The sequence below is a fragment of the Kribbella catacumbae DSM 19601 genome (assembly GCF_000372465.1).
Lineage (GTDB): Bacteria > Actinomycetota > Actinomycetes > Propionibacteriales > Kribbellaceae > Kribbella > Kribbella catacumbae.
In genome coordinates, this window is the sequence record NZ_AQUZ01000033.1 from 1 (window position 1) to 96187 (window position 96187).

The following is a 96187-nucleotide window of genomic DNA, read 5'->3' on the forward strand; positions in this document are numbered from 1 at the left end:
CCGCTGACCAGCCCATATCCACCGGGTTCGAGCTGGCAAGAAATCAAGAGGCGTAACGGCACCGGTTCCTCACGTATACCTTCCCGTCTCGTTCACCGGGCCCGACCCATCCGGCAGTGCCAGGCCGACCCGACTTTGTCGAGGCTGCTCCCNCCCTCCCGGCGACCCCCGGCTCAGGCTGCCCCCAACTTCACCCCACCGCTACGACGATGAAGCGACGGCGGTCTCTCACCTCCGTACGGACAAACAGCGCCTCGTGGCGCACTGACAGCGTTCTTACCGACACCCCTAGTCGCCTAGCCCTCCCCGCCAGACATCCCAGTGGTCGCCACACCGCCAGCCGACAACGCGCGTAGTACGCGAGTAATGCAGAACCACACCCGGCGCGGGGCGCGGGTGTGGTTCGGAGGTGGGTCAGGCGCTCAGAGGTCTTCGTCGCGGCGGCGTCGCCAGCGGTCTTCCATCCGCTCCATGAAGCTGCCGGACGAGTCGTGTTTGGTCCGGTGCCGTTTGGACTGCGGCGGAGGCGGCGGCAGGTCGTCGCTGTCGCTGGTGTTGCTGATCCGCTTCATGCTCAGCGCCGCGATGTAGAGGCAGGCGACCATCACGACGAAGCCGATCACTCCGATGATGGTGTTGGGGATGATCGCGCCGGTCATCAATATCGCGATGCCCAGCACAAATCCAACGCCGGCTAGAACTGCCCGGCGCTTGTAGTACAAGCGCACATTGGTCCCTCGCATGGCGGAAACAAACTTCGGGTCTTCCGCAGCGAGGGCGCGTTCGAGCTGCTCGAACTGGCGCTGCTCTTCTTCCGAGAGGGGCACCGTCGATCCCTCCATGGTGAGCGCGATCTCGATAGGCCGAGTCCAGTCTAGGCCGACCATGCGGTCCACGAAACCCTGACCGCCTGTCCCGCGCGTCACGGTCCGGCAACTCCGCCCTGTAACTGCCCTCCAAGCACCCGATTTCACCGTCCCGACCGCCTACTCCCCGGCGTGTCGCACCCGTTTGCGGACCAGGCAGACACACCGAGTAACCACGCCCAGAGACGTGGCTTCCTTCGCAGCCACCGACCCCTGCCCGGAAAGCCGTTCCCATGGCCCTCCGGGAAAATCCAGCGGCGATCAGCGGGTGGCGAGGATGTGGAGCTGCGGGGCCAACGCCCGGAACGCAGGGTGCTGACTGGCGGCTCGTTCGAGCTCGGCCAGCGCTTCGGGAGCTCCCGGCTCGGAGTCGACGAAGGCGGCCGGGACCAGATCAGCGAACGTACGTACGCCGTGCACGGTATGCACCATGAACCCGGCCTCTGCGAGCTGGGCGATGATGCCCGCCTCGTCGAACCGGCGCGGCATCGGGTCGTTCGGTCCCCAGCGTCCGTGCGCATCCTGCAGCGCGACGCGTGCTTCGGTGAGATGACCGGCCAGCGCCCGCGCCAGCACCACGGCGTTGCGCTGGGCAACCAACAGGCTCAGCACGCCGCCAGGCCGCAGTACGGATCCCATCGCCTGCAGAGCTTGGACCGGGTCGTCGACCACTTCGAGGACGCCGTGGCAGAGGACCGCGTCCGCACTCGACTCCCCCGCGATTTCGTGAAGCTCGGCGGCATCACCCTGTACGCCGCGGACGAGTTTGCTCACACCCTCGTCAGCCGCCCGCCGCTCCAGCGACGCGAGAGCGTCCGGGCTGGGGTCGACCACGGTCACGCGGTGCCCTTCGACAGCGAGCGGTACGGCGAATCCGCCGGTACCACCGCCGAGGTCGACGATGTCCAGGCCAGCTCCGGGATCGATACGCGCCCGGCCCGCAAGTGCCACTCGCAGAACCTCGGCGACCAGCGCCGTTCGCACCGAGCGCCGACGTCGGTCGACCATCCTGAAGCCCTCCTCGACTACAACACCACTCCGAGCCACACCCTACTTGCCAGCCACCCACCGACCTGACCACCACCGCCGTTTCCGCGCCGCTCGGATGCACGCAAGGGCGTTCAGCTGTGGCTAGAGAGTTGCTTCACGTGTAGCCAGAGAGTTGCCTGCCGAGGCGATCGATGGCTTCCTCGGCATCGTCGAGCATGACGACCGCACTCTCCGCCGAGCGTTCAGCAGTCGCGCCGACGAACATCGCATTGCTCACAGCAGTAGCCCAGGCCTCGCCAGTCGCCGCTTGCCACTCGTCCATCGCCGTGCCGGCCGCCACACCCCACGCTTCCTTGTACGCCGCGACACCGGCCGGTCCACCAGCCATCATCACGTCCAGCATGGCCGGCCCAACCCGAGCACTCCCCCAGTCGATCAACTGTGGAACCGCGGTCGCAGCTGGATCTGGGGACGGCGCGATGACGTTGTCGCCGTACACATCGCCGTGCAGAAGAGTCACCGGCAGTACCTCGAGGCCGACCCGCAACCGCTCATCCTCAGCAAACCGCGCGAGCAGACCGAGTGCCCGCTCGTGGACAGGATGAGGTGCCTGGCGAGCCGCGCGAGCGATGCAACTCGGAGCAAACCCGGTGAAGGTCGATCGAAGGAACTGCTCATCGACTCGCGGGAGCTGCGGTGGCAGCTCGTCAGTACGACCGAGATGCCGCAGGTGAAGGCGCGCGAGAGCGGCGTACACAGCAGGCGGCGGCTCAGTCATCCAGCCGATCGACTCACCCGGCTGGAAAGGCACGACAATCCAAGGGCCGTCGTCGTCCGTGCCGGAGTCGATCAACTGCGGGAAGACCGGATCCACGAGATCGAGGCTGCTCAGCGCAGCCACCTCACCAGGCATCGCCCGCTTGGCGACCACGTCGATCTCGTCGGCTCGCCCGGACTGTTCGTACCGCACCGAAACCCGTTCAACCACAGGCGCCGTCCCACCACCACTCAACGCCACCCGCCGCCCGACGCCAACCACCACCGCGTCATCACCCAGCCACCTCTGGAGTTCGCCGACGCGGACCGGCACGGACACACTCACCCGCCTGAGAGTAGTCCTCACCCGCCCACTCTCAACAGCAGTTTTCGCCGAGGCACCGGGCGCGGGAACTCGGCGAGCGCTGGGGGCGGGAAGCCTTCCCTCCCTCTTCGCGGAAACTAATTTGCGCCTGGCGACTAAAAGTTTCCGCCTAGTCGGCTGCCACGGTGGAGATGGAAACGTCCGTCTCGCCCGCGTCAGTTCGTACGACGCCCTCGGCTCACTCCTGATGTCACCCCTCGGCCTGATGCTCGCCGGCCCAGCCGTCGCCATCCCCGGCGCCCGCCCCGCAATGCTCGCCTGCGGCCTACTACTCGTCATCATCACGATGGCATCCCTGCTCTCCCCCGATGTGGACCAATGCCCTCGTGGCGAAGACGGTGGCGCACGCGGTGACGCCAGGATCCAAACTGCAGCGACAGGGACTTCCCGCCGGGCCTGACGCCGGGTTTGTCAAGCTGTGAAAGACGGCCTGGATCTGTGGCCGTGGCCGGTTGAGTGGGGCAATGATTTCCCGGATCTTTCAACGAGCTTCGGCTCTCGTCCACTGGAGGAACATCGTGGCCTACGTCCGGCACGTCACCGCTCGACTGCTCGGTACCACCCGCATGGGAGGCCTTTACTGGTACTGGGACATCTCGAACTGACCTTCGCACGGGGCGGGCCGTCCGGCCCGCCCCGGATTTCTCTAGGGAGAGTTCGTTGAAAGCCAAGACGAGGTTGCGTCCCCCCGGGCCGAAGGGGCGCCCGTTGGTAGGCAACACGATCGAGTACGACCAAGACCGGATGGGATTCCTGCGTCGCGCTCGCGCGGAGTACGGCGATGTCTTCTCCTTCGACGACCGAACGATCGTGGTGTTCGAGCCCGATCTGGTGCACGAACTCCTGGCGAGGACGAACGGTGACTTCTCCAGCGAGAGCTCGCCGGTCGCGAGCCGGTTCGATGCCGAGCGCAGCGCCGAGGACGCCCGGCTGTGGATGGCTGCCCGCCGGGCGGGCTGGCGCGGCCTCAACCGCGCATCGACCCAGGCGCATGCGTCCCGCCTGGGAGCCCTCTTCGAGCAAACGGTCGAGGAGTCACTCGGCCGTCCTGTGGACGTTCTGTCAATGATGAAGTCCTTCTCGGGCCGGGCGACCGCCGACTTCTGCCTCGGTCATGACGCGGTCGGCATACCGGAGGTCGTGGAGGAGAACACGGCGGCACTCGCGCCACTGGCGGGCAGCTCACAACTCTTTCCAGAGTGGCTGCCGTCGAGGAAGATCGCACGCTTCCGCCGGGCCCGGGAGCAGACGCTCGACAGCATTACCGACAGGATCCGCCGCCGCTCGGCCGAACCCGCTCCCGAAGGGCCGCGCGACCTCCTCGATGTGCTGCTCGCGGTGCCTGACCTGACCGAGCTCCAAGTGCAGCGGCTGATCCGCGGAATCCTGCTGGCCGCGTACGGCGTACCGGCAGCGGCGATGACGTGGACAATCTGGACGTTGGCGGTCCGCCCCGATCTCTGGGACCGGGTCGCGAGCGAGGCAGCCACCTGGAACGGTCCGGGCATCCCGCCGATCGCCGCGTTGCCGCAGACCGAGGCAGTAGTGAAGGAGGTACTGCGTCTGTGGCCGCCCACTTGGCTGATGGGTCGCACCGCAATGCGCCCCACCGCGCTGGGAGAGTGGACGCTGCGGGCGGAGGACCAGGTGATGTTCAGTCCCTACCTGGTCCACCGTGACCCCCGTTGGTGGCCCGAGCCGAACGAAGCACTGCCGGAACGCTGGCTCGATCCGACGAGGACCCCGCGACGGCATTCCTACCTGCCCTTCGGTGCGGGCCCGCGCGTCTGCGTCGGGACGCAGCTGGGCATGCTCCAGCTGACGCTCACCACCTTCTGGCTCGCCCGGGGGTTTCGGGTGTCCGCCCCGGCCGCCGCCGAGTCCCGTCCGGAGTTCCACAACCTTCTGGTCCCCACGGATTTCACAGCCTCATTCCAGCGCGCACGGTAGCGAGGCCTCACCGGCGCGCGTTCGATCAACTGAACAGCTCGATGATCTCGTCGAGGAAGATCAGAAGGACGCCGCCGATCAGGCCGGCGAACGCGGCAAGTGCCCAGCCCGCAGTGGAGGGACTGCCACCCGGCAACGCGGTAAGCAGCCCGATGATGGCAATCAACAACAGCAGACCGTTGCGGACAAAGTGTCTTCGGGAGACTCTCCTGTCAGTCCCGCCGAAGCAGCGGCAGGTCGCGCCGGTGTCTCGCAGAACCGCACGGACAGTCCCCACCGTGAGCGGCACGAGCAGAAGCGCAGCCGCCCCGATCCCTGGAAGCGCCGAACCGATCAGGCCCGCCAGAGCAAGTAGCACCACGATGGCGACCTCTGCGCCGGTGACAAGTAACGCGACGCGCCGGGCGTACCCGGCGGGGATACCGAAGGCAGGTACAGAGGTCCTGAATCGGCGGAAGCTTTCGCGACTTCGGAGCTTACTGCTGGACGACGTCAGGAAGACGAGACCGAGAAGCACGGCCGCGGCACTAGTGAAGGCGGTCATCTCGAGCTCCGGGCATCTGTCGGACGGCAATCCCGACCACCGCGCGGCCGGGAAGATAGCCCAGCTGGCGGGAGTCCTGGCTGCGGGAAGCATTGTCCCCGAGGACGACGAGCCGGTCCGGCGGGACCAGATTGTCGCCGGCTGACCACAACCAACTCGGTGCGGGATCCCCCGGAACGGCGGCGGCGCGTTTCACCAGCCGCGTTCGATCGGTCGCGCTCCCGTCAGCCTCCAACTGGACCACGACGACAGCACCAGGCCGGACGGCGCTCAGCCCACTCCTGCGCACAAGCAGGCGGTCTCCAGACCAATAGGCCGGTTCCATGCTGTGGCCGCGGACGGTGACGATGAGAAATGCGCGGCGCAGCCAGATCAGCAAGGCGACAGACAGGCCGGCGAGCAGGACTGCGGCAATGGTCATCGGCCGGCCGAATCCGTCAGCTCGTATCCCGAGGCCTGCAGCCGAAACAGGTCCGCATACCGCCCGCCGGCCCTCATCAGCTCATCATGAGTCCCCTGCTCACCCACCACGCCGTCGTCCAGCACGACGATGAGATCGGCATCACGAACAGTACTGAGGCGATGGGAGATCAGGAGGCTGGTCGAATGCTCACGCTGCTGGCGAAGCCGGGAGTGGATCTCGTACTCCGCTTCGGCGTCGAGGCCGGAGCTGGGCTCATCGAGGATCATCAGGTCCCGGCGATCGCGCATGAAGGCACGGGCCAGTGCGATTCGCTGCCATTGGCCGCCGGACAGGAGTACGCCACTGCGGCTGCCGTCGGCGGAGATATCCAGAAAGGCCTTGGACAGCAGCGTGTCGTAGCCGTACTTCAGCTGGCCGACCGTCTCGTGAACGCCTGCGCGGACCGCTGCGGCGGCGATCGCCGGGGAATCGTCGAGCCGGCCGACATCGCCGATGCCGATATTCTCCAGCACGCTGAGATCGTAGGTCATGTAGTCCTGGAAGACCGCGCCGATCCGTGCTCGCAACTGCTCGACCGGCAACTCCTGCAGCGGGCGTCCGTCCCAGCAGATACTGCCGAGGCTCGGCTCGTGGAATCGGCACAGAAGCTTGACCAGGGTGGACTTCCCGGCGCCGTTCAGACCAACCAGCGCGACGGTCGCTCCGGATGGCACGGTCAGATTCAGGCCCTTGAGAATCCAGGGCTCGTCCGCACCGTAACGGAACCAGACATCGGTCAGCTGAATACCCTCGGCAAGCGGCGGAACCGGCGCCAGGCTGATGGGCTCCGAATCCGGTGACACCGCCGTGAGGTCCAGAAAGGTCTGGAAGACCACCAACGCCCGATGCGCCGTCCCGACGTGATTCACAGCAGCCTGGATCGCGCTCTGAACCCCGGCTACCGACGCGACCAGTACAGAGAGGTCGCCCACTGTGAGCCGCCCTTTGGTCACCAACCACACCGCCCAGGCCAACGCAGCCGTCGCGACACAGGCCGCCAGACAGACCAGAAGGCCATGGATCCGGCCTTCCCGGCGATCCTGCGCCGCTCTCCTGCGGTTACCCGTGTCGAGTTCGCTCAGCATCCGGCGACGGAACAGTTCGCCGGTGCCGAGCAACCGGATCTCCTTGGCGGCCTCGAGACTGGTGAGCAGGTGTGCATAGAACATCTCGCGACGATCGGTGGGAGCCAGGTGCCAAAGCATCGCGACATGCTCGCGGTTCAGACGGAGCTGGGCCAACAAGCCTGGTGCCGCGGCTGCCAGCACCAGGACCGCCAACGAGGTGTCGATGAACACCAGAGCGGCGAGGAAACCGCCCGCGGTGATGACTGCTTGACCTACTCCGATGGCATCGGCCACCAACGCTCCGGGCGCGGCGCCCTGCGCCATCCGGAGCTGGTCACGGAACCGCGGATCTTCCAGCCGGCCAAGTCCGGTGATCCGATTGGTTGCGAGGTACAACGCATCCATGGCAGCAAGCCTCAGTCTGCGATCGACCGAGGCTTGCACTATCTTGCCGAGCACCGGTGCGATGCCAACCGTCAGCCCAGCCAGTGCCAGGCCGGCGATCAGCCAGACCAGTTCGGACCAATGACCCTGATCGACCAACCGGTCGATCAGGGTCTTCGTCAACCACGCGGCGATCACCGGCAGCACCGCTGCGATTCCGGATGAGACCACCAAGCAGACCACCGAAGCCGGCGCCGCTTTCCAGGTCATTGCTGCGGCCGCCCGCAGTGAGCCGAACAGTTGTCTCACGATCCAGCGACAGCTTCAGCCTTGGGCCGGATGGCCGAAAGGTCCCACCCGCTGGCAACGACCTTGCCGGCCGCGTCGACCAGAGCCAGCGCCGGGTAACCGCTGACATCGAGGGCTTCGTGCATCGGGCCCCCTTTCTCCTCGACGATCACCTCGCCAACCTCGCTCAGCGCCTCGACCAGCCGATCTGTAGCGAAGCCCGCGCCAACCGCGACGGCGAGAACCGAGCCGGGGAAGGTCGCCGCATGCTCGGTGAACTGCGGCAGCCTCTCCTCGCAGGCACCGCAGTTCGCGGAGAAGAACCCGATCAGGCGTAGCCCTGTTGGCTCCTCGAGGTTGATGACGCGTCCAGACTCGGCGGTAGCAGCGAACTCTCCGACCGCGGAACCCGCGGGCAGGATCAACTCGGGTGAGCCGATCCCGCCGAGCGATGCCGTCAGTTGCTCCGTGTGGACCCGCAGACGCCGGATGACGCCGATCGTCAGTACAAGATTCAGAGCTGCCAGCAGGCCGATCATGACGACGGCGGCGCTGAGAAGTTCCACTACTGACCTCAGCAGTACTTGTAGAAGCCGCAAGACCCGTAGCTGATGGAACAGTCGGGCCTCGTGTAGACGTACCGCCAGTACTCGACCTTGGCATCGCAGAAGCAGTATTTGTAGTACGGGTCGGGAGGACATCCGGCGCTAACGTCGGCCTTCGGCACGAACCGATCCAGGAAGGCATCCGCGACTCGTTCGACGAGCTGCGTTGCGCTGTTGCTCATACTGGTACTCCTTTTCGTTGGCCTGGCGCAACAGTTGCAGTTCGCTCTGTCCTCTCGCTGTCGTTGCCCTGTCGCGGGTGGTGCGACTCAGAGCGCGCTGGGTGACCTGGCCGACGCGACGCATGGGTGAGCGCCCGCAGATCGGGGCTGCGGGCGCTCGGTGGGTGTGGAGGCTGGGTTAGCTTGCCTGCATCCAGGGTTGGGCTAGGACTGATTGGGGGTCGGTGGATCTGGGGAGGACGGGCTGGGTGGTGAGGTGGAGGCTGGATTCGACCAGGGCGTAGAAGGTTTCGACGGCTTGCACCAGGTCGTCGGCCTCGCGGGGAGTGACGGCTCGCTCCAGGCCTGCTTCGGCGGCGGCGCGTTGGGCGGCGCCCGCGGCGAAGTAAGTGGCCCATTCGCCGAACTCGGGGGCTACCTCGGACAACAGCACCCACGCGTTGCGCTGGACCCGGCGGCGCGCACCTGAGCGGACCGGGCGGGCTCGGACGGCGAGCACCGCGGCGGCGACTCGGAGGGCGGCCACGTGGGCGCTCGAGTAGCGGAGCAGGTGGTCGTCGGCCTCGTACGCCTCGGTGAGCGCGGTACGAGCCCGGGAAAGATCGCGGCTGGCCGAACCAGCGGCCGCCGGTGAAACCGGTGAAACTGTCATCGGTCCGTCACCCTCTCCAGTTGCCAGCGTCCGGAGTCCGGGTCGTGCGCGAGATCGAACATCTCCCGCCGGCCGTGCCGGCCGCACCCCGCCTCCACTCGGTAGACCGCCCGCTGCGGCCCCCAATCTGCATCCAACACACCGACGGCCGCGGATGATCCCGCGACGGCCGTCGCTGCCGCCGCGCCGACGCCGGAACCGATCACGCCGCGCTCCCACCAGGCCGCCGTCTCCACCCACTGGGCTTCGACCGAGCAGACCCGCCACAACCGCCCACGCCACAGGAACTGCTGTGGAGTCTCGATGCCGTCCACGTCGCCTGAACGCACCTCAACGGCTTCGTCGAACTCCCACATGCTGCATCGCCTCCTGTGTGCGAACTTCTTCCCCTGGTCAGCGGCCCGGTGGGTGGGCGCCAGGTGGGGGTCGAGGTCCACCTCGGCGCCCGGCCCACCGGGACCACCGGTTTCCGATGCGGCCGCAACTCCGCACCGGAGTCCTTCAGTTGCTCCGATCGCCCGCGCCCGGCCTCCCGACGAGTCCGGCGCTGCGGCAATCGAACATCTGTTCGAACACTGGAAGGGTAACCCTGCCCGCCGACAATCGTCAACGGGCCGTAATCGCCGGGCGGCCCGCGGCGCGGACTCGGAGGTCCAGACTGAATTCGTCGCCCGGACCGGCCGGACGACGGACTGGAGACGACCGATGCCGAGAATCCGCCGCCGCACCCTGATCGCCGCCACGGCGGCGGCCGCCGTCGTGGTCACAGCCGTCGCGCTGCCGCTCTTCCAGCCCTGGCGGCTCTTCACCGGCAAGGTGGTCGACGAAGCGCTGCCTGGCGCCGATCCGATCTCCATGACCACATCCTCTTCGGCGGCACCGACAATTTCCGGCGATGGCACCCGGCCCACCGCGAAGACCCCAACCGTGACCCCACCCGTGACCCCACCAGTGACCCCGGCCGCCGGCCCTCAGCGGCTGGCCACCGGCCGCTTCATCACCCATGAGCACGACACCGAAGGCACCGCGTCGATCCTCCAGCTCGCCGACGGCTCCCGGGTACTCCGCCTGGAAGGCCTCCGCACCTCCGACGGCCCCGACCTCAAGGTCTGGCTCAGCGACGCCAAGGTCGTCGCGGGCAAGGCCGGCTGGCACACCTTCGACGACGGCAAGTACCGCAACCTCGGCAACCTCAAAGGAAACGAGGGCAACCAGAACTACGCGATCCCGCCGGACGTCGACCCGGCCATCCTCCGCAGCGTCTCGATCTGGTGCGACCGCTTCAACGTCTCCTTCGGCGCCGCCGCGCTCGCCTGACAGAACCAGATGTGGCCGGCCGGCCCTGACGCCCACGAGGTCGACCACGTCACCAGGGCGATCGACCAGGGCCTGCCTGCGCAGTACCGCGGGTACGCGCTGACGACGGCGTACCGGAAGGTCGCGGTCAGGTACAACGCGCTGAAGCTGACCGAGCCTGTCGATCCGGAACCACGCCCGTACTTAACTGATCAGCATCTACCAGAAGTAGGGTTCGCCCGTGAGTACTCATCCCAATGTCCAGCGGGTCGCCGACGCTCTGGCGGCGGCCGGCGCCACCGGTGAGATCAAGATCCTCGACGACGCGGTACCGACGGCGGCCGCCGCTGCCGCCGAGCTCGGCTGCGAGGTCGGCGCGATCGCGAACAGCCTGATCTTCGACGGCGACGGCTCCCCCGTGCTGATCCTGACGTCCGGCGCCCATCGGGTGGACACCGCGAAGGTCGCCACCGAGCTGGGCATCGGCAAGCTCCGCCGGGCGACGCCGGAGTTCGTGAAGGAGCACACCGGCCAGTCGATCGGCGGCGTCGCACCGGTCGGTCATCCGCACCCGGTGCAAACACTGGTCGACACCACTCTCGACCAGTACGCCGTGGTCTGGGCGGCCGCCGGCATTCCGCACTCCGTCTTCCCGACCACGTACGCCGAACTCCTCAAGCTGACCAACGGAACGCCGGTCACCGTCAACTAAAAGAAGCCGGACCGATGAGTCCGGCGCCGAGCGGGAGTCTCATCTGGTGACTGGGCCGACAGCGGCTCGGCAGCCGACGGATGGGAGCCCGCAGATGGCTACGGAGCAGGGACCGCTCGACCACGAGTTCACCGCGGTACTGGAGAAGGACGGGGCCTTCGCCACCTTCCTCACGGTGCCCGGTTCGGCCGAGTTGCTGGGGACCAGACGAGCGGTGAAGGTGAGTGGGACGATCGAGGGCCAGTCGTTCGACGCCACTTTGATGCCTTCAGGCAACGGGCCGCACTGGTTGCCAGTGCGTGCCGCCATCTGCCAGCAGATCGGCAAGAGCCAGGCGGGCGAGCAAGTACGGGTGCGCCTCACCCAACGGCACACCTGAAGCAACGAAGCCGTCCAGCAGACACACTGGACGGCTTCGTTGAAGGGCGCGGTTAGTGGGCTAGCTTCAGGTCGACGTCAGCCGCGCGGACGTAGGCCATCCGGTGGCCGAACCAGATCTGGTAGTAGCGGTCCTTGCCGAGTACCTGCACGTGGTCCGTCGGTGGCTGGCCGGCGAACATGACGGCGCGGTAGTAGTCCGTTTCGATGTCCGCGTCGCCGACCGGGTAGGCCTGGCCCGTGCCGATCGAGTACTGCAGCGGCGTCACGGTCTGATACGGAATGCCCGCCGGGTAAGCGGCCTGCTCGGGGTAGGCCCGTCCGTAGACCGGCACCGACGTCTTGCCCGCCTTCGGCTTCACCACGAGGCCCGGCTTGGCAAACGCGTCAGGAGCACCGGCAGGGCTCTTGAACCAAGCCTTCGCGCCCAGCCACCAGACAGCCACCCAGTCGCCCGAGCGCTCAGCCACCACGTACTTCGAACCAGCGGCCGCCCGCGCACCGATGTCCGAGACCTGCGTGGTGCTGTCGGCGCCGTTCGGCCGGAGCCCCAGGTCCTTGACCAGCGGAGCGGCGTCGTCCGGAGCCTGCCGGAGGTAGACGAAGTTCGAGCCCTGCGGCGTGCAGGTCGTCCCGGCGCCGCTGCAGTTGGTGATGACCTGCATGTTGTCGGCGAAGCCCGGCTTCACCGTGACGATCGTGCCGGCCTTCACCGGGAACACGCTGTGCCCGTAGATCGGCGCGCCCAACAGGTCGAAGTAGCGCTCCCAGTCCCAGTACGGTCCCGGATCCCAGTGCATCCCCTTCACGTTCGCCGGGATGGTGCCGGGCACCTGGTCGTGGCCGATGATGTGCGCCCGATCGAGCGGGATGTCGTTCTTCTGGGCGAGGTAGCGGACCAGCTTGGCCGAGTTGCGGTAGAGCGCCTCGGTGTACCAGGTCGCGCCCTGGGCGGCGAAGCCCTCGTGCTCGATCCCGACGCTGTGCATGTTCACGTACCAGTTGCCCGCGTGCCAGGCGACGTCCTTGGAGTTCACGTGCTGCCAGACGTGGCCGTCGGACGAGCGCATCGTGTACTGCCAGGACACGTAGTTCGGGTCCTGCACCAGGTTCAGCGTGCCTTGCCAACCGCCCTCGGTGTCGTGGATGACGATGTAGTCGATCTTGCCCGTCTTGGGCCGGTTCGCGAGGTCATGGTTGCCGTAGTCCCCGGGCGTGGTGCCGGTGCTCTCGTACGGCGCCGGCAGCGACTCACAAGCGAGCGAAGCCGGGCACTGGACGGCATCAGCGGCCGCAGCAGCTCGGCCGGCTGGCAGTGCGGTCTTGGCCAGCTGAGACTTGTCCGGCGTCACCTTCAGCGGCGGCATGACGAGTTGCTGGCCAGTGTTCGTAGTACGGGCTGCGCCGCGAGCCAGGATCGCGTAGACATCGTCGGCAAAGGCAGAGGCGCTAGTACGGTCCGCTGCTCCGGCGTACGTGCTCACTGCGCCGTACCAGGAAGCGGGAGAGGTCGCGGCACCCACAGGCAGGTTCAGTGACCGCTGATAGGAAGCCAGTAGCGCAGCGCCGCCGGCGATGTTGGCAGCTGTGTCATTGCGCAGGGCAACGGGGTCGAGGCCGGTCAGGTCCGATGCCTTGTACAACGTCCGCAGCGAGTCGGGCTTGGCCAGCTTCTGGCCAGTGGAGCGGTCCACCAGCGTGCCGGCAGCGACAGCCGTCAGGTGCATCGGCCCGAAGCCGCCCGACGTGCTCGACTTGCCCTGGTGGTCGTCCCACCGGGTCTCGGCATAGGACACAGCCATCAACACGGACTCCGGTACGCCGTACTGGGCAGCGGCGGAGCGGAATGCCTCAGCGGCGGCAGTAGACGCGGGGCCCGGCGTGGCAGCGGTCGCCGCGTGTTCACCACCTGACGACACGCCGGTCACGGTTATGGGCAGCGCAACCGCTACCAGTGCGGCGAGAATCTTCGGACGACGACGCATGTTGTTCTCCCTGAACCTGAGGGGATACCGGTCACGCAGACCGGCAGCCTGTTCACTTTGGGTCGCGGAGATCCGGATGTCAACGGTTAACCAAACTTGGAGTCAGAAGGTTCGATTCTGACGGCAAGTGAGGTCCCCATGGGGTAACGACACAGGGTTACGGAGCAAGGCGATGGAAGCGTTGCCGTTGGCGTTCACGACGGGCTGGGCGAGCGGTATCAACGCCTATGCGTGCGTGCTGATCCTCGGACTGCTCGGCCGTTTCGCGGACGTCGACGAGATCCCGGACTCCCTCACCGGCAACGCCGTCCTGATCGCGGCCGGCGCCCTGTTCGCCTTCGAGTTCGTCGCCGACAAGATCCCGTACATCGACTCGGCCTGGGACGCGATCTCCACGGTGATCCGGCCGACCGTCGGCGCGATCCTCGCCGCGCTGCTGTCCGGCGAGGCGAGCACCCTGAACCAGGCGGTGATCGCCACCACCGGCGGCGTGGTCGCCCTGGTCTCACACCTGGTGAAGTCGAGTCTGCGGCTCGCGATCAACACCTCGCCCGAGCCCGTTACCAACATCGCGGCCTCCTCCGGCGAGGACGTCGCCGTCGCCGGGGTCGTGACGCTGGCCGCGTTCCACCCCACGGCCGCCCTGATCATCGCCGCGATCCTGCTGCTGATCGGGCTGATCTCCGTGTACTTCGCGTTCCGCGCGATCCGCCGGGGATTCGCCAGGTTCCAGGCCTGGCGCGAGAAACGAAGCAATCCAGCAACTGGGAGCAGTGCAGTCTGATGGCCCGCGTGATCGTCATCGGGGCCGGACTGGCCGGTCTCGCCACCGCCGTACGGCTGGCCAAGCTCGGCCACCAAGTCACGATCTGCGAGAAGGACGACCGCCTGGGCGGTGCCCTCGGCCGGATCGAGGCCGACGGCTTCAGCTGGGACGCAGGAGCAGCCAGTACTACGCTGCCGGCCGCCCTGCGCGACCTGTTCCGCAAGAGCGGCCGGCCGATCGAGAGCCTGGCCCAGCTGGAGCCGATCACCGAGCCGCGGCGCCACCTGTTCGGTGACGGCTCAGTGCTCGACCTGCCGGTCGGGGATCGCGCCTCGCAGCTCGAAGCCTGGACACACCTCGCCGACGACAAGACGGCGCAGCAGTGGACGGCTCTGGTCGACAAGTACGGCGAGACCTGGCAGATCCTGCGCAAGTCCTCGCTGGAGCCGCCGTTGATGGACAAGCTGCCGCTCTCCGCGATCCGCGGCCTCAAGCCGTGGCAGTCGCTCGAGCGCACCGCGCAGCGCAGCCTCGACGACGACCGGGCGCGCGCAGTACTGCGGTACTACGCGACCCAGCACGGCTCTGACCCGAAGCTCACTCCCGGCTACGTCGGGGTGTGGGCCTACCTGGAGCGCACGTTCGGCCGGTGGACCATCCAGGGCGGGTTCGGAGTACTGGCCGATGCCCTGGCGCAGCGGGCGAGCGAGCGCAAGATCGACATCCACACCAGCACAGAGGTCGTCGGAGTGGACACGGCCCACGGCCAGGTGACGGGTGTCCGGCTGGCGGACGGCAAGACGCTGCCGGCCGAGATAGTGGTCAGTGACATCGACCCACGGGACCTCTACGGGCAGCTGGTCACCGATCCACAGGCCAAGAAGGTCCGCCGCAACGTCCTCTCCACACACCAGGCCCAGGCCGCGTACGTGGTTCACCTCGGCTTGCGAGAGCCGCTGGAGTCGCTGCCGTTCGAGACCGTGCTGCACGGCAGTCCGACGGTAGTGGTCCGCACGGGCGGACAGGCACCGGCCGGACACCAGGCGTGGTCAGTACTGGTCCACGGCTACCCCACTGACGACGTACTGGACCTACTGGTGGCTCGAGGCCTGCACATCCGGGACAAGGTCGTCTCCCGGCAGACCTCTCCCTCGTGGTGGGCCGGAGTGGCCTGGGAGGGCTACAAGACAGCCAAGCGGCGGGCAGCCAACATCTCCCCCATCAAGGGCCTGTACTGCGTTGGCGCGGGCGCGCATCCCGGTGTCGGAGTACCGGCGACGACCCTCGGCGCGGCCGTCGTGGCGGACGCCGTCGGCAAGGCTTGATCGCGGCGCACTAAGATTGATCGTTCATGTGTTCCGTGTCGGGGCCGACTCGATGATGAGCAGGCCCGGCAGTAGAGAGGACCCCGGTGGATCAATCCCCCACGTCGACCGACCTGGAGAACGTCGAGCGCACTGAGCTCGAGGCCGAACAGCAGCACGTCGACCGGGTCTACACCCGGGTCGCCGAAGCCGCCCGGTCAGCGTCCCGGATCGCGGTCGAAGGGCACCAGCGCGGTCAGGCCCAGAACGTCGGCCGCGTCCGCGACGAGGAGCAGACCGGCCTCTACGAGCGCGATGTGCTGGTGTTCGCCGCGGCGCGCAGGATCGCCGAGCTGGACGCCGAGCACGAAGGCCTGGTCTTCGGCCGGCTCGACTCGGACCAGGGCGACGACACCGACGTCGCCGCTTCCGCAGCGGGCCTGGAGAAGCTGTACGTCGGCCGGATCGGCGTCCGCGACTCCGAGTACGAGCCGCTGGTGATCGACTGGCGCGCCCCGGCCGCCGAGCCGTTCTACCGCGCCACTGCGACCGACCGGCTGAAGGTCGTCCGGCGGCGCGTACTGCGCAACAAGGGCCCGCGGATCGCCGGCCTCGAAGACGACTTGCTAGCGCCCGAGCGCGCTCCCGCCGACCTGCCGGTACTCGGCGAAGGCGCCCTGATGGCGTCCCTGTCCCGGGCTCGCGGTCACACGATGCGCGACATCGTCGCCACCATCCAGGCCGAGCAGGACGAGGCGATCCGGGCACCTGCCCGTGGCGTCACCGTCATCGGCGGCGGCCCCGGCACCGGCAAGACGGTCGTGGCGCTGCATCGTGCGGCATACCTCCTGTACTCCGACCGCAGGCGGTTCGAGCGCGGCGGCGTCCTGGTGGTCGGCCCGTCGGCCGCATTCATGGCCTACATCGAGCGGGTCCTCCCGAGCCTCGGTGAGAACACCGTGTCGCTAAGGGCCGTCGGCGAGCTCGTCGACGGCGTACGGGCGACTGCTGTCGACGAGGCTGACGTTGCCGCGATCAAGGGCTCCCTGCGGATGCGTGGCCTGCTCTCGCGGGCAGCACGCGATCGGGTGCCCGATGCGCCGACGAGCCTGCGAGTGTTCGTCAACGGCGCGACTGTCGAGCTGGACGCGAACCAGCTCGACAACATACGCCGCAACGCACTGCGCCGTACGCCGCGCAACCGGGCCGGTTCCGAAGCCCGCAAGGGCCTGGTGGCGGCACTGTGGCAGCGGTTCCCCGACGACCTCCGCAACGGCGTCTACGGCGACCGCGAGTCGTTCGGCGACATCGTCACGGATCTGCCCGCCTACAAGTCGTTCTACGCTGCCTGGTGGCCAGTACTCACGCCCGGCGCCGTACTGCGCTGGCTGGGCGACTCCCGCCGTGCCCAACGCTGGGCCCGTGGAGACTTCAGTCCGGCTGAGATCGACAAGCTGTCGGCTGCAGTACGCAGTACGCGAGAGTTCACCATCGCGGACGTCGCACTGCTCGACGAGTTGAGCACAGTGCTCGGCAGGGCGCCTGTGGTCGAGGCGGGCAAGGACGAGGAGTTCGACTGGCTTGAGGGGCTCTCGGACGGGGTCAACGAAGTACTGACCACGTCAGAGCGGCGTGCACGCGCAGCAGCAGCGGCAGACGCCGACGAGCCCGACGAGTACGCCCACGTGCTGGTGGACGAGGCGCAGGACCTCTCCCCCATGCAGTGGCGCATGGTGACGCGCCGCGGCCCGCAGGCCAGCTGGACGATCGTGGGCGACCCTGCCCAGAGTTCCTGGCCCGACCCGGCCGAGGCTCGCGCTGCGATGGACTCGATGCTGTCGCACCTGCAGCGGCACACCTTCCGGCTCTCGACGAACTACCGGAACTCGGCGGAGATCTACGCCTTCGCCGGCCAGGTGATCCGTCAGCAGATCCCAGACGCCGACCTGCCGAACGCAGTACGCCGTACTGGCGTGGAGCCGGAGCACCGGACGTTCGACGCGGGCAAGGTGGCCGAGGCAGCTGCCGACGCGGCCGGCGAGCTACTCCAGCTGGTCGAGGGCACCGTCGGAGTCATCGTCCCGCCCAAGCTCCGTCCCGCGATCGACTCGGTGCTCGCAGAGCTCGGTGACGCCCGCGTGGTGGCCCTGAGCCCACTGGACTCCAAGGGCCTCGAGTACGACGCCGTAATAGTCGTCGAGCCCGACCGAATCGTCAGCGACACATTGGGCGGCGTCCGAGCCCTGTACGTAGTCCTGACCCGAGCCACTCAGCGGATGATCACCATCAACAGCACGACCAACTGGCTGCCGCCCGCGTCTCCTGACCAGGTCTAGCCGCAAGGCCGGTTAATCGGGGTGGATGGCGAGCGGCGTCCAGCATGATGTACGAGATGGCAGCCGACCCCGATCCTCACCATGCCTGCGATCCCGCGCCACCCCCTGTGATCATTCGCCCCCTTTTCGCCCGAGTCGCCGGTTGGGGAGGATTTTCGCTGGACCCGCGGAGGATTTTGCCCCCGTCCGGGGACATTTCCCTCCCCATCCGGCCAGGGGTGATCGACCGTGGGCACGGGCCGGGCGGCGTTCGGCGGCTAGGGCGCCTGACCGGTGCACAAGGTGCCCGGAGCGGGGCAAGAGGGGGCGAATGATCAGGTGCTGTCGGGCTGGCGCGGACCGAAATGGCAGACACGAGACCTCGTACACCACTCTGCCGGGCGTCACGCCGAAGGGGGTGGCGCCGGCGAGATGCGTGAGGGCCCCCGGCGGGGAGGGACCGGATGCCCGCGCATACCCTCTCCGGGCAGCAAACGCTTCGCTCGGCGTGTCGGGGTGTCGGGGCCGCGGGGTGCGTGCGCAGCCGTCCGCGCATTGGTCTGGCTTTGGGGCTAGCCGCGAGGGATGACGTAGTCGACCAGGTCGGCGTCGTCTGGGGTGAGGTCGGCCCAGCGGCTGGTGTGGTGGAGGACTGTCAGGCCTGACGTCGGGTATTTCTGGGTGAGTTCGACGCGGTTCGGGCTGGTGCCGTCGAGGGCCAGCTCGTCCGCGAGCCACGGGATGCCCGGCGCATGGCCGACGATGACCACCGTCCGGAGGTCGGCCGGTACGTCGTGGATGACCTCGAGTAGCTCCTCCGTACCGGCGCTGTAGATCCGCCGGTCGTACCAGATGTCGGTGGCGATCGCGCCGGCCTCGGCGGCGTACTGCCAGGTCTCCCTGGTCCGCATCGACGGCGAGCACAGGACGAGCTCGGCTTCGATGCCTTGGGCAACTAGATACCGGCCGGCCGCGGCGGCATCCGCCTGGCCGCGGGCGGCGAGTGGCCGCTCGAGGTCGGGCATCGATTCGGGCGGCACCGCTTTCGCATGCCGGAGCAGGACCAGAGTGCGGTCGATCAGCAGATCGGACGGGTCAGCCATCGGCCCAGGATAGGGCTTAGACCCGATCGGGGCGGTGGGGCGGGGAAGGTATAAGAACAGCTGACTGCAGGTTGCGGTACACCTGACGCGTCGCCGTGGATCGGTTCAAGGTGATGAAGTGGATCCCCGGCGCGCCACCGGCGAGCAGCTTGTCGGACAGCTCGCTGGCGACCTCGATGCCGACGGCCCGGACCGCGGCCGGATCGTCCGCGACCGCCTCCAGCCGGTCGGTGACCAGCTTCGGCAACGCCATCCCGGTCAGCTCGGCCATCCGCTCGATCTGCTTGATGTTCGTCACCGGCATGACGCCCGGCAGGATCGGGATGTCGCAGCCGAGCGCCGTCGCCCGGTCGACCAGCCGGAAGTAGTCGTCCGCGCCGAAGAACATCTGGGTGATCGCATAGTCGGCCCCGGCCGCCGCCTTGGCCGCGAGCACCTGGGCGTCGGCCTCGAAGTCCGTCGCCTCCGGGTGCTTGTCGGGGAAGGCCGCGACGCCGACACAGAAGTCGCCGAGCTCGCGGACCAGCTCGACCAGCTCGACCGCGTGGTTCAGTCCCTCGGGATGCGCGACCCACGGCCGCGACGGACCGCCCGGCGGGTCGCCCCGCAGAGCGAGCACGTTGCGCACCCCGGCACCGGCGTACGCGCCGATCACCGAACGCAGCTCGTCGCGCGAGTGCGACACGCAGGTCAGGTGCCCGAGCGGCGTCAGCGAGGTGTCCTGGGCGACCCGCTCGGTGACCCGGATGGTGCCGTCACGAGTCGTGCCGCCGGCGCCGTACGTGATCGAGACGAAGGTGGGGCGCAGTTGCTCGATCTCACGGATCGAGCGCCACAGCACCTCCTCGGCCTCGGGCGTCTTCGGCGGGAAGAACTCGAACGAGAAGGACGGCTCACCGGTCGACAGCAGTTCACGGATCGTCGGCGTACTGCCGGGGAGCGTGGACGGGAGACCGGTTGCCATGCCGTCAAGGCTACCGGGGCGTGGGCGCCGGCGTCGGGACCGACTACTCTCCGAGACGTGTATGCCGACGCAGACATCCCAACCGAGATCCAGCACGCTCTGACCAGCTTCCTGGACACCCAGCAGGAGCGGCTCGCCGCGATCGGACCGGAGCTCGCGGAGCAGGTCCACGCCGCGCGGGACGCGACCAGCGGCGGCAAACGGCTGCGTCCCTCCTTCTGCTACTGGGGCTTCCGCGCCGCGGGCGGCGATCCGCGGCAGCCGATCCTGAAGGCGGCTGCGAGCCTGGAGATGCTGCACGTCAGCGCACTCGTGCACGACGACGTAATGGACTCCTCCGACGTGCGCCGGGGCGCCCCGGCCGCCCACCGGCGTTTCGAGGCGCTGCAGCGAGCCCGGTCGGAGAAGAGCGGCAGCGGCGGCGACCCGGTCGGCTTCGGCATCGGCGCGGCCATCCTGCTCGGCGACCTGTGCCTGATCTGGGCCGACGAGATGATGCACACGTCCGGTTTCGACGCCGCCGCGCTGGCCAGTGCGTCCAAGTTCTTCGACGCCGTCCGGGTAGAGGTGATTGCCGGGCAGTACCTCGACCTGGTGGCGCAGGCCTCGGGTGAGGCCGACATGGACCGGGCCCTGCGCGTACTGCGGTACAAGTCGGCCACCTATACCGTCGAGCGCCCGCTGCATATCGGCGCAGCTCTCGGTGGCGGCGGGCAGCACCTGATCGACTCGCTGTCGTCGTACGGGCTGCCGTTGGGTGAGGCGTTCCAGTTGCGGGACGACCTGCTCGGGGTGTTCGGCGATCCGGCGCTGACCGGGAAGCCGGCCGGCGACGACCTGCGCGAAGGCAAGCGGACGGTCCTCACGGCGTACGCCGTCGAGCACGCGTCGGAGGTGCAGCTGATCGAGTTCGACCGGCTCTTCGGGCGGCCCGATCTGGACGACGACGAGATCCAGTTGCTCCGCGAGATCCTCCAGGACAGCCGCGCGGTACAGGCTTGCGAGGACCTGATCACCGAACGCACCGAGGACGCCCTCGACGCTCTCGACCGCTCCCCCATCGACGACGAGACCTCTCGCAAGGCACTCGCCGACCTCGCCATTGCGGCCACCGCCCGGCACCTCTGAAACTGTAGGTATGTGGCCACAAGCGCCTGAGCTGTCCCGGCCTCGGATCCTCCGGCAGAGCTGGCGCGATCTGTCCTTCATCCATTGGGCAGTCGAGCCGGCAAGCGTCGCGCACTCCTTCCCGGCCGGTACTGAGCCCGACACGTTCGAGGGACGAACGTACGTCGGGATGGTGCCGTTCCGGATGGTCTTGCTCGGCGAGTTCCTGGAGACCAACATCCGGCTGTACTCCGTCGACAGCACCGGCCGGCGAGGCGTGGTGTTCCTCAGCCTCGACGCGAGCCGCCTAGCGGTCGTGGCAGCGGCCCGGAGCGTCTTCGGCATCCCCTACCGCTGGGCACGCATGCAGCACCACCAGCAAGGCAACCACCACACCTACACCTCCCTACTGCGTTGGCCTGGCGTCACGGCCAGCAGCAAGATCGAGACGCGTGTCGGCGAGCAACTCGAGCCCGGGCCGCTGGAGCACTTCCTGACCGCCCGTTGGGGTCTACACCTCAGCAGAGCCGGGCGGACGTGGTACCTGCCCAACGAGCACCCCGCTTGGGTCCTCCACCACGCAGAGCTCCACAGCTTCGAAGACCAAGGCCTACTCGCCTCTGTCGGGCTGGGCGAGCTCAGCGGCCGCCCACCCGACCACGTGGCCTTCAGTGCCGGAGTACCGGCTTGGTTTGGCCTGCCTAGAGGACCGGTACCTCGGTGACGAGGGCCGGCACGTCGTCGGCCTCGCGGAGGAAGACCCGTAGCTGACCGGACTCGTTGGCGTCCTCGGTGAAGATCTGCAGGGCTACGTCGACCGTGTCGTGGTCGTGGTCGAGCAGCTCGCGCCAGCCCTCCCAGAGCACCACCTCGGGCTCGCCGGTCGACCTGTCGCTCAGTGAGTCGGCCAGAGCATCCCAGTTCCGCCCGAACCAGCGCGGCAGGTCGAAGGCGGTCGCACAGACGTCGAGCAGGCCCGCCTTGTCGTGCACGCCGGTCGTGTCGAGCAGAACGAAGTTCCAGCCGGCCGTGGCCACGCTGCGGCGTACCTGGTCGACGGTGAGCTTGGAGTTCCACCGGTACACGCCGGGGCGCAGGCCAGCGCTCAGCAGCGTGCTCAGGTCAGTCATCCGCCGGTCCCCCCGTCCGCCTGGATCCGGCGGAACGACTTGTAGTGATCGTCGGTGTAATAACGCTCTTCACCCTTCCCCGTCACGATCCGGCGGGCGCCGCGATCCTTCTCGCCGGGGGTCTTCACGGTGAACTCGCGGTAGTAGCCCCGGTCCTGCTTGGGCAGGATCTTCTCGAAGTTGCCGAACACGGCTCCGTCCCGGCTGTACGGGTACGGCCCGCCCTTGCCGATCAATTCGAGCGTCTGCCGGGCCTCCTTGGGAAGGTCGGCCACGGGCACATAGGCAAGTCCGCTGACCGGATCCTTGGTCGGCGCCGCCGCGGCGGGCTTCGAAGCGCCGCAGCCGAACAGCGAGGCGGCGAGAGTGATCACGAGCATCGCGATCAGCACGGCGGCGACGATCCGGGCCGCCTTCGGGTTGTTCAACATCCGGCGGCTCGCAGTCGCCTGCTGAACTCCCCCGCCGCTGCGGCCGGGTCGTCCGCCTCAGTGATAGCCCGTACTACGACCACTCGGCTCGCGCCGGCTTCGACTACCTGATCCAGCCGGTCGAGGTCGATCCCGCCGATCGCGAACCACGGCTTCACCGGGTGCCGGCTGGCGGCGTACGAGACTAGCTCCAGCCCGGCGGCGCTGCGGCCGGGCTTGGTCGGGGTCTCCCAGGTCGGGCCGACGCAGAAGTAGTCCGAGCCCTGCTCATCGACGGCGGCGTTCACCTGGCTGAAGGTGTGAGTGGAGCGGCCTATCACCGGCTCCATCCCAGTGATAGCCCGTGCCGCCCGCACTGGCAGGTCGCGCTGGCCGAGATGCAGGATGTCGGCTCCAGCGGCGAAGGCGATGTCCGCGCGGTCGTTGACGGCCAGGAGCTTGCCGTGCCGCCTACAGGCGTCCGCGAACACCTCTAGGGCCGCCAGTTCGTCGGCGGCCTCCAGGTCCTTCTGCCGCAGTTGCACGATGTCGACGCCACCACCCAGGGCGGCATCCAGGAACTGCACCAGGTCGCCCTGCTTCTCCCGTGCGTCCGTGCACAGGTAGAGGTAGGCGTCGGCAAGTCGGTCACGCAGTCCAGCGTCAGCGGTGTGCTCAGTCACAGGCCCAGCCTGCCATGTAGCAAGCGTCGTAGTCTTGGCGCCATGGCTGAGCGAACCTGCGATGTCGTCATCATCGGTGCGGGGCTGATCGGCCTCGCGACCGCCTGGCGACTCGCTGTAGACGGTATCCAGGTGACGGTATGTGACCCGACACCCGGCAGCCAGACCTCTTCGGTGGCTGCCGGCATGCTCGCTCCCGTCACCGAGGTCGAGTACGGCGAAGACGCCCTGCTGGCGCTCAATCTGGCCAGCGTGGCCGCCTGGCCCGGCTTCGCCGAGGAGCTGGAAGCCCTCACCGGCCAGTCCGCCGGGCTCAACCGCACCGGAACTCTCTCAGTCGCGTACGACGTCGACGATGCGACCGCGATCCGCCGGCTGGCCGACTACCAGCGAAGGCTCGGCCTGGAGGTCGAGGAGCTGTCCGGCCGCGAGGCCCGCAAGCGCGAGCCCCTGCTCGCGGCCGGCGTCACTGCCGGTGTCTGGGTGCCCGGTGACCACTCCGTGGACAACCGCCAAGCCGTCGCGACCCTCCTGCGCGCCGCGGAGCTGACAGGGGTGCAGCTAGTCCGCCAACGCGTCAGCCGAGTCCTGGTGACCGGCACTACGGCCGTCGGGGTCGAACTGGAAGACGGGTCGGCCATCCACGCCGGCCAGGTCATCGCAGCAGCCGGTCCCTGGTCAGGACAGCTGGAGGGCGTCCCGGCAGAGCTGCGGGTGCCCGTCCGGCCTCTAAAGGGCGAGGTCCTGCGGCTCCGCGTGCCTGAGGCCTACCGACCGGCGCTCAGCCACACGGTGCGGGCGACAGCGCGTGGCTTCGCCGTCTACCTGGTCCCCCGGCCGGGCGGCGAGCTAGTGGTCGGGGCGACCACATCAGAGCTCGGCTACGACACCCGCGTGCTCGCTGGCGGAGTGTTCGCGCTCCTGCGGGATGCCCGGATGATCCTGCCGATCACCGACGAGCTGGAGCTGGTCGAGGCCGTAGCTGGGCTACGACCGGCCACCCCCGACAACGCACCGATCCTGGGCCCCTCCGGCCTCGACGGCCTGCTGTGGGCAACCGGGCACTACCGCAACGGAGTACTGCTGACGCCTATCACTGCCCAAGTCATTGCCGAGACAGTGCAGACCGGCGTCCTTCCCTCAGTGGCGGCACCGTTCCAAGCGAGCCGCTTCGCCGAAGTTAAGGTCAAGCTATGAACGTGCTCGTTAACGGCAGTACCGAGCAAATCGAGGCAGGAACGACGGTCGCCGATGTGGTCGAGCGCTGGGCGCGCAGCCCGGTGGGTGTGGCAGTGGCAGTGAATGAGGCCGTAGTGACCCGGACAGAGTGGCCCGGGACAACGCTGGCCGAAGGCGACCGGGTGGAGATCCTCACCGCGGTCCAGGGCGGTTGAGGAGAGACATATGAGTGACGACACCCTGGTGATCGCCGGTCGCGAGCTGACGTCCCGGCTGGTGATGGGGACGGGCGGTGCGCCGAGCCTCGAAGTACTGGAGGAAGCGCTGGTCGCGTCCGGTACGCAGCTGACCACCGTGGCGCTCCGGCGGCTCGACCCGACACAGCAGGGGTCTGTCCTCGACGTGCTCCGCAAGCACGACATCGCAGTACTGCCGAACACTGCCGGCTGTTTCACCGCTGGTGAGGCCGTACTGACTGCTCGGCTGGCCCGGGAGGCTTTGCAGACCGATCTGATCAAGCTCGAGGTGGTTGCGGACGACCACACCCTGCTGCCCGACCCGGTGGAGCTTCTGGACGCTGCTGAGACATTGGCCGCCGATGGGTTCTCAGTGCTTGCCTACACCAACGACGACCCGATCCTGGCTCGCCGGCTGGAGCAGGTCGGCTGCGTTGCCGTGATGCCGCTCGGTTCCCCGATCGGCTCCGGCCTGGGCATCCGCAACCCGCACAACATCAGCATGATCGTCGAAGCCGCCAACGTACCGATCGTGCTCGACGCCGGCATCGGTACGGCGAGTGACGCTGCCCTGGCGATGGAGCTGGGCTGCGACGCCGTGCTGCTCGCTACTGCCGTCACCCGGGCCGAGCGGCCGGCCCTGATGGCTGCCGCGATGCGCGATGCCGTGACGGCCGGCCGGAACGCTCGCCTGGCCGGGCGGATCCCGCGCCGGTACCACTCCGCCCAGGCCTCGTCACCACTGGACGGACGCGCCGATCTCTAGCGGTTAGGTGCCCTGAGCACCAGTTGCCGGTGGCAATCGACCGGCCCGGATCGCCAATGACTGAACGTGTTCCGTGAGCGCTTGATCGCGGCGCGTCGAACGATTGTGAACCACAACCGTGTAGTTCAGCCTTAAATTGTAAACATTGGGTTACAGCCGTAACAACTGACCCATCCGCACCTGTTGTCACATCTGTACCACCACTTACCGTCAAGGGACGTTCACACGGGGAGATGGAAAGATGAGCAACACGTGGCGAAAGGTCCTACGGGTAGCGACCGGGTTTTCGGTCCCGCTGATCGCGGCGGGGGTGATCACCGCCGGGTCGCCGGGCTTCGGCCAGTACAAGGTGAAGGACGGCGACACGCTCAGCCGCATCGCGACGGCGTACGGGACGGACGTCAGAACGCTCGTCGCGCTGAACCAGCTCCCGGGCAACGGCAACGCGATCTACGCCGGCGAGGTGCTCAAACTTCCGGGCAAGGCCCCGAAGCACGGCAAGACCACTCCGGCCCGGCGCTCCCAGCTCGGCCGCGTCACCTACGTGGTCAAGCCGGGTGACACGATCGGCAGGCTCGCCAAGCGGTTCCACTGCTCGCAGGCCAACCTGCTGGCCGCCAACGGGATGCGGGCCAGGGATCACATCTACGTCGGCAAGCCGATCCTGGTCCCGGTCAAGATCCACCAGAAGCCGGTCGCCAAGAAGCCGACCAAGAGCAAGGGCAAGAAGAAGAACAACACCTTCGCCGGGCGCACGTACGCCGACCACATCGTCTCGGCAGCGGACAGAAATCGCGCCGTGCTGCGGAAGCGCAACCTGCCGACCCGGACCCAGATGCGGTCGATGATCATCGCCACGGCCAAGCGGCACGGCGTCGACCCGGAGCTGGCGCTGGCCATCTCCTGGCAGGAATCCGGCTGGAAGCAGCGGGTCGTCTCCCCCGCCAACGCCGTCGGCGCGATGCAGGTGATCCCGTCGACCGGCAAGTTCGTCTCGAGCCTGGTCGGCCGCAAACTCGACCTGCTCAAGCCGCAGGACAACGTCACAGCCGGTGTCGTCCTGCTCAGCCGGCTCACCCGCGCGGCCCAGCTCGACATCGCGGTGGCCGGCTACTACCAGGGCCTGGGCGGCGTCCGGCGGAACGGGATGTACCCCGACACGAAGCTGTACGTGAAGAGTGTCCTACGCCTCAAAGCACAGTTCGAGAAGGGCTGGAATCCGGTCGGCTGAGCCTGGAATCCGGTCGGCTAGGCCGGAAGCGGCGCGGCGACGGAGCCGCTGCCTTGCGCCTTATTTACACTCTCAGAGCAGACAGCTTCGAGAGGCGGCTCACCGCACGTGACGGATGACGTAGACACCCAGGTCGGCGACCGCCTTGCCGGGCGAGTGCTCGACGGCCGGTACCGGGTGGGCTCGCGCGTCGCCAAGGGCGGCATGGCGACCGTCTACGAGGCGCTCGACATGCGGCTCGATCGCATCATCGCGCTCAAGGTGATGCACCTCGGGCTGGGCGACGACGCCGAGTTCGGCCGCCGGTTCGTCGCCGAGGCCCGGGCCGCCGCCAAGCTCTCGCACCCCAACGTGGTCGCGGTCTTCGACCAGGGCGATGACAACGGCACGCTGTTCCTGGCGATGGAATACGTACCGGGCCGCACGCTGCGTGACGTCATCCGCCAGCAGTCGCCGCTGCCACCCGCGCGGGCGCTGAACCTGCTCGCGCCCGTCCTCTCCGCGCTCTCGGCCGCCCACGACGCGGGCATCGTGCACCGCGACATCAAGCCCGAGAACGTACTCATCTCCAACGACGGCACCGTCAAGGTCGCCGACTTCGGCCTCGCCCGCGCGGTCACCACGACCGGCAACACGGCGACTCAGGGCCTGCTGATGGGCACGGTCTCCTACCTCGCCCCCGAGCTCGTCACCGACGGTAGCGCCGATGCACGCTCCGACGTCTACTCGGCCGGGATCCTCCTGTACGAGCTGCTCACCGGCAGCAAGCCCCACAGCGGCGACACACCCATCCAGGTCGCCTACGCCCACGTCCACGCCGACGTACCGCCGCCTTCGCAACTCGTACCGGGCATCCCGCCGTACGTCGATGCGCTGGTGCAGCGGGCGACGGCGCGGGATCGCGATCTCCGCCCGGCCGACGCGCGGGTGTTCAGCCGTCAGGTGCACCGGGTGCGCAGCGCGATCGAGGAAGGTCTCCCGGACGATCCTGAGCTGACCGGCGATCTGACCATCCCGATCAAGCAGATCCGCGAGGAGAACGAGTACGACGACGGCTATGCCCGCGGCCATGGGTACGTGGAGCAGCAGCCTCGCAACGACACGATTGTCGTACCGTTCGAGCCGCAGTCCTCGCTGTTGCGGCCTGCTGCATCAGCTGCTCCTCCTAGGCCAGTGGTCCGGCAACAGCAACGGCGAGGGCGCGGGCTGATCGCTCTGTTCGCAGTACTGGCGCTGGCGATCGGTGTCGGCTCGGCGGCGTGGTTCTACGGCGTACACCGCTACACCTCCACTCCCCTGCTGGTGAACATGACCGCGGCCCAGGCGAGCACCAAGGCCACCGAGGCCGGGCTGACGACGACGCTGGCCAACCAGGACTTCTCGGAGACGGTGGCGAAGGGCGACGTCATGAAGACCGACCCCGAGCCAGGCGCCCGGATCCGCAAGAACGGCGAGGTCGCGCTCACGATCTCCAAGGGTCCTGAGCGGTACCGCGTACCGCAGCTCGCTGGGCTTGACGAGGAGGCCGCCAGGCGTGCGTTGGAGTCGATCAAGCTTGTCGTCGGCCAGGTCAGCCAGTCGTACAGCGAGACCGTGCCGACGGGTCGGGTGATCGTCTTCTCACCGAGGTTCGACTCGGTGATGAAGCCCGGCGACGCGGTCAACCTGGCGATCAGCAAGGGCCAGAAGCCGATCGCCGTACCGGACCTGACCGGCAAGCCGGTCCGCGAGGCGACCAGGACGCTCAAGAAAGCCGGCTTCACTGTCGGCCGCACCGACCAGTTCGACGAGAAGGTCCCCGAGGGCTGGGTCATCAGCCAGACGCCGAACAACGGCACGCTGTTCGCCAAGGACAAGATCCAGCTGGTCGTCTCGAAGGGCCCGGCGCTGCGCGAAGTACCCAACGTCCGCAGCAAGAAGCTCGCCGAAGCCCAGAAGATCCTCACCGACGCCGGCTTCAAGGTGAAGGTCGAGAAAGCCCCCTTCAACCTCGGCCTCAACCTGGTAGCCGGCCAAAACCCAGCCGCCGGCCAAAAAGCCAAACCCGGCACCACGGTTATCGTCACGGTGCTCTAACTACCCCCACACCACCTCGCCGCGCGCTCCTACTGGGTCAGCTCCGGCGACGTGGCCCTCGCCGAACCCCGCACGCGTCTTTGAGCACCGGCCAGTCGGCCTACTCGTGAGTAGATGGCTGGCCGGTGCCCAAGGTGGGCATGCGGTCGGGATGGAGCGATCCGCGAGGCAGGGTGGGGAGTTCCTCCGGCTGGGCGATTGCTGGGAAGTGTCAGGGGTCTGAGAGGCTTTGCGCGTGAATCGGTCGCGTGTTGCTGTGTTGGCCTTGCTTGCGGTGGCGGCGGCTTGGGGGTCTACGTTTTTTCTGACCAAGGACTTGCTGGACCGGATGGACGTCGCCGACTACCTGGCGTTGCGGTTCGCGATCGCTACGGTGGCGTTGATCCTCATTCACCCGCCGGCGATCTCCAAGCTCAGCCGGCTGGATCGTGGCCGGGGTGTTGCCCTCGGCATCACGTACGGCGTCGCGCAGCTCGTGCAGACCGAGGGGCTGCGGCATACCTCGGCGAGTGTGTCCGGGTTCGTCACCGGTATGTACGTCGTTTTCACCCCGCTGCTCGCAGCCGTCATCCTGCGCCACAAGATCGGCCGCTGGGCCTGGGTCGCGGTCGTCCTCGCCACCGTCGGTCTCGGCGTACTGTCTCTGCGTGGTTTCAGCATGGGCACGGGCGAGCTCCTGACGCTCGCGGCCGCGGGGCTGTATGCACTGCACATCATCGGCCTCGGTGCCTGGTCGACTCCATCGAACGCGTTCGGGCTGTCGGCGTTGCAGATGGTCGTGATCACCGCGGTCTGCGCGGTCGGCGCCGTCCCCGGTGGCTTCTCGCTGCCCACCGGTGCGGGAGACTGGATCGCGGTGGTCTACATGGCGTTGGTCGCGGGGGCGCTCGCGTTGATGGTGCAGACCTGGGCACAGGCACACCTGACGCCGACCCGGGCGGCGATCGCGATGACGATGGAGCCGGTGTTCGCGTCCGCGTTCGCCGTACTCTTCGGGGCGGAGAGTGTGACCGCGCGGATGCTGATCGGTGGTGCACTGGTGATGTCGGCGATGTATCTGGTCGAGCTGGCACCACGGCGGAAGTTCGAGGCCGAGGTCCAGCATCTCGGGCAGTGACGGTCTTCAAGAGGGGAGGGATCGGATGCGGGACGACAGCGCACGGCGCGTGCGGTGGTTCCCGTACGCCGTGATCGCGGTCCTGCTCGCCGTGCTGGCCGCCGGTACCGCGGTGAACCTCGACCGCAACCCGCAACCCCAACTCGTTGCCGAGGGCATCACCGGGCGCTCGGGACCGACCGTGATCGAGACGCCGACCAACTCGGCCGACCTGGCCCGGCCGGAGCTGATCCGCGACGCGCTGGCCGATCTGGACGCGCTCACCCTGCCGGACGGCGCGACGCTGGCCGGCTGGGACGGGCCGTGGCGATTCGTCTGGCCGCGGGACGCGTCGTTCGTCGCGGCCGCGCGCTGCTCGGTCGGTCAGTACGCCGAGGCCGACAAGGTGCTCGAATTCCTCAACAAGATAAGGCCGGCCGCGGGTCGCTGGGCCGCCCGGTACTCCGCTCCGGATGGCACCGAGCCCCAAGACGGCCGCCACCCCCAACTCGACGGCTCGGGCTGGGTCCTGTGGGCCACCTGGTTCTGCGCCGAAACCCGTGCCAAGACGGACGGGCGGACTGGCGCTGAGGCGGTCGGACGCTCGACCGGCACCCCGCTGGCGGAGTACTGGCCGATGGTGCGGGAGTCGGGCGACCAGATCGTCAAAGAACTCGGTGAAGACGATCTCCCCGCGCCGTCGCCCGACTACTGGGAACGCCCGGAGTCGAAGGTCACGCTGGGCACCATCGCACCGCTCATCACCGGGCTGCGGTCCGGCCTGGCGATCGCGTCCGCGCTGAACCGCAGTGCCGAGGTCGCCTCCTGGCAGGACGCGCTCAGAAGGTTGTCGGCGGCAACCGATCGGGAGTTCGGACCCGACTACCCGCGCACCCCCGCGGAAGCGGTCAGCTTCGTCGACCCAGGCGTCGAACCAATCGGTCTGCAAGGTGGCGCCGACGCGATCGTGACGATCCTCGGGCCGCCCTTCGCCCCCGCCCGCGACGCCGTGACGAAGGCGATCGAGCGGACCCGCGACGTGCTCACCCAGCCCAACGGCGGAGTCACGCCAGGCGAGCAGTGGCGCACCGACGGAGTCGCCTGGACCCCACAGACCGCCCTGTTCGCGCTGAGTGCCGCCGCGCGCGGCGACCGCAGTACGGCAGAGGACCTGCTGGCCTGGCTCAACACCCATCGCACTGCCACCGGCTCCTTGCCGGAGAAGGTCAACCGCGACCTCAAGCCAGCAGGCGAAGCGCCACTGGCCTGGACTACGGCGCTGGTGGTCCTCACCGCCTCGGCACTGGACCACCCGCTACCGATCCCTTAGCAAATCTCCATCACGTCATGCGTCGGCGCTTCCGGCCGCGCAGTACTGGTCGCAGTGGAGTAGAAGAACGCAGTCGACGCGATGTCGTCCTGCAGCGGCAGGTAGCGACCACCGGAGCGCCAGCCGAGTGCCTGTACGTCGACCCGCAGCTTCGTGCGGAAGCGAATCGGGTCAGGCAGGTGGAACCGGTACATCCCGAACCGCTGCTGGCTCTGGTACTGCCCATCCGGCCGGATCACCTGCGGCAGCCCGAGGTACGGCGTACTGAACTCCGTGTAGCCGCCACGGTTCTCGCCGAGGTCGAAGTTCCAGGCACCGCCGAAGTAGTCCTCCGTGCCCGTGCCACAGATCGTCGGGAACTCCTCGTCGTCGTCCACGTAGAACTTGACCTCCCCCTCACCCCACCAGCCGGAGCTGTTCACACCCCAGGCCAGGTAGGTGCCGACATAGTGCCCCGGACCCTCGACACCATCGAGCAGGGTGTGGACCGTCTTCGAACGCAGCGGGTTGCTCCGGCGCCACTGCGTGTGCAGGTACGCCGATCCCTCCGCGACCGCGCCCAGCCAGTAGTCCACCTGGAAGTACACGACCACCGACTCGTCATGCGTGTTCTCCAGCGTCAGCTGGGCCTGCGAGCGGAACGGCATCTCCCAGTAGCAGTTGAAGCCGCCATTGGGGTTCACGGCGACCGGCAGCGAGTTCACCTGGGCGAACCGCCCCCAGCCGGAGCAGAAGAAGTCCCCCACCGGCGCCTCGATCGCCGGTGACTCGTCGCCGTCCCAGTGGCCGCGGAGGACCAGGCGGCGCCAGTTGTCGCTGTGGGTGGTGAGCCAGATGTGGGTGATGCAGCCCGGTCCGGCGATGTCCGCGAGCGTCACGGTCTCCCCCACGGCGATCTCGATCGACGGCGAGACCTTCCAGCCGACCCCCAGGTCGCGGGCGGCGTGCGCGCCGGTTCCCTCGGTCCGCCGACCGCCCTGGCCGGGCTCGCCGGTCGGGTTCTCGGCGCTGATGGAGCGGGTCTGGACATCGACGACGGCGCTGATTCCGGACAGGTTCGGAAGAGTCATGCCGCCGAGCCTAGGGTCCGGAACCGGCCATGAGGAGGGTTGGAAATCGATTTCTCACACTGTGGTCACGATGCTAGTGCCCTGATGATCAGCAGGGGCGGATCTCGGCGTCGAGGCCGTGCACGAAGGACAGGCAGGCCCACGGGCGGCCCTGGTCCTTCTTGGCGCGGATGATCAGCGGGTAGGCGTCGGCCTGGCGAACCTCGGGGGTGCGATCGGTCTTGAGCGAGCCGATCGCACCACCGCGGGTCTCAGCGGCGGCCTCCACGTCGGCGACCGTGACGGCACTGCTGGCCCGCCGGTTCGCGGCGGCCAGGGCGTCATCGGCGACTGCGAGGGCGAACTTGATCTCCGGCGGCTCGGACCAGGTGGTCGACGTGACCGGGAAGACCAGCCCGAACATCAACAGCCCGACGAACGCGATGATCGGCCGCGCCTTCCGCCCCTGGCCGGTCCACAGCACTCCAGCGCAGCAGAATGCGAGAAAGAGCGTGATGCCACGCAGGAGCCAGTGCCGATCCAGCCAGCTGTCCACCGCGAGCGCGGCGGCCAGCGCGATCACCAGACAGATCACAGCGGCGGCAATCGCCCGGAGCGGCGGCGACACAGATTTCATGCGCCGACGATAGAGGCCGCCCGTCCACAGCGGCCAACCCGGTCTCCCCCGCGGTGACCGGTTGACCTTTCAAGGATGTTCGAAGCGTTTGGTCCCACGAAAGCACCGGGAATAGAGTCGCGGCACCGCACAGCTGGCCGCCGCCCCGGAGCTGATCCCGCAGGCACCCATCGAAGGGGCTACTGACTTGCTGACCAAGGAAACTCCCACAGACTTCAGTGCCCAGGTCTCCGCGCGGATGCTGGAGCTGGCCGCCGCGCTGCCCTCGTCCTCCCAGCAGGTCGTCGTCTCGCCCACGGGCGAAGACTTACGCCGTACTCTCGTCGAAGCCTGCGCCGGCCACGCACCGAGCGCCGCGCTGCCACCTGTCGTCACGCTGTTCGCGGTCCGCGTCGCCTCGATCGTCGAGTTGCTGCACCTGGCGTCCTTGCTGCCCGACGACAGCCAGGCGGTCTTCGGACTGGCCGCCAAAGAGGCAGCCGAGCTCGGCGGAGCGGTCAAGCGGGCGGTCGCTGCCACAGCGGCCGACCTCAAGCGCGGAGAGCTGGTGCAGCAGAGGACCGGACAGCTCTTCCGGCTGGCTTGCGTTCTCGGCGGCCAGCTCGCGGGGCGGAGCGAGGCCGACCTCGAAGTACTGGGGCGGTTCGGGATGGATCTTGGGGCTGCCTTCCAGAGCCTCGACGAGACCTCGGACCTGGAGGAAGCCCGCGACTGCTTCCGGCGTGCGCTCGCCCAGCTGGACGAGCTGAGCGATCAGCGGGTGCGGGAACGGATCGTCGGCATCGCCCAGACGGAATGGTCCAGGCTGCAGTGAGGGCACCCACTCCCGACGTACTGGTGATCGGTGGTGGCCCGGCGGGCACCGTTACCGCCACCAGGCTGGCCGGGATGGGCGTCGAGGTGATGCTGGTCGACTCGGCTGCCGCCTTCCGGGCGCCGTACGACGTGGTCATCAGCGAGTCGACGATCAGCAGTCTCTCGCTCGAACTGCCTGCCCGGCCGGTGACCTCGTTGCGGTTGCGGTTCGATGACCGCGACTCACGGGTCGTGCCCGTTCCTGAGCTGTACAGCTGTGATCAGGCGATCTTCCGCGAGCGGCTGATCCAGGCCGCCATCGCCGCCGGCGTCACAGTGATCGGCGGTACGGCGACGCAGGACGCTGAGGCCCGCCTGATGGTCAAGGACTGCGACGGGGCGGTCGTCATGCCGAACGCGGCCCATCTCGTCCTCGCGACCGGTAGCTCGGGGCTGGGGTCCGTGACCTCACAAGCGGTTGGCTTCACGTATTCGCGGGTCATCTACGGTTCTGAGCCCAGCCCCGAGACGACGTTGTACTTCGCCACGCCACCAACGACGACCTCTGCGTGGGTACTCCGCGGGCCTGGCGACAGCTGCACCCTGACGATCACCGCCTCGAACGGGGAGAGGTCAGGCGAACAACTCTTCGCCGACACAGTGGCCGAGCTGGCGACTGTCGAGCCGTACTTCGCAGGCATCAGGGGTACCTGCCCGGGGATCGGGTCGTTCACGAACCTCGGCTTCAGCCCGCAGACCTGCCTGGACCAAGGCCGGATCCTGGTCGGTGACGCCGCCGGGCTGACGAACCCGTTCACCGGCGAGGGGATCAGCTACGCCGTGCAGAGCGGTGAGATCGCCGCGAGCTGCATCGCCGCGGCGCTGGACGACCCGGAGGGCGCAGCAGCGCAGTACCAGCAGGAGATGGCCCGGACCTTCGTCGGGTACTTCGAAACCTCTCAGCACGCCGACCATCGCTACCGGCTGGCCTGGCGCACGATGGCCGCCACGCTGACCGACGACAGCCCTTTCTTCGCCAAGGCTCGCCGCGCGATGATCCTGCCCGAGGGACCGCGGAAGGCCGGCAGCCGCCAATTGGTCGCTCGGTCGGACTCCGCGCTGGTCGAGGCGTTCACCGCCGCCTGCGACTCGCTGGAGGTCGCCGCCGTCCGTACGGAGTGGCCGTTCCTCGCCCGGCTGATGGCCTCCAACGAAGGGCCATTAGCCCATCAGCTCCGTCCGGCCGTGCCCTTCCTGGCCGCTGTTGTCGCCGGCGGATCACCACCGCCGGCTGCTGCAGCTCCAGTGGCTGCCGGCATCGAACTGGCGACGCTGGCGGTACTCGCCTCCGTCGGCTCACCTCAGGCACAGGACCAGGGAATCGACTGGCCCCGCGCCGCCACCGTCATGGCCGGCGACTTCCTGCTCAGCGTTGCGGGAGACCTGGTCGCCAGCGTCGGCGAGCCGTCGTTGTCCGGGGCGTTCGCCGACTGGGTCCGCGAACTCACCGCCCTCCGGGCCGGCCGGCTGCAGCCCGAAGGACTACTCCCTACGCCTGCGGCCGAGCTCTTCGGTGCGCTCTTCGAGTTCCCCTGCAGAGCCGGCGCCGAGCTGGCCGGGCTCCCGCCGAGCCAGGCGCGGCAACTCCGGGACCACGGCTACCACAGCGGTCAGGCGTTCCTCTTCGCCGAAGATCTGCGCGCCCTGCATGGGCGTCCCACCCGGCTCGACACCACTCTCGACAATCTGCTCCGCAGCGAAGTCTCGTCACTACCCGACCTGCTGCCTGGCGTGACCGCCGAGGCCGAGCTCGATCGCGATCTCGCCGACCGGCTCCTGCGCGAAGCCCTGGCCAACCAGGTAGCCCGGACAACTCTCAGCGGCCTACCCGATCGCTCGACCAGGATCCTGACCGCCTTCACGCAGGCCCTGGCCGAGGCCTGACCGATCGGGCTGCCGTTCGTCGCAGCGAATCAGCCGTTCACCGACGGGCACGCCGGACAGGGTCAAGGACGGTGGACGCTGCTGGCAGATTCGGGGTTGTCCCGCACCGCCCCGAAGGGATTGGAAACCGCTGTGGATCATTCTGAAGGCCCCGGCCCCTGGAGCGTCTCGCGACGCCGCGCCTTGCAACTGACCGGCGGTGTGGCCGCGGTCAGCGCCTTGCCGATCACCTCCGCCACTGCCGCGTCTCCTGCCACCAGTGGGCAGGCGGTGTTGACCGAGGGCACCAACTTCATGGTCTCGGTTTCGCCTGACGGGCAGTGGCTTGCCTTTGATCTGGTGACAGCCATCTGGGTGACGCCGGTCGCCGGTGGACGGTCGCGGCGGCTCACGGACGACTTGCAGGACGCGACCCGGCCGCGGTGGACGCCGGATGGCTCGAGCATCGTCTTTCAGTCCTATCGCGACGGCAACTTCCATCTGTGGTCGATCAGGCCCGACGGGTCCGGGCTGCGGCAGTTGACCACCGGGCGCTTCGACCATCGCGAACCCACCGTATCGCCGGACGGGAAGTCCGTGGTGTTCTCATCGGATCGCGGTAGCAGCGGCAGCTACGGGATCCATCGGCTCACGGTGAGCAGCGGCGCGATCGTCGCGGTGACCGACGATCCCAGCGAGGAGGCCGAGCCGGTCTACTCCCCCGACGGCAAGAAGCTTGCCTTCACCGTCGACGCGAGTTCCATCATCGAGCTCGACCTGACCACCGGCCAACGCCGTACCGCGGTGCCGGCGCGGACCGGGAGCAGCCTCTACGGGCCGGCCTATTCGCCGAGCGGGCAGCTCGCCTACGTTCGGCTGACCGGGCCGGCCAGCGAGCTCATGGTCGGCGACCAGGCGGTGACGACCGGCAAGGACGTCTTCGCAGTACCGCCCTCGTGGGCCTCTGCCGACACGATCTTCTACACAGCCGACGGGTTGGTACGGAAGCGCGCGGGCACCACAGACAGCCAGATTGCCTTCACCGCTGTCGTCCCGGTGACGTCTCGGCGGCCGCGGCCGAAGTCGCCGGACATCGAGTCGGTCAAACGCCGGCCGGTGTTCGGGATCGCCAGTCCGACGGTCTCGCCCGACGGCCGCTGGATCGCGTTCCGGGCCCTGAACGCTTTGTGGCTGGCGGCAACGAGTGGCCGGGGGCAACCACGCAAAATTGTTGCTGACGGCTACTTCAATTCCGACCCGGACTTCTCGCCGGACGGTACGAAGTTGCTCTACGCAAGCGATCGCGACGGGACCGCCGATCTCTGGTTGCACGATCTGGCGACCGGTGCCGACAGCAAGCTCTCGTCGTTGCCCGGGGCCCAGACCGCGCCGAGATACTCCCCCGACGGCCGGCAGGTCGCGTACCAGGATCAGGACGGAATCGCCTGGGTTCTCGACCTGGCGTCGGGTGAGGTCCGCCAGCTGACTCCGACACTGTTCCAGCCCGGCCGGGTGAGCTGGTCCGCCGACGGGCGCACGATCGTGCTCGCCGCCGTCAAGCCGTTCTCGAAGCGCTTCCGCGAAGGCACCAGCCAGCTCCTGTACGTCGATGTCGCGACGACCGCTCTCGAATACGTCGAGCCGATGCCGTTCCGCTCGCTGGCCACCAGAGGTGATGACGGCCCGGTCTTCTCCCCCGACGGCAAATGGCTCGCCTTCGTCGTCGAGAGCCTCCTGTACGTCGTACCGGTGGATGGCCGGGGGCGTTTCGCCGGCCAGCCGAGGGCGGTCACCTCGGAAGTCACCGACTCGCCCACCTGGCAGGACGGTCAGACGCTGCTCTACCTGCACAACGGACAGATACGGCGTACCGATGTGCGCGGGTCTCGGCCGCAGACGGTCAAGGTCGACCTGCACTGGCAACGCGCGACGGTGAACCAGCGTGTCACGATCCATGCCGGTGCTCTCTGGGACGGACGCGCCGAGGCGCTGCAGCCAGATGTCGACGTCGTCGTCGACGGCTCGAAGATCGTCGCGGTCCGGCCGCATCAGGGCAAGGCGGACATCGACGCGAGCGAGTTGACCGTGATGCCGGGCCTGATCGACGCGCACGTTCACTGGCACTTGCGGGGACGGGCCTGGGGCGCGCGGCAAGGGAACCTCTGGCTGGCGTACGGGGTCACGAGTACGCGCTCTCCCGGCGACCCCGTCTACCAGATGCAGGAGACCCGGGAAGCGCTCTCGCACGGGTCGCTGACCGGGCCGCGCTACTTCGCCACGGGTGAGGCGATCGACGGCTCGCGGGTCTTCTACAACTTCATGCGCCCGACGCTGTCGCTGCAGCAGCTCGGGCTGGAACTCGACCGGGTCGAAGGGCTCGCGTACGACTTGGTGAAGACCTATGTGCGGTTGCCGATCGAGTACCAGCGGCGGGCGATCGCGGCCGTTCATCGGCTCGGTCTGCAGTTGTCCTCGCACTACCTGTATCCGGCGGAGCATCTCGGCATGGACGGGATGGAGCACACCGGCGCGACCAACCGGCTGGGCTACTCGCACACCGTCAGCCGGCTCGGGCGCGCATATGCCGACGTCGTCACGCTCTTCACGAAGGCCGGGCTCTCGGTCACGCCCACCCTGTTCAACTCGACGATGGCGCACGTCGATGATCCGTCGCTGCTCACCGACCGGCGGACCACAACACTTTTCCCGGCCTGGGAGTACGCCGCGTTGCAGGCCGAGGTGACCACCGCGTCCGGGCCGGCTGGTGCGACCACGAGGGCTCTCCTGGCCGGCAACGTCGACATGGTGTTGCGGATCCACCGGGGTGGCGGCCTGGTGATCGCGGGCACGGACGCGCCACTCGACAACGTCGGCATCTCCCTGCACGCCAATCTGCGCTCGATGGTCGCAGGCGGCTTCACGCCGTACGAGGCCTTGACGACGGCGACTAGGAACCCGGCGAAATGGCTGGCCTTGGAGAACAAGCTGGGCGTCGTACGGGCTGGGGCACAGGCCGACTTGTCGTTCGTGCAAGGCAATCCGCTGGCGGACATCACCCACGCGGCAGCGGTTCAGCAAGTGATGGTCGCCGGGAAACTTCACACCATCGAGCAGCTACTCGCGCCTTTCGCCGTGACCAAAAAGGCCACGGCCGCAGGGCCGCAACCACTCACTCGCGAGAAGGCACACTCCCACGACCCGGAGTACTGGTGGCACGAGCCCGAATGGCTGCGCCGGTTGTGCTGTGAGGGCTGAATAAGCTCTCTGCATGAGCGACCTGGGGATCACGGCGGCTAGTGCGGAAGACCTTTTGACCATGCGGCAGTGGGCCGCCGACGAGGGATGGGACCCGGGGGTTTCGGACGTACTGGCTTTCGGTGCGGCCGACCCTTCGGGCTTCCTGATCGGCCGGCTGGACGGCGAGCCGATCGCTTGCTGTTCCGGCGTCCGCTACGGCAGCGACTTCGGCTTCCTCGGTTTCTACATCGCCCGGCCGGACATGCGCGGTCAGGGGTACGGGATTCAGCTCTGGCGCGCCGTGATGGAACACCTCGCTGGCCGGACGGTCGGGCTCGACGGCGTTGTCGACCAGCAGGACAACTACCGCAAGTCCGGGTTCGAGCGCACACACAATCACATCCGGTACTCCGGAACTCCCGCCGGTGAGGCGCCGACGGGGGTCGAGTTGGTCGATGCGCGAGCGGTGCCGTTCCGGCAGCTGGCCGATTACGACCGCCGGTTCTTTCCCGCCGAGCGGGATGCCTTTCTGTCGCTTTGGGTGAACCTGCCCGCGCACCGATCATTGGTGGCGATCCAGGACTGTCAGCTCGCGGGCTTCGGCGTACTGCGGCCGTCCGAGTCCGGTTCGCGGATCGGTCCGCTCTATGCGGCGACGGACGAGATCGCAGCGGCTGTGCTGGATGGGCTGGTGCGGCCGGGCGAGGAGGTGGCGATCGACGTACCGGATCTCAATGCGCCGGCTGTGAAGCTGGCTGAGCGGTTGGGGCTCGTGCCGACCTTCGAATGCGCGCGGATGTACGCGGGTCCGGCGCCGGTCGTCGACCAGGCCGGCATCTTCGCGACAACGACACTCGAACTCGGCTAGCGGTGCGGCGTTTTCAGTCGACGGCGGCCTTGATCAGGCGGTTGGCCAGGGTGCGGAGTGCCTCGCGGAGTTCGGGTGGGTTCAGGACCGCGAAGGGCACTTCGAGGGAGGCGAGGCGGTAGGCGTACCAGTCCGGGTCGTCGGTACTGCCGGTCAGGCGGGTGTGGGTTTCGTCGATCGGCTCGAGACGGCCCAGGTTGCGGGCGAGGGCGATGTCGGCGAGTGGGGCGTCGATCACCACCTCGACGGCGTACCGCCAGCCTTGGGCGAAGTGGTCCTGGATGGCGGTGACCGGGTCCAGGTTCTCGGGCGGAACGAACGTGTCGGCCAGCATCTCGGTCGTGGCGACGCGGTCGACCCGCAGTACTCGCTGGGCGTCCTTCGTGTGGGACCAGCAGAGCAGGTACCAGAGGCCGTGACGCACGGAGACCGCCCAGGGATCGACCTCCATCGTCGCCGTGTCGCGGTCTCCTCTGCGATAGCCGATGCGCAGCCGGCGACCCGCAGTACAGGCTCGGACGAGTGCGGCGGTCGTCTCCGGATCCGGGTAGGTGCCGTTCGCGGCCTGCGGCGGGGTGATCAGCCGGCGGAGCGACTCGGCCGGCTCGGCGACCGGCTTCGGCAGCACCCGGATGATCTTGTTGAGCGCGCTCCCGGCCGGATCCTCCGGGTCGGACGCCTGGTGGTGCCCTTCGAGCGCGGCCATCATCAGCCCGAGTGCTTCGGCGGTCGAGAACATCAGCGGGGGCAGCCGGAAACCCCGGCCGACGCGATACCCGCCGTACCGGCCTGGGGTGGACTCGATCGGGATGCCGGCCTCGCGGAGGATGCCGACGTACCGCCGCGCGGCCCGGTCGGTGACGCCAAGCCGGACGCCCAGCCGGTCGCCGGTGATGCCCGGGTTGTCCTGGATCAGCTCCAGCGCCAGCAGGGCCTTCGCTGTCGGGCTTAACTCGTCCACGCTCACAGTCAACCCGCATTCCCGGAAGCAATACGTCCGCATTCGAGACTAACCTGCTGCGCGTGACAGGACATGACCTCCCCCGCGAAGCACCGATCGCCGGCACCGAACTCGAAACCATGCTGGGCTCGCTGGAGCGGCAACGCGCGATCTTCATCTGGAAATGCGGAGGCCTGGACGCCGCCGGTCTCCAGGCTTCCCATCCGCCGTCGACGATGACGCTGGGCGGCCTGGTCAAGCACCTGGCTCTGGTGGAGGACGAGTACTTCACCCGGCGCCTGCTCGGCCACGAACTGGGCACGCCGTGGGATGCCGTGGACTGGGACGCCGACCCCGACTGGGAGTGGCACTCCGCCGCCGACGACACACCCGAGCAGCTCTACGCGCTATGGCAGGCCACCGTCGAGCGGTCCCGAGCAGCCGTCGCCGAAGTACTGCCGGACGGCGGGCTGGACCACCTCGCGCAGTACAAGACCCCACTTGGCGAGTCGCCCAGCCTGCGCCGGATCATGATCGACCTGATCGAGGAGTACGGCCGCCACGCAGGCCACGCCGACCTGATCCGGGAGACCGTCGACGGCCTGACCGGAGAGGACCCACCACGGTGACTCCTTCTAGAAGGGCAGCTTCGGCTGTGGTGGGCCGTGGGTCGGGTCGACGCCGTCGAAGAGGCTGCTGACGGATTCGCCGCCGTGGATGCGCTTGATTGCCTCAGCGAACAGGCCGGAGACCGAGCTGACCTGCAACTCGGGGAAGCCGTCCGGGCGCGGGACCGTGTCGGTGCTGATCACCTCGGTGATCGACGGGTGCGACCGCAGCCGCTCGACCGCCTTGCCGGCGAACAACCCATGGGTCGTCGCCACCGCGGCCTGAGTGCAGCCGAGGTCCTTCAGCCGGTCGAGCAGTTCGATGATCGACCCGCCAGTGGCGATCTCGTCGTCCAGGATGATCGCCTTCTTGCCGGCCACGTCGCCGACGATCGCGTCGATCACGACCTTGTCATCCGACAACCGCTGCTTGCTGCCGGCCGCGACCGGCAGGCCGAGCAGCCGCGCGAACTGGGTCGCTGTCTTCGCGTTGCCCAGGTCCGGGCTGACCACGACCGTGTCCGTGAGATCAGTACCGCGGAAGTGGTCGGCCAGTACGCCGATCGCCGTCAGGTGGTCGACCGGGACGGAGAAGAACCCATGCACCTGCGGCGCGTGCAACGTCATGGTGAGCACCCGGTCGACGCCCGCCGCGACCAGCAGATCGGCCACCAGCCGGCCACCGATCGAGATCCGTGAGGCGTCCTTCTTGTCCGAGCGCGCATACGCGTAGTGCGGCATCACCGCGGTGATCTGAGCGGCCGAGGCGCCCCGCGCGGCGTCGATCATCAGGAGCAGCTCCATCAGGTGCTCCTGGGTCGGCGGAACCAGCGGCTGGACGATGTACACATCCCGCTGGCGACAGTTCACCTGCAACTGGACTTGTAGGCAGTCATTGCTGAACCGGTGGATCTCCACCGGCGACAGCTCCACGCCGAGATCGGCACAGATCTGCTTGGCAAGGCTGGAATGGGCACTTCCGCTGAACACGACGATCTCTCGCACGGCTCTCCCCGAATGCTGCGACCCGACAGCGATGAGCCTACCTGCCGGCCTGCGAGCTCCAGCAGCCGGCAGGTGGCACCTGAACCTTGCGAACAGCTATCAGTGCATAAGGCCGGCGACCACTTCGGCCGCCTGGCGGCAGTCCGTGGCCGAGGCATCCAGATGAGTGACGAGCCGGAGCTGCGTGGTGCCCACTCCGCCCACCAGAACGCCTGCGGCTCTCGCGCCGGCGACCACCTCAGCGACCGTCTTGCCGGTGGCAGCGACATCGGCGACGACGATGTTGGTCTCGACCTGATCCGGCTTCACCGAGCCCGGGGCCGCGTCCGCGAGGATCTCGGCGATCAGGCGAGCATGCGCGTGGTCCTCAGCGAGCCGCTCGACGTTGTGACGGATCGCATAGAGCCCAGCAGCAGCCAGTACGCCGGCCTGACGCCAGCCCGCGCCCAGTCGCTTGCGCCAGACTCGTGCCTCCTTGACCAGCTCCGCCGAGCCGACCAGCACCGACCCGATCGGGGCACCCAGGCCCTTCGACAGGCAGACGCTCACCGCCGCGGCCCTGCTGGCGTAAGCCTCCATCGGTACGCCGGACGCCACCGACGCGTTCCACAGCCGGGCACCGTCGAGATGGAGCGGCAGGCCGACCGAGTCCAGCTCGTCGGCCAGGGCGTCGTACGACGTCTGGATCGTGCCGCCACCGAAGTTGTGCGTGTTCTCGACCGAGACGGCTGCCGTCGTCACGAAGTACCGGCCGAGGTCGGGGGCGATGAGCGCGCGGATCTGCTCCAGATCGATCTGGCCGCCCGGCGCGCTCCACGTCCGGGTGGTGATCCCGCTGACCACTGCGTGCGCGCCCAGCTCGGCCCGGGCGACGTGCGCGCTCGCCTCGCACAACACTTCGGAGCCCGGCGCGGCCAGCGCCCGTACGCCGAGGATGTTGGCCAGCGAGCCGCTCACGGTGAAGAGCGCGGCCTCGTGCCCGAGCAGCCCGGCGACGGCTTCCTCGAGCTCGGTGACCGTGGGGTCCTCGCCGTACACGTCGTCGCCGACGGGAGCGCTCGTCATCGCCGCCAGCATCCCGGCCGACGGCCGGGTCACGGTGTCCGAGCGAAGGTCGATCATGCCCGTGCGCCGCGCAGGCGTTCGGCTACCAGGAAGGCGAGCTCGAGGGACTGGTGCCGGTTGAGCCGCGGGTCGCAGGCCGTTTCGTACCGGTTGACCAGGTCCTCGGCCACCAGCTCCTCGCCGCCGCCGAGGCACTCGGTGACGTCGTCGCCGGTGAGCTCGATGTGGATGCCGCCAGGCCAGGTGCCGACCTGCTCATGCGCGTCGAAGAAGCCCTGCACCTCGTCGATCACGTCGTCGAAGTTGCGGGTCTTGTAGCCGTTCGGCGTCTCGTAGGTGTTGCCGTGCATCGGGTCGCACACCCACGCGATCGGCGAGCCGTGGTCGCGAACCGCCTCGAGCAGCGGCGGCAGCCCGTCCCGGATCTTGCCCGCGCCCATCCGCGTGATGAAGGTCAGCCTGCCTTCGATCCCCTTCGGGTTCAGCTTGTCGATCAGCGCCCGGATGTACTCCGGGGTGGTGGTCGGGCCGATCTTCACGCCCAGCGGGTTGCTCAGCGACGACAGGAACTCGACATGCGCGCCATCCAGCTGCCGGGTCCGCTCCCCCACCCAGAGCAGGTGGCCGGACACGTCGTACGGCTGCTCGGTGCGCGAGTCGATCCGGGTCAGGGCGTGCTCGTACTCGAGGATCAGCGCCTCGTGCGAGGCGTAGAAGTCGACCGTGTGGAACTCCTCCGAGTTGGCTCCACAGGCGCGCATGAAAGCCAGCGCCCGCTCGATCTCGGAGGCCAGCTGCTCGTACTTCTGCCCGACCGGCGAGGACTTCACGAAGTCGGTGTTCCAGGCGTGCACCTGGTGCAGGTCGGCGTACCCACCGGTGGTGAACGCGCGGGTCAGGTTGAGCGTGGCGGCGGCCGCGTTGTAGACACCGCGCAGCCGCTGCGGGTCAGGGATCCGCGACTCGGGCGTGAAGTCCAGCCCGTTCACCGCGTCCCCCCGGTACGACGGCAGCGTGACCCCTTCGCGGGTCTCCTCGCCGCTGCTGCGGGGCTTGGCGTACTGGCCGGCGATCCGGCCGACCTTCACGACCGGCACGCTCGCGGCGTACTGGAGGACGACGGCCATCTGCAGCAGGACGCGGAGCTTGGCCCGGATGTTCTCGGCGGTCACCCCGTCGAACGTCTCGGCGCAGTCACCACCCTGCAGCAGGAACGCCTCACCGCGCGCGACGGCACCGATCTTGGTGGTCAGATCGTCGCACTCACCCGCGAACACGAGCGGCGGCAACGTCCGCAACTGCCCGATGACCTGCTCCAGCACGTCCTGGTCCGGCCACTCCGGCTGCTGCAACGGCTTGAGACCGCGCAGCTCCTCCAACGAAGGAACCCCCGGCACCAACCCAGCACTCAACTCCGCAAATTGCATACCCCAAGCCTATGGGAGCCCCACCACCCCCCGCCCACCCGTCTCACCCCGTCCCACCACCCAACCACCCACGAAGGCAATCCACCCGCCGCCCAAGACCCTCCACAACAACCTCGTCGCCGCCCGCCGCGGCGGCACTTGAGGAGGGAAGTACCCCCGATCAAGGCGAAAACACTCCGCAGGGTTCGCCAAAATCCTCCCCAGGCTGAGTTGTCCACAGGCTGCGGGCGGAAGCCGCCGAGCGCGGAGGATGAGGGCATCTTCACTGGTGTGGACATTCAGGAGTTGGGACAGGACGGGGCAACGGCGGATGGCGGAGGAGGTGCGCCATCGGTGCGGTTGTTTGTGGAATTGCGGAAGCGGCAGAAGGGGGCTTTCAGCCGGGCGCAGGCGTTGGAGCACGGGATCTCGGACAAGGTGCTCCAGAGTCGGTGCCGAGCGCGGCAACTCCAGCGGGTCCATCAGGGCGTGTACGTCGACTTCACTGGCCCGTTGCCCTGGGAAACCAAGATGTGGGCTGCCTGGCTCGCGTGCGGGCCCGATGGAGCCGGCGACATCCCGGCAGGCATCGCTCATCCTCGACGCATGCCGCCAGCGCCGGACCACCCCGCAGCGGCTGCTGGCCGAGCTCGAGTTGCTGGGTTACCTACCCGGTCGGGCGCCCATCCACCAGATCCTGCTCGATGCGGCGGACGGCGTTCACTCGTTTCTTGAGCAGTGCTACCTGCGCCGGGTCGAGCGCGCTCACGGGTTGCCCGCTGCCGAGCGGCAGGTCCATGTCGTGACGGCTGCGGAGTCGGCGGACAGTTCGGCGGAGCAAGTCGTCTATCGCGATGTGGAGTACACGCCGTACGGGCTGATCGTCGAGCTCGACGGGCAACTGGGGCACTCCGACGCGCTGTCCCGCTGGCGTGACATGACCAGGGACAACGCCGCCGCGACGAGCGGGAAGCTGACGCTGCGGTTCGGGTACCAGCTGGTGAGTCTGCCGTGCGCCACGGCCGCTCAGGTTGTCACCGCGCTCCATCACCTCGGCTGGAGCGGCTCGCCCCNCCGTTGCTCCCCCACCTGCCGGCTTGGGGAGGATCTTGTCGGCACCCGAGGAGGCGTTTCTCCGGATCCGGGCGCAATTTCCTCCCCAGGCCCGACCTTGCCCTAGGCGAGGGAGCCTGGGTCTGGTGGGACGTCGACGGCGTGGGTTCGGAGTACTGAGAGGGGGATTGTGTCGAGGGAGCGGGCGTTGGTGGAGGCCAGTACTACGGGAGCGGCCGCGCCTGCGTGGTGGGCCTGGAGCCAGCGGGCTGCGACGACGCACCAGCGGTCGCCGGGGCGGAGGCCGGTGAAGTTGAACTCCGGTCGTGGAGTGGTCAGGTCGTTGCCGACGCTGGCCTGGTGAGCCAGGAACTCGGCGGTCATCACCGCGCAGACGGTATGGCTGCCGAGATCCTCCGGGCCGGAGGTGCAGCAGCCGTCGCGGAAGAAGCCGGTGACGGGGTCGGTGCCGCACTCCTGCAGGCTCTCGCCCAGGACGTTCAGCTCGTCGTCCATCGGAGCGGGGTCAGGACGCCTTGGTGTCGCCGAGGCGGGGCTTGATGTGGTCGTCGACGGATTCGCCGGCCTTGATGAGTTCCTTGGCCTTCTCGGCGTACATGTCGACGTACTCCTGGCCGGACAGCTCCATCAGGGCGTACATGATCTCGTCGGTGACCGAGCGCAGTACGAACCGGTCGCGCTCCATCCCCTCGTACCGGGAGAAGTCGAGCGGCTCACCGATCGACACCCCCGGGCGGATCAGCCGGGGCAGTCGCCTGCCGGGCTCGCGGTACAGGAACTTCGGCCAGACGGTACCGGGCGGGTTCAGCTTCTCGGTGTCGATCATCGCCACCGGGATGACCGGTACGCCGGCCACGATCGCCATCCGGGCCACGCCGGTCTTGCCCTTGTAGAGCCGGCCGTCGGGCGAGCGGGTGCCCTCGGGGTAGATGCCGAACAGCTCGCCCTTGGCGAGGATCTCCAGCCCGGTGTTCAGCGCGGCCAGCGACGCGCGCCCGCCGGAGCGGTCGATCGGGATCTGGCCGATCGAGCGGAAGAAGGTCGCCATCACGCGGCCCTTCAGCCCGGGCGCGGTGAAGTACTCCGACTTGGCCGGGAAGATGATCTGGCGCGGCACCGCGACCGGCAGGAACACCGAGTCGGTGAACGCCAGGTGGTTGCTGACCAGCAGCGCCGGCCCGGTCGAGGGAATGTTGTCCAGCCCCTCGACCCTGGGACGGAAGAGGAGCTTCGCAATCGGTCCGACGAAGAACCGTCTGAGGAACAAGTACAGCAACGCCTTCACCTCCGTCACTCGGCCGACACCCTACGGTCCACTCTCCCCCTTCAGCAACGTCACCGCCAGGAATAGGCGGATTGCGGTTCGTGTTGATGCCAAGTTGCAGACTGGGTGCGATGTCGGTCACGAGACCCGAACGACACCCACGCCGGGGTGGGCGGGTGGCCTTGGGGCTGCGACCATTGGCGTTTCAGGATCTACGCGACCCGTCTAGGAGTACCCGTGCCAGTGCAAGCTCACGCGGAGGAGTTCCGCAGCCCAGGATCCGGTGCGAACGCCGCGACCGGGGTGCTGTTGAGCCACGGATTCACCGGCTCGCCGCGGTCGATGCGGCCGTTCGGCGAGCACCTGGCCGCCGAGGGGTACGGGGTCGCCGTACCGCGGCTGCCCGGGCACGGCACCCGCTGGCAGGAGATGAACAAAACTCGCTGGCAGGACTGGTACGCCGTCCTGGACAACGAGCTGGAGCGGCTTCGCAAGGAGCACGACCGGGTCTTTCTGGTCGGGCTGTCGATGGGCGGCTGCCTGGTCCTGCGGCTCGCCGAGCAGCACGGCTCCGACATCTCCGGCGTGATCCTGATCAACCCGTCCGTGCAGACCGACGACAAGCGGCTGGCGCTCCTCCCGGTGCTGCAGCGGCTGGTGCCCTCGTTCCCGGGGATCTCGAACGACATCAAGAAGCCGGGCGTCGACGAGGGCGCCTACGACCGGATGCCGTTGAAGGCGCTCTACTCGCTCTCCCACCTGTGGAGCGCGACCCGGGCTGATCTGGCCAACGTGACGCAGCCGGTGCTGCTGTTCCGCAGTACTGTCGATCATGTCGTGGAGCCGAGCTCGGGCCGGGCGATCCTGGCGTCGATCTCGTCCCGCGACGTGACCGAGACCCTGCTCGAGGACAGCTTCCACGTGGCCACTCTGGACAACGACGCACCCCGCATCTTCGCCGACGCGAGCGCCTTCATCCACCGGGTCGCCGCCGATGCGTGACAACGGCCTGACCGCCGCGACCTACAAGTCAGCTGGCGCCATCGACCCCCAGATAGCCGAACCAGTCCTCACCGCCCTGGCCGAGGCAGGCATCGCCGCGTACTGCGCCCCGCCGGGCGAGTCGGCAGCGTCGAAGGACGCACCTGCCGAAACGGAAACCGAGCCTGCGGAGTCCACCGCCGAGCCGGAGAGCGCCGCGGCGTCCGCGCCAGCCCCCGCGAAGGCTGACGAAGCCGTTCCTGCGCGGATTCCGGTGGGGTTTGAGGAGATTTTTGTGGCTGCGGAGTCGGAGGAGCGGGCTCGGGCGGTGATTGCCCGGAGTACTGAGGACGCTGAGTGGAAGTCGTTGGTGGAGCAGTTCAACGCGCCTTCGGCCGAGGGGCATGACGCGAGTCCGGTACCGCGGTGGCCGGCCAGCGAGGACGTGGACGAGAACTCCTACGAGCCGCTGATCGACGTACCGGCCGGGCTGGTTGTCGGCGACACCGACGAGGACCCGCCCGAGGAGCCGCCGGCCCGGCGTACCGAGGACAGCCACGACCACTTCGTCCCACCCGAACCGCCGAGAGGCCCGCGGCTCGACTGGATCAGCCGCGCCGCCTGGCTCGGCCTGATCGGCGGCCCGCTGCTGCTGATCGCCGCGGCCGTCCTGGACTTCGGCACCGGCCGGACCACCACGATCGCCGTCGCCGGCTTCATCGGTGGCTTCCTCACCCTGGTGATCCGGATGAAGGACCGGCTTCCACAGGACGACACCCCTGACGACGGCGCGGTCGTCTAGCGCTAGGCTGCGGATCGTCGGACAATCCGACGAGCCGAAGCGAGGGAGGCACCCGTGCAGGTCACCGAGACGGTCGAGATCACCGGCCACCTGATGGATTCCGGGTTGCTGTCCCGGGTTCTGGACGACATCCGCGGGTACGGCGGTGAGTACACGCTGGACAAGTTCGACCTCGGCTACGACAAGGACGACCCGTCCACCGTGCGGATGACGGTCGGCGCCGAGGACGAGGAAGCGCTCCAGCGGCTGCTGATGCGGATCCAGACCAAGGGCGCGAACCTGGTCAACCCCGGTACGCCGGAGATCTCCGAGGTACTCCAGGACGGCGTCTTCCCGGACGGCTTCTACTCGACCACCAACCTGCCCACCAGCGTCCGGCTGAGCGGCCACTGGGTCTCGGTGCGCAATCCCGAGATGGACTGCGGCCTGCTGGTCGAGGGCGAGGACGTCCGGACCATCCCGATGTCCGAGGTGAAGGCCGGGATGAAGATCATCTCCAGCGCCCAGGGCGTCAAGGTCACTCCCCCGATCGTCGCGAACAGCGAGGAGTCGTTCGGCTTCATGGAGTCGGACGTGTCCAGCGAGAAGCCGCAGCGGGTGATGGTCAAGCAGGTCGCGGACGGCATGCGGGAGGCGAAGGCGGCCGGGCTGAAGGTGCTCTGGGTCGGCGGCCCGGGCATCGTGCACACCGGCGCCGCGCCGGCGATGGTCGCGATCGTCGAGGCGGGCTTCGTCGACATCATGTTCGCCGGCAACGCGCTCGCCACCCACGACATCGAGTCCTCGCTGTACGGTACGTCGCTCGGCGTCGACCTGGCTCGCGGCCGGGGCGTGGAGCACGGGCATGAGCACCACATCCGCGCGATCAACACGATCCGCAAGGCCGGCTCGATCGCGGCCGCCGTCGAGTCCGGGCTCCTCACCTCGGGCGTGATGCACGCGCTGGTGAAGAAGGGCAACAAGTTCGTCCTGGTCGGCTCGGTCCGCGACGACGGCCCGCTGCCGGACGTCTACACCGACGTCCTCGAAGGCCAGCGGGCGATGCGCGCCGAACTGGCCGGCGTCGGCTACTGCCTGATGGCGGCAACCATGCTGCACTCGGTTGCCACCGGCAACATCCTCCCGGCGTCCGTACCGCTCACCTGCGTGGACATCAACCCGGCCACCGTCACCAAGCTCGCCGACCGCGGCTCAGCCCAGGCCCGCGGCATCGTCACCGACGTCGGCCTGTTCATCGAGCACCTGGCCCGCGAGCTCTCCCCGACGTACGCCGACACCAAGTAGCATGCGATCGGGGCCGGCGCCGAGCTGGCGGCGTACCAGCCGCAGGACAACGTTCGTGTGATGCTCGACCCAGATGGCCATCCGTTCTGCCTCTATCTCGACTGAGCAGGCAAGATGGGCGCCATGACGGAACTGGTGCACCTGGAAGCCGCCGACGGGGTCGCGACGATCACGCTGGACTCGCCACCCAACAAGAACGCGCTCTCTCAGCAGCTGACCAGCGAGCTGCTGGCTCACCTGGCGACGGCCGACAAGGATGACGCCGTCCGGGTGATCGTGATCCGCTCGGCGCTGGACGTCTTCTGCTCGGGAGCCGATCTGTCCGAGGCGACGACCGTCGGGATGGGCGTCGGGGCGCAGCGGATGGTCGACGTCCAGCGCGCGATCGTGGCGAACTCCAAGCCCGTCGTGGCCCGGGTCGCCGGTCCGGTGCGAGCCGGCGGAATCGGGATGGTCGCGGCCGCGGACATCGCGGTGGCTGGTGAGAGTTCGACCTTCGCGCTGACCGAGGTGCGGTTGGGCCTGGCGGCGGCGACAATCTCGCTCACTGTCATCCCGCGGCTCACGGATCGCGCTGCCTCGTTGACGTTCCTCACCGGCGACGGGTTCGGTGGCGCCGAAGCGGCCCGCCTCGGGCTCGTGACGCAGGCGGTAGCCGACGAGGAGCTGGACGCGGCGCTCGACGCAGTACTGAAATCGCTGCTCAAGGGTGCGCCACAAGGCCTGCGGGAGAGCAAGAAGCTGCTCAACCGCGAACTGCTCGCCGACATCGATGCCCGCGGCACCGATCTCGCCGAACTCTCCGCCAGCCTCTTCGGCTCCCCCGCAGCTCAAGAGGCCATGCTCGCCTTCCTCAACCGCAAGAAGGCCTAACGCCAACCACCGTTGCTGTGCAGGAGTTGCGCGTTCACCCAGCCGCCCTCGGCTGAGCAGAGGAAGGCGACCAGGTTGGCGGTGTCGACCGGTCGTCCCGGGCGCTTCAACGGGTTCTCGGCGACGAACCGCTCGACCAGCTCCGGCGTCATCCACCCGGTGTCGATCGGACCGGGGTTGATCACGTTCGCGGTGATCCCCAGATCACTCAGCTCCTGCGCTGCGGCGAGCGTGATCCGGTCGAGCGCACCCTTGCTCGCCCCGTACGGGAGGTTGCCAGCGGTGTGGTCGCTGGTCAACGCGACGATCCGGCCGTCACCGTACGGCGCCTTGTACTGCTCCGCGAACGCCTTGATCAACAGCCACGTCGCCCGCGCGTTGACCGCGAAATGCCGGTCGAAGCTCTCGATCGTTGTATCGAGGATCCCGCTGTCCACCGACTCACAGTGCGAGATCACCAGCGCCTGGGCCGGCCCGAGCGCTTCGCCGGTGGCGCGGAACACCTCAGCCGGAGCGGCCACATCCTCGAAGTCGGCTTCCACGGAGAACACCCGCGCTCCGTGCCCGGCCAGCACCGCCGTGATCTCGTCGCGCGCGGAGGTGTCCTGCCCCCACGGCATTCGGTCGTCGTACCCGCTGAAGTAGGTGAAGGCGACGTCCCAGCCCGTGGCCGCCAGCTGCTCGGCGAGGCCGGCACCGATACCGGCGCGACGGCCGACCCCTGTCACTACTGCCACCGGTCTCATCCCATCATCCTGTCGGCGATTTCCCCAACACACAAAGGATTTATTCAGTTGCGGGCAGCACTCGGAGACTGCTGCACTGCAGATCATGACGATGACCGCAGCGATGCGTACGACGTTCCGCGAGCAGGGCTTTGTGGTGGTTCCCGGAGTTCTCAGCGCGGAGCAGATCGCGATCGGGCGGAGAGCCGTCGCGGCGGAGCTGGACAAGCAGCCGCCTGAGCCTGGCGACGACGATTCCGCCGTGGTCGCACCGGCCGGGCCTGCCTCATGTCGACGGAGTGGCGCACTACCTGCTCGGCCACAACATCGGCGGCAACACCGGTCCGGAGCGACGCGAGACGATCTACTACCGCTTGCAGGCCCACGGGCATCGCGATCGCTGGCGCGACGTGGTGGTCGACCCGCTGAGCGAGTTCAGGGCAGGCTGAGCTCGATCAGCATCGGCAGGTGATCTGAGCCCGCGGCAAGGTCGGCGCGGGTGACTCCCTCGATCGAGTCCAGGGGAATCACCCGTCCGGCCAGCCCCGGTGACAAAAGCGCGCCATCGATGCGTTTGACCGGGTTGTCGGAGTGGAACGTCGGACCCGCGTCGACACCGAGGTCGGTCAATCCCTCCACAGCAAGGCGATCCCAGACCGGGCCGCCCGGTTCCTCGTTGAGGTCGCCGACCAGCAGGTAGGGCAGGTTGAACGACTTGCAGCCGCGCAGTACCTGGTCGAGCTCGTGTTCCCGGCCACGGATGTGCAGCCCGAGATGGCAGACGATCAGCGCCAGCTCCACCCCGCCGAGCGAGGTCCGTCCGCCGACCGATCCGCCGGGCAGCTGAGTAGCGATGAAGCGCAGACGACGGCGTACGAACGGTCGCCAGACCCTCCAGTGCAAGGGATCCAGCAATTCGGTGCCATCGGCAACCAAAACCGCGTTGCGCGCCGAGGCAGCGACGTACCGGAGGTTGAACGTCGCCGCCATCGCCATCCGCTTGCGCCGCGTCCCCCACCACGTCGGCGCCTCCTGGATCAGCGCGACATCGGGTGCACAGGCGCGGACGACGCGGGCCAGTGCTTCCCGATCGTCGCCCCAGCGGTGCACGTTGTACGACAGCACCCGCAGCGACGGGCCATCACTCATGCCTCGGAGTCACCGTTCAGCTCGGCAGAGGCTGGCTCTTTCAGCGAGGTATCGGGCGCGGCCGTCCGCATCCCCGTACGCCGTCCGACCGACTTGCGAGCGGCCCGCTCCAGCCGGGTTGACCGGCCACCGCGGGCAGCGGCCGTCTTCGCCGTGACCGCGGTCGTCTTGACCCGCACCCGCCGCAGCCAGGTCGCCTCTTCGCGAGCCAGGTCGGCAGCACCGACCATGCCGGCCTCCGGACCCAGTACTGCGCGCACGATCCGCGCCTCGGGCCGGAACCCGCGACCGGTCAGAGTCCGCTTGAACGCCTCCCGCGCCGGAGCGAGCAACAACTCCCCCGCATCCGAGACGCCACCACCGATCACGAACGTGCCAGGGTCCAGCGCGGCGGCCAGGTTGGCCAGGCCGATGCCGAGCCAGCGTCCGACGTCCTCCAGCAACTCGACCGCGACCGGGTCGCCGTCCTTGGCGAGCGCGGTGACCATCGGCCCGTTGATCTTGCGAGGATCGCCATCCGCCGCGCGCAGCAGGTTGTGCGCCACCGGCGAACCGGACAGCGCCAGCTCACGAGCCTCGCGGGTCAACGCGTTGCCCGACGCGTACTGCTCCCAGCAGCCACGGTTGCCGCATTCGCAGCGATGCCCACCCGGTACGACCTGCATGTGCCCGAACTCGCCCGCGATGCCGAACTTGCCGCGCTGCAAGGCGCCGTCGTTCAGGATCGCGCCACCGATGCCGGTACCGAGCGTGACGCAGACCAGATGACTCTCGCCCTGACCGCCGCCGAACCGCCACTCCGACCAGGCGGCCGCGTTCGCGTCGTTCTCGACCACCACGGGCAACCCGAGGCGACGCTCGACGGCGTCCCGCAACGGCTCGTGCCGCCAGGCCAGGTGGGGCGCGAACAGCACGGACGACCGGGTCCCGTCGACGAAACCGGCCGCACCGATCCCGACCGCGATCACGTCGTGCCGCGACTCCAGGTCATGCACGATCTCGGCGATCGCGTCCTCGGTCTCCCGGGGGTCCTTGGTGGGCGTGTCCCGGCGCAACCGGTCCAGGATGTTGCCTTCGGGGTCGACCACGCCGGCAGCCACCTTGGTGCCACCGATATCGATCCCGATCGTCAGTGCCTGTGTCAGAGCCATCGCACGACCTTCCTGGCGGATCCCCCAGAACCCCTTGAAAGCCTACTCAACGCCGGTTCTCCGCTACCGGAACCGGGCGGCGGGCGAGGTCGGCGGCGCCGATCAGGCCGGCGTCGTTGCCCAGCTCGGCCAGCCCGAAGGCCGGGTGCGGCCGATTCGCCTTGGCCGGCAGGTGCCTTTCGAAGGCGACCTGGGCCGACTTCAGCAGCAGCTCCTTGGCCGCGCTCACGCCGCCGCCGATCACGATCGTGCTCGGGTCGAACAGCGTCGCGATGCTGGCCAGCCCTTCGCCCAGCCAGCGGCCGAGGTCGTCCAGCAGTTCGGTGGCGCACGGGTCACCTCCCGCAGCGGCCTCGGTGATCATCGGCCCGGTCAGCTCGGCCGGATCGGTGATCCCGCAGACGCTCAGCATCTGCGCCGCCGCCAGCGAGCCGGACTCGGCCTGCGCCCGGCCCTCGCGGACCAGCGCCCGCCCGGACGCGTACTGCTCCCAGCATCCACGCGCTCCACAACCACACCGGTGCCCACCCGGTACGACGCGCATGTGCCCGAGCTCGGCCGCGACCCCGTGCGCGCCACGCAGCAGCTCGCCGTCGATCACCACGCCGCCACCGATACCGGTACCGACGGTCACGCAGACCATGTGCTCGACGTCCTTCGCGGCGCCGAAGGCGAACTCGCCCCACGCGGCCGCGTTGGCGTCGTTCTCGACCACCACCGGGACCTTGAGCGCCTCGGCCACCCGGGCCCCGAGCGGTTCGTCCCGCCAGGCCAGGTTCGGCGCGAACAGCACGGTCGAACGGTCCGAGGAGACGAAACCGGCGGCGCCGATCCCGACCGCCTCGACCTGGTGGTCCTTGATCAGCTCAGCGGCCGCGTCGATGATCGCCTTGGCCGTCTCGTCCACCGAGTCGGCCGGGGTGTCGCGATGGGTCCGCGCGCCGATCGTGCCGTCCGCGTCGACGACGCCCGCGGCGATCTTGGTCCCGCCGACGTCGATGCCGATGCTCAATCCCATGGTTCGGGGTCCTCACTCACGTCGATCCGGTCCACACGGGACCGGGCGGGCCGTTCGGGTTCCTGCGCCTTGGCGGTCCGCGACTCTGCGTCCTCCCGGGCCTGCCGCGCGGCCTCCGCGGCAGCTTCCAGCAGCGACCGTACCGATCCCAGTACGCCGGCCGCGGCCGTCGACAGTTGCTCGATCGTCTCCGGGCTGGTGTTGCGCACCTTCGCGATCAGCTGGCAAACGGGGCACCACTGGCACTCCTGCCCGCCACTGCTCGCAGTACCGTGCTCATGCTCGTCCCGTACGGCGCCCTCCGGCGCCGCGCCTTCCGACCAGCTGTCCTCCGGTACTGCGTGCGCCGGCTCAGCGTCGGCCTCGGCTGCCTGCCGCGACTCCGCTGACTCGTGCGGCGACTCCTGGCGCGCAGCCTGCTGGAGTACGGCGAACAGCTTCGCCGCCTCCTCCGCGACCGACCCCACGGGCTCCTTGCTCATCTGGTGCCCTCCGAGATCGCCGTCGGCTCTGTGTCGAACTGCTGGCTCATGTGTTCGCGGATCTCCTGTGCCAGCCCTTCGACCGACTCCAGCGACCCGTTCACGGCCGGCAGCTCAGTCGGCTTCGGCAACGGCTCGCGCGGAGCGAAGCGCACCTGCAGGCGGCCGTCGTCGAGCCGGGCTCCGGCAACCACACCGCGCGCCAATGCAGCCGGCAGCGGCAGCACCCTGCGGTAGGAGCCGACAGTGATGATCAGCTCATCGCCGTGCCTGGCGAGCTCGAGGTCGCTGGCGGAGGCGAGCGGCAGCGGCATGGTGAGGGTGTAGGTGCGCCCGTCGGTGTCGATGTGCCGATCGACCCACAGCGAGGTCTCGTCCGTGGCGCGGGTGAACGGGTCGTCCTTGCCATACATCTCGACGGCGAACGCTGCGAGCTCCTCGACCCCGACCGGCTCACAGGCCCGGTACGGCGACTCCCAGATCGGCAGTGGCCGGAACGAGTCGGCGACGTCGTCGAGGATCCCCCGCTGAGCTGCGACCCACTGCTGCCGCCAGTTGTCGGCACCAGCGGCCGGGAAGACCCGGTTCGCGATGACGCCGTCCACGCGGTAGCCGTACAGGGACAGGGTCGTCAGCGACCGCCGGGCCTCGGCGACCACGACGGCCTCGGGAGTCAGTACAAGCCGCACGGACGCGTCCGGCCCGGTCAGCAGCGAGCGGATGTCGGCCAGGTCGCGCTGCAGGCGCCGCAACGCGTCGAAGACGGTGTCGTCGGGCATCGGCAGCCCGGACGCCCTGCTGAGCAGCGGCCGGAAAGTGCGGACGACCTTGCGCTCGGCATTGAAGATGCGATCCATGTACCAGCTGAGCGCCTCCGGCAGCGCGAGCAGCCGCAGCGTCTCGGCGGTCGGCGCACAGTCGACCACGATCACGTCCCAGCGGCCGGAGCGGACGTGGTCGCGCACCTCGAGCAGCGCGAGCACCTCCTCGGCACCCGGCAGCACGGTCAGCTCTTCGGCCTCGATCGGGTCGACGCCGATCACGTTCAGCACCGAGCGCAGATATGCCTGGATGTCACCCCAGGACCGCTCGAACCGGCGCTGCGCATCGATCTGCTGAACGAACAGCAGGTCGTCGATCTCGGTCGGCTCACCACCGACCTCGCTGTCGAAAGCATCCGACAGCGAGTGCGCGGCGTCAGTGGACAACACCAGCGTGCGCAGCCCCCGCAACGCGGCAAGCGTCGCGGTACCGGCCGCGGACGTGGTTTTCCCCACGCCGCCTTTACCTGTGTACAGCAGGACTCGAGTCACTGGAATCAGGACTCGACGCGCTTCTTGAGCCCCTTCAGGGCCGTGTCGATGATGACCTTCTCGGCCTTGCGCTTCAGCATGCCGATCATCGGGATCGCCACGTCCACCGCCAGCCGGTACGTCACCTCGGTGCCCTGGTCACCCAGGTCACGTAGTACGTAGGCGCCGTCCATCCCCTTGACCATCTTGGCCTGCACGAGCGTCCAGGTGACCTCGTTGCGGGACCAGACGTAGTCCAGCGTGTACTCGTCGGAGATCGCCCCGGCATCCACCTTGAACCGGACCTGTTTCGGCCGGCCCGCCTCGTCCGTGGACAGCACCTGGGTCTCCCGCATCGAGTCGGCCCACTCCGGATACGCCTCGAAGTCCGCGATCACCGCCATGATCGCCTTCGGGGTCGCGTTCACGACGATGGTCGAGGTGGTCTGCTCTGCCATCGATTCACCTCTTCGCTGCCGGGACGGGTTCTGCCGGGGTGGTTCCGGGGTCGCTCGCGCGTCCCCGGGGTCCACGCGAGAGACTATCGCGGGTTCGGAGCCCGGCCTGCCCTCGCCCGCGGCGCGGCCCTGTTCGAGTTCGTCCTTGAACCGCCAGATGTTCTCCCGGTACTGCGCGACGTACCGCTCCCGGAGCTTGCGCAACCGCCGGGGTCCGACGGGCCGGCTGGGGTCGACCCGGAGGTACCAGTGCACGACCACTCCGTCGCGGACCTGCTCGAGCCACCACTCCGCAGTACCGATCGCTGCGCCCGTGACCGCCCACCTGACCCCCTCCACGCCGCGGAGCTCCGACGGTGTCAGGGTCAGCTCGGGCCACCATTCACGCCACAGAGTGTCCGCAGCGAGTCGCTGGGCGACGTAGGCTGGATCAGCAACGACCAAGTCGTCGCAACTGAGGTCGAGCGCCGGCATACCTGGAGTCCTAGGTGTTTCGTGTCCCGTGGGTCACATAAATCTGGCTACTTGTGGGTAAGTGACTGTAGCGTGCGCCGGAATCGACCCCTTCTTGACCGACCCCGTCGTGACCGACTGAGGAGACGCGGATGCGTGAGTACACCAGCCCTGCTGTGACCGAGCCGCCGATTGCCGGCAGCCTGACCGATCCCGTCTGGGCGAACGCGTCCTCTCATCCTGACACTGCCGTGTTCACCCGCCGCGTCGAGGGCGGCTGGCTGGACATCACCGCGGCCGAGTTCGCCCGCCAGGTGACCGCGGTGGCCAAGGGCCTGATCGCGGCCGGGGTCCAGCACGGCGAGCGGGTCGCCCTGCTGAGCGCCACCCGGTACGAGTGGTCACTGATCGACTATGCGATCTGGAGCATCGGCGCGGCCACCGTCCCGATCTACGAGACCTCGTCGGCCTCGCAGGTGCAGTGGATCCTGACCGACTCCGAGGCCGTCGTCGCGATCGTCGAGAACGCCGCCCACGGCGCCGTCGTCGAGTCCGCCCGGGCCGAGGCGCCGGCCCTGCAGGAGGTCTGGCAGATCGAGTCCGGCGCGGTCGAGGAGCTGACCGTGCTCGGCCAGGACATCACCGACGCCGAGCACGACAAGCGGCGTACGGCGGTCGCCCCTGGCGATCTGGCCACGCTGATCTACACCTCCGGCACCACCGGCCGGCCCAAGGGCTGCGAGATCACCCACGGCAACTTCATGCACGAACTCGAGCCGGCCGTGAAGGTCCTGCCCGACCTGTTCAGGCTGGACGGCGCGACCACGCTGCTGTTCCTGCCGCTGGCGCACGTGTTCGCCCGGATCATCCAGGTCGGCTGCGTGATGATGCGGGTCAAGGTCGCCCACACCGCGGACGTGAAGAACCTGGTCGCGGACCTCGGCGAGGTCAAGCCGACCTTCATCCTCAGCGTGCCGCGGGTGTTCGAGAAGGTCTTCAACTCCGCCAGCCAGAAGGCGCACTCGGACGGCAAGGGCAAGATCTTCGACGCCGCCGCCGAGACCGCGATCGCCTACTCGCAGGCTTTGGACAAGGGCGGGGCCAGCTTCGGGCTGAAGGCCAAGCACGCGCTGTTCGACAAGCTCGTCTACTCCAAGCTACGCGCCGTACTCGGCGGCAACGTCGACTACGCCGTCTCGGGCGGAGCGCCGCTGGGCGAACGCCTGGGCCACTTCTACCGCGGCATCGGCGTACCGGTGCTCGAGGGCTACGGGCTGACCGAGACGACCGCTGCCGTGAGCGTCAACCTGCCGGACGACATCCGGATCGGTACCGTCGGCAGGCCGCTGCCCGGCGTGACCGTGGGCGTCGCCGACGACGGCGAGCTGTGCTTCAAGGGCGGCCAGGTCATGATCGGCTACTGGAAGAACGACGAGGCGACCGCGGCGGCGATCGACTCCGACGGGTGGTTCCACACGGGTGACGTCGGTGAGTTCGATGTCGACGGGTTCATCAAGATCACCGGGCGGAAGAAGGAGATCCTGGTGACGGCGGGTGGCAAGAACGTGGCGCCCGCAGTACTGGAGGACCGGCTCCGGCAGCACGCACTCGTCAGCCAGTGCATGGTCGTGGGCGACGGCAAGCCGTTCATCGCGGCCCTGGTCACGATCGATCCGGAGACGATCGGCGACTGGGCCGGCAAGCACGGCAAGGCGAACGAAATGTCGAGCCTGGTGGACGACAAGGACCTGATCGCCGAGGTTCAGAAGGCTGTTGACGATGCCAACGCGGCGGTGTCGAAGGCCGAGGAGATCAAGAAGTTCACCATTCTTCCGACCGACTGGACCCAGGAGAACGGCGAACTGTCCCTCAAACTCTCCCTGCGGCGGCACATCGTGATGCAGAAACACGAGTCGGACGTGGAAGCCCTCTACCAGAAGTAACTCCCCCCATCGCGCCTCCTCGGTCGGCGCTCAACCCACCCACCCCGGGTCGCGGCTCCTTCGTCACCGCTTGGCAAAGGCGAAGCGATTCGCCATGCCCACGGGCGATTCGGGGTGCTGCGCGTCGGCACCTCCGGCGGGTAGCGCCGGCGAACCCGGCCACTCCGCACGGTTGAACCGCTGATCCGGCCCCTGGCGCTTCAAGGCGCAACAGCTGAGCGGGGTTACCAGTACGCCGGAGGGGTTCGCCCCTCCGCGCGGGGTTCACCCACTGCTCTACCAATGGGCGAAGCCCCACACCCGGGGCGGAGCCCACCGACTGACGGGCGGAGTCCACCGACCGGCCGCGGTCGTTCAGGGCGCGAGCCGGATAGCGCACCTACGGCAGGGGTCAGATGCCGTCGGCCGTGTCTTCGTAGGTGTTCTCTGTGGCTTCCTTGAGTTCTTTGAGGGCCTCGCCGACTCCTGCCGCCGCGATGATGCTGCCGAGGATGGTGTTGGCCCAGCGGAAGACGCTGCGGAAGCCGCCGATGGTCGGGAATGGCCCTTCGATCAGCCTGCGTAAGGAGCGGGTCCAGCCGGTCAGTTTGGCTTGGAGGTTGGCGCCGGTCAGGCCGCAGTGCCGTAGGCGTTCGTCGTAGCCTGCGTCGCCGAGTACGTCCCGGACCTCGTCGAACGCGCCTCGTTCGACCAGTTCGCGGTACGCCGCTCGGAGGTCCGCGGCGCGGTCGGGTGGTAGGAGTGGTGACGGCTCGACGGCGCGCGCGATGAAGCCTTCGAGCTCGTCGACAAACAGCTGCAATGCGGCGCGATCTTCAGCGGACACGATTCCTCCCGGGCAGGACGACGTACCGGTGGAGGGCCCACTTGATACATCGGCTGCCTCTAGCCCGCGTTACCTCCAAAACGCACGTCGGCGGCGTGTTCCACCAATTCGAGTTGGTCGCCCAAGGCCCACTCGGCGACGCGGGCGACGATCTCGGGAGAGATCGCCGGGCCGCTCGCCGTGGCAGGGATGCCCGTGGTGGTGTGGGCGTCCTGCGGCAAAACCACCCGGAAGCCGCGAGCAAGCGCAGTACGGGCTGTTGCGCTGACGCACATCTCGGACATGAGACCGCAGATCGCCAGTGACCGTACGTCGTGGTCGGCGAGGAGCTTGGTGAGTGGGGTGCCGGCGAAGGAGTCGTCGTTCAGCTTGCGGATGACAACCTCGCGGTCGCCTGGCGCAACAGGCAGATGGAGTTCCCAGCCGGGGGTGTTCGGCTCATCCGGCGTACTAGGTCGGCCGTCGTTCTGTACGTGGACGATCAGCGCGCCACTCGCCCGCGCCTCGTCCAGCAGATGACCAGCTCGATCCACCAGGCGCTCCGCATCCGGTACTGCGCTGTCGCCCGCGACCCCGCCTTCCTGAAGGTCGATGATCAGCAGGGCCTGCACGGGTTCCACCATGCCGCGATCATCGAGACCGGCACGGCCCCGGGTCAACTCAATTCATGGAGCGCAAGGAAGCGCGTGATGGAGCTGATGCGATCGCCGCTGACAGTGATGACCAGCCGCCCCGTATCCCTGCGACCCAACCGGTTGACGAAATAGCAGGTGAAGGCCGGATGGAGGTTGGCGCCGGCAGGCTCAAGCTCCAGGTCCGAGCCAGTACGCGCAGCGGCGCTGGCTTGGAGGAAGGCAGCGATCGCCCGCGGGCCGTAGTACTCGTGCGGTGCTGGTGGCATCGCCAGCCAGGCGTTGTCGGAGAGCAGCGTGGTGATCGTCGCGATGTCGTCGGCGACGAAGGCTTCGGCGAAGCGTTTGGCCAGCTGGCGTTCGGTTTCCGCGTCTCGTGCCGGCGGCGCGGGAGCGTTGCGGGAGGCTCGGGCGCGTTGCAAGGCACCCTTGACGGCGGTGGCCGTGGTGTCGAGGAGGTCCGCGACCTCGGTACCGGAGAAGTCGAGGACGTCGATGAGGATCAGTACGGCGGCCTGGCGGGGTGGCATCCGTTGGAGGGCGGTGATGAAGGCGAGTTCGATATTCTCCCGCTTGACGAGTTGGTCGTCCAGGAGCGCGTCGGGGTACGGCTGGAGCCAGGTCACGTCGCCGTGGCGCGTCGGTGCCGGTGGGTCGAAGGGTGGCAGCGGTTCGGGTGGCGGGCGGCGTTTGCCGTCGCGGATCGCGTTGAGGCAGCGGTTGGTGGCGATCTTGTAGAGCCAGGTGCGCAGCGATGAGCGGCCGGCGAACGAGTCCAGGCCGCGCCAGGCGGCCAGCAGGATCTCCTGCATCACGTCGTCCGCGTCGGTGACCGAGCCGAGCATCCGGTAGCAGTGCAGGTGGAGTTCGCGCAGGTACGGCGCGGTGATCTCGTCGAAGGTCTGCTCCCGCATCGCCCCATCGTGCCAGGCCGGCCGTTCCGATCGCGGTGGCCGTGGTGTCTATCTGGTCATCACCTACCGAAAGGACCGCGATGACCCCGCTGGAAACCGTGCTCGCCTACTACAAGGCCTGGACCTCGCACGACTTCGACCTGGCGATGGAGTACGTCGCCGACGACATCGTCTGCCACGCACCCGCCGGGCAACTCGTCGGCGCCGAAGCGTTCCGCGCGTTCATGGAGCCGTTCTCGCAAATCCTGCTCAGCTCCGCGATCCACGGCTCCTTCGGCGACGAGACGACGGCGATGCTGATGTACGGCACCAGTACCAGACCAGTCGCCGACGCTCCGGGTGCCGAGCTCCATACCGTCCGCGACGGCCGGATCACCGAGCTGCGCATCATCTTCGACCGTCTCCCCTTCGAGCAGGCACGTAACTAACCCTGACCCAGTGGGTCGTTGATATGTTGCGGCCACCACGACCGATAACCCACGCTCCGTACTGGTGGTGCAGCACGTTCCTTGGGAGAAGCCTGCTGCCCTCGGCGACTACCTCAGCGCCGAGGGCGTGCCCTGGCGGCTCACCAACCTCCTCGGACACCAGATCGTCGCCACCGCACTCGGCGCCGGCCTGTACTCCGGTACTGCGGCTGAAGTCGGCGTCGGCGAGGTCGATGTGGTTGCCGATGGCATCTTCGGCCGACGCGGCGGCTGATCGGATCGAGCCTTCCGCCAAGCGGCTCTTCCAAGCCTTCGCGGCCGGTCTGAAGCGGTAGCTGGAAACTCCTCAGAAAAGTGCTCACTTGGTGAGCACTTCTCCGTCGCATGATGGTTTCAACGAGGTGGAAGACCACCTGAAGACCGACCCAGGGAGTACCCGATGTTCCGCGGATTCGCCACCATCAGCTTCTACGCCGACGACCTCGCCGCCGCCCGCGACTGGTACGCCGAACTGCTCGGCACGGACGTGGACTTCGCCTTCCCGCCCGCGCCCGCCCCGCCGGCGTACATCGAGTTCCGGGTCGGCGACGACGCCGACGAACTCGGCTTCATCGATCGCAAGTACGCCCCGCCCGGCGCCTCCAACGTCCCCGGTGGCGCAGTCATGCACTGGCACGTCGACGACCTCCCCGCCACCTTCGAAAAGCTCCTCGCAATGGGCGCCAAGGAGTACCAACCCATCACCGCCCACAGCAACAGCGACTTCACCACCGCCTCGGTAGTCGACCCCTTCGGCAACATCCTCGGCATCATGCACAACCCGCACTACCTCGAAATCATCGAGGCCCGTCGGCAGTCTCCGACCGAATAGCCCGGTGAGTGCGGACGGCCACCACTACCGAACCCGGCATGCAAACGCTTCCCCTCGGCGTGTCGAGACATCCGGGCGGGTTTCGGTAGTGCTGGCCGTCCGCGGCCTATCCCGGCCGCCTCGTCACCGCCCCCTTGATCAGCGCACGCCTGGCCAGGAGCAGGGTCACGACGGTGCCGACGATGCCGGCCAGGCAGATGGTGAGGTTTGGGCGGATCAGGGTGCCGATCGCGCCGGCCAGGGCGATGCTCAGACCCTGGATCGCCATCAGTCCGCTGGTCTGGACGGTGAACACCCTCCCCCGGTACTCCGGTCCGATGGCGTTGAGGATCAGGGGATCGATGCCGTGGTTGAACGCGTAGCCGCTGCCGGAGATCGCGAGCAGCACCGCTGCCACCGGAATCGAGGGCTCGGTGATGAACGCGATCGCCGGGATCTGACTCAGCACGATCAGCGGGATCACGAGTCGCCGCCTGGTTGCCGGCGTGAGCCGGGCTGCCGCGAACTCGCCAAGGACGCCCCCGACGGCGTACCCGGTGAAGAGGGCACCGGCGGCGGCCGTCGCGGCACCGGTCTGGGCTGCGTAGGCAACCGCCAGCCCATCCGGCATAGATGAGAACGCCGGCACCACCCACGACAGCAGGATCAGCCTGCGCAGCGGAACATTGCACCAGAGATATCTCAAGCCACTCAGAGAATCCTGGAGGGTGCTGCCGATGCGACCGACGGCCGCAGTGTACGGAGTACCGAAGCCGATCAGCGCGGCGGAAGCCAGGAAGGTGACCGCATCCAGGGCAAGCAACCAGGTCGGCCCGATCGCCGCGACCGCGACCGCACCGAGCGCGAAACCGGTCAGCAAGGTCAGCTGACCGATTGCCCTGAGCAACGAACGGCCGACCGGGAACAGGTCGGCGCCGAGCAACTGAGCCAGGCTCGCGGCCCGGGCGCCGGCGAAGATCGGGGCCACGATGCCGGTCAGCAACAGCAGGCCGAGCAGACCACCGACCGGGATCCCGGGGATCAGCATCGCGGCGACACAGGCACCGCTGGCCAGATCGCAGCAGACCAGGACACGGCGGGCCGGGAAACGATCTGAGATCGAGGAAAGTGCGATCCCGCCGAACGCATACGGCAGAAACGCACAGACCAGGACAAGAGCGGACAGCAGTGGCGAGCCGGTGCGCTCGAAGATCAGGATCGACAACGCGACCTCGGCCGCCACGGTGCCGGCCATCGACACGGCGTGGGCGATGAAGACGCTGCGGAGTCCGCGGAGCTGCAGAACAGCGCGGTATCCAACAGCCGGGGATGTAGTACTCACGTCGGCGAGCGTGAAGCCGACGTACCCAAGAGGAGTATCTTTTCGGTTGTGACCGAAAGCCGGGAGCTGCCGTGGCCGTGCTGAAAGCTGATCTGGTCCCGGGATGCACTGAAGAACCCGGGCGGTCCGGTCATCGATCGGATGCTCTCGGATCCGGCGGGAGCACGAGAGCAACTGGCGGATCAGCTCGAGAGCGCGTGGGAGACGCTGATCAAACCGGACTGGCCGATGATCAGCCGGGTTCTCGACGACGACATCGCCCATCGCGGTGAGCAGCTCACCTCAGGTGGACTGGCGAGGCTCTTCGAGGACCTCCACCCGACGCTGACCTGGGAGGACGGCCAGCTGATCGCGGCCCGGCACCGGTCGCCCGACCACGAACTGACCGGGCAAGGCCTGTTGCTGATCCCGGGCGTCTTCGCCTGGCCGTACCTGGTGATGGTTGTTGCCCCCAGCTACCAACCGACCCTGGTGTATCCGGCCCGTGGCGCGGCGCGGCTCTGGTCCGACGCGCCGGCTCCGCCTGATCCGTTGGCGACGCTGCTCGGCCGGACCGGGCGACTTTGCTGGTCGCTCTCGATCCGCCCGCGACGACGAGCGGGTTGGCGGCGCAGTACGGGCTGGCACTGGCGACTGTGGCGGAGCACCTGGCCGCGCTGCACGGCGCCGGGCTGGCGACTCGGCGGCGCAGCGGGCATCAGGTGCACTATCGGCGTACCGAGGTCGGGCAAGCCGTGGTCGATGCGTCCATCGGCTGAGTGACAATGCTCGGATGAGCGAGCTTCCGGAGGCTGCCGCACCCAGCAATCGTCATACCCGCAGGTGGCCGGCCTCGCTGGCGGTGATCGTGGCGCTCGGCCTGCAGCTCGCGGTACCGCCGGAGATCATGGAGGCGCCGCGCTGGATCATGCCGGCCTGTGGAGCCGCGCTCCTGGTTCCGCTGATCTGGACCAACCCGTTCCATCTGCGCCGGGACGAGGCCTGGCTGCGCTGGATCGAGATCGCGTTGCTCGCCGTACTGGTCGGCGTCAACGCCCTCTATCTGAGCAGCCTGATCGTCCTGCTCGCCTCCGGCGACCCCGCGGACGGCAAGGTGCTGGTGAAGGCGGCACTGCTGATCTGGGTGACGAACGTGGTCGCTTTCGCGCTCTGGTACTGGGAGATCGACCGCGGCGGGCCGTTCGCGCGGATGCCCGAGCATGAGCACGAACCGGAGCGGGCGGATCTGCTGTTCCCGCAGATGACCGTCGACCTGCCCGGCTGGGAACGCTGGCTGCCCGGCTTCACCGACTATCTCTTCGTCGCCTTCACAGCCGCCACGGCGTTCAGCCCAACCGACACGATGCCGCTCACCGCCCGGGTCAAGACGCTGATGGCGATCCAGTCCGGTATCTCGCTGCTGACCATCGCGGTCGTCGCCGCGCGCGCCGTCAACGTGCTCTGACCGCGCGCTGTCCAGCTGGCGGCCAACCCCCTCGACGGCGATGTAATTAGTGTGACATGGTTATGCCCATGTACAGGATCTCGGCCGGGAGGCCGGGGACAGTGGATGGGGAGGTGGAATGGGGATGGCGCAGGATGCTGCTCGGACCAAGTCCGTCGGGCTGGGGTTCGCTGTGTTCTCGGCGATCACTTTCGGCGGATCGGGGCCGTTCGCGAAGGCGCTGATCGGGGCCGGGATGTCGCCGCAACAGGCCGCCTGGCTGCGGATCCTCGGCGCCGCCGCACTCCTGGTCCCGCTTGTGCTGATCTTTCGCGGGAGCGCCGGTCTGCGCGCGGCCAAGGCATCCTGGCCGCAGCTCGTGCTCTACGGCCTGACCGGGATCGCCGGTTGCCAGACACTGTTCTTCATCGCGGCCAGCCGGTTGCCGGTCGGCGTCGCGCTGATGCTCGAGTTCTCCGGTCCGCTGCTCGTCGTCGGCTGGCTCAAGTTCGGCCGCAAGGTGGCGGTGCCCAAGTCGGCCGTGCTCGGCGTCGGGATCGCGCTGGTCGGACTCGCGACCGTGGTCGAGATCTGGTCCGGCCTGAAGCTGGACCTGATCGGCCTGCTCGCCGGCCTCGGCGCCGCGGCCTGCCAGGCGACGTACTTCATCCTGATCGACAAGCTCACCGGCCTCGCCGATCCGCTGGTGATGACGGCGGCAGGCAGCGTCGTCGGCGCGATCGCGCTGACCGCGATCTCGGCACCCTGGTCGATCCCGTGGCACACGCTGACCGACACCATCGCGATCGGCGAGCGGTCCGCGCCGGGCTGGACCTTCGCGGCCTGGCTGATCGTGGTCAGCACCGTGGTCGCGTACCTCGCGGGAGCAGCCGCCGTCCAGCGGCTGTCGGCTGCCATCGGTGGAGCTGTCGCGTACGTCGAGGTGGTGGCAGCGAGCCTGTTCGCCTTGCTGCTGCTGGGTGAGAAGCTCTCGACCAACCAGATCATCGGCGGCGTCATCGTGCTGCTCGGTGCGTTCGTCGCTCAATCCTCGGTCGGCAAGGTGACTCCGCCGAACGTGCCGGACACCGTGGAGGACGAGTTGGACGGACTCGTCGGGGCGGCGCCGGGGAACGACCGCTGACCCCAGACCCGGTTTGGTCGTCCCGACCGACAGGACATAGTGCCCATACTGCGGCCGGCCGCCGCTCCCGTGAGCGTGGCGCCCGGCCGAGCAGCCGACTATGTCCTGTCGATCGGGACAGGCACCCCTCACCCGACCAGCGACCGGACCAGATCGCGCGGCAGGCCGTGAGTCTCGTGCAGGTACTCGAAGTCGCCGTCGTCGAGCGTCTTCTGGAACCGTTCGTGGCTGAGGATCCGGCGACCCCGGTCGAGCAGGTTGCTGAACCGGATCTCCTCGTCGATCAGGATCCGGCGGACCAGGCTGCGCAGTTCGCCCTGGTGGAAATGCTCGAGAGTGTGCTCGAACAACTCCATCGGCAGGTCGGACAGTGTCCGGTTGTCATCGGAGCGCCAGAGCAGCGTGAGCACGCGGCGGATCAACCGGCGCAGCACGTAGCCACGGCCGGTGTTCGACGGGTGCACGCCGTCTCCGATGATCACCATGCTCGACCGCAGGTGGTCGATCACGATCCGCTCGTGCTCCTCGTCGAGCTTCCACAGCTCCGGCACGATCCGCCGCCAGGGCTCGAACAGCTCGATGTCGTAGACCGACTTCTTGCCCTCCAGCAGCATCGACAACCGCTCCAGGCCCAGGCCGGTGTCGATGTTCTGCTGCTGCAGCGGTTCGAGCGAACCGTCATCGAGGCGGCGGTAGCGCATCATCACGTGGTTCCACACCTCGACCCAGCGGTCATCGGTGGTCGGCGTGCCCTCGGGCGATCCGTCGCCGGTCCAGACGAAGATCTCCGAGTCCGGGCCGCACGGTCCGGTCGGGCCGTTCGACCACCAGTTGTCGTCGGTGGTCAGCTCGATCGGCAACCCGAGATCCTGCCACGTCCGCAGGGATTCCTGGTCGAGCGGGACCTGGTCGTCGCCGCCGAACACGGTCACATACATCCGGCCTGGCTCGACGCCGAGGCGCTGGGTCAGCAGTTCATACCCCCATCGCAGCGTCTGCTCGCTGCCGTAGTCGCCGAGCGACCACGAGCCGAGCATCTCGAACACCGTCAGGTGGGTCGGATCCCCCACCTCGTCGAGGTCGGTGGTGCGCAGACATCGCTGCACCCCGACCAGCCGGCGGCCTAGTGGATGGGGATCGCCTTCCAGATAGGGCGTCAGCGGATGCATCCCCGAGGTCGTGAACAGCACCGGGTCGCCGGGTCGCGGGATCAGCGAGGATCCCGTGGTCGGGATGTGCCCGCGCTGGGTGAAGAAGTCGATGAAGTTCCGGTCGATGGTCATCGCGGTGGTCCTTGTCTGTCAGATGACCGGAAAGGGACCGCGAGCCGGGACAACAAAAACCGGCGGACCGTTTCCGGTCGCCGGTTGGAGTGAAGCAGATGTCAGGCAGCGGCAGCCGGAGAGCGGGAAGCTCGTACGGCTGCTGCGATTCGGGACATCTGATGCATGGGAGCCACCCTACACGGCGTCCCCGGACCGCCACCACACACTAACCACCGCCGGAGGCGATCGAGCAGCCGGCGCTGAGCGTGGACCAGGCCGGAGCGATGAGGTTGGCATGTGGTGGCGCGCCGGGGTCACTGCAAGTCGAGCAGATCCCGCAGCAATCGCCCGGACCCGGCCCAGGTCCAGTCGGTTTGCACCCAGGCTCGGCCGGCCTCGCCCATCGCCTTCGCCCGGGCCGGATCGGTCAGCAGTTCGATGAGTCGTACTGCGGTCGGGACCGGGTTGTACGGGTCGACCAAATAGCCCGTCTCGCCGTGCCGAACGGTGTCAGCAGCTCCGCCGGAATCACCGACGACGACCGGCTTGCCAGTCGCGGAGGCCTCCAGGGTGACGATGCCGAGTGCTTCCGGTTCGAGGCCGAAACGCCTTGTTCTGCAGGGCATTGCGAACACGTCGGCGGCATCGACGTACGGCGGGATCTCGTCCCACGGCACCGCGCCGGTGAAGCGCACGGCGTGAGCCACGCCGGTCTGCCTCGCCAGTTCCTCCAGCCGATCCCGATCCGGCCCGCCACCGACGATCAGGAGAACCGCCTCCGGCACCGCGGCGAGCACCCGCGGCCAGGCCCGGATCAAGGTGTCCTGCCCCTTGCGCGCCACCAGCCGCGAGACGCAGGCGACGACGGGCACACCCTCGAGCCCGAGGCCCTTGCGTACCTGCTCTCCCCCGCAACCCGGGAAGAACCTCGACGTGTCGACACCGGGAGTCAGCCGCCGCATCCGGTTCGCCGCGTCGACCGACAACGCGGCCGCGATCTGCTCCTGGCACCACGACGACACCGACGTCATCGTGTCGGCGGCATCACCGATTCGCCTCAGCGCCTGGCGCGCTCCCGGCGTACCGGCCCACCAGGTCTCGTGCCCGTGCGTCAGCGCGACGATCCGCCGCGCCCCTGCCTTGCGCAGCGCCGGTCCCATCAAGCCCAGCGGAGCCGCCGCGCCGAAGACAACCCGATCAGCGCCGTACTCCCCCATCACCCGTACTGCGCTCCGCGTGACCCGCCGCGTCGGCAGGAGCATCGTCGTCCGGTCCCGCACAACAGGAAAAGCCAGACCTGCGTCGTACTGCGTATCGCCGGGCATCCGCGAAGTCAGCACGACCAGGTCAGACAACTCGTCGCACAACGACCGGACGAAGGTCTCGATCCCGCCTTGCCGCGGCGGGAAGTCGTTGGTGACGACCAGGACCGTCATTTCTTGACCAGCGGCGGAACCGGCTCGCCGTGCTCCGCCGCCCAGACCCGGCCCATCACGATCCGCTCGGGTGGCGTCGGGTGGCTGGCGAACAGCCAGTACCGCCAGCGGCTCGGCTCCAGACCGGAGATGTTGCGCACCGAGAGCTGGTGCTGCATCTCGATGAAGTCCGACGGATCGTTCGTCAACCGCAACGAGTGGTAGTCGGCACGCGCCTCGATCCGCCGGCTGACCAGGTTCTGCACCGGCGACGCGAGCGTCGTACCGGCGACGATCAGGGCCAGCAGCAACGCGGTACGGCGTGGATCGGACATCCGGGCCCCGAGCAACAATCTCAGCAGGACCACAGTGAAGGCCGACCCGAGCGCGCCGATCAAGGTGCCGTGCAGGACGTCGCCCTCAGCGGCGTGACCGAGCTCGTGCGCGACCACCAGCCTGACCTGAGCCGGCGACGCGTCCTTCAGCAACGTGTCGTATACGACCAGCCGCCGGGTCGAGCCGAAGCCAGACACATAGGCATTGAGGGTCGTCGTCCGCTTGGACGCATCGGCAACCAGCACATCCCTGACCGGTACGCCGTCCTGGCGCGCGAGCTCCATGAACTCGTCCCGCTGCGAACCCGGCGCCATCGAGGTGAACTCGTTGAAGCGCGGCTCGACCAGCACCGGGTACGCGAACGAGACGCCGAGCACCAGCACCGCCCCGGCGATCGCCGCGGGCGCCCACCACCAGGTCTTCCAGCGCTTGGCCAAGGCAATCAATCCGAGGCTGATGGCAACCAAAGCCAGTGCCATCAGCAACCAGTTGGTCAGCCGGTCACGCAGCCACAGGCTCCAGGGTTCCGTCGACAGACCGTACTTCTGGGTCACCCGCTCGGCCATGACGTCGGTCGGCAGGGTGATCACACTCGCGATCAGGCCGAGCAGGAGGACGACCACCGGGACGGCCAGGTACCAGCGGCGGATCCGCGTCACGGCGTACAGGCGACGGCCGAGAGGGGTGAAGCCGATCGCCAGTGGGACGAGCAGCGACAGCGCCCAGGAGGTCGTTGACCACGGCAACAACTCGTGCCGGAACTGTTGCTGGCGGTCGATCTCGGCGGTGGTGAAGTCGAGCGCGGCGTCCGGCTTCGGCAGATCGATCAGGTGCCACGGCGTGGTCGTGATGATCACGACAGCGAGGGCGGCGGCGAGCAGCAGAGCGGCCGCCACCGGAGCCAACCTGGCGGCTCGCGCTGGAGCCGGCCCGGCGGCTCGGTCAGACACCGGCGAGCCTCTTCAGGTACTTCTGCCAGTCAGCCACGAACTCCTGCTCGGTCGTCCCGAGCACGGTCCGGAAGGCGTCCGCCAGCCCGGTCGGGCTCTTCGACGCGTGCACGGCCCGGTAGAACTTCACCAGCTTGCTCTGCCCCTCCCGCTCGCTGATCAGCCGGCAGGCCAGCCAGCCCGATTCATAGGCCAGGGGCAGCTCGGCCGACGAGGCGGCGAACGCTTCCGGGGCGGGCAGCGACTTCGGTACCTTGCCGGCCCGGACCGCCTTGAACAGTTCCTTCGCCGCCGATTCGTCCTGGACGGACACGGCGGTGAAGGCGACGTAGTCGGCGAACCCCTCGGCCAGCCACAACGGTACCGGCGAGGCAGTAGCGATCGAGGCGACGTGAGTGGTCTCGTGGGTCAGCACGATCCGGCGGCCCTGCTTGCCGAGCTCCTCGAACAGCTTCGGATTGGCGACGATCCGCAGCGGCGCACCGACCAGCGGGGTGTCCAGCTCGGCCATCGTGACCGCGGCGATCTGCGTGTAGGTGCCCGGCTGGGCGCCGAGCACGGACTCCATCTGGGTCTGCTTGGCGGGCAGGTAGACGACCGCCTTCTTCTTCCAGTTCTTGCCCCAGACCTTCGTCACCGACTCGACCGCGCGATCCGTGACGGTCGCGTACTCGTCCGCGTCGGCCTGCGAGTCGAGGCTGATCACCAAGCTGTGCTCACCCTTGGCGACCTCGATCCCGCCGAGCGCCCAGATCGGCCGCCGCTGCCCGGCCACGAACCGCTCACTGAAGGACGCCGCGTACGTCGTGTCGTCGCGCGTGACGAAGGTGACGGGCAGGGTCTCCCGGGCCGGTTTGGTGTCGAAGCCCGTCAGTTGCCAGGACACCTCGACCTGGGCCAGCCAGGACTCCGTGCCGCCGAGTTCGCTCTTGCGGTCCGGCGGGAGCGCGCCGGTGTCATCGCTCACGTAGCGCAACTGGAAGGTGGCCAACGGCAACTTGCCCAGGTTGCTGTAGATCGTCCGGGCCAGCTCGTCGAACTCCGTCGCCTTCGGGTCGATCGTGGACAAGAAGCTGGCCTTGCTCTCCTCCTGGATCGCGTCGGCCATCTTCTGCAGGACGGCCTGGCCCGCGGCGGCCCGGCGTACTCCCTCGGCTGCCTCGTCGGGGGTCGTGGAGTCGGACCCCGGAGTCTGCGCGGTGTTGCCGGGGGCCCCTGGATCGGCCGGAGCGTCGGCGATCTTGCGGAGACCGGCAAAGCCGGCGACGCCGACCAGGCAGACGGCCATGCCGAGCGCGACCTTCTTGACGATCGGGCCGTGCGCCGACGTCCAGGTGCTGGCGACCCTGAGCGCCTCCGCCAGCGGCGCGCGCTGCTCCCCAGCACTCGCGGCATGCTGTGCCGGGATCTGGATCGTGGTCTGCTCCGACGGCGAAATCCGCTCCCCACCATCCGAGGTGGGCAGCGTGCCGCCGGGTTCGTCGACCACCTCAGCCCCTCGCTGCTCGCCTGCCCCAGTCAGGGAGGTCACGTCAGGTGCCTCCAGGGACAGTCAAACATGGGCGTGGGCGGGTGGAACAAACGAGGCGGCTCCGGGGGTGTTTGTCCCCCGGAGCCGTAAAGCATGTCTGAACAGCAGGTCAGCCTGGGCGGACCGCGCCGGTGTAACCGCTCATGTAGTCGATATCGTCGGTCTTGACCGGCTTGCTCGGATTCGGCGCGTGCACCATCCGGCCGTTGCCGATGTACATCCCGACGTGCCAGATCGGCGAGCCGTAGAAGACCAGGTCACCGGGCATCAGGTCGCCCCGGCTGATCCGGCGGCCTTCGCCGTACTGCGCTTTCGAGGAGTGCGACAGCGAGACGCCGGCCTTGCCCCAGGCGTACTTCGTCAGGCCGGAGCAGTCGAACGAGTTCGGACCTTCGGCGCCCCACACGTAGCGGTCACCCGCCTGCGCCATCGCGGCCTGGACTGCGACACCCGCCCGGCCATTGGCCGGTACCGGCACGTCGCCGCCCTTGTCGTCCATCCGGTCGTCGCCGCGGCTCGGGCGCTCGTCCCGGGCCTCCTGCTCTTCCTTCTCGTTCTCCTGCCGGATCCGCGCGCGCTCCGCGTCGCTCAGCTTGCCGAGGACCTTCTCGGCGGCGTCCAGGTTGGCCTGCAACTGCTTCTTCAAGTCGTTCTGCTGGGTCTGCACGGCCTGCAGCGCGCCGAGCTCGCTCTGCTCGCTGGCCTGCAGGTCGGCGAGCTTGCCCTGGGCGGACTGGAACCGGCGCAGTGCCGAGTTCTGCTGACCGGCGAACGCCTGCGCGGTAGAGGCCTGACTGAGGAACTGGTCGGGGTTCGTCGACAGCAACAGCTGCGCCGTCGTCGACATCCCGGAGGTCTGGTAGCCGGCCACCGCGAGCGAGCCGATCTGCCGCTTGACTGTGTCGACCTGGGTCTGCTGCTTCGCGATCCCGGCCTGCAGCGCCTTGACCCGGATCTGCGACGCGGAGATCTGGCCGCGGAGATCGTTGGCCGCTTCACCGGCGATCGACGCCTTGTTCTGCAGTTCGGCGACCTGGGCCTTGGCTTGTGCCAGGGTCGGCTTCGGATCGGCGTCCGCGCCGGTCTGGATGAAGATCACTCCAGCGACGACGGCGGTGGAGGTGATAGCGGCGAGGGCAATTCCCTTGAAGCGCTTCGTGCGGCCGATGGACACAGCCCGGTCGGTCCCTTCCTCTACTCGATGCCGTCCCCGTCAACCCCCCGGTCACGACCGGTCGGCCTACCCTCGGCGCTGAATCTTCGCTGCCCGGCCGGTCTGGTCAACCGACACTGCGAGGCAACGAGAGGTAACAGTAGTAACCGATTCGTGACCGGTGCAATTCGCCCCTCTGGTTTGATCCAAACTTAACGTCGGGAAAGCCCTTCCAGGACCGCTCTCCAGCCTCTGCAGCAGCGTTCGTTCCGACACTCCTGACCGAGCACCCTCTGGGCCGGTACTGCGCCCGCATCGCAAGGGCCCCTCCGCGGAGTCCTTGCGCAGTAGTCGCGTGCCGTCGGCGTCGTAGACGAACGAGGTCGCCTTGCCTGCCTTGTCAACGTTCTCGAGATGTCCTTCCGCGTCGAAGGTGAAGGACTCGCCCGTCCCCGCGACGGTGCGGTTCTCGAGGTTGCCGCTCTTGTCGGACTGGTAGGTGTTGCTCGTACTTCCGGTCGTGACCTTCTGTACCGCGTGCGGATAGGCCTGCCCGGGCGCCGGGTGCTCGTAGGTGCTGTGACCCGGACGGCGACAACCTCACCAACCAGGCTGGCCATTCACCGCGAGGCGCCGCGCCCGAAGCCGGCCCGAGGTGACATCAACAACGACGGAGCCGACGTGAGTAGGGTGCTCGACCACGGGTTCGGCCGGACCGCGGTCTGGAACCTGCCCGCGAAGGTTGCTCGAACGACAACGGAGGCCAGATCGCGCCGGTCCCCGTGGATCGCTCCGACTGCCAGGCCTGGCGGATCGAACCGGCGAACGGCAGCTACACGATCACCCAGGTGAAGACCGGCAAGGCCATGGATGTGCCTGCCTGTAGTACGGGTAAGACACCGACCCTGAACATCTGGCCGTACTGGAACGGCCCGGGAAGCGTCCGGAAACCACGGACGAAATCGATCCGGCTGATCGCGAGCGCGCTCGACCTGTCCGCCGAAGAGACCGGACAGTTGCTCGCACTGATCGCCGACGCCCGCCCGCGTCCGGCCACGGGATCGCGGCCGCCCACCCGCCTGCATCAGCTTCCTGCCGCCGACGAGCATTTCACCGGCCGGTTCGCCGAACTGCGGGAGCTCGATGACCTGGTCTCGGACCACCCGTCCGCGCGCGTCGTCACGATCTCGGCCATCGCCGGCAGCGGCAAGACCGCGCTGGAAGTCAAGCCAGCCGATCAACCTGCCACTCTGGAAGAACGCTCGGCCCTGTACCGATCCCTGGTCACCGAGCGCCGGTTGCTTGTCCTTCTTGACTACGCGGCCACAGCTGACCAAGTCCGGCCGTTGCTGCCCGGGTCGCCCAGCTGCGCGAGAGTGCGAGCAGATCGCGGCGGAGGACGAGGACCCGTACGGCGGGATGCTGGCTGTCTTCAACACGGCCTTCGCCTATCTGGAGGCCAAGGATCACGACCACGCTCAGGCCTTCTTCGAGAAAGCCCTGCCGATGGGTGATGCGCTCGGTGCGACAGACGTTGTCGCCGGCTGCATCAATGCGCTGGCGCATATCATGCAGGCCAACGGACAGCTTGAGCCGGCTCTCGCCCGTTTCCGCGAAAGTGCCGCCTTGGCCAGGGATACGAGCAACCTCCTCGGTCTCGCCCACGCTAGCGGGAACATTGCCCAGACGCTGGACGAGTTAGGCCGACCGGCTGAGGCAAGGTCTGCTTTCTGGCCGCCCTCGAGGCTGCCGAGCAGCTCGGCGATCCGCACCTCCAGGCGGACTTTCAGTCTCAGGTGGATCGACTGCACGCTGCTGAGACCATCGCGTGACCGTCGATATCAGCCGAACTGCCGAGCCAGCAGACAACCCGCTTGGAAGCGGGACGTAGCGCCAAGTCCTTTGATCAGCGCGCTGATCTCGGAGCGGACGGTCCGCAGCGAGACATCGAGCTGGCGCGCAATCGTTGCGTCCTTGGCGCCCGTGGCCATCAGCCGGCCGATGGTGAGCTGGCGGTTGGTCAGCCTCGATGGGCAGCGTCCGTTGTCGAGGTCGAAGGCCCGGAACTCGGTCTGTGTTGGGCGCGCTGCCTGAACCGACTGCTCTACTGACATCGTGTATCTCCCCAGTTGTCGTCAGGCCCAAAAACTATCCAGGGTGATCAGTCGGGAACAGGCGGTTGACCGGCAGTTGGGAGGCAATCAGGCGGTGTCCGCGGAGGTCTGCGGTCTCTGCCGGTGGTCTGGCTCCAGGTCGACGTTGTCGACGGCGTGCACCAGGCGCAGGGGTGGCACGAGACCGGACTGGGCCAGTACGTCGAGGGCGGCGAGCTCCTCGTCGTCGATGCGCAGGGAACTCTGCTCGGGTGGCATGCCGAGCACCACGCTGACCACGCAGTCCCGGCAGCCGGGACCTCTCATCACACACGCGTCGCAGTCGATCAGCACAACGTCCTCCAAGGTGGGGAAGCACCCGGACTTGCATCCGGCTGAGAAGAACGCTAAAGACCCCCACCGACAGTTTCCATCGACCGCCGGTCACCACCCCACTACGGCACAGCACGCCTCGCTCGCCTGGCTCGGCTTGGCCGAGTACACCGGTGCGCAGCCCCGGACCCGACTCATCCACCACCACGCCCGGCTGCGACCGGGCCGACTTCTTCGTCAGCCAGTCGACCAAGCCCACCAGTGGTGGGCATGAACACCTTCTTGCGTCCTCGAACAGGGCACACCTTGTTCACGGTCATCGTTAGGGGTCCGAGCCCACCACCGGTGGGCTCGGCCGACGGTTCGCCTTCGGAGCCGCCGCGTCGGCGAAGTCCGTCGCCGAGCCGCTTGACCAACCGGCGTTGGGTTAGGCGCGGGCCAGGCGGGCTATCAGGGTGGTTGCGGACAGCGCGCGGGCGCCCATCGTGATGGTGCTCTCGGCAACTTCGCGGTCGGTGGAGACGACGACGATCGGGCGGCCCGGTGGTTCGGCACGGACCAGTTGCCTGATCACCTCATCGGCGATCACGCCGGCCGGGCTGAAGCGGACCCGGACGCCGCGTGGTGGGTTCAGCTGGACCGGGCCGGACAGCTCGGCGCCGTCGAAGACTACCGTGACCTCGATCCGCCGCTGCGCCACCAGCGCGCCCAGTGCGGTGACGAGGCGCTGGCGCTGGGAGTGCAACGGCGAGTTCGGCCAGGCGGTTTTGGTGACGTTGTAGCCGTCGATGATCAGATGCACCTGCGGCAACGCGAGCAGTTCGTCGAACAGCGCGGGATCGTCGTCAGGCGCAGTACGGCCGACTGGTGCGGTCGACGGCTCGACGCCGGCGACTGTGTCGGCCGGGCGGAGTTCTCCCCCGGGCGGCAAGGCCAGCTCGCGACGGAGTCCTCCCGCTGCTTCGACCAAGGTGTCCAGCAGCAGGCGCGTCCGGGTCGAGGCCATTTCGCGTTCCTGCCCCGCAGTACGGCGGGCCGCGTGCTCCACTGCCTCCAGCTCGGTGATGCGGGCGCGGAGCTTGCGCAGTTCGCGCTCGACCTCGGCGCGGGCCGCGTCGACGCGTTCGTCGGCCGTCGCGGCTTCTGTCGTACGCAGTTCGAGATCGCTCTGCAGGCCGCTGATCCGCTGACGCGCCTCGTTCAGCTTGCGGCGCAGCGTGACGTTCTCCGCCTTCAGCTCGGTCACCTGTTCGCGCAAGCGTTCGCGCACCTGGCGCGTCTCGGTCCGGGCCTGATCGAGTTGGTCCTGCAGACGGCTGACGACGTCCTCGTCGATGCCTGGCTTCTCCGGCGGCAGCTGCGCCGCGTCAGCGACCCGCTGCTCCCAGTCATCCGGGCGGAGCAGATACGCCAAGGCGGCCACCTCGGTCGGCTCAGCCGCCGGTACTGCCAGCCCGTCCGCGACGGCGTCACCGAGCTCCGGACGCTCCCGGCGTACCTCGAAAGCGACCAGTTTGCGGAAGTGGTCGTCGGTCTCGAGGATCGGGCCGAGCACAGAGGCCGAGAGTTTCGCGCGCTTGCCGGGCGCGAAGCTGGCGAACCGCCGCAGCGGGAGCGGGATGTCTGTCGCGGGCAACTGCCCCAGTGCCTGGGCGGCCAGGCTCAGAACCCTTTGCCGTACGGGTTCGGGCAAGGTGGTAGCAGCGGAGCTCGCGGCGGTGCCTGCCTCAGCCACCGGTCCGCAGTCCGGTCGGAACGGCCCCCTGGCACAGCCAGTGATGCAGACCACAGCCACCGGGCGCAGGGCCCGGAATCGCGGTGATCGCTTGTGTACGCATATGGAGAGCGTAGTCGCTGGTGCGCCGTCAGCCATGTTGTTTGATCGATGGCGGCGTCCAGGTGCGTGCATCGCAAGGCGGAGGAGCGCCCTCGATGCGGGGTTCATCGTGGGCGTTCCTCCAACGCCGCGAGGTGCGTGCCTGGGCGTCGGCAGCGACAAACAACATGGCTGACGGCGCACCCACGCGTGTCTGAGAGCGGAATTGTCGGTGGGGGCTTCTAGCGTCGTCGTCATGAGCAGCCCACTGCCGGATCGAGCCGCTGCCCCGGCGTCCGGCCCGGTGACGCCGATCCGTGGCGTGCAGCCGAGTTTCGACGACCTCGGTACGCCGTTGCGCGACGTCACCTTCTGCGTCGTCGACCTGGAGACGACCGGTGGCGCGCCCGGCGAATCGGGGATCACCGAGATCGGCGCGGTCAAGGTCCGCGGCGGTGAACTGGTCGCCGAGTTCCAGACGCTGATCAATCCGGCCGAGCCGATTCCGCCATTCATCGCGGTACTGACCGGGATCACCGACCTGATGGTTGCCTCGTCACCGCGGATCGAGTCGGTGCTGCCGGCCTTCCTCGAGTTCGCCCGCGGCTGCGTGCTGGTCGCGCACAACGCCCCCTTCGACGTCGGCTTCCTCAAGCACGACACCCAGGTGCACGGGTACGACTGGCCCGACTTCGCCGTCGTCGACACGGCGATGCTGGCGCGCCGGGTGCTGACCCCGGACGAGACTCCGAACTGCAAACTCGGCACGCTCGCGAAGTTGTTCCGGGCAACGGTCACGCCCAACCACCGCGCTCTGTCGGACGCCCGCGCCACGGTCGACGTACTGCATGGGCTGTTCGAGCGGGTCGGTTCGCTCGGCGTACAGACGCTCGAGGATCTGCAGACGTTCTCGTCACGGGTGGCACCGCAGGTGCGGGCCAAGCGGCATCTGGCGGAGTCGTTGCCGCACGCCCCTGGGGTGTACCTGTTCACCGACGATCGCGGCGAGGTGCTGTACGTCGGCAAGTCGAAGGACCTGCGCAACCGGGTCCGGTCCTACTTCACCGCCTCGGAGACCCGCACCCGGATCGGCGAGATGATCGGCATCGCATCCGGAGTCCGCGGGATCGAGTGCGGTACCGCGCTCGAGGCCGAGGTACGCGAACTGCGGCTGATCGCGGAGCACAAACCGCGGTACAACCGGCGTTCCAAGTTCCCCGAGCGGCAGCACTGGCTCAAGGTCACAGTCGAGCCGTTCCCCCGGTTGTCGCTGGTGAAGCAGGTCCGCGACGACGACGCGGGATATCTCGGGCCGTTCAGCTCGCGCAAGACCGCCGAGCGGGCGATGGCGGCGCTGCACGAGGCGTTCCCGATCCGCCAGTGCACGGACCGGATGTCGCGGGCGCCGCAGGGATCGCCTTGTGTGCTGGCCGAGATGGGCCGATGCGTGGCGCCGTGCGACGGGCGGATCTCGCCGGAGACCTATGGCAATTTCGTGACCGGGCTGCGGGCGGCGCTCACCGACGACCCGGCGCCGGTGGTCGCCGCACTCGACCGGCGGATCGACGTACTGTCGGCGGACGAGCGCTTCGAGGATGCAGCCGTGCAGCGTGACCGCTTGAGCGCCTTCGTCCGGAGCAGCGCGAAGATGCAGCGGATGGCGTCGGTCACCGGCTGCGCGGAGATCTGCGCGGCGAAACGGACCGAGGACGGCGGCTGGGAGCTGCACGTGATCCGCCGTGGCCGGCTGGCCGCGGCCGGGATCAGCCCGCGCGGCACGGATCCCCGCAAGTACCTGGAGATGCTGCGCGCCTCGGCCGAGACGGTCCTGCCAGGCATCGGCCCGGTCGCGTCGGCCTCACCGGAAGAGATCGAGCTCGTACTGCGCTGGCTCGACTCCCCCGGCATCCGCCTGGTCGAGATGGACGGCACCTGGACCTGCCCGATCGGCGGCGCCGGCCGCCACGTCGCCCGCCTCGACAACTCCCACTCCGACGAGCACCACCACCCCAGCGAACGCCGCCGCCGAATCCGCCCCCTCGGCGTCACCGCCCGCTGACCCTGCGGGGTAGCCCCTTATGTCCCGATCGACAGGACATGGTCCGGCGGGTGTCCTTGTCTCACGCCCGGACAGTGCGCGCGAGACGGCGTACACGGGATGCACTACCTGTCGGTCGGGACACCGCCTCTCGGTGCAGGGCCGGCGGGCGAGGTTGGTGGGTGATGGCGGTCCGGGGTGTCGGTGGGGCGGCACTATGCTTCAGCGCGGTAGGGGGCTGGTTTCGAGGAGAGGACGACATGGTCACCGCGATCGTGTTCATCAAGGCCGACGTCGCACGCATCCCGGAGGTCGCTGAGCAGGTAGCCGCGATCGAGGGTGTCAGCGAGGTGTACTCGGTGACTGGCGGGCTCGACCTGATCGCGATGGTCCGGGTCGCCCACCACGAGGACCTGGCCTCCGTCATCCCCGATCACGTGAACCGGGTGCCCGGCGTCCTGAGTACTGAGACGCACATCGCCTTCCGCGCCTACTCCACGCACGACCTGGAGGCGGCCTTCAGCCTCGGTGAGGAACAGGGTCTCTGAGCGCGGAATTCGGGCCCAGACTGACACGCGCTGAAGTTACGGTGAACGCATGAGCAACCCTGCCGCCGGCTGGTATCCGGACCCCACCGGGCAGCCCAACACCATTCGCTGGTGGAACGGGACGCAATGGACCAACAGGACCGAGAAGGAAGAACCCGAATCGGAGCCGGCCACCGAAGCCGCCACCGAGCCGGACGACACGGCCACCGCGTCTGCTGCCTCGACCACCTCCACCCCGGACCTGACTCCCGCGGAGAAGGCCAAGTCGACCTGGATGGCGCCCGCGGAGCTTCCGGAGGCGGCGAACCACTGGACCCAGCGCCCGGTATCGCCGGAGGGCGCGGAGCCGGTCGCTGCTGAGCCGGCCGAGGCTGCTCAGTCTGCCCCGCAGACCGGGTGGACGCTGAAGCTGGCGAGCGACTCGACCAGTACTGCGCCCGTGCCCGCTCCCGAGCCGGAAGCCGAGTCGTGGTCGACCACCAACTGGACCAAGCCGCCGACCGTGGCGCCGACGCCGCAACAGGCGACGCCGGACGCGGACGCTACTCAGGAGATTGCGGACACCACCCAGGAGATCAGCACGCCTGCACAGCCCAGCAATAGCTGGGACCTGACGCCCGACACCGCGCCCGCCGACAACGGCTGGGGGGCGGCGGGTGGCTCGGGGACTGCTGATGGTGGTTGGGGACAGTCGGCTGGAGGTGCCGCTGCCGGAGGTGGTTGGGGGCAGACGGCGGAGGAGCTTCCGAGCGGCACTGAGCCGTGGGTGACGGCCGACGAGGAGACCACGCCGGCCCAGAGCGACGAGCAGACTGCTGACCAGCAGAGCGACGGCCAGTGGGGTACCGCCAGCACGCAGCAAGCGGGCGCGGGCGGCTGGGGCAACTCAAACGCACAGCAGACAAGCGCTGACGCCCCGGATGCATCCGGCAGCGCCGGCGGGTGGGGCACAGCCGAGACACAGCAGGCCAGCGCAGGCGGGTGGGGCACGGCCGAGACACAGCAGGCCAGCGCAGGCGGGTGGGGCACAGCCGAAACCCAGCAAGCCAGCGCAGGCGGGTGGGGGACGGCCGAGACCCAGCAGGCGAGCACTGAGGGTTGGGGCACCGCCGAGACCCAGCAGGCGAGCACTGGCGGATGGGGCACCGCCGAGACGCAGCAGGCAAGCGCTGACGGGCAGGCTGCGACCGGGGCCCCGCAGGCGAGCACTGATGGGTGGGGCGCGGCCGAGACCCAGCAAGCGAGCACCGACGGATGGGGCGCTGCCGAGACCCAGCAAGCGAGTATCGGTGGATGGGGCGCTGCCGAGACCCAGCAAGCGAGTATCGGTGGATGGGGCGCTGCCGAGACGCAGCAGGCGGGTGCCGGCGGATGGGGCGCTGCCGAGACGCAGCAGTCGGGTGCCGATGGTCAAGGCACGTCTGAGACGCAGCAGGGCGGCGCTGGCGGGTGGGGTGCGTCCGGGACGGAGCAGGCGGGTGCTGCCGGGTGGGGCGCGACCGGAGTACAGGGATCTACCGGGGACCAGTGGGGTAGTTCCGCTGCGCAGCAGACGAGTACTGAGCAGTGGGGTGGCTCGCAGGCGCCCGCGCAGCAGCAGACGGGCGCGGCTTGGCAGTCTGGCGAGGCTTCGCCTTGGCAGGACGGCGGCGGTCAGCAAGGCGGTGGGAAGCGCAAGGGCAAGGACACCAGCGGCGGTGGCGGCGGCGGTACGAACAAGACCCCGCTGATCATCGGCGGCGTCGTCGCTCTGGTGATCCTCATCGTGGTTGCCGTGTTCCTCATCACCAATTCGGCCAAGAAGACGACCGCTGACCCGACCACCTCCCCCACCCCGCAGCCGACCACCGGCGCACCCACCACACCGGCGACAACTCCCGGCGGCCAGGCGGGCCAGTCGAAGAACCCCAAGCTCCACGAGGGCGCCAACCGGATCAGCTCGGACGCGATCTCCTTCCCGCGGCAAGCCGGAGAGTGGTCGGACCGCAAGCGGCTGATCCCGCAACTGCTGAACTCCAGCGGCCAGTACGTCGTACTGCAGCGCGACTTCGACGGCAGCAACGACTGGTACGCGGACATGTTCGTCGGCCGGCTGGGCAACGCCACGCCGTTCGGCGGCGACCCGAAGACGACGGCCTTGAGCCTGCTCAAAAAGGTGCAGACCATCGGCTACGGCGACATCCCGGTCACCTTCAAGACGGTTGGCAGCGGCGAGGTCAAGCGTTCGGACAAGGCGGGCTGGTTCTTCCAGCAGTCCGTCACGGCGAAGTCACCCAAGGTCACCTCGGTACTCATCCTGACCGTCGCGGTCTTCGACCTGGGCGACGGTACCGCGGTCGCCTACATCAGTGACATCCCCACGAACCGGCCGGATCTGCGGAAGGCCGAAGCCCAGGTCTACAAGGGAATCAACGTTGGCTGAGAACGAGACTCCACAACAACCGCCCCGCCCACCGGCCCGCCACAGCGCCCCACCAAACCCCCCGGCCGACCGAACCACCCCCACCGCGGACGACTGGTTCAACAACCGCGAGTCCCTGGCAGCAGACCGGCCGCTTGCGGACGGCTTGCCTACAGATGGCTTGCCTACGGACGGCTTGCCTCCGGACGGCTTGCCGACGGACCGCTCGCCCGCAGTTGGCATGCCCGCCGATGGCTTGCCTTCGGATCGCTTGCCTGCGGATAGGTCGCCTGCGGGTCCGGCGCGTTCGGAACCCAATGCACTGACCGATCCGTTGTCGGCCGGTCCGCTGTCGTCGGGGCTGCCACCGACCGCGCCATCCGAGGACTGGCGATCCGCGCAGCCGCCTGCCGCAGGTCAGGCGCCCTCCACGTCATTCCCTCCTCCGTCATCCTCAGATCCACTACTCGGGCAGTCACGCGCACCCGCGCCGCCGCCCCCACCACAGCCACGCACCCCGGCCGGTACTACGCCCGCTGGCCAACCGGTGCAGACGCTTCCTCAACACGGCCCACACCCGCAGAGCGGTGCGCCGCAAGGCGGCGGGCAAGGCGATGCTCTCCGTGGAGATGCACTGCAAGACCGCACACCGCACGCCAGTACTCCGCAGTCCGGTGCATCGCAAGGCGCTGGACCGCAGGGTCGCGCACCACAGGGTGATGCTTTGCAAAGTGGCGACCTGCACGGTCGCCCGCTGCAGAGCGGCGGCCTGGAAGGGCCATCCCGCCAGCAGCAGTCCGGTTCGCAAGGGCCTGGTCCGCAAGGGCCTGGTGGTCCGCAGGGGCCGCGCGGCCAACAGGGGCAGCCTGGGCGGCAAGAGCAGCCGGGACAGTACGGGGCCGGGCAGCCGGGACAGTACGGGTCGGGGCAGCCGGGGCCGTATGGGCAAGCGGGGCCGCAAGGGCAGCCAACGCCTCATGGGCCCGGTAACCAGCAGGTGCCGCCGGGACCGTATGGGCCGACTGACCAGCAAGTACAGGCCGGGCAACAAGGACAGCCGGTGCCGCAGGGGCTGAGCGACCAACAGGCGCAGCCGGGGTCGTACAGGCCGACTGCGGCTGGTCAGCAGGCTCAGTCCGGGCCGCAAGGGCAGCCGCGGCCGCAGGGACCGAACGACCAGCAGGCGCAGTCAGGACCGTACGGAACCAGCGACCAACAAGCACCGCCAGGACCGTACGGATCGAGCGGCCAACAGGATCAGCCGCAGTACAGGCCGACTGGCCCGCAGGGGCAGCAGGGGCAGTACGGGCCGGGCGACCAGCGGGTGCAGCCGCCGTATGGGCCGGCTGGCGAGCAGCAGCCGCAGTACAGGCCGAGTGGTCAGCAGGCGCAGCCGGGGCCGTATGGATCGGGCGGCCAAGGGTTGCGTGCTGGGCAAGGGCCGGGCGGCTTGCAGGCTGGGGCGTATGGGCCTGAAGCTGGTGGGCGCGCGCCTGGATGGCAGGAGCAGCCGTTGGGTGGGCCGGGCCGTGGTGGGCAGGTGCCGCCAGTGGGTGGGCAAGTGCCGCCAGTGGGTGGCCGCGTGCCGCAGGGTGGCGCTCAACAGGAAGGCCAGTCGCCGCAAGGCGGGCTTCAGCAGGGTGGGCGGCTGCCGCAGGATGCTCAGGCGGGTGGGCTGCCGCAGGGTGGATTGCGGACCGATGCTCAGCAGGAGGTGCCGTATGGGGTTGTGGATGAGGGGGTTGACCCGGACGGCGTTGTTGGGGATGGGGGCCGCGGCGGGCGGCTTGTAGGGGTTGTGGGGTTGGTGGTGGGGGCGTTGGTGGCGACTGGGCTCAGCGTTAGCTGGATCTGGGACAAGGCCGATGCCGTCACGCCGGTTTCGTTGCCTTCGGCAAATTCGACGCCGTTCACCACGATCAGCCCGTCGGCCCGGCCGACGACGCCGCCTCCTCCGGAGGGGAAGGTGCTCGGTTCCAACATTGTTGCCTTCAACACCGACACGATGCCGGTGCTGAGTTCCGAGTGGACGGACAACGGGGAGAACACCGGGCTGCTCGGCGGCGCGGCGACCTGGCTGACCGTGCACGAGAAGTACGACGGCAAGAAGGCGAACTGGGGCAACTATGTCGCCTTCGGCGGGCTCCACCCGAAGATCAAGTTCGTGAACACCCCGGCCGGGCTGAAGCAAGCCACCAGACAGGCGGCCAGTGTGGCGATCGTCAGACTGTACGACGAGGACGTGAAGTTCATCGGCAAGGCCACCCACACGCCGATCACGGTCGACGGTCACGCCGGCCATGAACTCAGCATCAAGGTCGTCGTCAGCGAGCCGAAGCTGAAGGAGACTTTCTCGACCGTCACGGTCGCGGTGATCGATCGGGGCGACGGCACCGCCGACGTCGCGATCGGAGACTTCGCCGGCAGTACGCCGCAGTGGATCCCGATCTGGCGTGCCAAGGTCCAGGAGATCCAGATCAACCGCTAGCCGGAACAGAAGAGCCCGCCTCCCCGAAGACCAAGGGATGCGGGCTCTTCTCACTACCTAAGAACTCAAGACCTAAGAACGAACCTCGACACAAGCCGCGATCCAGCGATCCAGCACGGACTTGGCCTCGCCGGAGTCGATCGCCTCGGCCGCCCGATCCATCCCCGAGCGAATCCGCCCGACCAACGGCCCGACGCTCCCTTCGTGGGCGGCCAGCGCCGCACCCGCGTTCAGCAGTACGACGTCCCGCACCGCGCCCGGCTCGCCATCGAGCAGCGCCCGCACGACCTTCGCGTTGTACGTCGCATCCGCACCCCGCAACGCCTCTGCGGGAACCGGCGCGATCCCCAGCTCCCGCGGATCCAGCGTCTCCGGCCCTTCGACCGCTCCACGCCCGACCGTCCACACCTGCGACGTCGTCATCGTGGTCAGCTCGTCCAGCCCGTCATCGCCATGGAAGACCAGAGCGTCGATCCCGCGCCGAGCCAGTACTCCGGCCATCAATCCGGCGATCCGCCCATCCCCCACGCCGACGGCCTGCGCCGACGGGTTGCCCGGATTGGCCAATGGCCCCAGGAAGTTGAAGGTGGTCGGTACGCCGAGCTCACGACGCGGTACTGCGGCATGCCGCAACGCCGGGTGGAACGCGGGCGCGAAGCAGAACGTGATCCCCGCCCGCTCCCCCACGGCCGCGACCTGCGCAGCGGTGAGGTCGAGCGGAATCCCCAACTCCTCCAGGACATCCGCGGCACCACACGCCGACGACGCCGCCCGGTTGCCGTGTTTGAGCACCTTCGCCCCGGCGCCGGCCGCGACGATGGCCGACATCGTGGAGATGTTCACAGTGTGGGCTTGATCACCACCGGTACCGACGACGTCCAGCGTCCGGCCCGGTACGTCGATCCGGGTCGCGAACTCGCGCATGGTCGCGACCAGGCCCTCGACCTCGGTCACCGTCTCGCCCTTGGAGCGCAAGGCGATCACGAAGCCGGCCAGCTGTGCGGGAGACGCCGCGCCGGACAGGATCTGCTCCATCGCCCAGGCAGTCGCGGTGGCGTCGAGGTCCTCGTGCCGGAGCAACGGGTTGAGCACCTGCGGCCAGGTCAGCGCACGCCCGCCAGGCGTAGTACCGGCGGGGAGATCCAGCGGAGCGGACATCGTGCCGGGATCAGGTGGTCGCGGGCAGCGTGGCGAGCCGCTGCCGGAGCAGCCCGGCGGTCGCCTCGGCGAGCCGGACCGGGTCGATCGGGTGCGACACGGCTGCCTCGGCGCGCGACCAGGTCGCCAGCCACGCGTCCTGCGGGCGCCCGATGAGCACCAGGATCGGTCCGCACTGGAAGATCTCGTCCTTGAGCTGGCGGGCGATGCCCAGCCCGCCGGCCGGTACGGCCTCGCCGTCGAGGATGGCCAGGTCGATGCCGCCCTTGTCCATCTGCTGGATCACAGCCGGCTCGGTCGCGCACTCGAGGTATTCGATCTCGGGCAGATCGGCGGCAGGCCGCTTGCCCAGGGCCATCCGGACGGACTCCCGCGTGGTGCGGTCGTCGCTGTAGACCAGCACCTTCAGCGGACGCTCTGAACTCATCGATTCATCCCAAGCTGTGTGTCTGTGACGAGTGGACATGCGGACAACACCGCGAAGCCTACCGGGGACCCTGCTCGGCCCTGCGAGCCTGCTCCTCCAACCGGTCCAGCCGGCGGTCCTCACGCTTGGCCTCACGCTGCGACTGCCGCACCCACTGGACGAACAGCACGCCGAAGAAGATCAGCCCGACGATGTCTCCGGATCCCCAGAGCAGGCCGCCCGCGATGTACTGGTCGCGCAGCGGCGACGGCGGCCAGGAGCGGCCGAAAGCCGTGTACCAGTCCTCGGCGATCAGCCTGTTCGCGGACATGATCGTGATCCCCAGGAACGCATGGAACGGCAGCGTCAGGAAGGTGAGGATCAGCCGGAACGGGTAGATCACCCGGCCGGGCACCGGATCCAGCCCGAGCAGCGGCCAGAAGAACAGCGCGCCCACTGCGATGAAGTGCACATGCAGCAGGTCGTGGAGCATCGCCGAGCGCAGCGTGGCGTCGTACCAGCCGCTGAAGTAGAGCGCCCACGGGCTCAGCACGAACAGGGTGAAGCCGATCATCGGGAAGCAGATCACCTTGGCGAAGCGCGAATGCAACACGGAGAGCAACCAGCCGCGGGGCCGCTGCGGAAGGGTGCGCAGGGCAAGCGTCACCGGCGCGCCGAGCGCCATCGCCAGCGGGGTCAGCATCGACAGGATCATGTGCTGAGCCATGTGCACGCTGAGCAGCACGGTGTCGTAGGTGCCGATCGCCGACTGGGTGGCGATCACGGCACTGCCCAGACCGAGGCCGACGAAGGCGAAGGTCCGGCCGCGCGACCACTTGTCTCCCCGCGCGCGAAGGCGGTGGACGCCGTACAGATAGAGGGCGCCGACGACAACGATCACGGCGAGTAACACCGGCTCGAACGTCCAGGCGGTCAGCAGCCTGACCGTGGTGAACGGCTCGATCTGGTCGCCAGGTCCGGCGTGGAGGGGAAGCACCTTTCAACAGTAAGAACAGGAAGTCGCCGACATGCATGGGGGTGGGCGTGCTGTCAGATACCTGGACCGACATAATGACGCCGTGGCCACTGCAACCGCGCTCCCAGCGTCTCGTGAACACGGACACCACGACCGTCCCAGCATGGTCAGTGTCGGCACGATCGTCTGGCTCTCGAGCGAACTGATGTTCTTCGCCGCCCTGTTCGCGGCGTACTTCACGATCCGGTCGGTGACGACCGCCGCCGCAGCGCCGGGGGTGGAGTCCCTGTGGGACGCCTCCACCGAGATGCTGAACGTCCCGTTCGCGGCCGTGAACACGACGATCCTGGTGCTGTCCTCGGTGACCTGCCAGCTGGGCGTCTTCGCCGCCGAGCACGGCAGGGTCGGCCGGAGCGGCACGGTCGCCAATGTGCGCGGCTGGGGCATGCGCGAGTGGTTCATCCTCACCTACCTGATGGGCGCCGTGTTCATCGCCGGCCAGGTGACGGAGTACGCGACCTTGATCCATGAGGGCGTGACGATCGCGTCATCGCCGTACGGGTCGGTCTTCTACCTGACCACCGGGTTCCATGGTCTGCACGTGACCGGCGGTCTCATCGCTTTCGTGTACGTCCTCGCCAGGACGTACATGGCTCGTAAGTTCACCCACGAACAGGCTGTCTCCGCGATCGTCGTGTCGTACTACTGGCACTTCGTCGATGTGGTCTGGATCGCCCTGTTCGCGACCATCTACCTGCTCAAATGAGTGAGAAGAGACTTTCCTTGTCACCGGCGCGCTTCCTCTCCGCGCGACGACGGCACCGGTCAGCCGGCCTCGTCGTGCTCTTGTTCGGCCTCCTGGCGGTGGGTTCCGCGTACGCCGCGTTCGCCCCCGACAACGCGGTGGCGGACAACTCGGCCCAGTCTCAGCAGATCGAAGAGGGCAAGAAGCTCTTCGCGGTCGGCTGTGCGAGCTGCCACGGTCTGAACGCCGAGGGTGGTGGCAACGGCGAAGGCAAGATGGCCGGGCCGTCCCTGATCGGCGTCGGCGCGGCCGCGGTCGACTTCCAGGTCGGTACCGGCCGGATGCCGGCCATGCAGCCCAACGCGCAGGTTCCGCGCAAGGCCCCGGCGTACACGCCTGCCGAGATCGAGGCGCTGGCGGCGTACGTCGCCTCGCTCGCCCCCGGCCCGGCGGTACCGGCCGAGGAGTCGTACGACATCAGCAAGGTCACCGACGAGCAGGTCACCCGCGGTGGCGAACTGTTCCGGACCAACTGCACGGCGTGCCACAACTTCGCCGGCAAGGGCGGTGCGCTGCCGAACGGCCGCTACGCCCCGTCGCTGATGAACGTCGACCCCAAGCACATCTACGAGGCCATGCTCACCGGCCCGCAGCAGATGCCGGTCTTCTCCGACCAGGTGCTGCAGCCGGATGACAAGCGCGACGTGATCGCGTACCTGAAGGCGCTGGAGGAGCAGAAGGACCCGGGTGGCTTCGGTCTCGGCCGGCTCGGCCCGGTCTCCGAAGGCCTCTGGGGCTGGCTGGTCGGTATCGGCCTGCTGGTCGGCGTTGCGGTCTGGATCGGCGCCAAGGGCGTCAAGGCCAAGGGAGCGAAGGCAGAGTGAGTGACGACAAGGAGAACCTGCCTGCGGTGAGCGCGGAGCAGGGTCACGACAGCCAGGTCGTCCTGGCAGAGCCGATCCCGGACCCGGGGATCGAGCCGCACGAACTGCGGATCACCGACATCGATCCGCAGGCCGCGGACCGGGTCGAGCGTCAGGTCTCGACGATGTTCGGCCTGGCCGGGCTGCTCGCGCTGGGCTCGTGCGTCGCGTACTTCGCGATCCCGCGCGACGCCACCGTCGTGATCGGGCCGCTGTCGGGTAACGCGAACAACCTCACCCTCGGCGTGACCCTCGGACTCGCACTGTTCCTGATCGGCGCCGGCGCGATCCAGTGGGCCAAGAAGCTGATGGTCGACAACGAGATCGCCGAGGACCGGCACGACGCGCACTCCACGCCGCAGCAGAAGACCGAGATCATCGACGCCTTCTCCGAAGGCGTCGCGGAGTCGGGCTTCACCCGGCGCAAGATGATCCGCCGGTCGCTGATCGCCGCGATGGGCCTGCTCGGTCTGCCGGCCATCGTGCTGCTGCGTGACCTGGGCCCGCTGCCCGGCCGCGTGCTCTACAACACCATCTGGGCCAAGGGCATCCGGGTCGTCAACGACGTCACGCTGCGCCCGATCAAGCCGTCCGACCTGGTCGTCGGCCAACTGGTCAACGCGGCACCGGCGAACCTGGAGCCGATGCTCCAAGAGAGCCACACCGAGTACCAGAACGCGAAGGCCAAAGCCGCCGTGATCGTGGTACGAATCGAGCCGGACAAGATCAGGACGCCGGCCGGCCGCGAGAACTGGGGCATCGACGGCATCCTGTGCTACTCCAAGATCTGCACCCACGTCGGTTGCCCGATCTCGCTGTACGAGCAGACCACGCACCACGTGCTCTGCCCGTGCCACCAGTCGACGTTCGACCTGGCCGACGGCGCCAAGGTCATCTTCGGCCCCGCCGCCCGTCCGCTGCCTCAGCTACCCTTGGCAGTGGATTCAGAGGGCTACCTTGTCGCGCAGAGCGGCTTCACCGAGCCGGTCGGCGCGAGCTTCTGGGAACGAGGGTGACAACCGTGTCTGAGAAAGACTTTCCGCCGCCGGTCAAGTGGGTCGACGACCGGATCGGCATCGGCAAGATCGGCAAGAAGAACCTTCGCAAGGTGTTCCCGGACCACTGGTCCTTCATGCTCGGCGAGATCGCGCTGTACAGCTTCATCATCTTGATCCTGACCGGCATCTTCCTGAGCTTCTGGTTCAAGCCGTCGATGGCCGAGGTCGAGTACCAGGGCTCGTACAGCCTGCTCAAGGGCCTGCACATGTCGGAGGCCTACGCCTCCACCCTGGACATCTCGTTCGACATCCGCGGCGGTTTGCTGATGCGGCAGATCCACCACTGGGCGGCCGTGCTGTTCGTCGCCTCGATGATGGTGCACCTGCTCCGCATCTTCTTCACCGGCGCGTTCCGCAAGCCGCGCGAGCTGAACTGGGTGATCGGCTTCGGGATGCTGTTCCTCGGCATCATCGAGGGCTTCATCGGCTACGGCCTGCCGGACGACCTGCTGTCCGGTACCGGTCTGCGGATCACCCAGGGCATGATCCAGGCGTCGCCGGTGATCGGCACGTACCTGAGCTTCTTCATCTTCGGCGGCGAGTTCCCCGGCGACGAGTTCGTGGCCCGGTTCTTCACCGTGCACGTGCTGCTGATCCCGGGGTTGATCCTCGCCCTGGTGACGGCGCACCTGTTCCTGGTCGTGTACCACAAGCACACGCAGTACCCCGGTCCCGGCCGGACCGAGAAGAACGTCGTCGGCTACCCGCTGATGCCGGTCTACATGGCCAAGGCCGGTGGCTTCTTCTTCGTCGTCTTCGGCATCACCGCCCTGATGGGCGCGCTGCTGCAGATCAACCCGGTGTGGCTGTACGGGCCGTACAACCCAGCAGAGGTGACCGCAGGCTCCCAGCCCGACTGGTACATGGGCTGGCTGGAGGGCTCTGTGCGCCTGATGCCGGGATTCGAGTCCGAGTTCTGGGGCGTCACACTCAGCTGGAACCTGCTGATACCGGCGCTCATCATCCCGCCGGCGTTCGTCACCCTGGTCGCCCTGTATCCGTTCATCGAAGGCTGGATCACCGGCGACAAGCGCGAACACCACCTGCTGGACCGGCCGCGCAACATGCCGACCCGGACCGGTATCGGCGCCGCGTTCATCACGTTCTACGGCCTGCTCTGGATCGCCGGTGGCAACGACCTGGTCGCCACCCACTTCGGGGTCTCGCTGAACAACGTGACCTGGTTCCTGCGCTTCGCGGTGTTCTTCGGCCCGATCCTCGCGTTCTGGGTCACCCGCCGGGTCGCGATCTCGCTGCAGCGCGCCGACAACGAGCGGCTCCTGCACGGCCTCGAGTCCGGCATCATCGTCCGGACGCCCGAGGGCGAGTACTACGAGAAGCACACCCCGATCTCGAAGTACGAGGCCTATGAGCTCACCGCCCGGGATCGGGTCGTTCCGTACGAGGTCGGCCCGGAAACGGACGACAACGGCGTACGGGCTCCGCGCCGGGCGCTTAACAAGGTCCGCGCTCGGTTGTCACGGTTCTACTACGCAGACGCGGTGCAGAAGCCGACTGCAGGCGAGATCGAGGAAGCCCACTCCCATGGGCATCACGACGAGCACGGGTCGGTGGAAGGCGTCACCGGCACGGTGGAACTCGACGAGGACGCGGCGCGCGAGGTAACCAGCACCAAGCACCACTGACCTACGCACCACCCAGAAGACCCCGGCTTCGGCCGGGGTCTTTCTGTTTCTCCTGTACTGGGGAGGTACCCACGCCTGCTCCGACCCACCCCGGGGCGCGGGCTCCTCAGTCGCCCGCTTGACCCTCACGTGGCGTCATGCCGCATAGTGCGCGGCATGGAGGAACACTTGACCGTGGGACGCGTGGCTGAGCTGGCCGGGGTGAGCGTCCGTACGCTGCATCACTATGACGAGATCGGCCTCGTGCACCCGTCCGAGCGGACCGCGGCCGGCTACAGGACCTACTCGGCAGGCGACGTGGAGCGACTGCGAGAGGTGCTCGTCTACCGGCGCCTGGGCTTCGGCTTACGCGAGATAGCGGGTCTGGTTGACGACCCGGCCATCGACGCGGTCGCGCACCTGCACCGGCTGCACGGCCTACTGCTGGAACAGCGCGACCGCGCTGCTGCCATGGTGACGGCCATAGACACAGAACTAAGGGAGCGGGCCATGGGGATCAAGACGACGCCAGAGTCACAACTGAAAGTCCTCGGTGCGCAGTTGTACGAAGCGATCGGGTCCGCTTACCCAGCCACTCGTCGTACCGAGCCGCGGATCGCTGCGAGGATCTGGGATGCGCTCGGGGACGCGCAAACGGTACTGAATGTCGGGGCGGGCGCCGGCTCCTACGAGCCCCTCGACCGCGACGTGACCGCGGTGGAACCATCGGCAGTCATGCGGGCACAGCGTCCAGCGGGCGCGGCGCGATGCGTGGGCGCCAGTGCGGAGGGCCTGCCGTTCGAGGACCAGTCCTTCGACGCCGCGATGGCTGTGAGCACCGTTCATCACTGGCACGACCCGATCGCCGGGCTGCGCGAGATGCGGCGCGTAGCCCGCCGCGTCGTGGTGTTCACCCACGACGCTAGTGCCCCCGGCTGGCGTCACCGGTTCTGGCTCACCCGCGACTACCTGCCTGAGGTCGCTGGCCTCGTCGCCGGCAGACCCTCGGTGGACCAGCTGGCCCGCGCTATCGGCGCCCGCATGGAGCCGGTGCTCATCCCGTGGGACTGCTCTGACGGCTTCTTCGAGGCGTACTGGCGCCGGCCGGAGGAATACCTGGACGAACCTGTGCGTCGCGCGGTCTCGGTATGGACCAGAGTCGGGCCGGATGCCGAGCAGCGGGCAGTAGACAGCCTCCGCGACGACCTTTCCTCAGGCCGGTGGGCCGAGCTCAACAGCGAGCTCGTCGCCCTCGACGCGGCAGAGCTCGGCCTCCGCCTGCTCGTGGCCTGAGCCATCGCGAGCGAACGCCGCAAAGACGCCGACCCGGTGCGGGCGGCGAGCGGAGGCGCCGGCCTGGGGAATCAGGTGAGGGCCGAGCCGGCCTTGTACTTCGCCCAGGTCTCGTTCCAGTCGGTCCAGCCGTTGCCGGGCTCCATCGTCCGCGTGGTGCCGACGACGACTACCGGGTCGCCTCGCAACGTCTGCGAGAAGTACCACTGGCCATCCTTCAGGCTCATGCCCACACACCCATGGCTGACGTTGTCGCGTCCCTGCGCTCCGCCGGACCAAGGTGCGCCGTGGATGAACTCGCCCGAGCTCGTGACCCGCTGGGCCCACTTCACGTCGTGGATGTCGTAGTACTCCGGGTCGCCTGGCTTGATGCCTACCGTTCGGGCGTCCATCCGCTTGACCGGGTACTTCTCCATGATGACCTTGGTGCCGCTGCGGGTGGTGAAGCCGCTCTTGCCGGCCGTGATCGGGATCGTCCGGGCGAGTTTGCCGTTGATCGCGACCGTCATGGTGTGCTTCTTGACGTCGATCTTGGTGACGACCGACTTGCCGATGGCGAAGTCGATCTTGCGGCTCGCGGAGCCCCAGATGTTGGCGCCGGCGTTGACGCCCTGGGTGTTGATGCTGACCGAGATCTTGGTGCCGGCCGGCCAGTACGTCTTCGGGCGGTAGTTGACCTGCTTGCTGTTCACCCAGTGCCAGCTGCCCTCGACCGGGACCGAGGTCTTCACCGAGAGGCGCTTCTCGACCGCGGCGCGGTCCTTGACCGGGTTGTTCCACCAGATCAGGATCGGCATCGCGACGCCGACGGTCTCGCCGTTGAGCGGGGCCACCGAGGCCTTCAGGTTGCCGGCCGCGGCCAGCGTCTTGAAGTTCGAGCTGATCGGCACGCTCTTGCCGTCGCTGCCCTTGGCCGTACCGGTCAGCGTGTACTTCGCGCCCGGCTTGAGCTGGGGCTCGGAGGTCCACTGGGACTTCTCGGCGTTGAGGCTGCCGTCCACCTTGTTGCCCTTGGAGTCACTCAGCGTCACGTCGGACAGTTCGCCACCAGAGGACGTCACGGTGACCGGCTTGTCCGGGCGAACCGCGGAGGCACCCTTGGCCGGCACGATCTGGACGCCCGCGGCGGCCGGGTCGTCCGACGGCGTGGTGCTGGCGCCGGGAGTCGTCGACGAGCCTGGAGTAGTGGAGGTGTTCCCCGGCGAGTTGCCGGCGTTTGGAACTGGATCGTCCGCCTTGGTGTCGCTGCATGCGCTGCCGACCAGCAGCATCGCGCAGATCCCCGCCACGGCGAGGCCGTGCTTCCGGACCGTCCTACTCAACACCTGAGCTCCCCTGAGTCACCATCTGCCGCCGCGCAAAGCCTAGCTCGCGCATCGGTCATTCCCACGCACTGAGATCGTCACCAGTACGGCGGAGCCCCCACGGCCCGCTGTACTGATGACGTCCGAACAGCCGGAAAAGTTTACTCAGTGAGCGTGATCACCGCGGTAGTACTCGAAGACCCAGCCACTCAACGTGACGATGCCGAGGCCGGTGCCGATGATGAACAGCCACCAGCCGAAGACCAGTCCGAGCACGATCACCGACAGCGTGAGCGCGCAGTACAGCGGCCACCAGGAGTACGGCGGGAAGAAGCCGAGTTCACCGGCGCCGTCCATGATCTCGGCTTCCTTGCGGTCCTCCGGGCGGGCGTCCATCCGGCGGCCGGTGATGGCCAGGTAGTAGGCCACCAGCAGCGACAGGAAGAACGTCATCACCAGCGCTGTGGTGCCGGTGGGGTCCTTGGACATCAACCAGTAGATCGGCGTCACGATCAGGACGAACAGCGTCAGGAGCCCGAAGACCCAGGCCTCCGCCTTCATGCCTTACCCTTCCCGTCCACGTCGGTATCGGCGTCCAGGTTGCGCTCGAGGTTCTCGACCCGGCCCTGGTCCTCGCCGGCATCCAGCAGGTTATCCCTGGGCGCGCCGCTGTCCGGGTACTCCGCCATGGCGATGTCCGGGTGGTGCAGGTCGAACGCAGGGCTCTCCGACCGGATCCGCGGCAGGCTGACGAAGTTGTGCCGCGGCGGCGGGGAACTGGTCGCCCACTCCAGCGAGCGGCCCCAGCCCCACGGGTCGTCGACACCGACCAGCGGCGCCTTACGCGACTTGTAGACGTTGTAGAAGAACGGCAGCATCGACAGGCCGAGGATGAAGGCACCGACGCTGGAGACCTCGTTCAGCGTGGTGAAGCCCTCGTTCGCCCCGTACGACGCGTAGCGGCGCGGCATGCCCTCGACGCCCAGCCAGTGCTGCACCAGGAACGTCGTGTGGAAGCCGATGAACAGCAGCCAGAAGTGCAGCTTGCCGAGCTTCTCGTCCAGCATCCGGCCGGTCATCTTGGGCCACCAG

General features: G+C 68.2%; 93 protein-coding genes. 44 read left to right on the plus strand and 49 right to left on the minus strand.

What is annotated here, in order from left to right:
- Window positions 1-422 precede the first annotated feature (422 nt).
- The 3 genes from A3ES_RS0128785 to A3ES_RS0128795 all read right to left on the minus strand — a co-directional run bounded on the left by A3ES_RS0128785 (window position 423) and on the right by A3ES_RS0128795 (window position 2958).
- Window positions 423-887, minus strand: a complete 465-nt coding sequence (locus tag A3ES_RS0128785) for a DUF3040 domain-containing protein (protein WP_237745083.1) — start codon at window positions 885-887, stop codon at window positions 423-425.
- 240 nt (window positions 888-1127) lie between these two features.
- Window positions 1128-1874, minus strand: a complete 747-nt coding sequence (locus A3ES_RS0128790; protein ID WP_020390312.1) for a methyltransferase domain-containing protein — start codon at window positions 1872-1874, stop codon at window positions 1128-1130.
- Window positions 1875-2010: 136 nt separating this feature from the next.
- Entirely contained in the window at window positions 2011-2958 is a 948-nt protein-coding gene (locus A3ES_RS0128795; RefSeq protein ID WP_157630795.1) for an aminoglycoside phosphotransferase family protein, read from the minus strand.
- A 717-nt stretch (window positions 2959-3675) separates the two neighbouring features.
- Here A3ES_RS0128795 and A3ES_RS0128805 point away from each other — a divergent pair.
- Window positions 3676-4947 (plus strand): cytochrome P450, encoded by a 1272-nt coding sequence (locus A3ES_RS0128805; protein WP_026163296.1) that lies wholly within the window; start codon window positions 3676-3678, stop codon window positions 4945-4947.
- A 25-nt stretch (window positions 4948-4972) separates the two neighbouring features.
- On the opposite strand, the gene A3ES_RS0128810 is transcribed toward A3ES_RS0128805, so the two are convergent.
- The 7 genes from A3ES_RS0128810 to A3ES_RS0128840 all read right to left on the minus strand — a co-directional run bounded on the left by A3ES_RS0128810 (window position 4973) and on the right by A3ES_RS0128840 (window position 9488).
- A complete protein-coding gene (locus A3ES_RS0128810) occupies window positions 4973-5491 on the minus strand; it encodes a MauE/DoxX family redox-associated membrane protein (RefSeq protein ID WP_020390316.1) in 519 nt (172 codons plus the stop codon).
- On the minus strand, window positions 5475-5912 hold the full coding sequence (locus A3ES_RS0128815) for a S26 family signal peptidase (RefSeq protein ID WP_020390317.1): 438 nt from the start codon (window positions 5910-5912) through the stop codon (window positions 5475-5477). Before A3ES_RS0128815 ends, A3ES_RS0128810 begins: the two co-directional genes overlap by 17 nt.
- Window positions 5909-7714, minus strand: a complete 1806-nt coding sequence (locus tag A3ES_RS0128820) for an ABC transporter ATP-binding protein (protein ID WP_020390318.1) — start codon at window positions 7712-7714, stop codon at window positions 5909-5911. Before A3ES_RS0128820 ends, A3ES_RS0128815 begins: the two co-directional genes overlap by 4 nt.
- Window positions 7711-8259 carry a TlpA family protein disulfide reductase gene (locus A3ES_RS51665; RefSeq protein WP_020390319.1) on the minus strand — a complete coding sequence of 183 codons (549 nt, stop codon included), beginning with the start codon at window positions 8257-8259 and terminating at the stop codon, window positions 7711-7713. Before A3ES_RS51665 ends, A3ES_RS0128820 begins: the two co-directional genes overlap by 4 nt.
- An 8-nt stretch (window positions 8260-8267) precedes the next feature.
- Entirely contained in the window at window positions 8268-8480 is a 213-nt protein-coding gene (locus A3ES_RS0128830; RefSeq protein ID WP_020390320.1) for a hypothetical protein, read from the minus strand.
- Window positions 8481-8658: 178 nt separating this feature from the next.
- Window positions 8659-9132 (minus strand): SAV_6107 family HEPN domain-containing protein, encoded by a 474-nt coding sequence (locus A3ES_RS0128835; RefSeq protein ID WP_020390321.1) that lies wholly within the window; start codon window positions 9130-9132, stop codon window positions 8659-8661.
- On the minus strand, window positions 9129-9488 hold the full coding sequence (locus tag A3ES_RS0128840) for a DUF6504 family protein (protein ID WP_020390322.1): 360 nt from the start codon (window positions 9486-9488) through the stop codon (window positions 9129-9131). Before A3ES_RS0128840 ends, A3ES_RS0128835 begins: the two co-directional genes overlap by 4 nt.
- 349 nt (window positions 9489-9837) lie before the next feature.
- Between A3ES_RS0128840 and A3ES_RS0128845 the strand changes: the two genes are divergently transcribed.
- From A3ES_RS0128845 to A3ES_RS0128855, 3 genes are all read left to right on the plus strand, one after another.
- Window positions 9838-10449: a DM13 domain-containing protein gene (locus A3ES_RS0128845; protein ID WP_020390323.1), complete on the plus strand. Its 612-nt coding sequence runs from the start codon at window positions 9838-9840 to the stop codon at window positions 10447-10449.
- Window positions 10450-10669: 220 nt separating this feature from the next.
- Complete coding sequence (locus A3ES_RS0128850) at window positions 10670-11140, plus strand: YbaK/EbsC family protein (RefSeq protein WP_020390324.1); 471 nt, start codon at window positions 10670-10672, stop codon at window positions 11138-11140.
- Window positions 11141-11234: 94 nt separating this feature from the next.
- Complete coding sequence (locus A3ES_RS0128855; protein ID WP_020390325.1) at window positions 11235-11519, plus strand: DUF1905 domain-containing protein; 285 nt, start codon at window positions 11235-11237, stop codon at window positions 11517-11519.
- Window positions 11520-11571: 52 nt separating this feature from the next.
- Here the strand turns inward: A3ES_RS0128855 and A3ES_RS0128860 are convergent, their stop codons facing one another.
- Complete coding sequence (locus A3ES_RS0128860; RefSeq protein ID WP_020390326.1) at window positions 11572-13503, minus strand: N-acetylmuramoyl-L-alanine amidase; 1932 nt, start codon at window positions 13501-13503, stop codon at window positions 11572-11574.
- A 172-nt stretch (window positions 13504-13675) separates the two neighbouring features.
- Here A3ES_RS0128860 and A3ES_RS0128865 point away from each other — a divergent pair, with 172 nt between their 5' ends.
- From A3ES_RS0128865 to A3ES_RS0128875, 3 genes are all read left to right on the plus strand, one after another.
- The gene (locus A3ES_RS0128865; protein WP_020390327.1) at window positions 13676-14287 is read left to right on the plus strand and encodes a DUF4126 domain-containing protein; all 612 of its coding nucleotides are present in this window, start codon (window positions 13676-13678) and stop codon (window positions 14285-14287) included.
- Window positions 14287-15594, plus strand: a complete 1308-nt coding sequence (locus tag A3ES_RS0128870) for a phytoene desaturase family protein (RefSeq protein ID WP_020390328.1) — start codon at window positions 14287-14289, stop codon at window positions 15592-15594. Before A3ES_RS0128865 ends, A3ES_RS0128870 begins: the two co-directional genes overlap by 1 nt.
- 86 nt (window positions 15595-15680) lie before the next feature.
- Entirely contained in the window at window positions 15681-17909 is a 2229-nt protein-coding gene (locus A3ES_RS0128875; RefSeq protein ID WP_020390329.1) for a HelD family protein, read from the plus strand.
- A gap of 551 nt (window positions 17910-18460) precedes the next feature.
- Here the strand turns inward: A3ES_RS0128875 and A3ES_RS0128880 are convergent.
- Together A3ES_RS0128880 and metF are read right to left on the minus strand one after the other, a co-directional pair.
- Complete coding sequence (locus tag A3ES_RS0128880; protein ID WP_020390330.1) at window positions 18461-18991, minus strand: SixA phosphatase family protein; 531 nt, start codon at window positions 18989-18991, stop codon at window positions 18461-18463.
- Window positions 18992-19007: 16 nt separating this feature from the next.
- Window positions 19008-19955, minus strand: coding sequence for a methylenetetrahydrofolate reductase [NAD(P)H] (metF, locus tag A3ES_RS0128885; protein WP_020390331.1), 948 nt, complete (start codon window positions 19953-19955; stop codon window positions 19008-19010).
- 57 nt (window positions 19956-20012) lie between these two features.
- Between metF and A3ES_RS0128890 the strand changes: the two genes are divergently transcribed.
- Window positions 20013-21083, plus strand: a complete 1071-nt coding sequence (locus A3ES_RS0128890) for a polyprenyl synthetase family protein (RefSeq protein WP_020390332.1) — start codon at window positions 20013-20015, stop codon at window positions 21081-21083.
- Between the two features lie 10 nt (window positions 21084-21093).
- Window positions 21094-21786 carry a YqjF family protein gene (locus tag A3ES_RS0128895; protein ID WP_020390333.1) on the plus strand — a complete coding sequence of 231 codons (693 nt, stop codon included), beginning with the start codon at window positions 21094-21096 and terminating at the stop codon, window positions 21784-21786.
- Here the strand turns inward: A3ES_RS0128895 and A3ES_RS0128900 are convergent.
- Genes A3ES_RS0128900 through thiE form a run of 3 tightly spaced genes read right to left on the minus strand, consistent with a single transcriptional unit; the run spans window position 21764 to window position 23285 of the window.
- Entirely contained in the window at window positions 21764-22192 is a 429-nt protein-coding gene (locus A3ES_RS0128900) for a barstar family protein (protein ID WP_020390334.1), read from the minus strand. The two genes, A3ES_RS0128895 and A3ES_RS0128900, sit on opposite strands and share 23 nt — an antisense overlap.
- Entirely contained in the window at window positions 22189-22623 is a 435-nt protein-coding gene (locus A3ES_RS0128905) for a guanyl-specific ribonuclease (RefSeq protein ID WP_020390335.1), read from the minus strand. The genes A3ES_RS0128900 and A3ES_RS0128905 overlap by 4 nt, the downstream gene beginning before the upstream one ends.
- Window positions 22617-23285 carry a thiamine phosphate synthase gene (gene thiE, locus A3ES_RS0128910; protein WP_020390336.1) on the minus strand — a complete coding sequence of 223 codons (669 nt, stop codon included), beginning with the start codon at window positions 23283-23285 and terminating at the stop codon, window positions 22617-22619. The genes A3ES_RS0128905 and thiE overlap by 7 nt, the downstream gene beginning before the upstream one ends.
- 42 nt (window positions 23286-23327) lie before the next feature.
- Between thiE and thiO the strand changes: the two genes are divergently transcribed.
- The 7 genes from thiO to A3ES_RS0128945 all read left to right on the plus strand — a co-directional run bounded on the left by thiO (window position 23328) and on the right by A3ES_RS0128945 (window position 31199).
- Window positions 23328-24482 (plus strand): glycine oxidase ThiO, encoded by a 1155-nt coding sequence (gene thiO, locus A3ES_RS0128915; protein WP_020390337.1) that lies wholly within the window; start codon window positions 23328-23330, stop codon window positions 24480-24482.
- Complete coding sequence (thiS, locus tag A3ES_RS0128920) at window positions 24479-24679, plus strand: sulfur carrier protein ThiS (RefSeq protein ID WP_020390338.1); 201 nt, start codon at window positions 24479-24481, stop codon at window positions 24677-24679. Before thiO ends, thiS begins: the two co-directional genes overlap by 4 nt.
- A gap of 10 nt (window positions 24680-24689) precedes the next feature.
- Window positions 24690-25466: a thiazole synthase gene (locus tag A3ES_RS0128925; protein WP_020390339.1), complete on the plus strand. Its 777-nt coding sequence runs from the start codon at window positions 24690-24692 to the stop codon at window positions 25464-25466.
- A gap of 241 nt (window positions 25467-25707) precedes the next feature.
- On the plus strand, window positions 25708-26697 hold the full coding sequence (locus tag A3ES_RS0128930) for a lytic transglycosylase (RefSeq protein ID WP_020390340.1): 990 nt from the start codon (window positions 25708-25710) through the stop codon (window positions 26695-26697).
- A gap of 108 nt (window positions 26698-26805) precedes the next feature.
- Window positions 26806-28773 (plus strand): Stk1 family PASTA domain-containing Ser/Thr kinase, encoded by a 1968-nt coding sequence (gene pknB / locus A3ES_RS0128935; protein WP_020390341.1) that lies wholly within the window; start codon window positions 26806-26808, stop codon window positions 28771-28773.
- Between the two features lie 235 nt (window positions 28774-29008).
- On the plus strand, window positions 29009-29890 hold the full coding sequence (locus A3ES_RS0128940; RefSeq protein ID WP_026163298.1) for a DMT family transporter: 882 nt from the start codon (window positions 29009-29011) through the stop codon (window positions 29888-29890).
- A gap of 25 nt (window positions 29891-29915) precedes the next feature.
- Entirely contained in the window at window positions 29916-31199 is a 1284-nt protein-coding gene (locus A3ES_RS0128945) for a glycoside hydrolase family 15 protein (protein ID WP_020390343.1), read from the plus strand.
- On the opposite strand, the gene A3ES_RS0128950 is transcribed toward A3ES_RS0128945, so the two are convergent.
- Window positions 31196-32269, minus strand: coding sequence for a glycoside hydrolase family 172 protein (locus tag A3ES_RS0128950; RefSeq protein ID WP_020390344.1), 1074 nt, complete (start codon window positions 32267-32269; stop codon window positions 31196-31198). The genes A3ES_RS0128945 and A3ES_RS0128950 overlap by 4 nt on opposite strands.
- Before the next feature lie 88 nt (window positions 32270-32357).
- Window positions 32358-32885, minus strand: coding sequence for a hypothetical protein (locus tag A3ES_RS0128955; protein WP_040455816.1), 528 nt, complete (start codon window positions 32883-32885; stop codon window positions 32358-32360).
- A gap of 187 nt (window positions 32886-33072) precedes the next feature.
- On the opposite strand from A3ES_RS0128955, the gene A3ES_RS0128960 reads away from it, so the two are divergent.
- The 4 genes from A3ES_RS0128960 (at window position 33073) to A3ES_RS0128975 (ending at window position 39708) form a co-directional block, all read left to right on the plus strand.
- Entirely contained in the window at window positions 33073-33699 is a 627-nt protein-coding gene (locus A3ES_RS0128960) for a polyprenyl synthetase family protein (RefSeq protein ID WP_020390346.1), read from the plus strand.
- On the plus strand, window positions 33696-35624 hold the full coding sequence (locus A3ES_RS0128965; RefSeq protein ID WP_157630796.1) for an FAD-dependent monooxygenase: 1929 nt from the start codon (window positions 33696-33698) through the stop codon (window positions 35622-35624). The genes A3ES_RS0128960 and A3ES_RS0128965 overlap by 4 nt, the downstream gene beginning before the upstream one ends.
- Before the next feature lie 132 nt (window positions 35625-35756).
- Window positions 35757-38858 carry a DPP IV N-terminal domain-containing protein gene (locus A3ES_RS0128970; RefSeq protein WP_026163300.1) on the plus strand — a complete coding sequence of 1034 codons (3102 nt, stop codon included), beginning with the start codon at window positions 35757-35759 and terminating at the stop codon, window positions 38856-38858.
- A 13-nt stretch (window positions 38859-38871) separates the two neighbouring features.
- The gene (locus A3ES_RS0128975) at window positions 38872-39708 is read left to right on the plus strand and encodes a GNAT family N-acetyltransferase (RefSeq protein ID WP_026163301.1); all 837 of its coding nucleotides are present in this window, start codon (window positions 38872-38874) and stop codon (window positions 39706-39708) included.
- Window positions 39709-39721: 13 nt separating this feature from the next.
- Here A3ES_RS0128975 and A3ES_RS0128980 read toward each other — a convergent pair whose 3' ends face one another.
- Window positions 39722-40669 carry a helix-turn-helix transcriptional regulator gene (locus A3ES_RS0128980; protein WP_020390349.1) on the minus strand — a complete coding sequence of 316 codons (948 nt, stop codon included), beginning with the start codon at window positions 40667-40669 and terminating at the stop codon, window positions 39722-39724.
- Window positions 40670-40731: 62 nt separating this feature from the next.
- Between A3ES_RS0128980 and A3ES_RS0128985 the strand changes: the two genes are divergently transcribed.
- Window positions 40732-41277, plus strand: coding sequence for a DinB family protein (locus A3ES_RS0128985; protein ID WP_020390350.1), 546 nt, complete (start codon window positions 40732-40734; stop codon window positions 41275-41277).
- 6 nt (window positions 41278-41283) lie between these two features.
- On the opposite strand, the gene A3ES_RS0128990 is transcribed toward A3ES_RS0128985, so the two are convergent.
- The 5 genes from A3ES_RS0128990 to A3ES_RS0129015 all read right to left on the minus strand — a co-directional run bounded on the left by A3ES_RS0128990 (window position 41284) and on the right by A3ES_RS0129015 (window position 47100).
- Window positions 41284-42261: a ribose-phosphate diphosphokinase gene (locus tag A3ES_RS0128990; protein WP_020390351.1), complete on the minus strand. Its 978-nt coding sequence runs from the start codon at window positions 42259-42261 to the stop codon at window positions 41284-41286.
- A gap of 99 nt (window positions 42262-42360) precedes the next feature.
- A complete protein-coding gene (locus A3ES_RS0128995; protein ID WP_020390352.1) occupies window positions 42361-43383 on the minus strand; it encodes a threonine aldolase family protein in 1023 nt (340 codons plus the stop codon).
- Window positions 43380-44753 (minus strand): class II 3-deoxy-7-phosphoheptulonate synthase, encoded by a 1374-nt coding sequence (locus A3ES_RS0129000; protein WP_051084836.1) that lies wholly within the window; start codon window positions 44751-44753, stop codon window positions 43380-43382. The genes A3ES_RS0128995 and A3ES_RS0129000 overlap by 4 nt, the downstream gene beginning before the upstream one ends.
- Window positions 44754-45908: 1155 nt before the next feature.
- On the minus strand, window positions 45909-46301 hold the full coding sequence (locus A3ES_RS0129010; RefSeq protein WP_020390355.1) for a DUF2237 family protein: 393 nt from the start codon (window positions 46299-46301) through the stop codon (window positions 45909-45911).
- Between the two features lie 10 nt (window positions 46302-46311).
- The gene (locus A3ES_RS0129015) at window positions 46312-47100 is read right to left on the minus strand and encodes a lysophospholipid acyltransferase family protein (RefSeq protein ID WP_020390356.1); all 789 of its coding nucleotides are present in this window, start codon (window positions 47098-47100) and stop codon (window positions 46312-46314) included.
- A gap of 207 nt (window positions 47101-47307) precedes the next feature.
- On the opposite strand from A3ES_RS0129015, the gene A3ES_RS0129020 reads away from it, so the two are divergent.
- The 5 genes from A3ES_RS0129020 to A3ES_RS0129035 are packed head-to-tail and all read left to right on the plus strand — an operon-like array spanning window position 47308 to window position 51010.
- On the plus strand, window positions 47308-48072 hold the full coding sequence (locus tag A3ES_RS0129020) for an alpha/beta hydrolase (protein ID WP_026163302.1): 765 nt from the start codon (window positions 47308-47310) through the stop codon (window positions 48070-48072).
- Complete coding sequence (locus tag A3ES_RS0129025; RefSeq protein ID WP_020390358.1) at window positions 48065-48853, plus strand: hypothetical protein; 789 nt, start codon at window positions 48065-48067, stop codon at window positions 48851-48853. Before A3ES_RS0129020 ends, A3ES_RS0129025 begins: the two co-directional genes overlap by 8 nt.
- Before the next feature lie 54 nt (window positions 48854-48907).
- Entirely contained in the window at window positions 48908-50137 is a 1230-nt protein-coding gene (locus A3ES_RS0129030) for an ornithine cyclodeaminase, nickel-pincer nucleotide-dependent (protein ID WP_020390359.1), read from the plus strand.
- Between the two features lie 6 nt (window positions 50138-50143).
- Window positions 50144-50242 (plus strand): VOC family protein, encoded by a 99-nt coding sequence (locus tag A3ES_RS55130; protein WP_169501813.1) that lies wholly within the window; start codon window positions 50144-50146, stop codon window positions 50240-50242.
- Between the two features lie 18 nt (window positions 50243-50260).
- A complete protein-coding gene (locus tag A3ES_RS0129035) occupies window positions 50261-51010 on the plus strand; it encodes an enoyl-CoA hydratase-related protein (protein ID WP_237745081.1) in 750 nt (249 codons plus the stop codon).
- On the opposite strand, the gene A3ES_RS0129040 is transcribed toward A3ES_RS0129035, so the two are convergent.
- Window positions 51007-51756: an SDR family oxidoreductase gene (locus A3ES_RS0129040; RefSeq protein WP_020390361.1), complete on the minus strand. Its 750-nt coding sequence runs from the start codon at window positions 51754-51756 to the stop codon at window positions 51007-51009. The genes A3ES_RS0129035 and A3ES_RS0129040 overlap by 4 nt on opposite strands.
- A gap of 278 nt (window positions 51757-52034) precedes the next feature.
- On the opposite strand from A3ES_RS0129040, the gene A3ES_RS54370 reads away from it, so the two are divergent.
- Window positions 52035-52184, plus strand: a complete 150-nt coding sequence (locus tag A3ES_RS54370) for a hypothetical protein (protein ID WP_020390362.1) — start codon at window positions 52035-52037, stop codon at window positions 52182-52184.
- Here A3ES_RS54370 and A3ES_RS0129050 read toward each other — a convergent pair.
- From A3ES_RS0129050 to A3ES_RS56315, 6 genes are read right to left on the minus strand one after another with little or no spacing between them, the layout of a single operon-like run.
- Complete coding sequence (locus A3ES_RS0129050; RefSeq protein WP_020390363.1) at window positions 52171-52884, minus strand: endonuclease/exonuclease/phosphatase family protein; 714 nt, start codon at window positions 52882-52884, stop codon at window positions 52171-52173. The genes A3ES_RS54370 and A3ES_RS0129050 overlap by 14 nt on opposite strands.
- Complete coding sequence (locus A3ES_RS0129055; protein WP_020390364.1) at window positions 52881-54035, minus strand: ROK family glucokinase; 1155 nt, start codon at window positions 54033-54035, stop codon at window positions 52881-52883. The genes A3ES_RS0129050 and A3ES_RS0129055 overlap by 4 nt, the downstream gene beginning before the upstream one ends.
- A gap of 46 nt (window positions 54036-54081) precedes the next feature.
- A complete protein-coding gene (locus A3ES_RS0129060) occupies window positions 54082-55053 on the minus strand; it encodes an ROK family glucokinase (RefSeq protein ID WP_020390365.1) in 972 nt (323 codons plus the stop codon).
- Window positions 55044-55535 (minus strand): hypothetical protein, encoded by a 492-nt coding sequence (locus A3ES_RS0129065; protein ID WP_020390366.1) that lies wholly within the window; start codon window positions 55533-55535, stop codon window positions 55044-55046. The genes A3ES_RS0129060 and A3ES_RS0129065 overlap by 10 nt, the downstream gene beginning before the upstream one ends.
- The gene (locus A3ES_RS0129070) at window positions 55532-56848 is read right to left on the minus strand and encodes an ArsA family ATPase (protein ID WP_083933764.1); all 1317 of its coding nucleotides are present in this window, start codon (window positions 56846-56848) and stop codon (window positions 55532-55534) included. The genes A3ES_RS0129065 and A3ES_RS0129070 overlap by 4 nt, the downstream gene beginning before the upstream one ends.
- Window positions 56849-56853: 5 nt before the next feature.
- On the minus strand, window positions 56854-57759 hold the full coding sequence (locus A3ES_RS56315; RefSeq protein WP_020390368.1) for an SRPBCC family protein: 906 nt from the start codon (window positions 57757-57759) through the stop codon (window positions 56854-56856).
- A 131-nt stretch (window positions 57760-57890) separates the two neighbouring features.
- Between A3ES_RS56315 and A3ES_RS0129080 the strand changes: the two genes are divergently transcribed.
- Entirely contained in the window at window positions 57891-59681 is a 1791-nt protein-coding gene (locus A3ES_RS0129080; RefSeq protein WP_020390369.1) for an AMP-dependent synthetase/ligase, read from the plus strand.
- Between the two features lie 391 nt (window positions 59682-60072).
- Here the strand turns inward: A3ES_RS0129080 and A3ES_RS0129085 are convergent, their stop codons facing one another.
- The 3 genes from A3ES_RS0129085 to A3ES_RS0129095 are packed head-to-tail and all read right to left on the minus strand — an operon-like array spanning window position 60073 to window position 62053.
- Entirely contained in the window at window positions 60073-60507 is a 435-nt protein-coding gene (locus A3ES_RS0129085; protein ID WP_020390370.1) for a hypothetical protein, read from the minus strand.
- Window positions 60508-60566: 59 nt separating this feature from the next.
- Window positions 60567-61130 (minus strand): cysteine hydrolase family protein, encoded by a 564-nt coding sequence (locus A3ES_RS0129090; RefSeq protein ID WP_020390371.1) that lies wholly within the window; start codon window positions 61128-61130, stop codon window positions 60567-60569.
- A gap of 32 nt (window positions 61131-61162) precedes the next feature.
- Complete coding sequence (locus tag A3ES_RS0129095) at window positions 61163-62053, minus strand: RNA polymerase subunit sigma-70 (RefSeq protein ID WP_020390372.1); 891 nt, start codon at window positions 62051-62053, stop codon at window positions 61163-61165.
- Between the two features lie 80 nt (window positions 62054-62133).
- On the opposite strand from A3ES_RS0129095, the gene A3ES_RS0129100 reads away from it, so the two are divergent.
- The 3 genes from A3ES_RS0129100 (at window position 62134) to A3ES_RS0129110 (ending at window position 63352) form a co-directional block, all read left to right on the plus strand.
- Window positions 62134-62481 carry a nuclear transport factor 2 family protein gene (locus A3ES_RS0129100; protein WP_020390373.1) on the plus strand — a complete coding sequence of 116 codons (348 nt, stop codon included), beginning with the start codon at window positions 62134-62136 and terminating at the stop codon, window positions 62479-62481.
- A gap of 64 nt (window positions 62482-62545) precedes the next feature.
- The gene (locus tag A3ES_RS0129105) at window positions 62546-62755 is read left to right on the plus strand and encodes a hypothetical protein (RefSeq protein ID WP_020390374.1); all 210 of its coding nucleotides are present in this window, start codon (window positions 62546-62548) and stop codon (window positions 62753-62755) included.
- 165 nt (window positions 62756-62920) lie between these two features.
- Window positions 62921-63352, plus strand: a complete 432-nt coding sequence (locus tag A3ES_RS0129110) for a VOC family protein (RefSeq protein ID WP_020390375.1) — start codon at window positions 62921-62923, stop codon at window positions 63350-63352.
- A 106-nt stretch (window positions 63353-63458) separates the two neighbouring features.
- Here the strand turns inward: A3ES_RS0129110 and A3ES_RS0129115 are convergent, their stop codons facing one another.
- On the minus strand, window positions 63459-64673 hold the full coding sequence (locus tag A3ES_RS0129115) for an MFS transporter (protein WP_237745082.1): 1215 nt from the start codon (window positions 64671-64673) through the stop codon (window positions 63459-63461).
- 141 nt (window positions 64674-64814) lie between these two features.
- On the opposite strand from A3ES_RS0129115, the gene A3ES_RS56320 reads away from it, so the two are divergent.
- From A3ES_RS56320 to A3ES_RS0129130, 3 genes are all read left to right on the plus strand, one after another.
- Window positions 64815-65435, plus strand: a complete 621-nt coding sequence (locus A3ES_RS56320) for a DUF5937 family protein (protein ID WP_051084837.1) — start codon at window positions 64815-64817, stop codon at window positions 65433-65435.
- A gap of 10 nt (window positions 65436-65445) precedes the next feature.
- Window positions 65446-66117 (plus strand): hypothetical protein, encoded by a 672-nt coding sequence (locus A3ES_RS0129125; protein ID WP_020390377.1) that lies wholly within the window; start codon window positions 65446-65448, stop codon window positions 66115-66117.
- A 124-nt stretch (window positions 66118-66241) separates the two neighbouring features.
- Entirely contained in the window at window positions 66242-67240 is a 999-nt protein-coding gene (locus tag A3ES_RS0129130; RefSeq protein ID WP_020390378.1) for an EamA family transporter, read from the plus strand.
- Between the two features lie 128 nt (window positions 67241-67368).
- Here A3ES_RS0129130 and A3ES_RS0129135 read toward each other — a convergent pair whose 3' ends face one another.
- The 5 genes from A3ES_RS0129135 to A3ES_RS0129155 form a co-directional block, all read right to left on the minus strand.
- Entirely contained in the window at window positions 67369-68523 is a 1155-nt protein-coding gene (locus tag A3ES_RS0129135; protein WP_020390379.1) for an alanine--tRNA ligase-related protein, read from the minus strand.
- Between the two features lie 296 nt (window positions 68524-68819).
- Window positions 68820-69941 (minus strand): glycosyltransferase family 4 protein, encoded by a 1122-nt coding sequence (locus A3ES_RS0129140; protein WP_020390380.1) that lies wholly within the window; start codon window positions 69939-69941, stop codon window positions 68820-68822.
- On the minus strand, window positions 69938-71206 hold the full coding sequence (locus A3ES_RS0129145; protein ID WP_157630800.1) for a M48 family metallopeptidase: 1269 nt from the start codon (window positions 71204-71206) through the stop codon (window positions 69938-69940). Before A3ES_RS0129145 ends, A3ES_RS0129140 begins: the two co-directional genes overlap by 4 nt.
- Window positions 71199-72737, minus strand: coding sequence for a hypothetical protein (locus tag A3ES_RS0129150; protein ID WP_020390382.1), 1539 nt, complete (start codon window positions 72735-72737; stop codon window positions 71199-71201). Before A3ES_RS0129150 ends, A3ES_RS0129145 begins: the two co-directional genes overlap by 8 nt.
- Window positions 72738-72846: 109 nt before the next feature.
- Entirely contained in the window at window positions 72847-73911 is a 1065-nt protein-coding gene (locus A3ES_RS0129155) for a C40 family peptidase (RefSeq protein WP_020390383.1), read from the minus strand.
- A 701-nt stretch (window positions 73912-74612) separates the two neighbouring features.
- On the opposite strand from A3ES_RS0129155, the gene A3ES_RS56325 reads away from it, so the two are divergent.
- A complete protein-coding gene (locus tag A3ES_RS56325; RefSeq protein WP_272944650.1) occupies window positions 74613-75404 on the plus strand; it encodes an RICIN domain-containing protein in 792 nt (263 codons plus the stop codon).
- 327 nt (window positions 75405-75731) lie between these two features.
- Here the strand turns inward: A3ES_RS56325 and A3ES_RS0129165 are convergent, their stop codons facing one another.
- The 3 genes from A3ES_RS0129165 to A3ES_RS0129175 form a co-directional block, all read right to left on the minus strand.
- Entirely contained in the window at window positions 75732-76004 is a 273-nt protein-coding gene (locus tag A3ES_RS0129165) for a response regulator transcription factor (protein WP_020390385.1), read from the minus strand.
- An 87-nt stretch (window positions 76005-76091) separates the two neighbouring features.
- Window positions 76092-76337 carry a hypothetical protein gene (locus A3ES_RS0129170; protein WP_020390386.1) on the minus strand — a complete coding sequence of 82 codons (246 nt, stop codon included), beginning with the start codon at window positions 76335-76337 and terminating at the stop codon, window positions 76092-76094.
- Between the two features lie 406 nt (window positions 76338-76743).
- Window positions 76744-78051 (minus strand): NYN domain-containing protein, encoded by a 1308-nt coding sequence (locus A3ES_RS0129175; RefSeq protein WP_020390387.1) that lies wholly within the window; start codon window positions 78049-78051, stop codon window positions 76744-76746.
- Between the two features lie 337 nt (window positions 78052-78388).
- Between A3ES_RS0129175 and A3ES_RS0129180 the strand changes: the two genes are divergently transcribed.
- From A3ES_RS0129180 to A3ES_RS0129205, 4 genes are all read left to right on the plus strand, one after another.
- The gene (locus A3ES_RS0129180) at window positions 78389-80191 is read left to right on the plus strand and encodes a DEDD exonuclease domain-containing protein (protein WP_020390388.1); all 1803 of its coding nucleotides are present in this window, start codon (window positions 78389-78391) and stop codon (window positions 80189-80191) included.
- Window positions 80192-80430: 239 nt separating this feature from the next.
- A complete protein-coding gene (locus A3ES_RS0129185) occupies window positions 80431-80718 on the plus strand; it encodes an Lrp/AsnC family transcriptional regulator (protein WP_020390389.1) in 288 nt (95 codons plus the stop codon).
- A 49-nt stretch (window positions 80719-80767) separates the two neighbouring features.
- Complete coding sequence (locus A3ES_RS0129190) at window positions 80768-83140, plus strand: DUF2510 domain-containing protein (RefSeq protein WP_026163306.1); 2373 nt, start codon at window positions 80768-80770, stop codon at window positions 83138-83140.
- A gap of 1528 nt (window positions 83141-84668) precedes the next feature.
- Window positions 84669-85607: a hypothetical protein gene (locus A3ES_RS0129205; protein ID WP_237745084.1), complete on the plus strand. Its 939-nt coding sequence runs from the start codon at window positions 84669-84671 to the stop codon at window positions 85605-85607.
- A gap of 72 nt (window positions 85608-85679) precedes the next feature.
- Here the strand turns inward: A3ES_RS0129205 and trpD are convergent, their stop codons facing one another.
- Genes trpD through A3ES_RS0129220 form a run of 3 tightly spaced genes read right to left on the minus strand, consistent with a single transcriptional unit; the run spans window position 85680 to window position 88168 of the window.
- A complete protein-coding gene (gene trpD, locus A3ES_RS0129210) occupies window positions 85680-86765 on the minus strand; it encodes an anthranilate phosphoribosyltransferase (protein WP_020390393.1) in 1086 nt (361 codons plus the stop codon).
- Between the two features lie 10 nt (window positions 86766-86775).
- Window positions 86776-87192 carry an Rv3143 family two-component system response regulator gene (locus A3ES_RS0129215; RefSeq protein WP_020390394.1) on the minus strand — a complete coding sequence of 139 codons (417 nt, stop codon included), beginning with the start codon at window positions 87190-87192 and terminating at the stop codon, window positions 86776-86778.
- Between the two features lie 58 nt (window positions 87193-87250).
- Window positions 87251-88168, minus strand: a complete 918-nt coding sequence (locus tag A3ES_RS0129220) for a cytochrome c oxidase assembly protein (RefSeq protein ID WP_020390395.1) — start codon at window positions 88166-88168, stop codon at window positions 87251-87253.
- Between the two features lie 31 nt (window positions 88169-88199).
- On the opposite strand from A3ES_RS0129220, the gene ctaE reads away from it, so the two are divergent.
- The 5 genes from ctaE to A3ES_RS0129245 all read left to right on the plus strand — a co-directional run bounded on the left by ctaE (window position 88200) and on the right by A3ES_RS0129245 (window position 93791).
- Window positions 88200-88913: an aa3-type cytochrome oxidase subunit III gene (ctaE, locus tag A3ES_RS0129225; protein WP_083933766.1), complete on the plus strand. Its 714-nt coding sequence runs from the start codon at window positions 88200-88202 to the stop codon at window positions 88911-88913.
- The gene (gene qcrC, locus A3ES_RS0129230; protein ID WP_026163308.1) at window positions 88910-89776 is read left to right on the plus strand and encodes a cytochrome bc1 complex diheme cytochrome c subunit; all 867 of its coding nucleotides are present in this window, start codon (window positions 88910-88912) and stop codon (window positions 89774-89776) included. The genes ctaE and qcrC overlap by 4 nt, the downstream gene beginning before the upstream one ends.
- Window positions 89777-89802: 26 nt before the next feature.
- Entirely contained in the window at window positions 89803-90831 is a 1029-nt protein-coding gene (qcrA, locus tag A3ES_RS0129235; RefSeq protein ID WP_051084838.1) for a cytochrome bc1 complex Rieske iron-sulfur subunit, read from the plus strand.
- Window positions 90828-92519, plus strand: coding sequence for a cytochrome bc1 complex cytochrome b subunit (gene qcrB / locus A3ES_RS0129240; RefSeq protein ID WP_020390399.1), 1692 nt, complete (start codon window positions 90828-90830; stop codon window positions 92517-92519). The genes qcrA and qcrB overlap by 4 nt, the downstream gene beginning before the upstream one ends.
- A gap of 156 nt (window positions 92520-92675) precedes the next feature.
- Window positions 92676-93791, plus strand: a complete 1116-nt coding sequence (locus tag A3ES_RS0129245) for a MerR family transcriptional regulator (RefSeq protein ID WP_020390400.1) — start codon at window positions 92676-92678, stop codon at window positions 93789-93791.
- A gap of 71 nt (window positions 93792-93862) precedes the next feature.
- Here A3ES_RS0129245 and A3ES_RS0129250 read toward each other — a convergent pair whose 3' ends face one another.
- The 3 genes from A3ES_RS0129250 to A3ES_RS0129260 form a co-directional block, all read right to left on the minus strand.
- A complete protein-coding gene (locus tag A3ES_RS0129250; RefSeq protein ID WP_157630801.1) occupies window positions 93863-95116 on the minus strand; it encodes a L,D-transpeptidase in 1254 nt (417 codons plus the stop codon).
- A gap of 144 nt (window positions 95117-95260) precedes the next feature.
- Window positions 95261-95656 (minus strand): cytochrome c oxidase subunit 4, encoded by a 396-nt coding sequence (locus A3ES_RS0129255; RefSeq protein WP_020390402.1) that lies wholly within the window; start codon window positions 95654-95656, stop codon window positions 95261-95263.
- On the minus strand, window positions 95653-96187 hold a 535-nt coding region (locus tag A3ES_RS0129260; protein WP_083933768.1), incomplete at its 5' end, for a cbb3-type cytochrome c oxidase subunit I. The genes A3ES_RS0129255 and A3ES_RS0129260, both read right to left, overlap by 4 nt.

Excerpts from the sequence above, each read along its gene's own strand:
- A3ES_RS56320 (WP_051084837.1), top strand. The coding sequence starts at position 64,815 with ATGCTCTCGGATCCGGCGGGAGCACGAGAGCAACTGGCGGATCAGCTC.
- A3ES_RS0128830 (WP_020390320.1), bottom strand. The coding sequence starts at position 8,480 with ATGAGCAACAGCGCAACGCAGCTCGTCGAACGAGTCGCGGATGCCTTC.
- A3ES_RS0128905 (WP_020390335.1), bottom strand. The coding sequence starts at position 22,623 with ATGTTGAACAACCCGAAGGCGGCCCGGATCGTCGCCGCCGTGCTGATC.
- A3ES_RS0129130 (WP_020390378.1), top strand. The coding sequence starts at position 66,242 with ATGGCGCAGGATGCTGCTCGGACCAAGTCCGTCGGGCTGGGGTTCGCT.
- A3ES_RS0129140 (WP_020390380.1), bottom strand. The coding sequence starts at position 69,941 with ATGACGGTCCTGGTCGTCACCAACGACTTCCCGCCGCGGCAAGGCGGG.
- A3ES_RS0129065 (WP_020390366.1), bottom strand. The coding sequence starts at position 55,535 with ATGAGCAAGGAGCCCGTGGGGTCGGTCGCGGAGGAGGCGGCGAAGCTG.
- A3ES_RS0128855 (WP_020390325.1), top strand. The coding sequence starts at position 11,235 with ATGGCTACGGAGCAGGGACCGCTCGACCACGAGTTCACCGCGGTACTG.
- A3ES_RS0129185 (WP_020390389.1), top strand. The coding sequence starts at position 80,431 with ATGGTCACCGCGATCGTGTTCATCAAGGCCGACGTCGCACGCATCCCG.
- A3ES_RS0129180 (WP_020390388.1), top strand. The coding sequence starts at position 78,389 with ATGAGCAGCCCACTGCCGGATCGAGCCGCTGCCCCGGCGTCCGGCCCG.
- A3ES_RS0128815 (WP_020390317.1), bottom strand. The coding sequence starts at position 5,912 with ATGACCATTGCCGCAGTCCTGCTCGCCGGCCTGTCTGTCGCCTTGCTG.
- thiO (WP_020390337.1), top strand. The coding sequence starts at position 23,328 with ATGGCTGAGCGAACCTGCGATGTCGTCATCATCGGTGCGGGGCTGATC.
- A3ES_RS0128945 (WP_020390343.1), top strand. The coding sequence starts at position 29,916 with ATGCGGGACGACAGCGCACGGCGCGTGCGGTGGTTCCCGTACGCCGTG.
- ctaE (WP_083933766.1), top strand. The coding sequence starts at position 88,200 with ATGCATGGGGGTGGGCGTGCTGTCAGATACCTGGACCGACATAATGAC.
- A3ES_RS56315 (WP_020390368.1), bottom strand. The coding sequence starts at position 57,759 with ATGCCGGCGCTCGACCTCAGTTGCGACGACTTGGTCGTTGCTGATCCA.
- A3ES_RS0129245 (WP_020390400.1), top strand. The coding sequence starts at position 92,676 with ATGGAGGAACACTTGACCGTGGGACGCGTGGCTGAGCTGGCCGGGGTG.
- A3ES_RS0128930 (WP_020390340.1), top strand. The coding sequence starts at position 25,708 with ATGAGCAACACGTGGCGAAAGGTCCTACGGGTAGCGACCGGGTTTTCG.
- A3ES_RS0128995 (WP_020390352.1), bottom strand. The coding sequence starts at position 43,383 with ATGATCGACCTTCGCTCGGACACCGTGACCCGGCCGTCGGCCGGGATG.
- A3ES_RS0129000 (WP_051084836.1), bottom strand. The coding sequence starts at position 44,753 with ATGCAATTTGCGGAGTTGAGTGCTGGGTTGGTGCCGGGGGTTCCTTCG.
- metF (WP_020390331.1), bottom strand. The coding sequence starts at position 19,955 with ATGGCAACCGGTCTCCCGTCCACGCTCCCCGGCAGTACGCCGACGATC.
- A3ES_RS0128975 (WP_026163301.1), top strand. The coding sequence starts at position 38,872 with ATGAGCGACCTGGGGATCACGGCGGCTAGTGCGGAAGACCTTTTGACC.
- A3ES_RS0129100 (WP_020390373.1), top strand. The coding sequence starts at position 62,134 with ATGACCCCGCTGGAAACCGTGCTCGCCTACTACAAGGCCTGGACCTCG.
- A3ES_RS0129040 (WP_020390361.1), bottom strand. The coding sequence starts at position 51,756 with ATGAGACCGGTGGCAGTAGTGACAGGGGTCGGCCGTCGCGCCGGTATC.
- A3ES_RS0129135 (WP_020390379.1), bottom strand. The coding sequence starts at position 68,523 with ATGACCATCGACCGGAACTTCATCGACTTCTTCACCCAGCGCGGGCAC.
- A3ES_RS0129035 (WP_237745081.1), top strand. The coding sequence starts at position 50,261 with ATGACGGAACTGGTGCACCTGGAAGCCGCCGACGGGGTCGCGACGATC.
- A3ES_RS0128790 (WP_020390312.1), bottom strand. The coding sequence starts at position 1,874 with ATGGTCGACCGACGTCGGCGCTCGGTGCGAACGGCGCTGGTCGCCGAG.
- A3ES_RS0128895 (WP_020390333.1), top strand. The coding sequence starts at position 21,094 with ATGTGGCCACAAGCGCCTGAGCTGTCCCGGCCTCGGATCCTCCGGCAG.
- A3ES_RS0128865 (WP_020390327.1), top strand. The coding sequence starts at position 13,676 with ATGGAAGCGTTGCCGTTGGCGTTCACGACGGGCTGGGCGAGCGGTATC.
- A3ES_RS0129055 (WP_020390364.1), bottom strand. The coding sequence starts at position 54,035 with ATGGCTCTGACACAGGCACTGACGATCGGGATCGATATCGGTGGCACC.
- A3ES_RS0128860 (WP_020390326.1), bottom strand. The coding sequence starts at position 13,503 with ATGCGTCGTCGTCCGAAGATTCTCGCCGCACTGGTAGCGGTTGCGCTG.
- A3ES_RS0129095 (WP_020390372.1), bottom strand. The coding sequence starts at position 62,053 with ATGCGGGAGCAGACCTTCGACGAGATCACCGCGCCGTACCTGCGCGAA.
- A3ES_RS0129010 (WP_020390355.1), bottom strand. The coding sequence starts at position 46,301 with ATGGACGACGAGCTGAACGTCCTGGGCGAGAGCCTGCAGGAGTGCGGC.
- A3ES_RS0129110 (WP_020390375.1), top strand. The coding sequence starts at position 62,921 with ATGTTCCGCGGATTCGCCACCATCAGCTTCTACGCCGACGACCTCGCC.
- thiS (WP_020390338.1), top strand. The coding sequence starts at position 24,479 with ATGAACGTGCTCGTTAACGGCAGTACCGAGCAAATCGAGGCAGGAACG.
- A3ES_RS0129190 (WP_026163306.1), top strand. The coding sequence starts at position 80,768 with ATGAGCAACCCTGCCGCCGGCTGGTATCCGGACCCCACCGGGCAGCCC.
- trpD (WP_020390393.1), bottom strand. The coding sequence starts at position 86,765 with ATGTCCGCTCCGCTGGATCTCCCCGCCGGTACTACGCCTGGCGGGCGT.
- A3ES_RS0128785 (WP_237745083.1), bottom strand. The coding sequence starts at position 887 with ATGGTCGGCCTAGACTGGACTCGGCCTATCGAGATCGCGCTCACCATG.
- A3ES_RS0129050 (WP_020390363.1), bottom strand. The coding sequence starts at position 52,884 with ATGAGTGATGGCCCGTCGCTGCGGGTGCTGTCGTACAACGTGCACCGC.
- A3ES_RS0128880 (WP_020390330.1), bottom strand. The coding sequence starts at position 18,991 with ATGGCTGACCCGTCCGATCTGCTGATCGACCGCACTCTGGTCCTGCTC.
- A3ES_RS0128840 (WP_020390322.1), bottom strand. The coding sequence starts at position 9,488 with ATGTGGGAGTTCGACGAAGCCGTTGAGGTGCGTTCAGGCGACGTGGAC.
- A3ES_RS0128845 (WP_020390323.1), top strand. The coding sequence starts at position 9,838 with ATGCCGAGAATCCGCCGCCGCACCCTGATCGCCGCCACGGCGGCGGCC.
- A3ES_RS0129060 (WP_020390365.1), bottom strand. The coding sequence starts at position 55,053 with ATGGGATTGAGCATCGGCATCGACGTCGGCGGGACCAAGATCGCCGCG.
- A3ES_RS0128835 (WP_020390321.1), bottom strand. The coding sequence starts at position 9,132 with ATGACAGTTTCACCGGTTTCACCGGCGGCCGCTGGTTCGGCCAGCCGC.
- A3ES_RS0128900 (WP_020390334.1), bottom strand. The coding sequence starts at position 22,192 with ATGACTGACCTGAGCACGCTGCTGAGCGCTGGCCTGCGCCCCGGCGTG.
- A3ES_RS0128810 (WP_020390316.1), bottom strand. The coding sequence starts at position 5,491 with ATGACCGCCTTCACTAGTGCCGCGGCCGTGCTTCTCGGTCTCGTCTTC.
- A3ES_RS0129090 (WP_020390371.1), bottom strand. The coding sequence starts at position 61,130 with ATGGTGGAACCCGTGCAGGCCCTGCTGATCATCGACCTTCAGGAAGGC.
- A3ES_RS0128955 (WP_040455816.1), bottom strand. The coding sequence starts at position 32,885 with ATGAAATCTGTGTCGCCGCCGCTCCGGGCGATTGCCGCCGCTGTGATC.
- qcrC (WP_026163308.1), top strand. The coding sequence starts at position 88,910 with ATGAGTGAGAAGAGACTTTCCTTGTCACCGGCGCGCTTCCTCTCCGCG.
- A3ES_RS0129165 (WP_020390385.1), bottom strand. The coding sequence starts at position 76,004 with ATGTCAGTAGAGCAGTCGGTTCAGGCAGCGCGCCCAACACAGACCGAG.
- A3ES_RS0128925 (WP_020390339.1), top strand. The coding sequence starts at position 24,690 with ATGAGTGACGACACCCTGGTGATCGCCGGTCGCGAGCTGACGTCCCGG.
- A3ES_RS0129215 (WP_020390394.1), bottom strand. The coding sequence starts at position 87,192 with ATGAGTTCAGAGCGTCCGCTGAAGGTGCTGGTCTACAGCGACGACCGC.
- A3ES_RS0129125 (WP_020390377.1), top strand. The coding sequence starts at position 65,446 with ATGAGCGAGCTTCCGGAGGCTGCCGCACCCAGCAATCGTCATACCCGC.
- A3ES_RS0129080 (WP_020390369.1), top strand. The coding sequence starts at position 57,891 with ATGCGTGAGTACACCAGCCCTGCTGTGACCGAGCCGCCGATTGCCGGC.
- A3ES_RS0128950 (WP_020390344.1), bottom strand. The coding sequence starts at position 32,269 with ATGACTCTTCCGAACCTGTCCGGAATCAGCGCCGTCGTCGATGTCCAG.
- A3ES_RS0129025 (WP_020390358.1), top strand. The coding sequence starts at position 48,065 with ATGCGTGACAACGGCCTGACCGCCGCGACCTACAAGTCAGCTGGCGCC.
- A3ES_RS0128870 (WP_020390328.1), top strand. The coding sequence starts at position 14,287 with ATGGCCCGCGTGATCGTCATCGGGGCCGGACTGGCCGGTCTCGCCACC.
- A3ES_RS0129255 (WP_020390402.1), bottom strand. The coding sequence starts at position 95,656 with ATGAAGGCGGAGGCCTGGGTCTTCGGGCTCCTGACGCTGTTCGTCCTG.